This is a genomic window from Rhodococcus sp. Z13, assembly GCF_025837095.1.
GTDB lineage: Bacteria > Actinomycetota > Actinomycetes > Mycobacteriales > Mycobacteriaceae > Rhodococcus > Rhodococcus sacchari.
In genome coordinates, this window is record NZ_CP107551.1 from 2,584,145 (window position 1) to 2,699,487 (window position 115,343).

The following is a 115,343-nucleotide window of genomic DNA, read 5'->3' on the forward strand; positions in this document are numbered from 1 at the left end:
ATCAGGAAGGGCAGCGACCGGAACAGGTTCACGATCACCCCCAGCACGGTGTTGAGCGCGCGCTGCGGCCACAACCCGGCCGGGGACGTCAGATGGAGGACGATGCCGACCAGCACACCGCCGACGACGGTGAGCACGAACGACACCAGCACCATGTAGAGCGTCTCGAGCGTCGCCTCCCACACCTCGGGGAACGCGTCGTACCACTGCAGTTTGTTCATCGCTCGCGCGTCCTCATTCGGTGAGCCCCTCCAGTTCCGTCTCCCTGCCCCACGCCAGCGACAGATAGGGCCGCTCCGCCACGAACCGTTCGACGTGGGCGCGGTCCGTCCCCTCCACGAACCGCAACCGCATGCGGCCGACGGTGACGCTGCCGACCTGCTCGACCCGGCCGCCGACGACGGCGACATCGGCGTCGAGCGTGCGGATCATGTCCGCCAGCCACGGTCCGTGCGCGGCCTCCCCGATCGCCGTGACCAGCGCGGTGTCCGCACTCGACCCGGCCGACGGGTCGGTGCCGACCGGCACCAGGGCGTGCCCGAGCGCCGAGTCCGGATCGGCGACCAGGTCGACGATCCGGCCGGTCTCCACGACACGGCCGGCGTCGAGCCGGGCCGCGGACGTGCAGATGCGGCGCAGCACCCCCAGCTCGTGGGTGATGACCACGACCGTCACGCCCAGGCGCCGGTTGACCTCGGCGACGAGGTCGAGCACCTGGTCGGTGGTGTCGGGATCGAGTGCGCTGGTCGCCTCGTCGCACAGCAGCACCTCGGGTTCGGCGGCGAGGGCGCGGGCGATGCCCACCCGCTGCTGCTGGCCGCCCGACAACTGGGAGGGGAAGGTCTCCTCCTTGCCGGACAGGCCCACCAGGTCCAGCAGTTCCAGTGCGCGCGTGCGGCGCTGCTGCTTGCCGACCCCGGCCACCTCGAGGGGGAACTCGACGTTGCGGAGCACCGTCCGCGAGTGCAGCAGGTTGAACTGCTGGAACACCGTGCCGATCCGCCGGCGGGCCGCGCGCAGCTGCGCACCGGACAGGGTGGACAGGTCGTCCTCACCGAGGAGGATGCGGCCGGAGGTGGGCTTCTCGAGCAGGTTCAGGCAGCGCAGAAGTGTGGACTTGCCCGACCCGGACGGCCCGACGATGCCGTAGATCTCCCCGTCCGGGATCTGCAGCGACACGCCGCGCAGGGCCGTGACCTCCCCGGCGCGTCCGGCACCGGGGTAGGTCTTGACGAGGTTCTCGACGACGATCATCAGTTGGTCGAGTGGACCGGGACGACCGAACCGGAGTAGTTCTCCTCGATCCAGGCCGCGGTCTCCGGCGACTCGAGGGCCTCGGCGAGCGCGACGACGACCGCGTCGTTCTCGTTCTCGTCGCGGACCACGAGCAGGTTGGCGAACGGGTTGTCCTCGGCCTCCTCGACGAAGATGGCGTCCTCGGCGGGGGTCAGGCCAGCCTCGAGGGCGTAGTTCGAGTTGATGACCGCGGCGGTGATCTGGGCGTCGCCGAGCTGACGCGCGATCTGGGCACGCTCGATGCCGACGATGTTCAGGTTCTTCGGGTTGGACTTGATGTTGGACTCGGTCACGACCGACAGGTCGGCATCCTCGAAGGGCACGTCCATCTCGAGCAGACCGGCCGATTCGAGCAGGTAGAGCGCCCGCGCGAAGTTGGTGGTGTCGCGCGGCACGGCGATGGTGTCGCCGTCCTCGATCCGGTCCAGCGAGTCGATCTTGTCGGAGTACAGGCCGATGGGCTCGAGGTGCACGTCGGCGACCGCGACGAGGTTGTCGACGCCCTTCTGCTTCTGCCAGTCGATCAGGTACGGCTCGTGCTGGAAGTAGTTGGCGTCGACGTCGCCGGCCTCGAGAAGCTCGTTGGCGTCGACCTCACCGGTGATCTCCACGATGTCGAGGTCGTAGTCGCCCAGCGCCCCGCTGTTCTCGATCTGCTCGAGGATCTCGACGTGCGGCGTGGACGAGGCCGCGATCCGGAGGGTGGTTCCGTCGCCTCCCTCGGAGGACGAGCAGGCCGCGAGGCCCGCGGCGAGGGTGAGTGCAGCGGACGCGACGACGATTCGGCGCAGGGACATCGGCGAGAACCTTCCGTGTAACGGTACGAGGTGGTCGTGGACGATCGGATTCGATTATCGAGCGGCGGCGAAGTTGCGGAGGAGTTCCGCGTGAAAACGCTCCGCCACGTTGGGGTGGGCCCGCAGCCGGGACTTGAGTGCGTTGAGCCCGTAGAGCGCGTGCAGGGTTCCGCCGTGTTCGTCGGGGCCGACACCGCGGGCCTCCGCGGCGAGTTCGGCCGGCAGGTCGACGGCGGGCAACGCCTGGTCGAGACCGGGATTGAGGAAGAACGGCAGCGACACCCGGTCGGTGTCGGCCGCGGGCGGGAGCACCCGGTGCACGGTCGCCTTGAGGTAACCCCCGGTGGCGACCTCGAGCAGCTCCCCGATGTTGACGATGAAATGTCCTGGCAGAGGATCGATCTCGACCCACTCACCGTCACGCTCGACCTGGAAGCCGGTGCTGCCGGGTTCCGGGTAGAGCAGGGTCAGCGCACCGACGTCCTTGTGGCTGCCGACGCCCTGGTCGGTGACGGAGCCGTCGTGGCCGGGATAGCGGGCGATCTTCAGCAGCGGGTCGGGGGCGGCGAACGCCTCGGCGAAGTGGTCGGCGGGGGCGCCGAGGGACTCGGCCCACGCGCTGATCAGCCGCTGACCGACCTGCTCGGCCTCGTCGATCCACCGCAGGGCGAGTTCGCGCAGCCGGGGGATGCGGGCGGGCCACAGGTTGGGTCCGTGCAGCACCTCCCAGGGACGGTCGGGGTGGATCTCGGCGACGGCGTGGCGTTCCGGGCCGATGTCGAGCTGCTCCCGCCAGTCGATGTACCCCTGGGTGCGTTCCCCGCCGACGCGGGTGTAGCCGCGGAACTGCGGTGAGTTGACGTTCTCGATCTCGAGCTTGTCGGCTTCCGGCAGCGCGAAGAACTCCCGCGCGACCGCGATCAGTTCCTCGGCGAAGGCGGGATCGATGCCGTGCCCGGCGAGATGGAAGAAACCGATCTCGTGGGTGACTTCGCGGAGCCGGCCGAGCAGGGCCGCGCGGGTCTCGGCGTCACCGTCGAGTTCGGACAGGTCGATGACGGGCAGGACCGAGTCGGACATGATCATCCTTCTTTCGAAACACATCGTGCGCCCGAGAAGAGCCACGGGCCGCACAGGACGGGTCTTTGCGACACCCCACGGCGGTCGGCGACGGCGCGAGAAATGCGGAGGGCGGGACCCCGAGGACGGGACGGGTCGGGTCAGCGACAACAACACGCGGGAGCCACGACGCCCTGAAGGCGTGTGCTCACAACCTGCGTGCACGCGTTGCCGAACATGTTCCCTCCGATGAGGCCCCGACGGGGCCCTACTACGACACGGAACCACGATGTGGTCGTGATCGAGGCTAATCGCCTTCGGTGCCACCGGGCAAATCGCCCTGCCTCCGGCGCGGCCGGCCGATCACCCGGCCGCGGTCCCGTCACTCCCCGACCGGGCGCCGCGGCGGGAAGTGGCGGATGAGCCCTTCCTGCACGACGGTCGCGACGAGTTCACCCTCGAGCGTGAAGTAGCGGCCCGTCGCCATGCCGCGGGACCCGGCGGCGACCGGGGACTCCGTCGCGTACAGGTGCCATTCGTCGAAGCGCAGCGGCCGGTGGAACCAGATCGAGTGGTTCACGGTGGCGGCGACGATGCGGTCGAGGCCCCAGGACAGGCCGTGCGTGGTGAGGATCGAGTCGAGCACGGTGGTGTCCGAGGCATAGCCGAGAGTCGCGACGTGCAGCAACGGATCGTCGGGCAGGTCGCCGTCGGCGCGCATCCACACACGGTTGTGCCCGAGTGTCTTGCCGCTGTCGCGCAGTACCCAGGCGGGGTCGTTGGCGTACCGCATGTCGATGGGTTTGAGGGCGCCGACGAAATGCGGCAGTTTGTCCTCGAATCCGCGCAGGCGTTCACCGAGCGGCGGAAGCGCTTCGGGCAGTGGCACTTCCGGAACGGTCACCGAGTGTTCGAGACCCTTGCCCCACCGCTGGAAGGCGGCGAGCATGACGAACAGTTCCTGCCCGTCCTGGTAGGCGGTGACCATGCGGTTGGCGAAATCGCGCCCGTCACGGTGTGTGACGACGTGGTAGTCGATCGGCTGCTTCACGTCGCCGCCGCGGATGAAGTGCGCATTGACGGCGTGCACGGGCCGGTCCCCCACCGTGCGTCCCGCGGCGACGATCGCCTGCGCGACGAGTTGCCCCCCGAAGGTGCGGCTCGCGACCTGTGCCGGATGCTCACCGCGGAAGACGTTCTCCTCGACCTGATCGAGGTCGAGCAGGTCGAGGAGGACGTCGAGATCCGTGCCCGGTTGCGTCACCGGGTGTCTTTCTCACCGAGGCGGTGCACGTGGATCAGGTTGGTCGAGCCGGAGCGTCCCGGAGGCGCACCGGCGACGATGACGACGAGGTCGCCGCGCTGGTACCGCCCGAGCGAGAGCAGCGCCGCGTCGACCTGCTCGACCATCTGGTCGGTGGTGTCCACCGGCTCCACCGAGAAGGTCTCGGTGCCCCAGGTCAGCGCCAGCTGGTTGCGGATCTGCGGCACCGGGGTGAAGGCGAGCAGCGGCAGCGGGGTGTGCAGGCGCGCGAGGCGGCGCACGGTGTCGCCCGACTGGGTGAAGGCGACGAGCGCCTTCGCGTCGAGCCGCTCGCCGATGTCGCGGGCGGCGTAGGAGATGACGCCGCGCTTGGTGCGCGGAACGTGCGTCAGCGCAGGCACTTCCGTGGAATCACCTTCGACCGCGGCGATGATGCGGGCCATGGTGCGGACCGTCTCGACGGGGAACTTGCCGACGGAGGTCTCACCGGAGAGCATCACGGCATCGGCGCCGTCGAGGACGGCGTTGGCGACGTCGGAGGCCTCGGCGCGGGTGGGCCGCGAGTTCTCGATCATCGACTCGAGCATCTGCGTCGCGACGATGACGGGCTTGGCGTTCTCACGCGCGATCTGGATCGCGCGCTTCTGCACCAACGGCACCTCTTCGAGCGGGAGCTCGACACCGAGGTCGCCGCGGGCGACCATCACCGCGTCGAAGGCGAGCACCACGGCCTCGAGGTTCTCGACGGCTTCGGGCTTCTCGAGTTTGGCGATCACCGGGACGCGGCGGCCCACGCGGTCCATCACCTCGTGGACGAGTTCGATGTCCGCCGGGGACCGCACGAACGACAGTGCGATGAAGTCGACACCGAGGCGCAGCGCGAATTCGAGGTCCTCGATGTCCTTCTCGGACAGCGCCGGCACGGAGACGTTCATGCCGGGCAGCGAGACGCCCTTGTTGTTGCTGACCGGGCCACCCTCGGTGACGCGGCAGACGACGTCGTTGCCCTCGACCGCCTCGACGACCAGACCGACCTTGCCGTCGTCGACGAGCAGTCGGTCGCCGGCCACGGCGTCCTGGGCGAGTTGCTTGTAGGTGGTGGAGACGCGGTCGTGATCACCGTCGACGTCGTCGACGGTGATCCGCACGACCTCCCCGTGCTCCCAGACCGTGCTTCCCTCGGCGAAGCGTCCCAGGCGGATCTTGGGACCCTGCAGGTCGGCGAGGATGCCGACCGCGTGCCCGGATTCCTCCGCGGCCGCGCGGACCCGGTTGTAGTGGCCCTCGTGGTCGGAGTGTTCTCCGTGGCTGAAGTTCAGGCGGGCGACGTCCATACCGGCGTCGACCAGTTTCCGCAGGACGTCGGGGTCGGCTGTGGCCGGCCCCATGGTGCAAACGATCTTGGTGCGTCGAGTCACGATTCGAGCCTAGTCGTCACCGCGCTCACCCTCCATTCCGGTCCCCGGGTCGCGTGTCGCCCGCCGGAAACGGGCGGCACGCGACCACCGGGAGGGATGCCTCGGGGGCACGGCGCCGGTGGCGCCTCAAGGGCACGGCGCCGGTGGCGCCTCAAGGGCGCAGCGGGCGTCCGTACTCGTCGCGAACCTTGCCGGTGAGCATGAGGATGCCGTCGATCAGCGGCCAGATACCGCCGATGCCGCACGTGAGCCAGGTGACGGCGATCTGTGCGACCGCGAGACCCGGCTGGTTCAGGTAGAACCGCCCGGCACCGAACGCGCCGAGCAGGATCTCGAGCACGCCGGCCGTGACCTTGCTCTTGTCGGAGTACGGCTCACCGGTGTAGGGGTCGCGGCCGTAGGGCGCGGACGGGTCGGCGAAGCCGTACATCGAGGCGGGACCGTAGCCGGCCGGCGGCCCGTAGGGTGGGCCGGGCGGAGGCCCGTAGGGCGACGCGCCCGTGGGCCCGTAGGGCGACGCGCCCGTGGGTGCCTGCCCGTAGGCGGGCGGCGGTGTCGGGCCGCCGGAGGGTGCCTGCGGGGGCTGTCCGGGCGGGGGTGATCCGATCGGGTACTGCGGGTCGGGTGTGCCGTAGACCGGACCCGCTCCGGTCGCGCCCTGCTCGCCGTAGGGGTAGTCGCCCGGCGGCGGATAGTCGGACTGGTGGTCCGCCGGCGGCGGGTAGCTCGGGGTGGTGCCCCAGCCGGGGCCGTTGCCGACACCGGAGTAGGTGTCCCAGCCCGGCCCCGGGGTGCCGGTGGCCCCGCCGAGGGTCTCGGCGGTGGGCGGTTGTTCCGACAGCGACGCCTGGGCGGTGGCGTCGTAGTCGAAGGTGCGGCCCAGATCCAGGGGCCGGGTGGACGAATCGTGCTCCGGCGCTGCGGTGTCCGATCCCTTGTTCAGGCCGACGGTCGGGTTCTGCTCGGGCGCCGGGTTCTGCTCGGGCACCGACGTCCCGTTGTCGGAACTCTTGCGCAGGTCCGGCTTCGTCGACTCCGCGTCGGGCTTTCCCGACGCTTCCCCCGGGTCCTGTGTCGTCACGAATGATCCCCTTCGCTCTCGCCGGACGTGCTGGCGTCGTCGACTCTACCGGCGGATGCGGACGCATCGGGCGAGCCGGATTTCGCGGCGCGCTCCCCCGTCTTCACCTCCGCCTTGGCGTCGGTCTTCACCTCGGTCTCGCCGGAGTCCTTCGCCTCGGTCCCGTCGGAAGCCTTCTCGTCGGCGGTCGGCGCCGCCTCGGCCGTGCCCTCGGTGGCGGTGGCCGGGCTCAGGCTCGCGGGATCCTCCCGGCCCTTGCGGCCGAAGATCACGTACGCGACCGCGAGGACGAACACGATGCCGGAGATGAAGCTGTTGATCCGGATGCCGCCGATCTCGGTGGCGGGATCGGTGCGCATCAGCTCGATCCAGAAGCGGCCCGCGCAGTAACCCGCCACGTAGAGGGCGAACAGGCGGCCGTGGCCGATCGTGAACCGGCGGTCGATCAGCACCAGCAGCACGACGACCGCGACGTTCCACAGCAGCTCGTACAGGAAGGTCGGGTGCACGACGAAGGCGACCTCGCCCGTGGACACCCCGTCCACCAGGCCGGGGGCGACCTGCCCGGCGTCGTTGCGGCGCTCGTAGATCTCGAGTCCCCACGGCAGGGTGGTCTCCCCGCCGTAGAGCTCCTGGTTGAACCAGTTGCCGAGCCGACCGATGGCCTGGGCCAGCAGGATGGGCGGGGCGAGGGCGTCACCGAAGGCCGGCAGCGGGATGCCGCGGCGGCGGCAGCCGATCCACGCACCCACCGCGCCCAGCGCGACGGCTCCCCAGATGCCGAGACCGCCCTGCCAGATCTTCAGGGCGTCGACGGGGCTCGCGCCGGCACCGAAGTACTTCTGCCAGTCGGTGAGCACGTGGTAGAGCCGGCCACCGATCAGACCGAAGGGCACCGCCCACACGGCGACGTCGAGCACGGTGCCGGGCTGCCCGCCGCGCGCGACCCAGCGGCGCTCGCCCCACCAGATCGCCACGACGATCCCGACGATGATGCACAGGGCGTAGGCACGCAGGGCGAGCGGCCCCACGTACCAGACGCCCTGCGACGGACTCGGCAGATAGGCCAGTACAGACGCAGTCGATGTCACGAGTGCACGTTAGCGGAGCGAACGCCCTTCGCGAGATCCTGCGTGAGTGCCAGGAGCGCGTCGCGTCCCTCACCGGCGGCGGTGACCAGCGCGGAGCCGACGATGACCCCGTCGGCGTAGGCGGCGATCTCCGCAGCCTGCTCGCCGTTGCGCACGCCGAGTCCGACACCGACCGGGATGTCCGAGTGTGCACGCACCCGCGCGACGAGTTCGGGAGCGCGGTTGTCGACGCTGTCGCGGGCGCCGGTGACACCCATGGTCGACGTGGCGTAGACGAAGCCGCGGCACTGGTCGAGGGTGTTGACGAGACGCTCGTTGGTGGACGAGGGAGCCACCAGGAAGATGCGGCCGAGACCGTACTTGTCGGAAGCGGCGATCCACTCCTCCGCTTCGTCGGGGATCAGGTCCGGGGTGATGATGCCGAGACCACCGGCGGCCGCGAGGTCACGGGCGAAGTTCTCGATGCCGTACTTGAGCACGAGGTTCCAGTAGGTCATCACGACGGCGGCGCCGCCGGCCGCGGTGATCGCCTCGACGGCGGGGAACACGTCGCGCACCCGCACACCGTTGGCGAGCGCCTCGACCGCGGCGTTCTGGATGGTGGTGCCGTCCATGACCGGGTCGCTGTAGGGGATGCCGACCTCGACGAGGTCGCAGCCGCCCTCGACGAGCGTCTTCATGGCCTCGATCGAACCCTCGACCGTCGGGTAGCCGACCGGCAGGTAGCCGACCAGCGCGGCGCGGTTCTCGGCGCGGCAGGTCGCGAAGATCTCGGACAGGCGTTCGTGCGGGGCGCTCACTGTGCTGCTCCTTCGGTGCGTGCGGCCTCGGTGGTCTCGTCGTCGGGGAGGAGACCGAACCACTTGGCAGCGGTGTCGACGTCCTTGTCACCCCGGCCGGAGAGATTGACGAGGACGATGGCGCCCTTGCCGAGTTCGGCGCCGAGCTTCACGGCGCCCGCGACGGCGTGTGCCGACTCGATGGCGGGGATGATCCCCTCGGTGCGACACAGCAGCGAGAAGGCCTCCATGGCCTCGCTGTCGGTGACCGCGCGGTACTCGGCGCGGCCGGTGTCGGCGAGCCAGGCGTGTTCCGGCCCGACGCCCGGATAGTCGAGGCCGGCGGAGATGGAGTGCGACTCGATGGTCTGGCCGTCCTCGTCCTGCAGCAGGTAGGAGAACGCGCCGTGCAGGGCGCCGTGGGTGCCGCCGCCGATGGTCGCGGCGTGGCGGCCGGTCTCCACACCGTCGCCGCCGGCCTCACAACCGACGAGCTTGACGGACACGTCGTCGATGAAGGGGTGGAAGATGCCGATGGCGTTGGATCCGCCACCGACGCAGGCGACGACCGCGTCGGGCAGTCGACCGGTGAGGGCCCGGATCTGGGCGCGCGCCTCGAGGCCGATGATGCGCTGGAAGTCACGGACCATCGCCGGGAAGGGGTGCGGTCCGGCGGCGGTGCCGAAGCAGTAGTAGGTGTTGTCGGCGTTGGTGACCCAGTCGCGCATCGCCTCGTTGATGGCGTCCTTGAGGGTGCGCGAGCCGGTCTTGGCGGCGACGACCTCGGCGCCGAGCAGTCGCATGCGGGCGACGTTGAGGGCCTGGCGCTTCGTGTCGACCTCGCCCATGTAGACGCGGCAGTCGAGACCGAGCAGCGCGCACGCGGTGGCGGTGGCGACGCCGTGCTGGCCGGCGCCGGTCTCGGCGATCACGCGGGTCTTGCCCATGCGCTTGGCGAGCAGCACCTGCCCCAGCACGTTGTTGATCTTGTGGGAGCCGGTGTGGTTGAGGTCCTCGCGCTTGAGGAAGATGCGGGCGCCGCCGGCGTGCTCGCTCAGGCGGGTGGCTTCGTAGACCGGGGAGGGGCGACCGGTGTAGTCACGCTGCAGACGGTCGAGTTCGGCGAGGAAGCCGGGGTCGACGCGCTCCTTCTCGTAGGCGGCGGTGACCTCCTCGATCACCGCCATGAGCGCCTCGGGCACATAGCGGCCACCGAAGACTCCGAAGTGCCCACGGGTGTCGGGTTCGTGCGCGGTCGGGGTGGCGAGGGCCTCGCTCATCGAGGGAAGCCCTCGCCCCTTGGCGGAAAGTGCGGAATCGTCTGCAGTCACTCTGTCAGTCTGCCGCACGGGGCGACGCGGATCACGCCCGGGTCCGCGTCGCCCGTGATGCCCGATCCACGGGGGGTGACGCTCAGCGAGCGGGCTTGGGGCACGACGGATGCGTGCCCACCGTCACCAGCTCGGCGACGGCCTGGCGCGGATCGCCGCTGGTCACCAGACCCTCACCGACGAGCACGGCGTCGGCACCGGCGCCCGCGTAGGCGAGCAGGTCGGCCGGGCCGCGCACACCGGACTCGGCGATCTTGAGGACGTTGCTCGGCAGCCCGGGGGCGATGCGCGAGAAGGTGGTCTTGTCGACCTCGAGCGTCTTGAGGTTGCGGGCGTTGATGCCGATGACGGTCGCGCCGGCCTCGAGGGCGCGGTCGGCCTCCTCCTCGGTGTGAGCCTCGACGAGCGCCGTCATGCCGAGCGACTCGACCCGGTCGATCAGGGCGGTCAGCACGGTCTGCTCGAGGGCGGCCACGATGAGCAGCACGATGTCGGCGCCGTGGGCGCGGGCCTCGTGGATCTGGTAGGGACCCACGATGAAATCCTTGCGCAGCACCGGGATCCGCACGGCGCGGCGCACCGCGTCGAGGTCGGCGAGGCTGCCGTGGAAGCGGCGTTCCTCGGTGAGCACGCTGATCGCACGCGCTCCCCCGGCTTCGTAGGCCTTGGCGAGCTCGGCCGGATCCGGGATGTCGGCGAGCGCCCCCTTGGAGGGGCTGGCGCGCTTGACCTCGGCGATGACGGCGATGCCGGGCTCGCGCAGGGCGGCCTTGGCGTCGATCGGCGGGGGCGCACTCGCAGCTGCTGCCTTGACGGAGGCGAAGTCGACGGCCGCCTCACGGGCGGCGACATCGGCTCGTACTCCCTCGAGAATCGAGTCGAGAACTGTCATCGTGGCTCGAGTCCTTTCCCACCCTGGCTCAAATCCGATGTGATTAACCTCATCGGATTGATCCGAGCCTAGTGGTCGCGGTTACGAGGGTCGTCGCCGGGTACCCGATTCACCCGGCTCGCCCTCGTCGTCCCCGTTTTCCGCAGGATCGTGCGGGTCGACGGTGGGGTCCTCCCCCGCGTCGAGCGCATCCCACAGGACCCGCTCGGTGACGGGTTCGTCCGAGTCGTCGCGCCGTGTCGCGGCCTCGCGGCGGGCGGCAGGGGCGTCGTAGCGCGACGAGAGCCCGGCCTTCTCCCGCGGGGTCCGCCAGACCGCGACGGCCGCCACGAGAGCGACCAGCGTCCCCAGCAACGCCAGCAGGGCGGGCGCGGCGGAGACGTCGACGGCGGTGACCTCCGCGCGGTCGGGCAGTTCGGCGATGCGCGCCACCGACTCGGGGTCCGCGCCGGAGGCCAGCAGCTGCACGGCGGGGATCCCGGCGGCCACCGCAACGGCGGCCACCGCGACCGCCACGACCCGCAGCGCGATCCCCCGCACCGCGAAGACCGCCGCGACGGCAGCGAGCAGCGCGAGCGCGAGCGGCGTCAGGGCCGCGGCCCACTGCCCGCCGACGAGGGCGAGTACGCGGTCGACGCCGAGGCCGTCGGAGGAGACGGCCTCGACCCAGGTCATGCGGCTCGATCCCCACAGCATCGCCGCGGCGACCACGAGCAGTCCCGCGGCCACGACGGTGGGCCGGCGACCCGCCCGGGCATCGCCGGGGACGGGCTGCGGTTCGGTGGTCACCGTGCGTCACCGCCGTAGTTGGACAACGTCGACGCGGCGGCGACCGCCGCGAGCGCGGACATCGCCTTGTTGCGGGCCTCGGTGTCCTCGGCGTCCGGATCGGAGTCGGCGACGATGCCGGCGCCGGCCTGCACGTAGGCGACACCGCCCTTGATCAGGGCGGAGCGGATCGCGATGGCGGTGTCGGCGTCGCCGGCGAAGTCGAGATAGCCGACGATGCCGCCGTAGATCCCGCGCCGGGTGGGTTCGAGTTCCTCGATCAGTTCCATCGCGCGGACCTTGGGGGCACCCGAGAGGGTGCCGGCGGGGAAGCACGCGGTGACGGCGTCGAGGGCGTTCCTGCCCTCGGCCAGCCGGCCGGTGACCGTGGAGACGAGGTGCATGACGTGGCTGTACCGCTCGATGTGCCGGTAGTCGTGCACCTCGACGGTGCCCGGGGTGCACACGCGGCCGAGGTCGTTGCGGCCGAGGTCGACGAGCATGAGGTGCTCGGCGTTCTCCTTCTCGTCGTTGACGAGGTCCTTCTCGAGCAGGAGGTCCTCCTCCTCGTCGGCGCCGCGCCACCGCGTCCCGGCGATCGGGTGGGTGGTGGCGACCCCGTCGGACACCGTCACGAGAGCCTCGGGGCTCGAGCCGACGATGGAGAACGCGGTCTCCCCGTCGGGGCCCGGGATGTGCAGCAGGTACATGTAGGGGCTCGGGTTGGAGGCGCGCAGCATCCGGTAGACGTCGATCGGCTCGGCGGGGCAGTCGATCTCGAAACGCTGCGAGAGCACCACCTGGAAGGCCTCGCCCGCCTCGATGTCGCCGATGAGCTTGCGGACGTCGGTGCAGAAGGACTCGGTGGTGCGCTGACGGCGGTAGGCGGGCTCGGGCCGGGAGAACGTGGCGACCGTGGCGGGGGCCGGGGCCGCCAGGGCGGCGGTCATCCGGTCGAGCCGGGCGACGGCGTCGTCGTAGGCCTCGTCGACGCGCTCGTCGGAGCCGTCCCAGTTCACCGCGTTGGCGATGAGCCAGATGGTGCCCTCGTGGTGGTCGACGGCCGCGATGTCGGTTGTCAGGAGCATGACCAGTTCGGGGATCTGCAGGTCGTCCTCGGCGATCACCGGCAGCTTCTCGAGGTGCCGGACGATGTCGTAGCCGAGATAGCCGACCATGCCGCTGGTGAGCGGCGGCAGGCCGTGGATGCGGTCGGTGTGCAGCAGGTCCAGGGTCTCGCGCAGGACGTCGACGGGGTTGCCGCCGGTGGGGGCACCCGCCGGGACGGTGCCGTACCAGGCGGCCTCACCGTCGACGACGGTCAGCGCCGCGGGGCTGCCGGCGCCCACGAACGACCAGCGCGACCACGAGCGGCCGTTCTCGGCCGATTCGAGCAGGAAGGTGCCGGGCCGGTTCGCCCCGAGCTTGCGGTAGGCCGACAGCGGGGTCTCGGCGTCGGCGAGCACCTTGCGGGTCACGGGGACCACGCGGTGCTCGGCGGCCAGCTGCCGGAACTGCTCGCGGGTGGTGGTCGTATCGGACCAACCACCACCGGGGGTCGGGTCGGTGGTGGCTGCGGGAATGGTGGTGGGCTCGCCGGACATGCGCACCATCATCCCAGGGACGGCGCCGGACGGTGCACGGGGCGGTCAGGCGACCTGGAAGGACCGTTTGGCCAGGCCCATCCAGAAGCCGTCGACGACCTGATCGATGCCGCGTCCGGGCTCGTCGGCGGCACCGAGGGTGACGAACAGCGGCGCGAAGTGCTCGACGGTGGGGTGCGCGTAGGGCATGCCGGGGGCGCGGTGCCGGAAGTCGAGCAGGGCGTCGACGTCGCCGCGCGCGAGCTGTTCGGCGGTCCAGTGGTCGAACTCGGCGGACCAGCCGGGCGCGGGCGCCTCGGGACGCGGGTCGCGCAGGAACGGCAGCCCGTGGGTGGTGAAACCGGAGCCGATGACGAGCACGCCCTGCTCGCGCAGCGGACGCAGGCGACGGCCCAGGTGCAGCAGACGTTCCGGGTCCAGGCTCGGCAGGGAGATCTGCAGGACGGGAATGTCGGCGTCGGGATACATCACGGTCAGGGGCACGTAGGCGCCGTGGTCGAGTCCGCGATGGGGCTGCTGCACGACGCGTTCGTCGTCGGGCATCAGCGCGGCGACCTGCCGGGCGAGATCGGGCGCGCCGGGGCTCGGGTAGGTCACCTCGTAGAAGCGGCGCGGGAACCCGCCGAAGTCGTAGACGAGCGGGGTGCCGGTGGTGGTGGAGCCGATGGTCAGCGGCGCGGATTCCCAGTGCGCGGAGACCACGAGGATCGCGGTGGGCCGCGGCAGGTCGGCCGCCCAGCGCTGCAGCTGCGACACCCACAGCTCGCTGTCGACGAGGGGCGGCGCGCCGTGGCTGAGGAACAGGGCGGGTACGGTACTCAATGTGACTCCCTAGGTTGAAGCTTCAACTATAATAGGCCACAATCCCGGAGCCATCCATTCCATTCCCCGGCACGGACCCGAGCGAGGACCAGCATGAGCAACGACGACCCGCGGTGGCTCGATCCGATCCAGCAGACGGCCTGGCGTTCACTGGTCTCCGTCGTCACCCGGTTGCCCGCCGCCCTGGACACCCAGATGCAGCACGATTCGGACATGACGCACTTCGAGTACTTCGTGCTCGCGTTGCTGTCGGAGGCACCCGAGCGCCGGGTGCAGCTCAGCGCGCTGGCGGCGGAGGCCAACGCGTCGCTGTCCCGGCTGTCGCACGTGGTCACCCGGCTGGGCCGGCGCGGCTGGGTGGAGCGGGAGCCGATCCCCGGCAGCCGCGGCTCGTACGCGGTGCTCACCGACGCCGGCTACGCGAAGGTCGTCGAGACCGCCCCGAGCCACGTCGAGGCGGTGCGGCGCCTGGTCTTCGACGGCCTCGACGACGAGCAGGTCCGGGAACTGGCCCGGCTCGGGGCGGCGCTGGTCGAGCAGATGGACAAGGCCATCGCGGGTGGGATCGGGCGGGCCTGAGACACCGCCGGGATCGGGCGGGCCTGAGACACCGCCGGGACCGGGCGGGCCTGAGACGGCTCAGCCGAGGGGTGTGCCGCCCACACCCCAGTTCTCGCGGGGCACCTCGGTGATCGTCACCCACACCGACGACGGGTTCTTGCCGGCCGCTTCGGCGTAGGCGGCGGTCACGGCGGCGATGACGTTCGCCTTCTGTTCGTCGGTCAGGCCGGGCGTCTGGCTGATCTGGATGAGTGGCATGCAGGCATTGAGGTTTTCTCACCAGAGAGTCACCGACGACAGCAAAGACATCCGAACGGTGTGGCGTGAAAAGAGGACGTGGGGTCCTGCCTGGTAGGGATTGTTTCGAGCAAGAAGCAACCCGGAGCAGGACCCCACGTGATTACCTATCGTGCCACGCTCGACGTGCCCGAGCACACCCTGACCTTCGTCGCCCGTATCCTCGCTGCCCACCGCCGCAGGACCGATCGCCGGCCGTGGCAGCGGGCCGCGACCGTCTACGTCCAGGCTCTGATGGTGCTGCGGTGGTTCCGCGACGGCACCGACGTCGCCACCCTGGCGCGCGATGCCCGCATCTCGCAGGCCACCGCCTACCGGTATCTCCACGAAGGTATCGACGTGATCGCTGCGCACGCCCCGGACCTGCACGACGTGCTCGAACGTGGGATCGAGTCCGGCTGGGAGCATGTCTGTCTCGACGGCACCCTCATCGCCTCGACTCGCTGCCGGGAGCGTTCCGAGTCCGGGCACGACGTGTGGTACTCGGGTAAACATCGCCGCCACGGCGGCAACGTCCAGGTCCTGACCGATCCGACCGGCTACCCGATCTGGGTGTCCGAGGTTGCCCCCGGTTCGGTGCACGACCTCACCGCTGCTCGTCGGGGCGGGATCCTCGGCGCCCTCTACCACGCTGCCGCCGGCGGGATGCCCACCCTCGCCGACAAGGGGTACACCGGTGCCGGGATCGGCGTCCACGTCCCGACGAAAGGCCGTGATCTCGATATCGGCACTCGTTGCCGCAACACGCTGCTGTCTGCGATGCGTGCTCCGGCCGAACGCGCGAACGCGCTGCTGAAGACCCGGTGGAAGGCGCTGCAGCGAATCAGTCTATGTCCGTGGAGGATCGGCTCGATCGCTGCTGCGGCTCTCGTTCTTCTTCACCTGCAAGCACCGGCCTGGTGAGAAAACCTCATTGTCGCAGCCGTCACGGCGCGCTCCGCACCTCGGTACTGCGGAGCGCCGGGCGTGTGGGGGCTATTCGGCGATCGGCTGTGCTTCGAGCAGCACGTCGGTGTCGAAGCAGGTGTGGGTGCCGGTGTGGCAGGCCGCCCCCACCTGGTCGACGACCAGCAGCACGGTGTCGCCGTCGCAGTCCAGCCGCACCTCGTGGACGTGCTGGGTGTGGCCGGACGTCTCGCCCTTGACCCAGTACTGCTGCCGGGACCGCGAGAAGTAGGTGGCCTTGCGGGTGGCGAGGGTGCGGGCGAGGGCCTCGTCGTCCATCCAGGCCATCATCAGCACCGCCCCGGTGGAGCGTTCCTGGACGACGGCGGCGAACAGGCCGTCGGCGTTGCGCTTGAGCCGCGCAGCGATCGCGGGATCGAGGATGTCGCTCATCGGACCGTGATCCCTTCTGCGCGCATGGCGTCCTTGACCTGCGCGATGGTGAGTTCCCGGAAGTGGAAGACGCTGGCGGCGAGCACCGCGTCGGCGCCGGCGTGCACGGCGGGCGCGAAGTGCTCGGCGGCACCGGCACCGCCGGAGGCGATGACGGGCACGCTCACGGCCTTGCGGACGGCCTCGATCATCTTCAGGTCGAAGCCGTTCTTGGTGCCGTCGGCGTCCATGGAGTTGAGCAGGATCTCCCCCACGCCGAGTTCCTCACCGCGACGCGCCCATTCGACGGCGTCGATGCCGGTGCCACGACGGCCGCCGTGGGTGGTGACCTCCCAGCCGCTGGAGGTGGGTTCCTGGTCGGCCGGCACGGTGCGGGCGTCGACGGACAGCACGATGCACTGCGAACCGAACCGTTCCGCCATCTCCTTGAGCACCTCGGGCCGGGCGATGGCCGCGGTGTTGACGGAGACCTTGTCGGCCCCGGCGCGCAGCAGGCGGTCGACGTCCTCGACGGTGCGGACGCCACCACCGACGGTGAGGGGGATGAAGACCTGTTCGGCGGTGCGGGTGACGACGTCGAGCATGGTGCTGCGGTCGCCGCTCGAGGCGGTCACGTCGAGGAAGGTCAGTTCGTCGGCGCCCTGCTCGTTGTAGAGGGCGGCGAGTTCGACGGGGTCGCCCGCGTCGCGGAGGTTCTCGAAGTTGACACCCTTGACCACCCGCCCGGCGTCGACGTCGAGGCACGGGATGACCCGCACGGCCAGTGTCATGTTCGATCTCCTTCGGAACCCAACTGTTGCGCCACGGACTGCTCCGTCGCCGATTGCACTATCTCCAGTATCTCGCCGTGCACTCCGGGTGCCGCGGCGACCACCGATCCGGAGCCGATGCGCCAGGGCCGGCCCGCGAAGTCGGTGGCGATGCCCCCGGCCGCACGGACCAGCGCGACACCGGCGGCGTTGTCCCAGGGGTGGTGGCCGAACACCACGGCGCCGCCGAGGGCACCGACAGCGGTGTAGGCGAGGTCGGCGCCGGTCGAGCCGTGCATGCGTAGCCGCGCGACACGCCGGCTCAGTTCGGTGATGACCGCCAGCCGGCGGGTGCCGGGGACGCGGCCGCGACTGTCGATGTCGAAGCTGCCGACGCCGATCATGACGTCCTCGAGGCGCGCGGGTCTCAGCGGCTCGGCGGGTTCACCGTCGACGAGCAGCGGACCGTCGGCGACGGCGGCGAACCGCTGCCGGGCCAGCGGCAGCCAGGTGAGCCCCGCCACGGGTTCGCCGTGGTCGACGAGGGCGAGCAGGATGCCCGCCATGGGCAGTCCGGCGGAGTAGTTGACGGTGCCGTCGACCGGGTCGAGCAGCCAGATGGTGCCCTCGTCCGCCGCCGGGCCCCCGAACTCCTCGCCGTGCACCGCGATCCCGGTGCGGTCGGTGAGCATCCCACCGATGCGGCGTTCGAGTTCGAGGTCGATGTCGGTGGCGAAGTCGTTCGGGCCCTTGTCCACGGAGCGGGGTGCCCCGTGGCCGGCGACGAAACGATCCGCGACCTCGTCGAGCACGTCGCTCGCGACGGCGAGCAGACGGTGCAGGTCCGCGGAGTCGGTCATCGCTCAGCCGGAGACGGCGGCGAGCGCCTCGGGGAGGGTGAAACGGCCGGCGTAGAGCGCCTTGCCGACGATCGCTCCCTCGACGCCCTCGTCGACGAGGGTCGCGATGGCACGCAGGTCGTCGACGGTCGAGACGCCGCCGGAGGCGACCACCGGGGAGTCCGTCGCCGCGCACACCTCGCGCAGCAGGTCGAGGTTCGGCCCGGTGAGGGTGCCGTCCTTGCTGACGTCGGTGACGACGTAGCGCGCGCAGCCGTCGCGCTCGAGTCGTTCGAGGACCTCCCACAGGTCGCCGCCGTCGGAGACCCAGCCGCGGCCGCGCAGCCGCCACTGGCCGTCGAGGAGTTTGACGTCGAGGCCGACGGCGATGCGGTCGCCGAACTCGCCGATGACCTTGCGGCACCATTCGGGGTTCTCGATCGCGGCGGTGCCGAGGTTGACGCGGGCGCACCCGGTGGCCAGGGCGGCGGCGAGGGTCTCGTCGTCGCGGATACCGCCCGACAGTTCGACCTTCACGTCGAGTTCACCGATGACCTCGGTGAGGAGGGCACGGTTGTCGCCGCGGCCGAACGCCGCGTCGAGGTCGACCATGTGCACCCATTCGGCGCCGGCGTTCTGCCATTCGAGGGCGGCGTCGCGGGGCGAGCCGTATCCGGTCTCGCTTCCCGCCTCTCCCTGAACGAGGCGAACTGCTTCACCGTTGACGACGTCGACTGCGGGCAAAAGGACCAGGCTCACTGCGTACACATTAGTGCCTGCACCTGTGACGACGCCAAACGCCGCACCCTCCGCCCTCCTCGGCGCCTCAGCGGCCCGCGGGAGCGAGCCGCCCCTCCGGGGAGAACAGGGCGTCGGAGATGGCGTCGCAGAGACGGTGGAACTCGGGTGTGCGCTTGACCTCGGGCAGCCGGGGGCGCGGCAGGTCGATCTCGAAGTCCGCGCGGATGCGGCCGGGCCGCGCCGACATCAGCAGCACCCGGTCGGCGAGGAAGACGGCCTCCTCGATGGAGTGCGTGATGAGCAGGGTGGTCGTGGCGCGGCGGGTCCAGATCTCCTGCAGCAGGCCGTTGAGGTTCTGCCGGGTCATGTCGTCGAGGGCGCCGAACGGCTCGTCGAGCAGCAGGATGTCCGGTTCCGAGACGAGCGCGCGGGCGATCGAGGCGCGCTGGCGCATGCCGCCCGAGAGGTGCGCGGGGCGGGCGTCGGCGAAGTCGCCGAGCCCGACGAGCCGGACGAGTTCGGCGACCAGGCCGGGATCGGACCGGCCGGCCGCGGCGAGCGGCAGGGCGACGTTCGCGGCGACGGACCGCCAGGGCAGCAGCGCCGGGTCCTGGAATGCGATGCCCACGCCGTGGCGGCGGCGCACGACGTCGGGGTCCTCCCCCGCCACCTTCACGCTGCCGGTGGTGGGGGCGTCGAGGCCGGCGAGCATCCGCAGCAGGGTGGACTTGCCGCAGCCGGACGGGCCGACGATCGCGGTGAACGAGCCCGCGGGGGCGTCGAAGGACACGTCGGTGAGGGCTTCGACGCGGCCGCCGCGGCCGTCGAAGAACTTGTGGACCGCCGAGACGGAGATGCCCGGGGTGCTCTGCATGTCAATCTCCCATCCGTGCCAGCACCCAGGACTCCAGGGCGGTCACGATCGTGTAGGCGGCGATCATCGTCAGGGTGCACGCCACGACCGCCGCCCACAGCTGGTCGTAGGCGAAGGTGGTGGTCGAGCGCAGCATCAGATAGCCGAGGCCGGTGCCGGTGGCGAGCCATTCGACGAGCAGCGCACCGACGACCGCGGCGGGCACGGCGATCCGCGCTGCGGCGAGCAGGGCCGGCAGCGCGGCGGGGACCTGGGCGCACAGGAAGGTGCGGGTCGCGCTCGCGCCGCTCGCCCGGAAGACGTCGGTGACGCTGCTCGGCACCGCGCGCACGGCGGCGAGGGTCATGACGAGCGTCGGGAAGAAAGTGACGGCACCGCAGATGGCGGCGGCGGTGAACAGCCCGCGCCCGAAGACGATCATGAAGATCGGGGTGAACACGCCGAGGGGCACCGACTGCAGCACGATCGCCGGGGGCATCGCGACGTATTCGAGGGCCGGGACGCGCACCAGCAGCGCGACGAGCAGCAGCGCCGCTGCGGTACCGGCGAGATAGCCGACCGCCGCGAACGACAGGGTCTGCCCGAGCGCGTCGAACACCACCTCGCGGTGCTCGGCGGCGCGATCGCCGGTGAACAGGAACTGTGCGACGTCGAGGGGGGTCTTGGCCACCATCGGGCTCGGCTGCAGCAGTTCGACGGCGGCCCACCACACGGCGAGGGTCACCGTCACCGCGGCGACGAGCCCGCCGACGGCGGCGAGGATCCGGCGCGGCCCGGACATCGGCCGGCTCACCGGACCGAAGGTGACCGAGCCGGTGGACACGGTGGACGCCCACGGGGAGGTCAGCCTGTTGACCACGGCGGGGACGGCGTAGGCGATACCGGCCACGGCGGTGGCGGCGAGGGCCAGCGCCCAGGTCAGGGGCACGTCGAGTTGCTGCTGGGCGGTCATCATGGCGGGGCCGAGTCCCTCGGAACCCCCGAGATATTCGCCGATGATGGCGCCGAGCACCGCGGCGGGGCCGGCGATGCGCAGGCTCGCGAGCAGGCTGGGCAGCCCGGCGCGGATGCGGGCGAAGCGCAGTTCGGCGCCGAGACCGCCGCCGGTGGCACGGACGACGTCGAGCACGGTCGGGCTCACGGCGCGCAGGCCCACGACCGTGCCCACGACGGTGGTGAGCACGACGCCGAGCGCCGAGATCACGATCTTCGGGGCGTCGCCGTCGAGGAGCACGTAGAGCACCGGCCCGATCGCGAGGGCCGGCAAGAACGACACGACGGCGGCCAGCCGCAGCACGGTCACTTCGAGGCGCGGCACGACGAGCACGAACACCCCGAGCGTCACCGCGACGGCGTTGCCGATCAGCCAGCCGAGCGCCGCGACCCGCGTGGTGTCGAGGGTGTTGGCGAGGACGAGGTCCCGGTCGGTGACGAGGGCGGCGAGCACCGCGAGCGGGGTCGGGATCAGGGCGGGGCGGGCCACGGCGAGCAAGGTCCACACGAGCAGCAGGCCCGCGAAGCCCCCGATTCCGGACACGACCCGGCGGTCGAGCCGGAAGCGGGGACCGCGCCGGGCCGGGGGCACGCCGGTGGGGCGCGCCGGGGTCACCGGACCGGCGACGGCGGTGCTCATCCGTCGACCGCGACGTCGGCGAGCGCCGTCGCGAGGTCGGGTCGTGCCTCGTAGACCTCGGCCAGCACCGACAGGTCGAACAGTTCGTCGGCGGAGATGTCGAGGCCGGAGGCGGCGAGGGTCGCGAGGTTCTGGGCGACGAGCTCGTCGGTGACGGTCATCAATCCGGAGCTGCGGGTGGCGTCGGTGACGATCAGGCCGTTCTGGATGCGGGCGATCTCGGTCTGGACGGCGAGGTCGAGACCGAGATCGGGGGCGTAGGTGTCGATGGTGATCTCCGCGGCCCGCTCGGGGTTCTTCACCGCGACGATCCAGCCCTCGATCTCGGCGGTGAGGGCCTTGACGAGGTCGGCGCGCCGGTCGCCGTCGAGGTTCGACTCGTCGGCGACGTACACCTGGGCGACGAGCGGGTAGCCGTTGTCGGCGAGCAGCAGGGTCTCGACGTCGTAGCCGGCGGCGGCGAGGGTGACGGGTTCGTTGGTGACGAAGGAGAACCAGCCGTCGACCTCGCCCTGGGTCAGCGGCGAGGGGTCGAACTGGACGGGGACGGTGGTCACCGACGCGGGGTCGATGCCGGCGCCCTCGAGGAAGGCCGTCCACACGGTCTCGTTGACGGCCTGCACGCCGATGGTGCGGCCGACGAGATCCTGCGGGGTGCGGATCGGGGCGCTCGCCAACGACGTCACGGCGTAGGGATTCTTCTGGTAGAGCGCCCCGATGATCTTCACCGCCGCTCCCCCGTTGAGTCGCGCGGTGGCGACCTGGTCGGGGGTGGAGGCGACCCCGAGCAGGGCTTTGCCCACCCCGACGTCGAGCGGCGTCGGGGTGGCGGTCGGCCCGCCCTCGAGCAGTTCTACCGTGTCGATGCCCTGGGCGGCGTAGAAGCCGTCGGCGATCGCGAGGTAGGTGCCGGCGAAGGACACCGAGTGGGTGTAGGACAGCCGGAACGCGACCGATCCCGCGCCGCCGGAAGCGGTGCCATCGTCACCGTCGTCGGAGCAGGCGGTGAGCAGCGCGGATCCGCTGCCGAGCAGGATCAGTCCGCCGAGGGAGCGGGCAAGGAACGCGCGTCGGGGCATGGTCGTCACGTGGATGGACTCCTCGGGAGGACCGCCGGCGGGGGAACCGGCGGTGGGACAGGGGGTGGGGCGGGGACGGTTCAGGCGGTGAGGCCGATGACCTTGTATTCGAGGTATTCGCCGGAGTGCACCGGGTCGTGGACCGGCGGGTGGTCGGCGTCGGTGCACGAGGGCAGGCATTCGATGATCGCGGACCAGTTGGGGGTGTGGAAGAACGGCATGGAGATGCGTTCGCGGTCCCACTTCTCCGGCGGCGGGGGCAGGATGCGGTGGTGGGTGGAGACCCAGCGGTTGTTGGTCCAGATGGCCATGAGGTCACCGATGTTCACGACGAACGAGTTCTCGATGAACGGCACGTCGACCCATTCGCCGGTGGAGCGGTCGACGACCTGCAGGCCGCCCTCCTCGTCCTGGTAGAGGATCGTGAGGGTGCCGGAGTCGGTGTGCGGGAACTTGCGGAACTGCCCTTCCACCGGGGGTGTGGTGATGGGCGGGTAGTAGTTCGCGCAGAGGTTGGTGAGGTGGTTGTCGAACAGGCCGTCGAAGAAGTGCTCGTCGAGTTCGAGGCCGAGGGCGAAGAACCGCATGACCTCGAGCGCGAGGTGTTCGAGTTCGCCGTAGTACTCCAGCCAGGCCGGACGGAAGTCCTCGAGGCCGGGCAGGTCGGGCCAGCGGTTGGGACGGGTCCACACCTCGGCGCCCTCGGCGAGTTCGGTGGTGTCGGCGACGCCGGGTTCGCCGGCGCGGTTCATGGTGAACAGCTCGCACAGGTCCGGCGGCGAGTCGAGGCCGGTGGCGAGGCCGTCGGCGCTGGCGCCGTCGCGACCCTTGGTGCTGACGCGGCCCTCGTGGAACAGGCGCAGGCCTCGCAGGGTCACGTCGCCGGGCGGGGCGACAAGGTGGCGTCGCTGTTCGAGTGGGACGTGGAAGAAGCGGCGGGTGGCGTCGAGGACCCGGTCGATGAGGGCGCGGTCGATGCCGTGGCCGGAGAGCACGAAGAATCCGGAGGTGCGGCAGGCCTTGTCGAGCGCCCGCCCGACCGCGGCACGGGCGGCGGGATCGCCGGTGAGGGCGAGGGTGAGGTCGATCTGGGGGATGTAGCCGTCGAGGAGGACCGGGGAGTCCACGACGGTGGTGGGAGTGCTGCTGGGGTTCGTCACGGTTTCATCGTTGGGCACGCCGATGACGAATATTGTTGCGTAGATTAACTACATGTTACCGGTTTGTCCGGTTTCGTTCCGTCTGCGTAAAGCCGCAGTTCGCGCGCCGGATCGAGGTTCGCCCCCGCTGCAGCAGGGGTGAAACCCGGTCGGGCGCGTCAGGATTCGGAACGGTCGTCCTTGCCGGGACCGAACGCCCGGCGGACCGAGCGCGTCGACACGACCCCCATCACCGCGACGGCCGCGACGATACCGACCAGCGCGACGACCAGCCCGAGCACCGGGCCCGGCCGCAGCGCGACGACCACGACGGCGGTGACGACCAGGACCGAGGAGGCCGCACCGACGGAGATCAGGGCGTGGCGGCCGAGGGAGAACTCCCCGCCCGGCCGGCCGCGCCCCGTCTTGCTCACAACGAGCGGACCCAGTTCTCCAGCAGCTGCGCACCCGCGTCGCCGGACTTCTCCGGATGGAACTGGGTGGCCGACAGCGGGCCGTTCTCGACGGCGGCGACGAACCTGTCGCCGTGCTCGGCCCAGGTCACCTTCGGCGGGTCGAGACGCTCGGGGTCGGCGAGCTCCCACGTGCGGGCGGCGTAGGAGTGGACGAAGTAGAAGCGGGTGCCGGGGTCCATGCCCGCGAACAGCACCGAGTCGGCCGGGGCCTCGACGGTGTTCCAGCCCATGTGCGGCAGCACCGGGGCGTCGAGGCGCTCGACGGTGCCGGGCCACTCCCCGCAGCCCTCGGTCTCGATGCCGTGCTCGACACCGCGCTCGAACAGGATCTGCATGCCGACGCAGATACCGAGCACCGGGCGGCCACCGGCGAGGCGGGTGCCGATGATCTTGTGGCCGCCGACGGCGAGCAGGCCCTTCATGCACGCGTCGAAGGCACCGACGCCGGGAACGACGAGTCCGTCCGCGGCGAGCGCGACCTTCGGATCCGAGGTGACCTCGACCTGCACGCCGGTGCGGGCGACGGCCCGGGTGGCGGAGTGGAGATTGCCCGAGCCGTAGTCGAGGACGGCGACCGTGGTTGCGCTCATGATCTCGATTCTAGGGGGTGGGGCGGGGGCGCTCCGACGGCCCGGTCAGTCGGGCGAGCAGCGGCAGGATCGGCACCAGCACCGCCGCGACGGTGAACGCCGCCGGATAACCGGCCGCGGCGGCCACCGCACCGAGCGCGAACGATCCCGCGCCGGTACCGGCGTCGAAACCGATGTTCCAGGCCGCGCTCGCCGACCCGGTGTTGCCGGCCCCGGCCCGCCGGAACGCGACGAGCAGCGCCTCGTTCTGCACGATGCCGAAACCGACGCCGAAGCACACCGCCGCACCGACCAGCGCGACGGTGCCGCCGCGGTCGTCGGCGACGAGAGCGAAGGGCACCATCGCCAGCGCCGCCAGCGCGAGACCGACCGGCAGCATCCGGCCCGCCCCGATCCGGTCGGCGACCGCACCGGCGCCGTACCGGCCGACGAGCGTGGAGGCGCTGAGCACGGCGAGGGCCGCGGCGACCGGCAGGTCCTCGACCGCGATGCGCAGCAGCGAAGTGAGCCCGCCGTAGGCGATGGCCCCGGCACCGACCGCGACCATCGGGAACAGCAGCACCAGCGGCGGCACCCTCCGCACGGCCTTCTCCTGCCGGGCGGCGAGCCGCGGCAGGCGCACCGCGGCGAGCAGACCGGCCGACGAGATCACCGCGCCGAGCACGAACACCGGGGTGGTGGAGAGCCGGTCGACAATCGCCAGACCCGCGGGCAGCCCCACGGTCTGGGAGGCGGCGATCGCGATGCCGAGCATGCCGGTCGCGCGGCCGAGCAGCCGCGGTGGGGCCAGTTCCCCGACGAGCGCGGCAGCGGCGACTGTGATCATCCCGAAGCCGATCCCGCGCAGCGCGGAGATCCCCAGCACCGACGCCGGGGCCATGGACACCAGGAACAGCAGCGAGGGCGGCCCGAGGAACAGGCAGCCCGCGACGAGGGTCGCCCGGTGCCCGAAGGACCGCAGCAGCCGCGGCATCGCCAGCTGGGTGAGCACGGTGGTGAGCATGAACACCGCCGTCACCGACCCGGCGAGGGTGTCGCTGCCCCCGGCCTCGGCGATCGCCCACGGCACCACCGGCAGCAGCAGCGAGAAGCCGCCGAAGGCCGCCGCGGACGTCGACCACGCCGGAATCAGGCCGCGGACGGTGAACAGTCCCGCTCGGTCCGCCACGTCAGAGCAACCGGAGGATGCCGGCGACACCGGCCAGCAGGGTCAGCGCCAGCAGCACCCCCGCGAACAGGGTGTTGCGTGCCTTCCACATCGACCAGGTTCCTCCGGCCGCGAGGCCTGCGAGGATGAAGCACAGATAGGTCAGCACCACATCCATGGACTAGAGGCTGCCCTTCGTCGACGGCACCCCGCTGACCCGCGGGTCGGGTTCGACGGCCTCGCGCAGCGCGCGGGCGACCGCCTTGAACTCGGCCTCGGTGATGTGGTGCGGGTCGCGGCCGTAGAGCACCCGCACGTGCAGCGCGATGCGGGCGTGGAAGGCGAACGACTCGAAGACGTGCTTGTTGATCACCGTCGAGTAGGGCACGCCGGGATAGCCGCCGATGACCGAGTGGACCATGTGGTCGGGCTCGCCGGTGAACACGCAGTAGGGGCGGCCGGAGACGTCGACCGAGGCGTGCGCGAGGGTCTCGTCCATCGGGATGAAGCAGTCGCCGAAGCGGCGGATGCCGCGCTTGTCGCCGAGCGCCTGCCCGAAGGCCTGGCCGAGCACGATGGCGGTGTCCTCGACGGTGTGGTGGGCGTCGATCTCGACGTCGCCCTGCGCCTGGACGGTCAGGTCGAAGCAGCCGTGCTGGCCGAGCGCGGTGAGCATGTGGTCGTAGAACGGGATGCCCGTGGAGATCTCGGTGCGGCCCGTGCCGTCGAGGTTCACCTCGACGGTGATGCTCGACTCCTTGGTGGTGCGTTCGACGCGCGCGATGCGGTCGCTCATGCGGATGCCTCGATTTCCGTGGCGGCGAGTTTCTCGCTCACTCGCAGCAACTCGTCGTTCTCGTGGGACAGGCCGATCGTGGTGCGCAGGTAGCCGGGGATGCCGACGTCCCGGATGAGCACCCCCTCGTCGAGATACCGCTGCCAGGTGGCGGCGGCGTCGGCGAAGCGGCCGAACAGGATGAAGTTGGCGTCGGACGGGACCACCTCGTAGCCGAAGCGGGTGAGCTCGGCGGCGACCCGGTCACGTTCGGCGGCCAGTTCGGCGACCGAGCCGAGGGTCTCGTCGGCGTGCCGCAGCGCCGCGCGGGCGGCGGCCTGGGTGATGACCGACAGGTGGTAGGGCAGGCGCACGAGCAGCAGCGCGTCGATCATCGCCGGGGCGGCGGCGAGATAGCCGAGGCGACCGCCGGCGAAGGCGAAGGCCTTGCTCATGGTGCGCGAGACGATGATCTTCGCCGGGTACTCGTCGATGAGCGTCAGGGCGCTCGGCTGCGAGGAGAACTCGACGTAGGCCTCGTCGACGATGACGATGCCGGGGGCGGCGTCGAGGATCGCGCGCAGCTGGTCCAGCGGGATGCTGTGGCCGGTCGGGTTGTTGGGGCTGGTGACGAACACGACGTCGGGTCGCCGGTCGCGGATGGCGGCCACCGAGGCGTCGACGTCGAGGGTGAAGTCGTCGCGGCGATAGGTGGGCAGCCACTCGGTCTGGGTGCCGTCGGCGATGATCGGGTGCATCGAGTAGGACGGCACGAAGCCCATGGCGCTGCGGCCCGGTCCGCCGAAGGCCTGCAGGATCTGCTGCAGGATCTCGTTGGATCCGTTTGCGGCCCACACGTTCTCGACGCCGATCCGCACACCGTGCTGCCGGGTGAGATAGGCGGCGAGGTCGGTGCGCAGCGCGACCGCGTCGCGGTCGGGATAACGGTGCAGCTCGGTGGCGGCCTCGCGCACCGCCTCGGCGACGTCGTCGACGAGCGCCCGCGTGGGCGGGTGCGGGTTCTCGTTGGTGTTGAGCTGCACGGGCACCGTCAGCTGCGGGGCGCCGTAGGGCGACTTGCCGCGCAGGTTCTCGCGCAGCGGCAGGTCGGCGAGGGTGATGCGGGAGCCGGGGATCTCGGTCACTTCAGGGCCTCGAATCGCAGACGGACGGCTTCGCCGTGGGCGGGCAGGTCCTCGGCGTCGGCGAGGGTGATGACGTGACCGGAGACGTCCTTCAGGGCGGCCTCGGTGTACTCGACGACGTGGATGCCGCGCAGGAAGGTCTGCACGCTCAGGCCCGAGGAGTGCCGGGCGCAGCCGGCGGTGGGCAGCACGTGGTTCGAGCCGGCGCAGTAGTCGCCGAGGGACACCGGCGCCCACGGCCCGACGAAGATCGCACCCGCCGAGCGGACGCGCGCGGCGACCTCGGAGGCGTTCTCGGTCTGGATCTCGAGGTGCTCGGCGGCGTAGGCGTTGACGACCTTCAGGCCCTGCTCGATGTCGTCGACGAGGACGATGCCGGACTGGCTGCCCGACAGTGCCGTGGCGACACGCTCGCGGTGCTTGGTGAGCTCGAGCTGCGCGGCGAGGGCGGTGTCGACGGCGTCGGCGAGCTCGGTGCTGGTGGTGACGAGCACCGAGGCGGCCATGACGTCGTGCTCGGCCTGGCTGATGAGATCGGCGGCGACGTGCACCGCGTCGGCGGTGTGGTCGGCGAGGATCGCGATCTCGGTGGGGCCGGCCTCGGCGTCGATGCCGACGACGGCGCGGCACAGCCGTTTGGCGGCGGTGACGTAGATGTTGCCGGGGCCGGTGATCATGTCGACGGGGGCGAGCTCAGCGCCGTCGGTGTCGGTGCCGCCGTAGGACAGCAGCGCGACCCCCTGGGCGCCACCGACGGCCCACACCTCGTCGACGCCGAGCAGCGCCGCGGCGGCGAGGATGGTCGGGTGCGGGAGGCCGCCGAAGTTCTTCTGCGGCGGGGAGGCGATGACGAGCGATTCGACGCCGGCGGCCTGGGCCGGGACGACGTTCATCACGACCGACGACGGGTAGACGGCGTTGCCGCCGGGCACGTACAGGCCGACGCGTTCGACCGGCACCCAGCGTTCGGTGACGGTGCCGCCGGGCACGACCTCGGTGGTGACGTCGGAGCGGCGCTGTGCGGCGTGCACGACGCGGGTGCGGGCGATGGCCTCCTCGAGAGCGGCGCGCACGGCCGGATCGAGTTCGGCGAGGGCCCGCTCGAGCTCGGCGGCGGGGACGCGCACGGCGGCGGGGCGGACACCGTCGAACTTCTCGCAGTAGTCCAGGGCCGCGTCGGCACCGCGGTCGCGGATGTCGTCGACGACGGGACGGACCTGATGGAGCACCGCGTCCACGTCCACTCCGCCGCGGGGCAGCGCGCCCCTCAGCTCCGCAGTGGTGGGAGTACGACCACGCAGGTCGGTGCGGGCAAGCATGAGGTGTCCTCTCTCGCAGAACAGGGATCGACGTCCATTATCCGCGACGACGGGGTGTGCCTCGGCGTGCACTCCCTTACACCGCTCCTCCGGGGCGCCGGTGGGCCCGGTTCACCCCCTTATGCTGTCGGCATGGACGAGGACGAGTCGCGCCCCACGACGCTGGGCGAACTGATCCGTCGTCAGCGCGAGTTGGCCGAACTGCCGATGCGGCAGCTCGCGGCGATGGTGGGTATCTCGAACCCGTACCTGTCGCAGATCGAGCGGAATCTGCGGGCGCCGAGCGAGCGGGTGCTGCATGCGATCGCGGAGCAATTGCACCTGTCCGCAGACACTCTCGCGGCGCACCTGTCCCCCGGCGAGGAGCGCGAGTCGGCGGTCGTGCGCGCGATCCGGGAGGACCCGGACCTGACCAATGCGCAGCGGCGGTCGCTCGAGGAGATGTACGAGGCGTTCCGCGAGGTGACGATCGCGCGCCGTCGACGTGGCGCAAGCCGTGATCCCGAGGACGAGTGACGATTCTCACACCTACCCTCGGCGTGTGAGACCCGGGAGTGCGCCCGGGCAGGTCAACACCCCATACACCCGGTACGTTACGAACCTGCAGGTCGCACGTACCTCGAAGTAAGGTGCGCGGCCCCGGGTGTGATGCAAGCCTCGGCTCCGGACCCATCCGCCCGTCTTCCGGAGTTGCTCGGTGCTCAACGATCTGCAGAAGAAACTCACCTCCACGCTCGACCCCATCGGCTGGGGTCCGGCCGTCGCCTCCGTCGCCGGTCGCGCCGCGAAGAACCCGCGGGGTGTCGCGGAGGCGACCACGGAGTACGCCCACCGCCTGGCGAACATCCCGGCGGCGGCGACCCGGGTGTGGAACGCGACCGACCCCCTGCCGCCGGTCCCGATCGACCCGAAGGACCGCCGGTTCGCCGACGCGGCCTGGAAGGAGAACCCGGCCTACTTCTCGCTGCTGCAGAGCTATCTGGCCACGCGGGAGTACGTCGAGGATCTGACCGAGGCCGGCTCGGGCGATCCGGTGCAGGACGGCAAGGCCCGGCAGTTCGCGAACCTGATGTTCGACGCACTGGCCCCGTCCAACTTCCTCATCAATCCCGGTGTGCTCGTGCGTGCGCTGGACACGGGCGGTGCGAGCCTGTTCCGGGGCGCGAAGTTCGCCCTCGAGGACCTGGTGCACCGCAAGGGGGTGCCACTCAAGGTCGACCGCGAGGCGTTCACGCTCGGCGAGAACATGGCCGCGACCCCCGGCAAGGTCGTCTTCCGCAACGACCTGATCGAGGTCATCCAGTACGCGCCGCAGACCGAGCAGGTGCACGAGATCCCGATCCTGGCGGCGCCGCCGTGGATCAACAAGTACTACATCCTCGATCTGGCGCCGCAACGCAGCCTGCTCGAGTGGGCGGTGCAGCACAACCGCACGGTGTTCACGATCTCGTACCGCAACCCGGACGAGTCGATGAGCGACATCACGATGGACGACTACTACCGGCAGGGCATCGCCACGGCGCTGGACGTCGTCGAGGAGATCACCGGCGCGTCGCGCATCGAGGTGCTGTCGATCTGCCTCGGCGGCGCGATGGCCGCGATGGCCGCCGCGCGCATGGGCAAGCTGGGCGACAAGCGCATCAGCGCGTTCACCATGCTCAACACGCTGCTGGACTACAGCGAGGTCGGGGAGCTGGCGCTGCTGACCGATCCGGCGACGCTCGACCGGGTCGAGTACCGGATGAGCCGGCAGGGCTTCCTGTCGGGCAGCGAGATGGCCGGCAGTTTCGACATGATCCGGGCGCGGGACCTGGTGTTCAACTACTGGGTGTCGCGGTGGATGAAGGGCGAGAAGCCGGCGGCGTTCGACATCCTCGCCTGGAACGAGGACAGCACCCGGATGCCGGCGAAGATGCACTCGCACTATCTGCGGTCGCTCTACGGCCGCAACGAGCTCGCGCGCGGGGTGTACGAGCTGGACGGCGAGGTGCTGGATCTGTCGGACATCACCTGCGACACCTACGTGGTGGGTGCGATCAACGACCACATCGTGCCGTGGACGTCGTCGTACAAGGCCACGAATCTGCTCGGCGGGTCGGTGCGGTACGTGCTCTCCAGCGGCGGGCACATCGCGGGGGCGGTGAACCCGCCGAACCCGAAGGCGTGGTTCGAGGCGGTCGGCGCGCCCGACGCCGACGAACCGCCGGCCCTGCCGGAGGAACCGAAGGCGTGGAGCGACAAGGCTTCCCGCGTCGCCGGGTCGTGGTGGGAGGACTGGACGGTGTGGTCGACGAAGCGTGCGGGGGCGCTCGTCGCCCCGCCGCGGATGGGCAGCGACGCCCATCCCCCGCTGGGTGACGCGCCGGGTACCTACGTCTTCTCCTGAGGTGTTGCCTGTTAGCAATCATCTTGCTAACCTGCTAACAGCGCCGTACGCGGTGCATCCGACATCGCAGTCCCGCTCACCGTCCACGAGCACCCGACGAAAGGCACCACCATGACCGCTCCGTCCAAGACCGCCAACGCCAAGGTCGCCGACGCCACCGCCAAGGCCACCGAGACCGCGTCGAAGGTCGCCGCCGACGCCACCGCGGCCGCCCAGCAGTCCGCCGAGAAGCTCACCGCCGGTGCCGCCGCCGTCGCCGACAAGGCCGCCGCCGACTTCACCAAGGTCGTCGACGAGGCCACCGAGCGTTTCCAGGAGTTCAACGCGAAGTTCGTCGAGGCCGCCAAGCAGGGCGGCAACCTCGGCGTCGACACCTACGAGAAGGCCGTCACCAGCCTGCTCGACCTGCAGGAGAAGGCCGCCGAGGCCACCCCGATCGAGTGGCTCGCCGACTTCACCAAGGCGCAGGTGTCGTTCGCCCGCGAACTCACCACCACGGTCACGAGCACCGCTCGCGACCTGCTGAAGTAAGACTGCGTGTCGAGACCGACACCGGCCTGGATCGCCGCGGCCCCGATTCGTATCGGGACCGCGGCGATCGCCGGTTGGAGCGCCTATCTCACGGGCCTGATCCGGCGCGGGGCCGGCCCCTGCACCCTCGTCGAGGACGCGACCCGCTTCACCCGGGTGCTGACCTCCACCTCCCCACCCCGGTGGGCGACGGACTGGCCGGTCGTCGCGGAGTGGCCGCTCGGCCGCCTGCGCGACTGCGGCGTCCCCGAAGTCCACGGGGACGAGGCACACGGGGACGGGGTACACCGTGACGAGATCCCGACCCTGCTACTGCCACCGCATTCCGGCACCCACTCGTGCATCGTCGACCACTCGCCGGGACGCAGCCAGGTCGAGGCGCTGCGGGCCGGCGGCCTGACCCGGCTGCACTGTCTCGAATGGGCCCCGGCCACCCCGGAGACGAACCACTGCTCGATCGACGAGCACCTCGCAGTGGTCGACGCCGCGATCCGGCGGCTCGGCGGGCAGGTGCACCTGATCGGCGACAGCCAGGGCGGCTGGCTCGGCGCGATCCACGCGGCGCTGCACCCCGAGACGGTGCGGACGCTGACGGTGGCCGGGGCGCCGATCGACTTCCACGTCGATCAACCGGCCCTCGCGGCGCTCGCCGATCTGCCTGCCGGGGCGGGGGCGTCAGCGCTCGACGTCTGGTACGGCACCGCCCGGGCGCTGGGCCTGCCCGCCACCGATCCCGTCGGCGAGCTCGAACGCGCGATGACGCTGCTCGGCCACCTCGACGATCCCGAGGCGGTGAGACGGTGGGAGGCCGAGCACCGCTGGTTCTCGTGGCGGCAGGAGATCCCGGTCGCATTCCGGGAGTGGATCATGCGGCACCTGTTCGTCGGTAACGACCTCGTCGCGGGCCGACTGGTCGCCGAGGGGCGCAGGGTGGACCTGTCGGCGGTGCACTGTCCCGTGCATCTGATCGCGGGCCGGCACGATCCGGTCGCGACCCCGCGGCAGGTCGCCGCGCTCGCCGCGCACGTGGCGACCCCGCGGTCGGCGATCACCACCACCGTCGTCGACGACGGTCACATCGGCTTGTTCGTCGGCCGCCGCGCGCTCGCGCAGGTGTGGACGCCGCACGCGCGGCGCCTGCTGGACTCGTAGCCGCGCGGCCCGCGGACGGAAACACGGTGTAGACCGGTTGTTTCCGTCCGCGGCGGTCGCGCGGGATCAGGACGGGGTGTCGACACCGAGGCGGACGCACGCCGCCTTGTAGAGATCGACGACGGCGGTCCGCAGACCCGCCCGGTCGGTGACGGGTTCGATCCACGGGATCCGCACGGTGCGGTCGCGGCCGTCGATCTCGACGGTCCACTCCCCCGATTCGCTGTCGACACCGGTCATACGGGCCCGCGTGGCGCCGGGTTCGGCGAAGGCACGCACGATGAGCAGGCTGTCGTCGGCGTGGTCGTCGTTCATGTGGGCGGTCACCGCCGCCACGACGGCAGCATCGAAGTCGGTCACGGGCGCCGAGCCTAGCCGATCATCGGGGCGTCCCGGCCGAGTTCGTCCCAGCGCCGTCGGTGATGATCTGCCGCAACGCCTTTCGGCACTCACGGTAGACCTCCACCGGGTCGCGGTCGTGCCCGGCGAGGACGAGTTCACCCCAGCGGTCCCAGCTCGTGCGCCACACGGTGACGGCCAGTTCGGCGAGCAGACGCACCGTGGTGGCGTCCAGATGGCCGGCCTGCTCGGCCAGACGGGCCCGCAGCCGGTCGACGAGGGTCTTCTCCTGGGCGGCGGCGAGGGCCTGCAGTTCGGGGTGGACGGTGAGCAGGCGCGCGACGCGGCGGTGTTCGTGCAGTTCGGGGTCGGTGTCGCGACCGACGACCTTCTCCGTGGCCCGGGCGATCGCGTCGAGGATCTCCGCCGGGACCGACGCGGTGAGTTCGAGGTTCTCGATCATCTCGAGCAGGCGTCGCTGGCCGGGCAACGCGGCCTGCTCCTTGGAGGTGAAGTAGCGGAAGAAGGTACGCGAGGAGATGCCGACGCGGTCGGCGATCTGCGCGACGGTGGTCTCCCGAACCCCCTGTTCCTCGAACAGATCCATTGCGGCGCGGTGGATCTCGTAGCGGGTGTCGTCTCGGCGCCGCGTCCGCAGATCGCGGGGCGCATCGTCGTCGGACATGGGATCCCTCTTCTGCGATGTCGGACACACAGCTTCGATGTCAGCTTACGACAAGTTGTCACATTGTGACACCATCCCGGGGTCGCCCATCCAGATCCACGAGAAACAGGTGTTCATGACCGACCTTCGACATCGGGAGGACTTCCCCGGCCGGTGACGCAGCAGAAGAGAACACACCGTCCACCCGGCCCCTCACCAAGGTCTCCGGCATGGACCGCGCGTTCGTGCTCGGCGGCTGCATCGGACTCGTCGCGCTCGTGCTGGCACCGCTGGTGCGCCGCCTGGACGGGCGGTCGCTCGAACCCACGGACGTCCAGGAGTTCCCGTCAGTCCCTTTCGGCCTCGGTGTGCGGAGCGATCCGCACACCGAGTGCCGTTTCGAGGCTTTCGAGTTCGGCGTCGAGGTGGTCGAGCAGCTTCCCCAGATCCGGGACGGTGCGACCGCACGCGGTGAGCCCGAACGCGATCTCGTCGTCGGTGCTGGTGCACGTGATGTTGAGGGCCTGGCCGTCGACGGGTACCGACAGCGGGTACAGCGCGTCGACGCGGGCACCGTTCCAGAACAGCGGGGTGTCGGGTCCGGGCACGTTCGAGACGATGATGTTGAACGCCGGCCGGATCGGTGCGCGGTTGCCGGTGACCACCCCGACGGCGAGGGGCGCGATCCCCACGGCGCTGGCCGCGAGGCGGCCGAGGCTCGACATCGAGCCCATGGCGCGTTTGCCCTCCGCCATCGACTGCCGCACGCACGCGAGTCGTTCGACCGGATCCTGGCACTGTGTGCCGAGGGGGCACATGAGGATGCCGATGTCGTTGCCGCCGCCCTGTTTGTCCCGGCGCAGCGACACCGGGACCATCGCGACGAGCGACTCGTCGGGCAGCGCGTCGTGTTCGGCGAGGAACGCCCGCAACGCCCCGCCGGAGAGTTCGAGAACGACGTCGTTGACGGTGACGTCGGCGGCCTTTGCCACCAACCGCAGCCGTTCGAGCGGCCAGGAGCGGGCCGCGAAGCGACGCGAACCGGAGATCTGCCGGTTGAACATGGTGCGCGGGGCGCTCAGTGACACCGACCCGCCACGATTGTGCAGGGCCCGGTCGAGGGTGCCCACCAGCGCGGGCACGACCCCGGCGAGTTCCCCTGCGACGTGCACGGTCTCGGACACCGCCCCGGTGACGGCGCGGACGAGGGTGCCGGGGAACCCGATCGCCGCGCCGACGGTGGAGCGGGCCACCGGTGACGCGTCGGGCACCGCCCAGGGGGCGGGCATGTCGGTGCGCTCGGGGTCGGTGCTCAGCGCGCGGCGCAGCAGCCGCATCGCGCCGACGCCGTCGGTGAGCGCGTGGTGGATCTTCACGTACAGCGCGTACCGTCCGTCGGCGAGACCCTCGATCAGGTGCATCTCCCACAACGGCCGTGTGCGGTCGAGCAGCGAGGCGTGCAGCCGGGAGACGAGCTCCCACAGCTCGTCCATGGTGCCCGGCGACGGGAGCGCGTTGAAGCGCACGTGGTAGTCGATGGAGAAGCGCGGATCGTCCTCCCAGGCCCACTGACCGAGCGTCAGCAGCGACCGCACCGGGCGTTTGCACCAGAGCGGTCCCGGCGGTTCCTCCCGCGCGACGGCCTCGGCGAACATCGCCCGCGGATCGGACGCGTCGCGCCCCTCGGGGGGATGCAACAGCAGGAGCCCGCCCACGTGCATGGGATGGTCCCGCGACTCGCCCAGCAGGAACATCGAGTCGGTCGGCGACATAGGCAACCGCATCATGTGCACTTCCTCCCCCGTCGGACCGGCCCCACGATCGACGTCCCCTCCGGCGTGACCGGCCCGTACTGCGTCGATGTGTTCTGCGTCGATGTGTTCTCAGTTCTACCCCACACACGCGTCCGCAGGTGCCGACTCGTCCCGACCGGCACCGGGAGCCGTGCGCACTACATGTCGAGGCCGAGATCGAGGACGGTCACCGAGTGGGTGAGCGCGCCGACAGCGAGGTAGTCGACGCCGGTGCGGGCGTAGTCGGAGGCGACGTCCAGCGTCAGGCCACCGGAGGATTCGAGCCGGGTCTGCGGGGCGCGGGCGTTGCGGCGCTGCACCGCGATCTGGGTCTGCCACAGCGGGAAGTTGTCGAGCATGATCAGCTCGACGTTCTCGGCGAGCACCGCGTCGAACTGTTCGAGGTCGTCGACCTCCACCTCGCAGGCGATGCCCGGGGCGTGGGCGCGGACGGCGCGCAGTGCCGCCACGACCGAACCCGCCGCGGCGACGTGGTTGTCCTTGATGAGGGCCTCGTCACCGAGTCCCATGCGGTGGTTGACGCCGCCGCCGACGCGCACCGCGTACTTCTGCAGGCTGCGCAGGCCCGGGAGGGTCTTGCGGCTGTCGCGGATCTTCGCGTCGGTGCCCTCCACCGCGTCGACCCAGCGGGCCGTGGCGGTGGCGATGCCCGACAGGTGGCACAGCAGGTTGAGCATGGTGCGCTCGGCGGTGAGCAGACCGCGGGTGGGGGCCTCGACGGTGAGCACCGCGTCGCCCGGCTGCACGCGGTGCCCGTCCTGGACGCGGTCGAGCACCCGGTAGCCGTCGACGCCGATGACCTCGTCGAGAACGAGCAGCCCCACGTCGAGCCCCGCGACGGTGCCGGGCTGCCGCGAGACCACCGATGCCGTCGCGACCGCGTCGGCGGGTACGGTCGCCTCGGTGGTGACGTCCGGCCCGTACCGCAGGTCCTCGTCGAGCGCCTGCCGGACCAGCGCGCGGATCTCGTGGAGGTCGAGTCCGGTGGGCAGCACGGTGGTCATGTGGGGTTCGCTCCTGTCAGTTCCGGGGTGGTGAAGGTCAGGTCGCCGTCCTCGAGCCGCAGTTCGAGGCTGCGGGCCTGGGCGGGATCGGTGTCGCGGTGGTCGCTGCGGGTGTGGCAGCCCCGCGACTCGGTGCGACGCTGCGCGGCGAGCAGCAGCGCGCGGGCGGTGACGGTGAGCGCGGCGTCCTCGAGCCGCGGCCCGTCGACGTGCGGGGTGGCCCTGCCGGCGGCGGCGAGGTCGGTGAGACCGGCGGTGAGACCGGCGGCGTCGCGCACGACCAGCGCGTGGCGGGTCATGGTGCGCTGCAGCACCTCGCGCGGAACCGCGGTGAGGGACGGCATCGTGACGTCGCGGGTCTCGACCCGGGTGCCGGCGCGTTCGGTGACGGCGGCGAGCCCGGCCCGTTCGCCGAGCACGAGCCCTTCGAGCAGGCTGTTGGAGGCGAGTCGGTTGGCGCCGTGCAGGCCGGTGCGGGCCACCTCCCCCGCGGCGTAGAGGCCGGGGACGCGGGTGCGTCCGTGAACGTCGGTGACGACGCCGCCACACGAGTAGTGCGCGGCGGGTGCGACCGGCAGCAGATCATGAGCCGGGTCGAGTCCGGCCTCCGCGCACATCGCGGTGATCGTCGGGAAGCGGGCAGCGAAGCCGTCGAGGTGCCGCGCGTCGAGGTAGACGTGGTCCTCGTCGAGTGCGGTCAGCCGGTCGGCGATGGCGCGGGAGACCACGTCGCGGGGTGCGAGGTCGCCGAGCGGGTGTCTCCCTTCGGTGACGGACCGGCCACGCGAGTCGACCAGGCGGGCCCCTTCACCGCGGACCGCCTCGCTGATGAGCGGGCGGCGGCCCGTGCCCCCGGCGGCGAACAGCACCGTCGGGTGGAACTGCACGAATTCGAGATCGGCGACACCGGCGCCCGCGCCGAGGGCGAGGGCGATGCCGTCGGCGGTCGCGCCGGGCGGGTTGGTGGAGCATGCGTAGAGCTGCCCGAGACCGCCGGTGGCGAGCAGCACGGCCGGGGTGTGGACGACACCCAAGCCGCGCTCGTCGAGGACGAGCAGGCCGGTGACGCCGCGGTCGTCGGTGAGGATCCGGACCGCGGCGGTGCCGAACAGCACCGGCAGGCCGGCCGCGCCGAGGGCGCGCTGGACTTCGGCGCCGGTGGCGTCGCCGCCGGCATGGATGATGCGGCGGGTGCTGTGCCCGCCCTCGCGGGTGCGGGCGATGTCGCCGTCACCGGCGGTGTCGAAGACCGCGCCGAGGTCGCGCAGTGCGGCCACGGCGTCCGGGCCTGCGGCGACGATCGAGCGGACCGCGTCCGCATCGCACAGGCCGCCGCCGGCGGCGAGGGTGTCCTCGACGTGGGAGTCGACGCTGTCACCGACCGGTGCGACGACCGCGATGCCGCCCTGGGCGTACTGGGTGGCGGTGTCGGTGGGGCCGCCCTTGCTCACGGTGAGCACGCGGGCGCCGCGCCGGGAGGCGGCGCGGGCCGCGGTCAGGCCCGCGACCCCGCCGCCGACGACCACCAGGTCGGCGTGGTCCTCCCACACGACCGTGACCGGCGGCGTCGTCACTCGCCGCTGCCCGGGTTGCCGATGGCGATCATGCGCTGCACCGACAGGCGGGCCCGCTCGGCGACGGCCGCGTCGACGTGGACCTCGTCGCGCCCCTCCTGCAGGCAGCGCAGCAGCGCCGCGGGGGTGATCATCTTCATGTACGGGCAGGAGGCCCGGTCGTTGACCGGCTGGAAGTCGATGCCCGGGGCTGCCTTGCGGAGCTGGTGCAGCATGCCGACCTCGGTCGCGACGAGGACCTGCGTGGCGCCGGTCTCGCGGGCGGCGTCGATCATGCCGCCGGTCGAGAGGATCTTCACCTTGTCGTCGGGCACGAAGCCTTCACCGGCGAGGTAGAGCGCGGAGGTGGCGCAGCCGCACTCGGGGTGGACGAACAGGTCGGCGTCGGGGTGCGCCTTGGCCTGGGCAGCGAGCTCGTCGCCGTTGATGCCGGCGTGGACGTGGCACTCCCCGGCCCAGATGTGCATGTTCTCGCGGCCGGTCACGCGCTTGACGTGGGCGCCGAGGAACTGGTCGGGCAGGAACAGCACCTCGCGGTCGGGGTCGATGGAGGCCACGACGTCGACGGCGTTCGAGGAGGTGCAGCAGATGTCGGTCAGGCCCTTGACCTCGGCCGTCGTGTTGACGTACGAGACGACGACGGCGTCGGGGTGGTCGGCCTTCCATTCGCGCAGCTGGTCGGCGGTGATGGAGTCGGCCAGCGAGCAGCCGGCACGCTCGTCGGGGATGAGCACGGTCTTGTTCGGGCTCAGGATCTTGGCGGTCTCCGCCATGAAGTGCACACCGCAGAAGACGATGGTGTCCTCCTCGGCCTCGGCGGCGATGCGCGAGAGCGCGAGGGAGTCACCGACGTGGTCGGCGACGTCCTGGATGGCGGGCAGCTGGTAGTTGTGCGCCAGGAGGGTGGCGTTGCGTTCCCGGGCCAGCCGACGGACCTCTTCGGCCCACTCCGGCGTCGCCTCGACGCCCGTGTAGCCGCCGGGGCCGTCGACGATCGTGGCGGCTCCCGCCCACTCGGTCGTGGTCATGGCCTTGCTCCTTCGAGGGGTTCATCCCGGCGGGCTGCGCCGGAATTTCCGTGTTCGGGGTTTTCGACTTAGGATCGAAAACATGCCACATAGTAACACCCGTCACGAAGTGCTCATCGCCGTGTTCCAGGTTCGCCGCTTCGGGGACACCCAGGGAACCCCCGGCGGGGCACCCGAACTCGGGGTGTTGCTCTGGCAACGGGCTCTCGACCCCCAGGCCGGCACGTGGTCGCTTCCCGGCGGGGAGCTGCGTCACGACGAGGACCTCACCACCTCCGCGCGCCGCCAGCTCGCCGAGAAGGTCGACGTCCGGGAGGTCGCGCACCTCGAGCAGCTGTCGGTGTTCTCGGATCCGCACCGCGTGCCGGGCCCGCGCACCATCGCCTCGACCTATCTCGGTCTGATCCCGATCACCTCGGATCCCCAACTGCCCGCGGACACGCGCTGGCACCCTGTGTCGCACCTGCCGGAGATGTCCTTCGACCACCGGGTGATGGTGGAGAACGCCCACGCGCGGCTCGCCGCCAAGCTGTCCTACACGAACATCGCGTTCGGCCTGGCACCCGCCGAGTTCCCGATGTCGACGCTGCGCGACATCTACTGTGCAGCACTGGGTTACGAGGTCGATACGACGAACCTGCAGCGGGTCCTGGCCCGCCGGAACGTGCTCACCCGCACCGGGAACACCGCACCCTCCGGCAAGGCCGGGGGCCGGCCGCCCGCCCTGTTCCGCTTCACCGAGTCCCAGTTGCGGGTGACCGACGAGTTCGCCGCCCTTCGCCCGCCGGTGTAGGAGGCACGCGCCGGATATTCGGTATTTCTCACTTCTCCGTATATTCCGGATCTATTCTGCGCTCGGAATCTCCGGGGGCGCGATCCGGAATGGGAGCCGGCACCGGCACCACGGCACGGGTCGGCGCACCGGAAGGCGGGGTGATCCCGTTGAACACCGACGACCTCTGGGACGCAATCGATCTCCGGTGCGGCCGCACCGCGGATCTCCTGGAGGGCCTGACGAATCCGAGTGGCGCACCCGTCGCCGTGCGAGGGCCGGACCGTCCGCGACGTCGCCGCGCATCCGACCCTCCGTCATCCCGGGGGCATCAACCGGATGATCCGCGAGTCCGCCCGCGACCGCGCCGGCCTGCCGCCCGAACGCCTCGTCGCCGAGTTGCGCGCCACGGTCGGGTCGCGCCGGCACAACGTCGGCCTCACTCCCCTGGGGACACTGATCGACGTCCTCGTCCACGGACAGGACATCGCCGTACCGCTGCACCGGGAGCTGCCGAGGTCACCGGCCGAACCACTGGGCTCGCCGAGCTCGACGGGGACGGCGCCGCGGCACTACGCAGGCGGCTGGAACACCCCTGAGAGTGTCAGAAGGGACGGCCGAGGATGACCTCGATCAATCCCAGCGGCATGGTGAGGAAGGCGGCTCCGACGAAGAGGGCCGACCGCAGCGGATCCCCTGCCAGATAGCCCTCGGTCACCCACTGCACGATCTCCGCAGAACCCATGTCGCCTTCCCCCTGCTCGCCGTTGTGCGTACGAGGGGTTCATCGGCACCGGGACGACGGACGTTACGGGGCGACGACGTCACGACCCGGAAGCCGTTGCTCGTCAGCGGCGTTCGTCCGCCGACGAGTCGACCGTCCCGTGCCGCGAGCAGCGCGCCCACCAGCCGTCGGGGGTGATCTGCACGATCATGCGCCGCCCGCACTGCGCGCAGAAGCGCGGTGGTTCGAGCCCGAGTTCCGCTGCGGCGAAACGGGTTCGGACACCACCCTCGGCGAGCGGTTCGCCGGTGAAGGGATCGAACACGGACCGGCCCCCGTCAGATCGTCTCGCCGAGCGCCTTGATCGGCATCTTCAGCTCGCCCAGCAGGTCCAGGTCGGTTTCGGCGGGCCGGCCGAGCGTGGTGAGGTAGTTGCCGACGATGACGGCGTTGATACCGCCGAGGATGCCCTTGCGGGCACCGAGATCGCCGAGGGTGATCTCGCGGCCGCCGGCGAAGCGGAGGATGGTGCGCGGCAGCGCCAGCCGGAAGGCGGCGACGGCCTTGAGCGCCTCGGTCGCGGGCAGGACGTCGAGGTCCCCGAACGGCGTACCGGGGCGCGGGTTGAGGAAGTTCAGCGGCACCTCATCGGGTTCGAGGGCGGCGAGGTCGGCAGCGAATTCCGCGCGCTGCTCGACGGTTTCGCCCATACCGAGGATGCCGCCGCAGCACACCTCCATGCCGGCCTCGCGCACCATGCGCAGGGTCTCGAAACGTTCCTCCCAGGTGTGGGTGGTGACGACCTTCGGGAAGTAGGAGCGGGCGGTCTCGAGATTGTGGTTGTAGCGGTGCACGCCCATCCCGACGAGCCGGTCGACCTGATCCTGGGTGAGCATGCCGAGCGAGCACGCGATCTGGATGTCGACCTCGTTGCGGATCGCCTCGATACCGGCGGCGACCTGCGCGAGGAGCCGGTCGTCCGGCCCGCGCACGGCCGCGACGATGCAGAACTCGGTGGCGCCGGTCTTGGCGGTCTGCTTCGCGGCCTCCACCAGCGACGGGATGTCGAGACGCGCGGCGCGCACCGGGGAGGCGAACAGTCCGGACTGGGAGCAGAAGTGGCAGTCCTCGGGGCAGCCGCCGGTCTTGAGGCTGATGATCCCCTCGACCTCGACCTCGGGTCCGCACCACGCCATCCGCACCTCGTGGGCGACGGCGAGCAGTTCGTCGATGCGCTCGTCGGGCAGGTTCAGCACCTCGAGCGTCTGGTCGCGATCGAGACCGACTCCACGGCGGAGAACCTGGTCGCGGGCGATTTCGAGGATGTCGGTGCGGGCGGGCGCCTGGGTCACTGCCGTCTCCTGACGTGGCGGGAACTTGAACAGCGTTCACTTGAACGTCGTTCAGGTTAGGCCGCGGCGTCGGATACTGTCAAAGGCACGGGCCTCTCGGCCCGGCCATGCGGAAGACACGGGAGCGGAAGAACGGTGCACCTGCGACGCGGCGACGTCCTCGACGGCGCCATGGCGATCCTCGACGAGTACGGACTCGGCGACCTGACGATGCGCAAGCTCGCCTCCTCGCTCGGCGTCCAGCCCGGGGCGCTGTACTGGCACTTCCCCAACAAGCAGACCCTGCTCGGCGCGATGGCCGACCGGATCCTCGACGGCCTCGACGAACCGCCCACCAGCGACGCCTGGGACGAGGCCCTCACCGAACTCGCCCACCGCTTCCGCGGCGCACTGCTCGCCCACCGTGACGGCGCCGAACTCGTCGCCTCCACCTACGCCTCGCGACTGACCACCTCGCGCACCCGCGACGCCTTCGTCGCCGTCGCCGAACGGGCGGGCCTGTCCCGCGCGTACGCCGAACTGACCGGCTACACGCTGCTGCACTTCGTCCTCGGGCACACCGTCGACGAACAGTCCCGCGCGCAGCTCGCCGAACTCGGCGCCCTCACCCGCGCTCCCCTGTCCCCCGACGTCGCCACCGAACAGCCGGCCGGTTCGGACGAGGACCTGCTCGACGGCGATCCCGCCGTCCGCTTCGACTTCGGGCTGCAGTTGCTCGTCGACGGTGTCCGTGCCCGGTTGAGCGCCCGTGCGACGTCCTGACCGACCCGTTCCTGTCGGACCGCTCTCCTATCTTCGACGCTCGTGACCGCGCCCTGGACCCCTGCCCGCATCGCCGCCGTGGCCCCCGACCCGTCCTCGATGACGGCCGCGCGCGGTGTGGCCTCGGCGTGGCTCGAGACCGGTCGCGACGACACCGTGCTGTGGGGCCGCTGCCGCGGTCGCGGCACCGAGCCGTACCGCACCGCCGTCGACCCGGCCGGGCCCGCCTACACGTGCTCGTGCCCGAGCCGGAAGATCCCCTGCAAGCACGCGCTGTCGCTGCTCGTGCGGTGGTCGGAGGGCGCGGTCCCGGTCGCCGAGGCCCCCGCCTTCGTCACCGGATGGATCGCGTCCCGCAGCACCGCCGTACCGGTCGCCGAACCCGACGCCGCGCCGGTGAAGGCACCCGATCCGGAGGCCGCGCGGCGCCGCACCGAGCGCATCGCGGCGGGCCTCGAGGAGCTCGGCCGGTGGCTGACCGACCGGATCCGTCTCGGTCTCGGCGCCGTCGACCACGATCCCGCCGTCTACGACGCGATGGCCGCCCGCATGGTCGACGCCCAGGCGCCCGGGGTGGCTGCCGCGCTGCGGGCGCTGGCCGCGATCGTGGCCACCGAACCGGACTGGCCCGCGCGGCTGCTCACCGAGTACGCGCGGCTGCACCTGATGGTGGTCGCCTTCCGGGAGCGCGACGAGCTGCCCGCCGCACTGGCCCGATCGCTGGACACCCATCTCGGGATCAGCACCCGGGCCGAGGATGTACGGGCACAGGCACCCGTGCGCGACCGCTGGCAGGTGCTCGCGACCGCCGTCACCGAGGAGGGCCGGCTGTTCACCCGCCGGATCCGGTTGCGCGGCCGCACCACCGGCCGCTGGGCGACGGTGCTCGATTTCGCCCACGGCACAGCGCGTTTCACCACGCCGTCGCCGGACCCCGGCATCCTGCTCGACGCCGACCTGCACTTCTATCCCGGCGCGGCACCCGTCCGCGCCGTGATGGGGCGGCAGCACAGTGCTTCGGAACCGTTCACGACCCTGACCGGCACGGATCTCGACACCGCGCTGGACGAGTACGCGCGCATGCGCGGCGCCGATCCGTGGCTGCGCTCCTGGCCGGTGCTGCTCGACGCGGTGGTCCCCGTCGACGGTGAGAACGGCTGGTGCGTCATCGACGGGTCCGGGCGCGCTCTCCCCCTGGCGTCCGACGACAGCCGGTGGCGTCTGCTCGCACTCGCGGGCGGGTATCCGGTGACGTTGTGCGGCGAGTGGGACGGCATCCGGCTCACCCCCGTGTCGGTGTTCGCCCGCGGTGAGGTGGTGTGCCTGTGACCGTCCCCGAAGACCTGGTCACCGCAGCGCTTCTCGGCACCGCGCGGACCACACCCGATCTGCGTGCCCTGCACACCTCCGCCGCCGCGGACGGACTGCTCGGCGACGCGGCCACGCGGCTGCTCTCGGCGGCGGCGCTCGAGTCGGCGTTCCTCACCTCGGCGACCGTGCCGGTGGTGCGGGAGCGTCCCGTCCCCGCTCCCGAGGACGATCGTCCGGTACTTCCCGATGCGGCCGCCGAACGGCTGCGGGCGCTGCTCACCGTCCGTTCTCCGTTGCTCGACGAATGGTTCGATGCCGCAGCGGGTTTCCGGGCCGACCACCGGATCGTGGTGGATCTTCTCGACGCCGCTGCGGCCGATCCGGTCCACCGCGACCGGCTCGTGCGGCTCACCGGTGCCCGCGGCCGGTGGCTCGCGGCCCGCAACCGTGCGTGGACGGACCTGCTGCCACCCGACCCGGACGACGAAACGCCCTGGCGGGACGGCCCGCCGGCCGGTCGTCGCCGCTGGTTCGAGGCGGTACGCGCCCAGCGGCCCGAGCACGCGGCCGATCTGCTGGCGGTGGCGTGGAGTTCGCACACCGCGGCGCAGCGCGCCGAACTGCTCGAACTGCTCACCGACGGCCTCGGCCCCCACGACGAGGCGCTGCTCGAACGCGCCCTCGACGACCGCAGCCGGAAGGTGCGGGCGGTGGCCCTGGACCTGCTGTCCCGGCTTCCCGGCTCGGCGTTCGCGCACCGCATGGCCGAGCGGGTGGAGGCGTGGATCCGTCTCGACGGGTTCGCGCCCGTCGTCGCCGTGCCCGAGGCCCTGGATGCGAGCGCGCTCCGCGACGGTCTCGGCGAGCCCGCCCCGCGCGGCACCGATCCCCGCACGTTCCGGGCCGTCACGCTGATCTCGGCGGCGCCGCTGCAGGTGTGGGATCGCTACCGCGACGGCACGTCGCTGCCGCGTTTCGATCCCGACGACCCGCTCTGCGCCGCGCTGCTCGACGGCTGGAGCACGGCGACGGTCCGGCAACGCAACAGCGAGTGGGCGACCGCGCTGCTGCACCGATGCGGCAGCGTCGGCCAGGATCTCGCGCAGGTGCTGCCCCGCGAGGTCGTGCTCGACCGGCTGCGGGCGGCGCGACGGACGAGCCTGCTCGACCGCGTGCGCGGGGTGCAGCGGCCGGAGGTGCTCGACGAGGCCCTGCTCGCCGCGTTGCCCGCCCCCTGGCCGCGCGACGTGGCGGAGAAGGTGCTCACCGCCCTGTACTCCGATCCGGAAAGCACCCGGCTCGTCCACGAGGTGCTGGCCCTGCTCGCCCACCGCGCGCCGTTCGAGCTCGCCGACCTGCTGGCGGACGCCGCGAACCGCACCGACGATCTCGGCCGGGTGCACCTGTTCGCGAGCGCCGCCGACACCCTGATCCTGCGCCGCACCATCCACGAGGAGTTGAGTTGACCGAACCCGAGGCCACCGGAGCCGAGTTCCCCGCCGCGGAATCGACCCCCACGGAATCGGCCGCCACGGAATCGATCGCCACGGAATCGATCACCGGGGAGCCCACCGGCGCCGTGCCCGCTCCTGCGCTGCTGCGCCCGCACGCCGAGCAGCAGTACGCGCACGAACTCGCGGCGCTCGCCCGGCTCGACGACCGGCCCCGCCCGCCGTCGTGGGCGTTGTCCCCCTGGGCGGTGGTGACCTACCTGCTCGGCGGGGAGCTGTCCGACGGCACGGTGATCACTCCCAAGTACATCGGTCCGCGCCGCATCGTGGAGGTCGCGGTCGCCACCCTGGCCACCGACCGGGCCCTGCTCCTGCTGGGTGTGCCGGGTACGGCGAAGACCTGGGTGTCCGAGCATCTCGCCGCGGCGATCAGCGGGTCGTCGACCCTGCTCGTGCAGGGCACGGCGGGCACGAGCGAGGACGCCGTCCGGTACGGCTGGAACTATGCCCGGCTGCTCGCCGAGGGCCCGAGCCCGGCCGCGCTGGTGCCCTCCCCCGTCATGACCGCGATGCGGCGGGGCGCGGTGGCCCGCATCGAGGAACTCACCCGCATCCCCGCCGATGTGCAGGACGCGCTGATCACGGTGCTGTCCGAGAAGACCCTCCCGGTACCGGAACTCGGTATCGAGGTGCAGGCGGTGAAGGGTTTCAACGTCATCGCCACCGCCAACGACCGGGACCGCGGCGTCAACGACCTGTCCTCGGCGCTGCGGCGCCGTTTCAACACCGTCGTGCTGCCTCTGCCCGCCTCGGAGGAGGACGAGGTCGCCATCGTCACCCGCCGCGTCGAGCAGCTCGGTGCCGCACTCGAACTGCCGCCGGTGCCGGCGGCCGCCGAGGAGATCCGCCGGGTCGTCACGGTGTTCCGCGAGCTGCGCAACGGGGTCACGGTCGACGGCCGCACCCGGCTCAAGTCGCCGTCGGGCACCCTGTCGACGGCCGAGGCCATCTCGGTGGTCACCGGAGGGCTGGCGTTGTCCGCGCACTTCGGTGACGGGGTGTTGCGGCCGGAGGACGTCGCGGCCGGGATCGTCGGGTCGGTCGTCAAGGATCCGGTGGCCGACCGGGTGGTGTGGAACGAATATCTCGAGGCCGTGGTGCGCGAGCGCGGCGACTGGTCGGACTTCTACCGGGCGTGCCGGGAGATCGCGGGGTGACCGTGCCGTCGAGCAACGGTCCCGCCGAGATTCGGGTCTTCGGGATCCGGCACCACGGCCCGGGATCGGCGCGGGCCCTGCTGCGGGCGCTCTCGGCGTTCGAACCGGACACCGTGCTGATCGAGGGGCCCGCCGACGCCGACCCGGTGCTCGCCCTGGCGACCGGCGAGGACATGACCCCGCCGGTCGCGTTGATGGCCTACGCCCGCGACGAACCGGGCCGGGCGGCGTTCTGGCCGTTCGCCGCGTTCTCTCCCGAATGGCAGGCGCTGCGCTGGGCGTATCTGCACGACGCGGACGTGCGGTTCTGCGATCTGCCCGCGGCGATCACCCTCGCGGACGACCGGGATCCCGAGGCCGCCGGACGCGGCGACCTGCTCGGCGAACTCGCCCGCTCCGGCGGGTACGACGACTTCGAGCAGTGGTGGGACGCCGTCGTCGAACACTGCCGCGACACCGAGGACGTGCGGACGACCGGGACCGACGAGACCGCGGTGTTCGACGAGACCGCGCTGTTCGACGAGATCACCGAAGCCATGCGGGTTCTGCGCGAGGGCGTCGAACTCGACGCGTACACCGCGCGCCGCGAGGCGCACATGCGGCAGGTGCTGCGCGCGACCGTCAAGGCCGGAGCCCGCGCCATCGTCGTGGTGTGCGGGGCGATGCACGCCCCCGCACTGACCGGGAAGCTCGGGCCGGCCGCCCCGGATGCACGGCTGCTGCGGGGACTGCCCAAGGTGAAGACGAACCTGACCTGGGTGCCCTGGAGTCATTCCCGGCTGTCGCTGCGCTCCGGCTACGGTGCGGGCATCACCTCCCCCGGCTGGTACCACCATCTGTTCACCGAACCCGCCGACACCACGGCCCGCTGGTTCACGCGGGTCGCGCGGGTGCTGCGCAAGGAGGACCTGCCGGTCTCGAGCGCCCACGTCATCGAGGCCACCCGCCTCGCCGACACCCTCGCCGCCCTGCGCGGCCGCGGCGCCGCCGGTCTCGAGGAGGTCACCGAGGCGACCCGCGCGGTGTTGTGCGACGGCGACGACGTCCTGCTGGACCTGGTGATGCGCCGGCTCGTCGTCGGGGAGGCGCTCGGCGCGGTGCCCGAGGAGACCCCGACCGTCCCCCTCGACGCCGACCTGCAGCGGCAGGCTAAGTCGTTGCGGATCAAGCGGGCCGCGACCGCGAAGTCCGTGGACCTCGACCTGCGCCGCGACATCGACGTACGACGCTCGCATCTGCTGCACCGGTTGATGCTGCTCGATATCGACTGGGGCACACCGGCGGAGAGCGCGGTGCGTTCGACCGGCACCTTCCGCGAGTCGTGGACGCTGGTCTGGCGCCCCGAGCTGTCGGTGGCCGTCGTGGAGGCGGCCCGGTGGGGCACGACGGTCGAGGCCGCCGCGCACGCGACGGTGCTCGACCGCGCACGCCGCCCGGGCACGAGCCTCGGTGAGGTCACCGAACTGCTCGAGCGTGCCCTGCTCGCCGACCTGCGGCGGGCGGTCCCGGCTCTCGTCACGGCGGTCGACGCGGCCGCCGCCCTCGACCACGACGTGCTGCACCTGATGACGGCGCTGCCGACGCTGGTACGCACCGTCCGGTACGGCGACGTGCGCGGCACCGACCTGTCGTCGCTGGTGCACGTCGTCGACGCGCTGCTCGCCCGCACCTGCGCGGGCCTGCCCGCGGCGGTGACCGGACTCGACCGCGACGCCGCCGACACGCTGCGCACCGCGATCGACGAGGTGCACGTCGCGCTCGCCGTGCGCGAGGACCCCGAGGCCACCGGCCGGTGGCTCGACGTGCTGGCCGCCGTCAGCGAGCGGGAGGACGTCGACGGGCTGCTCACCGGCCGCACCACCCGGCTGCTGCGCGACGCGGGCCGCCTCGACGAGCCGCACACCGCGCTGCGTGTCGCGCGGGCACTGTCGGTGGGGAGCACGGTGACCGCGAAGGCCCGCTGGATCGAGGGTTTCCTCGGCGGCGGGGGGTTGCTGCTCGTGCACGACCGCAGCCTGCTGCGGCTGGTGGACGACTGGCTCCGCGGTCTGGGCGACGAGGACTTCCTCGACGTGCTGCCGGTGCTGCGCCGTACCTTCGGTTCGTTCGCGTTCGGGGAGCGGCGGCTGCTCGGCCGCGCGGTGCGCGGCGAGCGCACCCCCGCCCCGCGTGCCGAGTCCGGCCTGGCGGTCGACCGCGGCCGTCTCGCCGTCGCCGCGACCGCACGGATCCTGGGGGTGACCGCGTGACCACACCGTCCGACGATCAGGAACGGCTGCGCCGGTGGCGCCTCCTCCTCGGTGAGGCCGCCGAGGACTCCACGGGCGCCCTCCCCGCGGCGGACGACGCGGCGATGGACGCCGCGCTGGCGGCGCTGTACGACTCGGCGCCCGTCGACGGCGACGCACCGCGCAGCGCCGGGCTCGGGGCGTCGGCGCCGCGGGTGGCGCGCTGGCTCGGCGACATCCGCACCTACTTCCCCGCGTCGGTGGTGCAGGTGATGCAGCGCGACGCCGTGGACCGGCTCGGGCTGACCCGGCTGCTGCTCGAACCGGAACTGCTCGAGGCGGTGGAACCGGACGTGCACCTCGTCGGCACCCTGCTGAGCCTGAACCGGGTGATGCCGGAGACCACCCGGGCGACGGCCCGCGCGGTGGTGGAGAAGGTGGTCCGCGAGGTCGAGGAACGGCTCGCGCAGAACACCCGCGCCGCCGTGGCCGGAGCACTGAACCGGTCGGCGCGCACCGCGCGGCCGAAGCCGCGCGACATCGACTGGGACCGCACGATCCGCGCGAATCTCGCCCACTACCTGCCCGAGCACCGCACCGTGGTGCCGCAGAAGCTGGTCGGGTACGGACGCCGCTCCCAGGCGGTGCAGCGCGAGGTGGTGCTGGCCGTGGACCAGTCCGGCTCGATGGCATCGAGCGTGGTGTACGCGTCCGTGTTCGCGGCGGTCCTCGCGTCGATGCGGGCGCTGCGGACCTCACTGGTGGTGTTCGACACCGCTGTGGTGGATCTGACCGACAAGCTCACCGATCCGGTGGACGTGCTGTTCGGGACGCAGCTCGGCGGCGGCACCGACATCAACCGGGCGATCGCCTACAGCCGGTCGCTGATCACCCGACCCACGGACTCGTTGTTCGTGCTGATCTCGGACCTGTACGAGGGCGGGATCCGGCAGGAGATGCTCGCCCGGGTGCAGGAGATGCTCACCGCCGGTGCGCAGGTGGTGGTGCTGCTCGCGTTGTCCGACGACGGCGCACCGTCGTTCGACCGGGACAACGCCGCGGCCCTCGCGGCGCTGGGAGTGCCGGCGTTCGCGTGCACCCCGGACCGGTTTCCGGAGCTGCTCGCCGTCGCCCTCGAGCGCGGGGACGTCTCCCGCTGGGCTCAGGCCTGACCGGTCCCTGACCGGTCACGCGCGGCGTCCTCCCGCGCGTAGCGGGCGAGCAGTTCGGTCTCCGCCTCGTGCCGGGGGAAGAGGAGGTACACCAGGAGCGCGCCGAGCAGCACGATCCCGATGGCGGCGGCGTAGGCGCGGCTGTCGCCGTGGAGGAAGGCGTCGCGGGCCGCGGCGATGATCTGCTGCGCGTACTGGGGGTAGCGCTCGGCGATGTTCACCGCCCCCGCGAACGACTTCTCGAGGGCGGCCTCGGTCTTCTCGTTCACCGACGCGGCCTGAGGGGTCGCCGCGATCGTGCCCGCCAGGGAGGCGGTGTAGCCGGCGGTGAGGATGGCCCCGAGGATCGACTGCACGATCGCGCCGCCGAGATCGCGTTGCAGATCCGCGGTGCCCGATGCCATTCCGGCGCGGTCGATCGGCACCGATCCGGTGAGCGAACGCGAGGCAGGGGTGCCTGCGAGGCCCACCCCCGCGCCGAGGCACATGAATCCGAGCGCCACCACCGCGTAGGAGGCGTCGGCGTCCCACCACACGAAGGCGACGACGAGCCCGGCCACGATCGCCGTGTACCCGGCGAGCAGGGTGAACCGGGAGCCCCGTGTCTCGACGAGTTTCGCGGACTGCGGTGCGACGAGCACCATCACCAGCGCGGCGGGCAGTGCTGCCGAACCGGATTCCAGGGTCGAGTAGCCGAGCACGTTCTGCAGGTACTGCTGACTGACGTACATGGTGCCCATGAGGGTGCCGAACACGACGATGCCCGCGACGGCGGCGACCCAGAAGATGCGGCGCCGCCCCACCTGCAGGTCGAACAGCGGGTTGCCGGCCCGGTGTTGCCGGAGTACGAACAGGATCCCCGCGACGGCCGCGATCACCAGCGCGGACACGGCGACGGTCTGCATCCCGTCGGTCGGCAGGAAGTTGATGCCGAGCACGAGGGCGCCGACGAGGACCACGGACACGAGCCCGCCGAGATGGTCGACGGGCTCGGACGATTCGTTGACGTGGCTCGGCACGAACACCCATGTCATCGCCAGTGCGACCAGCGCGAGCGGCATGGTCACCAGGAAGACCGAGCCCCAGGAGAAGCCCTCGAGCAGGGCGCCGGCGACGAGCGGTCCCAGTGCGGTCAGGCCTCCGCCGATCGCCGACCACAGGGCGATGGCGTGGGTGCGGGCGGGCCCGGACCACAGGGCCGTGATGAGCGCGAGGGTGGTCGGGAAGGCGAGGCCCGCGGACACGCCGCCGAGGACCCGGGCGGCGAACAGCACCTCGAGGGTCGGCGCGAAGCCTGCCACCAGCGAGACGGGCACCGCCATCGCCATGCCGAGCAGGAGCATGGTCCTGCGGCCGTAGCGGTCGCCCACGGCACCGAGATAGAGCACGGAGGCGGCCAGGCCGAGCGAGTAGCCGACGGCGACCAGGTTCAGTCCGGTCTGGCCGGCGTCGAAGGCCTTGCCGATGTCGGGCAGGGCGACGTTCGCGACCGCCAGGTTCAGGTTCGCGACCGCCGCGACGAGGATCAGCGAGGCCAGGACCAGCGGGGCGCGGACGGGACGATCCTCGGCGGAGGTGCTCACGGGAGACATGGTGCGCGATGTGCGGGTGTCCGTGGACCCGAAACGGAAAGTTCGACTTCGCGCCACATTCCGGAAACACACTGCGCCGACACTGGGTGCACAGTGAGCCGAGTCACCGAGGGGGAATCGAGATGACCGAGATCGCATTCGTCACGGACTTCGTCACCGACGGCACCGGGGCGCGGCCGTACCGGGCCCGCCCGACCGGGTCACCGGCCGTGCCGCCGGTCGCGCTCGCACCCGTGGGGTCCCCGTTCGTGGCGTCGCCGCGACGCGGGGCGGGCCGGCGCCTCGTGGAGTCGACGATCGGCACCGCCTTCTCGTTGGCGGTCACCGCCGCGATGGTGACGGGACTGGCGGGGGCGGGCACGGCCTCCGCGGTGGCGGCCGCCGCCTCCGCACTGCGTTCACGCTGAACGACCCCCGGCTCCCGGCGAGCGGGTTAGGATCGCCTCACCTGCTGTCCGACGGAGCCGAGGTCCACTCATGAAGCGTCGCGCCGCCGCGCTGCTCGCCACCACTGCCGTCCTCCTGGCCGCCTGCGGATCGGACGACGGAGAGTCCGCGTCCGAGACCACGGGTGCCGAATCGGGGGCGTTTCCCGCCACGATCGAGACGATGTTCGGGCCCGTCACCGTGGAGGAACAATCCGAGCGGGTCGTCGCCCTGGGCTGGGGCGACGCGGAGACCGCCCTCGCGTTGGGAGTCGAGCCGGTCGGGGCGAGCGACTGGCTCGCGTTCGGCGGCGACGGAGTAGGGCCGTGGGTGGAGGACGGTTACAGCGAATCCCCGGAGATCATCGGCACCGTGGAGCCGTCCTTCGAGCAGATCGCGGCGCTGACGCCGGATCTGATCCTCGACACCGCCAGTTCCGGTGAGCAGGCCCGCTACGACACGCTCTCGGGGATTGCGACGACCATCGGCCCACCCGAGGGGGCGACCGCCTATCAAACCCCGCGCGACGCGCAGATCACGATGGTCGCGACCGCGCTCGGGGTGCCCGAGAAGGGCGAGGAACTCGTCACGGAGCTCGACGAGCAGTTCGCGCAGGCCGCGGCCGACCATCCCGAGTTCGCCGGCAAGACGGTCACGGTCGCGGCGTACACCTCGGACGGCTGGGGCGCCTACGTCTCGCGGGACGCGCGCGTGCAGTTCCTGCAGGATCTCGGCTTCGTCAACAATCCGGCGGTCGAGGCGATGGCGGGCGACAACTTCTTCGTGCCGGTCTCCGACGAGAACCTCGGGATGCTCGACTCCGACCTGCTGCTCGTCCTCCCGATCTACGTCGATTCGGCGGAGGTGACGGAGAATCCGCTCTTCCAGCAGCTTCCGGTCGTGCAGGACGGTCGGTACCTCGTGCTCGACAGCGGCTCCGACGTCGCGAACGCGATCTCGCTGAACTCGGCGCTGTCGATCCCGTTCGCGCTCGATCAGCTGGTGCCGCAGCTCGCCGAACGCGTCGACTGAGAGACCGTCCACCGGGACACCCCTGCCGGGACGGAGACGCAGCGCCGGGCCAGGGTGGTGAACGCCGCCCTGTCGAGGCGCCCCGCGCCCGCCGGGAGGCACCCGAGCAGCGGCACACCGGTGACCTCGGGCAGGTCGTCGAGATTGCATCGCTCGGCGAGATCCGGTTCCTCGGGCCAGGCTCCGACGATGACCCCGGCGCAGGCGACGTCGGCGGCGCGCAGCGCGGCGACGGTCAACGCGGAATGGTTGAGGGTGCCGAGCCCGGCGGCGGCGACGACCACGGCCGGGGCGGCGAGGGCGGCGGCGACGTCGACGAGGGTGAAGCCTTCGGCGCCCAGCCGCACGAGCACCCCGCCGGCCCCCTCGACGAGGGTCAGGTCGTGCTCGTCGTCGACGCGGCGGATCGCGTCGACGACGGCCTGCAGGTCGAGCAGCGGACGGCCGCTGCGCCGCGCGGCGGTGTCGGGGGCGAGCGGGTCGGGATAGCGGGCGAGTTCCACGAGGTCGACGTCCGGACCTGCGAGGCGCCGGATCTCGCGCAGGTCGCCGGGTGCATCGTCGGTCACCCCGGTCTGCGCCGGTTTGCACACCGCGACCCGCAGGCCGGCGGCGCGGGCGTCGGCGGCGAGCGCGGCGGTGGCGACGGTCTTGCCGACATCGGTGGAGGTGCCGGTGACGACGAGGACGCTCACGCGTGGGCTCCCGCAAGCACGTCGGTGAGCACCTCGTCGACGAGAGCCAGGTCGTCGCCGGTGAGGTTCGCCCGGGCGGTCAGCCGCAGCCGGGAGGTGCCGGCGGGCACCGACGGCGGCCGGAAGCAGCCGACGTGGACGCCGCGGTCGCGACACCGGCGGGAGGCGTCGAGGGCGACCTGCGGTTCACCGAGGACCACCGAGACCACTGCGGACGGCGGGGCGACGACCCCGGTGATGCGGGCGAGGTCGGCGGCGCGGTCGAGGACCGCCGCGGCACGTTCGGGTTCGGCGCGCAGCACCTTCAGGGCGCCGCGCGCCGCACCGACCGCCGCCGGCGCGAGCCCGGTGTCGAAGATGAAGGTGCGGGCGGTGTCGACGAGGTGTTCGCGGATCCGCCCGTCGGCGAGCACGACACCGCCCTGGGAGGCGAGCGACTTCGACAGGGTGGCGGTGACGATCAGGTCGGGCTCGCCGGCGAGGCCCACCTCGTGGACGAGTCCGCGGCCCCCCGCACCGCGGACTCCCACTCCGTGAGCCTCGTCGACGAGCAGGAACGCCCCGTGCGCGCGGCACACGCGGTGCAGTGCGCGCAGTGGGGCGAGGTCTCCGTCGGTGCTGAACACCGAGTCGGTGAGCACGAGCGCGCGCGGTTCGGTGCGCGCGGCGAGTGCGGCGGCGACGGCGTCGACCTCGTTGTGCGGGGTCACGACGACGCGGGCGCGGGAGAGCCGGCAGGCGTCGACGAGCGAGGCGTGGGAACCGGCGTCGGACACCACGAGCGCGTCGCGGCCGGACAGCGCGGTGACCGCGCCGAGGTTGGCGGCGTAGCCGCTGGAGAACACCAGTCCGCTCTCCGCACCGGTGAACTCGGCGAGTTCGCGTTCGAGCAGTTCGTGTTCGGTGGTGGTGCCGGTGACCAGCCGTGATCCGGTGGATCCGCCGCCCCAGCGGCGCAGCGCCGCGGTGGCGCCGGCGAGGACCTCGGGGTGGCGGATCAGGCCGAGGTAGTCGTTGGAGGCCAGGTCGACGATCGCCGAGCCGGAGGTGCGGGCGACCGGTTCGCGGTGCAGTCCTGCGGCGCGGCGCGCCGCGGCGGTGTCGTCGAGCCAGGCGAGGCCGGGGTGTGCGGTCATGACCCGAGACCATACTTGAACACCGTTCAAGGCGTCATCCCGGCACGGTCGCCCGCTGGGCTCGAGCGGTCCGGCAGACCCGGAGACGGGGGACGTCCCGGTGTGAGGAGCAGTCGGTGATCGAGGAGTTGCACGTGCGGTCGGCGGACGCGGCGGCGGTGGCCGAGAGCGATCCCGACCGGGCGCCGACGATCGCGATGACCGAGATCCTGCAGGTACCGGAGGAGAGTGTCGCCGGGCTGCGCCGCACCCCGATGTGGGCGCCCATGGCGGCACTGACCCCGACCTGGGTGCGGGAACTGCGCGTGATCGACACGCTCGGACCGGACGTGACGCGATACGCGCCGGTCACCGCCGAGACCCTCTTCCTGTTCGGTGGCCGCATCGCGCGGCACCACGTCGAGGCCACCGCGGCGCTGCGCGCCGTCCTGCCGGCCACGCGGCTCGTCGAGTTCCCCGGGCACGCGCACGTCGCGCACGTCACCGGCCCGAAGCAGGTGGCCGAGGCGATCGCCGGGTTCGCGACGACCGGCTGAGCCGGCGCAGGGGCACCGCCGACCGAGCGGATTCAGGAGGCCGGGGTGCGCACCCCGGCCTGCGCGCGGGCCGCGGCGAGCATCCCCGTGGTGATGGTGGCGACGTCGTCGGCGCTGCACACGTAGGGCGGCATCGCGTAGATCAGGTTGCGGAACGGGCGCAGCCACACCCCGGCGCCGACGGCGGCCGCGGTCGCCGTCCGCATGTCCACCGGTTCGGAGAGTTCGAGGACGCCGATGCCGCCGAGCACCCGCACGTCCGTCACCCCGGGCAGGTCGCAGGCGGGGGCGAGCCCGGTCTCCAGGCCCGTCTGCAGTGCCGCGACCTCGGCGCGCCAGTCCCGCGACAGCAGCAGTTCGATCGCCGCGACGGCGACCGCACACGCGAGGGGATTACCCATGAAGGTCGGGCCGTGCATGATGCCGCCACCCTCCCCCGCGCTGATCGCCTCGGCGATCGCCCGGGTGGTCAGCGTCGCGGCGAGGGTCATGTAGCCGCCGGTCAGGGCCTTGCCGACGCACATGACATCAGGTGACACCCCGGCGTGGTCGGCGGCGAACAGTTCGCCGGTGCGGCCGAAACCGGTGGCGATCTCGTCGAAGATCAGCACCAGGCCGTGCTCGTCGCACATCCGGCGCAGCTCCCGCAGGTAGCGTGGCTCGTGGAAGCGCATCCCGCCGGCGCCCTGCACGACCGGCTCCACGATGACGGCGGCGAGCTCGTCGACGTGCGCGACGAGGATCTCCTCGAAGGCGGCGACGTAGTCGGGGTCGAACGCCGCGGGCGGGGCGGGGGCGAAGACCTGACGGGCGAGGATGTCGGTCCACAGCGCGTGCATGCCGCCCTCGGGGTCGCACACGCTCATCGGGGCGAAGGTGTCGCCGTGATATCCGCCACGCCAGGTGAGCAGCCGGCGGCGCCGCGGACGACCGATCGCACGCTGGTACTGCACCGCCGTCTTCACCGCGACCTCCACCGACACCGAGCCCGAGTCGGCGAGGAAGACCGTGTCCAGCCCGGCGGGGGTGAGGTCGACGAGCAGTTCCGCGAGCCGCGCGGCGGGGGCGTGGGTGAGACCCCCGAACATGACGTGACTCATCTTCTCCAGCTGGTCGCGCACCGCCGTGTCCAGCACCGGATGCCGGTAGCCGTGCACGGCGGCCCACCACGAACTCATGCCGTCGACCAGCTCGCGTCCGTCGGCGAGCACCAGCCGGGTGCCGTGGGCTCGGTCGACCACCAGCGGTTCGGTGGCGGCCGGAAAGGCGCCGTAGGGATGCCACAGATGCTGCGCGTCGAGGCTGCGGATCCGGTCGGCCGGGAGTCCTGAGGTGCTCACGCCCCGACTGTAGGCGGTTGGCCTCCGCGGCTCGCGGCCGCGTAGTCTGCCCGGGTTGCCGTGACTCGAACTCACCGGTAACACCGTCGGGGGACGGCCCTGCCACGCCGCCCGACGCCACCGATTACGCACGACTGCCGGAGGGTATGCGCTTCCATGTCCGTCCACACCTCGGGACACGATCTCGGGAGTGCTGTACCGGCACCGGGCGCGAAGCCCGCCCGCCGCGCCGATCTCGACGGCGTGCGCGGTCTGGCCATCGCCCTGGTGGTGGTCTTCCACGTGTGGTTCGGCCGGGTCTCCGGCGGCGTCGACGTCTTCCTGGCGATGTCCGGCTTCTTCTTCGTCGGTACCCTGCTGCGCACAGCCGAGTCCGGTGCGGCCCTCGATCCGGTGCCGGTGGTGCGGAGGGTGGGCCGCCGCCTGCTGCCGCCGCTGGTGCTCGTGCTGACCGTCACCGTGCTCGCGACGACGGTGATCCTGCCGTCGACGCAGTGGTTCCGGGTGGCCGACGAGACCGGCGCGTCGCTGCTGTTCTTCCAGAACTGGCATCTGGCGCGGTCGGGCAGCGACTATCTCGCGGCCGATCCGATGGTCAGCCCCCTGCAGCATCTGTGGTCCATCGCGGTGCAGGGGCAGTTCTATCTCGCGGCGCTGGTGGTGGTGTTCGCCGTGGCCTGGCTGCTGCGCCGCCGGTCGCTGCCGGTCCGGCCGGTGCTCGCCGTGCTGCTGGCGGCGCTGACCGCGGCGTCGCTGACCTACGCGACGGTGTCCGAGCACCCGCAGTCGTGGCTGTACTACGACAGCGCCGCCCGCGCGTGGGAGCTGACCCTCGGCGGGTTGCTGGCGTGCGTGGTGCCGTGGCTGCGGCTGCCCCGCTGGGCGCGGATCGCGCTCGGTGTGGCCGCCCTCGCGGTGCTGCTGTCGTGCGGGTTCCTGCTCGACGGCAACGCCCTGTTCCCCGGCCCGTGGGCGCTGGTGCCGGTGGGTGCCGCGATGGCGCTGATCGTCGCGGGCGCCGCGCCGGGCGACACGACACCCGACACCCCGACCGCCCGGGTGTTGTCCTCGCGGCCGCTGCTGCGGCTCGGCGCGATCGCCTACGCCCTGTACCTGTGGCACTGGCCGATCCTCATCGGCTACCTCGTGGTGCGGCAGCACCCGTCGGCGGGACTCGTCGGCGGCCTCGGTGTCGTCGTCGTGTCGCTGCTGCTCGCGGAGGCCTCCACGCGGTGGCTCGAGGAACCGCTCCGCCGCACCGAGCCGCCGCGCTCGGCACGGACCGCGCTGGTGAGCGCGGTGGCCGTCACGGCGGTGGCGCTGTTCGCCGCGGCGAATCTGTGGGGCGTCCACATCGACCGGGCCTCGCAGGCCCTCGCACACACGGCGGAGCTGCCCGCGGACCTGTATCCGGGGGCGGCGGTGTTCGACCCGGCGGTCCAGGCCGACCCGCAACCGATCCAGCCGCCGCTGCAGGTCGCGCATCTGGACCTACCGCCCGCGACCCTGGACAACTGCATCGCCCAGCACACCAACCGTTCCCCGCTGACCTGCACCTACGGGGATCCGCTGGCGACCCGGCGGATGGTCCTCGTCGGGGGTTCGCACTCGGAGCACTGGCTCGCCGCGCTGGACGCCCTCGGCATCGAGCACAACTTCCGGCTCGACACCTACCTCAAGGTGGGCTGTCCGCTGTCCGATCCTCTCGCGCCGCTGGTGGAGGACTCCCCCACGGTCGAGTGCGATACCTGGTCGACGGCGGTGCTCGCCGAACTGCGCGCCGATCCGCCGGACTACGTGTTCACCACCTCGACCCGCACCAAGGACGAGGGTGAGGGACCGGGCGACTTCACCCCGTTCTGGTACGTCGACCTGTGGCAGACCCTCGCCGATCACGGCATCCCGGTGATCGCGATCCGCGACAACCCGTGGTTGTTCCGCGACGGCGTGGCCTATCGGGCGGCCGACTGCCTCGCCGGGGGCGGCACCGCCGAGTCGTGCGGGGTGCCGCGCGAGGAGGCCCTCGACCCGGTCGACCCGGCGATCGCGGCGTCGGCGCACCTGCCGTCGGTGTCGCTGATCGACATGTCCGACCTGTTCTGCCGGCAGGATCTGTGCCGCGCGGTGGAGGGCAACATCCTGATCTACCGGGACGAGAACCACCTCACGACCACCTATGTGCGGACGATGACGCCCGAGCTCGGCGAGCGGCTCGGCCCGCTCACGGGATGGTGGTGACGCACTCACCCCGAGCGAACGCTCCGAGAAGGCTAGTGTGGCGACATGGAGCCCACCACCGACGCGAGCACCACCGAGGATCTGCCCGAAGTCATCGAAGTGTGGCCGGGTTCCCCGTATCCACTCGGGGCCACCTACGACGGTGCGGGCACGAACTTCGCCCTGTTCTCCGAGATCGCAGAGAAGGTCGAACTGTGCCTGATCTCCCGGGACGGAACGGAGACCCGGATCCCGCTCGAGGAGGTCGACGGATACGTCTGGCACGCCTATCTGCCCACCGTCTCCCCCGGCCAGCGCTACGGCTACCGGGTGCACGGACCCTACGACCCCGCCAACGGCCACCGGTGCGATCCGAGCAAACTGCTGCTCGACCCGTACGGCAAGGCGTTCGACGGTACCTTCGACGGCGACTCCTCGCTGTTCTCCTATCCGCTGCCCGGCACCTCCGAGAAGGGGGCCGGCGAGGATGCCGGTGAGGCGGACGAGGCGCAGCATCCCGCGGTCTCGGGGGCCGATCTGCCCGGCCTCGATTCCCTCGGCCACACCATGACCACCGTCGTCATCAACCCCTTCTTCGACTGGGCGACGGACCGGCACCCGCGCCGGCCCTACAACGAGACGGTCATCTACGAGGCGCACGTCAAGGGTATGACGGCGACGCATCCCGACATCCCCGAGCACATGCGCGGCACCTATGCGGGTCTGGCGCACCCGGCGATCATCGACCACCTGCTCTCCCTGGGGGTCACCGCGATCGAGCTGATGCCGGTGCACCAGTTCATGCACGACCAGGTGCTCCTCGACAAGGGGCTGCGCAACTACTGGGGGTACAACACCTTCGGGTTCTTCGCCCCGCACGCCGAGTACTCGTCGTCGAACAAGCCGAGCGCGGTGGTCGCAGAGTTCAAGGCGATGGTGCGCGCCTTCCACGAGGCGGGCATCGAGGTGATCCTCGACGTGGTCTACAACCACACCGCCGAGGGCAACCATCTCGGCCCGACCATCTGCTTCCGAGGAATCGACAACGCCGCCTACTACCGCCTCGTCGACGACGACAAGGCGTACTACATGGACTACACGGGCACCGGCAACAGTCTCAACGCCCGCCACCCGCACACCCTGCAGCTGATCATGGACTCGCTGCGCTACTGGGTCACCGAGATGCACGTGGACGGCTTCCGGTTCGATCTCGCCTCCACCCTGGCGCGGGAGCTGCACGACGTGGACCGGCTGTCGGCGTTCTTCGATCTGGTCCAGCAGGATCCGGTCGTCTCGCAGGTCAAGCTGATCGCCGAGCCGTGGGATGTCGGGGAGGGCGGCTACCAGGTGGGCAACTTCCCCGGGCAGTGGACGGAGTGGAACGGCAAGTACCGCGACACGGTCCGCGACTACTGGCGGGGCGAGCCGGCCACCCTCGGGGAGTTCGCGTCGCGGCTGACGGGTTCGTCGGATCTGTACGAGGACACCGGGCGCCGGCCGGGCGCGTCGATCAACTTCGTCACCGCCCACGACGGGTTCACCCTCGCGGACCTGGTGTCCTACAACGAGAAACACAACGACGCCAACGGGGAGGACAACCGCGACGGCGAGTCGCACAACCGGTCGTGGAACTGCGGGGTGGAAGGCCCCACCGACGATCCGGAGGTGCTCGCGCTGCGCGGGCGCCAGCAGCGCAACATGCTGGCGACGCTGATCCTGTCGCAGGGCACCCCGATGCTCGCGCACGGCGACGAGCTGGGGCGCACCCAGCAGGGCAACAACAACGTATACTGCCAGGACAACGAACTGTCGTGGGTGGACTGGTCGCTCGCAGAGACGAATGCGGACCTGGTGGCGTTCACCCGCAACGTGATCGTTTTGCGGGCCGAGCATCCGGCGTTCCGGCGCCGCCGCTTCTTCGAGGGCCGGCCGATCCGCAGCGGCGACCAGTCCCGCGACATCGCGTGGCGCACCCCGAGCGGCGACGAGATGATGCCCGAGGACTGGGACAGCGGGTTCGGCAAGTCGCTCGCGGTGTTCCTCAACGGCGAGGGCATCCCCGAACCCGACCAGCGCGGGCAGCGCGTCGTCGACGACTCGTTCCTGATGTGTTTCAACGCCCATCACGAACCCATCGACTTCGTCACCCCGGACGGCCCCCACGCCGAGGAGTGGACGGTGGCGCTCGACACCGATGTACCCGACGGACTGCGAGAGGAGACCGTCACCGCGGGTAAGCCCGTCCGGGTGCAGGCGCGCTCGGTACTGGTGCTGCGGAGGACCCGATGACGGATGCGCGTGTGAGGAGCGCCGGAGCGGGGAACACGGGTGCGGTGCTGTCCACCTACCGCCTCCAGCTGCGCGGCGACGCGTGCACCTTCGACGACGCCGTCACCCTGCTCGACTATCTCGACGCGCTCGGGGTCTCCCACCTGTATCTCTCCCCCGTACTGACGGCGACCGCCGGCTCCACACACGGTTACGACGTGGTCGATCCCACCACGGTCTCCGATGCACTCGGTGGCCGTGACGGGCTGGAAAGGCTGGCGCGGGAAGCGCGTTCGCGCGGGATGGGGTTGGTGGTCGACATCGTCCCCAACCACGTGGGCGTCGCCGATCCGCGACAGAACGCGTGGTGGTGGGACGTGCTGAAGCACGGCCGCGACTCGCATCACGCGTCGTTCTTCGATCTCGACCTCGCCGACGACAACGGCGCGGACGGCCGGATCGCGTTGCCGGTCCTCGGATCCGAGGAGGACGTGCGGGAGCTGACCGTCGACCGGTCCGGTGACGAGCCGATGCTCGCCTACTACGACAAGCGCTTCCCCGTCGCGCCCGGCACCGACGAGGGCACCGGGGAGGAGGTACACGCCCGGCAGTCCTACCGGCTGGTGGCGTGGAACTCGGGGCTGATCGGTTACCGCCGGTTCTTCACCGTCGACGATCTCGCCGCGGTGCGGGTGGAGGACCCGGCGGTGTTCGACGCGACGCACGAGCAGGTCGGATCGTGGATCACCGACGGGCTGGTGGACGGGATCCGCGTCGATCATCCCGACGGGCTGGCCGACCCGGCCGGTTATCTCGCGCGGTTGCGGGAGCTGATGGGGGCGGATCGGTGGCTGGTGATCGAGAAGATCCTCGGCGACGGCGAACCGCTGGACGCGACCCTGCCCGTGGACGGGACCACCGGGTACGACGCGCTCGCCGAACTGTCGGCGGTGTTCGTCGACCCCGACGGCGAGGCCGAGCTCAACGCCCTGTCGCGGATCGTCGCGGGGGTGGACGGGGACGCGGCGTGGCTCGAGGTCCGCGAACGCGAACTCAAGCGCTGGGTGCTCGAGAACGGTCTGGCACCGGAGGTGCGGCGGCTGGTGCGGGCGCTCCGCCGCGACACCGGCGCCACCGACTGTTCCGACGAGGAGCTGCGGGAGGCGGTGATCGGGGTGGCGGCGCGGCTGCCGGTCTACCGCGCCGACTATGCGCCGTTGAGCACGCTGACACCGCGGGTCGCCGGGGATCTGGCCCGGTCGATCCCGTCCCTGTCCCCCGCGCTGACCGTCTTCGCGCGGGCGATGGCGGTACGGGGTGAGGCAGCGGTGCGGTTCGGGCAGGTGTGCGGTGCGGCGACGGCGAAGGCGGTGGAGGACTGTCTGTTCTACCGTGCGGCGCGGTTGATCTCGCTGCAGGAGGTCGGTGGGAATCCGGGGCGGTTCGCGATCTCCCCGGCCGAGTTCCATCTGGCGTGGACGCAGCGGGCCCGGCACTGGCCCCGCACGATGACGACCCTGTCCACCCACGACACCAAGCGCAGCGAGGACGTGCGGGCGCGCATCGGAGTGCTCTCGCAGGTGCCCGAGGAATGGACCCGGCGCCTCGACGGATGGAACTCCGCGGAGCCCGCCCCGGATCCCGCGATCGGGTTGTTCCTGTGGCAGACCCTGGTCGGGGTGTGGCCGCTCGATGGTGCCGTGACCGGCGAACTCCGTGAACGGCTGCACGCCTACGCACGGAAGGCGTTGCGGGAGAACGGGACCCGGACAACCTGGACCGAGGTGGACGAGGAGTTCGAGAAAGCGGTCGCGCGGTGGATCGACGCGGTGTGCGACGGCCCGGTCGGTGTCGAGCTCACCGAGTTCGTCCGCGTCCTCGAGCCGCACACCTCCGCGGTGTCGCTGGGGCAGAAACTGCTGCAGTTGCTCGGCCCCGGCATCCCGGACGTCTACCAGGGCACCGAGTTGTGGGACGACTCCCTCGTCGACCCGGACAACCGGCGGCCGGTGGACTTCGAGGCCCGGCGCCGTCTGCTCGACGATCCCGAGGCGGCCCCGGCGAAGTTCACGGTGGTGCGCTCCGCGCTGCGGTTGCGACGGGAGCGGCCGGCGAGTTTCGTCGGTGGCGCCTACGTGCCGATCCTCGCGTCGGGTCCGGCCGCCGAGCATCTGCTGGCGTTCGGCCGGGGGCCGACGCCGGACGATCCGGACGTGCTCGCGCTGGCGTCGCGGCGCACGGTTGCATTGTCGCGCACCGGGTGGCGGGACACCGTGGTGGATCTACCCGAGGGTCGGTGGTCGGAGGCGCTGACCGGCCGCACCTTCAGCGGGCGGGTCCGGTTGGCGGAGTTGCTGTCTCCGCTGCCGGTCGCGGCGCTGGTGCGGGAGGACCGGGCGCGGTAGGCCGGACTCAGTCCTCGAGGCCCTCTTCCGCGTCGAGCCGCCGTTCGGTGCGGCGCCGGTTCCACACCACGAACACCGCGAAGATCACGAGGACGGTCGCCGCGCCGGCGATGCGGCCGGCCCAGGTGGCGGGGTCGTTGTCGACACCGTCGCCGTAGCGCAGCTGCACGAAGATCCCGGCGATACCGACGAGATAGAGGGCCGCGCCGGCGACGGCACGGGGCCGCCACACGTTCGCGGTGAGGTACAGGTCGACGTCGCGTTGCCGCGCATACAGCTGGGTGACGACCGAGACGACGAACCAGGCGATCAGGATGCCCAGGGCCGTCCACGCGCCCGGCCGGCCGGCGATCCAGGGCAGGACGGCGGCGGCGACGAGCGCGATCCATTGGGACAGCTGGAATCCCACGGCCGACGCCTCGTTCCACACGTCGCGCTGACGTTCGTCGCGGTAGAAGTCGTCGTCGAGATCGCCGACGAACCGGGCGGCCTTGTAGAACGCGGTCATGGGGAATCCTCCTCGCCGAGCGGGAACAGGGCCTCGACGGTGGTGTCGAGGGTGCGGGCCAACCGCAGGGCGAGGTACACGCTCGGCGCGTAGTCACCCTTCTCGGTGGAGACGATGCTCTGCCGGCTGACACCGACAGCGTCTCCGAGAGCGGCCTGCGTGAGACCGGCCTGTCGCCTGAACTCACGCACTCTGTTGTGTCGCGGAACTCCGGTCACGGAAAAAAGTAAAGTCGACTTGTCATTTTATGTCAAGAGGACTTGTCATTCCGCTGCGGGGTGCGGACCCGGGGTGCCGTCGGCCGAGGATGGGTCAGACGGGATCCTTCCGCCACAACAACGCGTGCAGGCATTCGACGGCCTCGGCCGGGGATTCGACGTCGAGCACCCCACCGGCGGGCATGCGCCAGCCGCCGATGGAGATCACCGGGACCCCGGTGCGGACCGCGAGCGCGATCTCGCTCATCGTGCCCCAGCTCCCGCCCACCGCGATCAGGGCGTCGCTGCTGCGCACGATCAGCGCGTTGCGCATCTCCCCGAGCCCGGTGGGCACGGCGATCGTCAGGTACGGGTTGCCGTCGGCCCGGTCCTCACCGGGCAGGAACCCGAGGGTGGTGCCCCCGGCCTCGATCGCCCCGCGGCAGGCCGCCGCCATGACCCCGCCGAGACCACCGGTGACCACGACCGCCCGGCGGCCGGCGAGGAGCCCTCCGACCTGACGGGCGATCCGTCGCTGTTCGGGCGTGGCCTCACCCGGCCCCACGACCCCGACATAGCGCTGCGCGTTCATGATCGGCATTCTCCACCAGAAATGCCCCGCAAGCGTGAGGTCCGCGAACATCTTTCGCGCCCTCCCCCGCGTCCCTCACCCTCGGCCTCCCGTAGACAATGGGCGCATGAGCAGACGCAGCGCCGCACCCCCTCCTTCCTCGCCCTGCCCGTGCGGTCGCGGGGTTCCGTTCGGGGAGTGCTGCGGCCCGCTGCTGGACGGGCAGAGCGCCCCGACGACCGAGCGTCTGATGCGCTCGCGGTACACCGCCTTCGCCGTCGGCGACACCGCCCACCTGCTGCGCACCTGGCATCCGTCCACGCGACCCCGGTCCCTCGAACTGGATCCGGAACAGCGCTGGACGGGCCTCGAGGTGCTGCACAGCACCGGAGGCGGTTTCCTCCACACCAGCGGCACGGTCGAGTTCCGGGCGCACTGGACCGAGAACGGCATCCCCGGGTCGATGCTCGAGCACAGCCGGTTCGTCCGCGAGAACGGCGACTGGCTCTATCTCGACGACCGCGCCGAGGACTGACCGGCCCCACCCTCACCACCGCGCAGCAGCGTGGTGCGCAGCGTGCGGGCGAGCCATTGGCGGTACTGGTCGACGTCCCATCCGCAGTCGCGCCGCAGCAGGGCGTGCACCTGCGGGGAACTGAGGGTGAACAGCACGTCGGCGGCGTGCTCGACGGTGACGTCCTCCCGCAGCCAGCCGGCGTGCCCGAAACCCTCGGCGAGGGTGCGGGCGTTCTCGGCGGTCGCGCGGGCGTCGTCGGCGGCGAAGCGCCGCATGTCCGGATCCGCGCCGGACGACTCGACGGAGGTCATGAGCAGACCGCCGGCGCGTTCGAGCATCGCGGCGCCGTAGCCGACCACCTGCTCGACGACGAGGTCGACATCGCTGACGGGCTCCTCGGAGTGCCCCGATCCGGACCCACCGGCGGGCTGCCGGTCGTCCTCCCCGGCGACCGCGTGATCGAGGGCCTCGCGGAAGATCTCCGCCTTCCCGCCGGGGAACGCGCTGAAGACGGTGCGGACGGCGACACCGGCCTCCTCGGCGATGTGCCTGACGGTGGTGCTGACGTAGCCCTCGCGGACGAACAGCCGGGCCGCGGCGTCCCGGATGGTGGTGCGGGTCCGGCGCGCGGCCTCCTCCCGGAGCGGTGAAGTGTAGCGGCGACGTGCGCGTTCGGGCTTCGGGTTCACTCCTCCAGTATCGAGTGCAGTACCGCTGCATCAAAATCGCCGGTACCGTTGCGCTACTTCCGGTCCGCAACCGCTGCGCCACACCGGGGCACACGGCATGCTGGTGACGTGCACACCTTCGAGGTCTGGGCCCCGCGCCCGTCGAACGTCCGCCTGTTCGCCGACGGCACGTTGCATCCCATGCAGCGCGACGAGAACGGCTGGTGGCGCGCCGCGATCGACGCCGGTCCGGGCACCCGCTACGGCTTCGTGCTCGACGACGACACCGACACGGTGCTGCCCGATCCCCGCTCCCCCCGCCAGCCCGACGGCGTGCACGAGCCGTCCTGCCTGCACGAGGTCGACGCCTCCGCGTGGACCGACCACGGTTGGACGGGACGGCAACTCGCGGGCAGCATCGTCTACGAACTGCACGTGGGCACCTTCACCCCGGAGGGCACCCTCGACTCGGCCATCGCCCGGCTCGACGAACTCGTCGATCTCGGCGTCGGTTTCGTCGAACTGATGCCCCTCAACGCGTTCAACGGCACGCACGGCTGGGGTTACGACGGGGTGCTGTGGTACGCGGTGCACGAACCCTACGGCGGCCCCGACGCGCTGCAACGGTTCGTCGACGCGGCGCACGCGCGTGGCCTCGGCGTGGTCCTCGACGTCGTCTACAACCATCTGGGCCCGTCCGGCAACCATCTCGGGCGGTTCGGCCCCTATCTCGCTGCGGCGCCGGGGGTCTGGGGCGACAACGTCAATCTCGACGGCCCGGGTTCCGGTGAGGTGCGCCGCTACGTCCTCGACAACGCGCTGCGGTGGTTCCGCGAATTCCACATCGACGCCCTGCGCCTCGACGCGGTGCACGCCCTCGTCGACCACACCGCCACCCACATCCTCGAGGAACTCGCCGTCGAAACGTTCCGGCTCTCCGCGCATCTCGGGCGCCCGCTGACGCTGATCGCCGAATCCGACCTGAACGACCCGCGCATCGTCACACCGCGCTCCGGTGGCGGGTACGGGCTGGACGCGCAGTGGGCCGACGACGTGCACCACGCGATCCACGCTGCGGTCTCCGGGGAGCGGCAGGGCTACTACGGGGACTTCGGATCGCTCGAATGTCTCGCCTACACGCTCGGGCACGGCTTCTTCCACGCCGGCACGTACTCGACCTTCCGCGGTCGCGTGCACGGCCGCCCGCTGGACGTACGGCGCACGCCCGCAAGCTCTCTCGTGACGTACACGTGCACGCACGATCAGGTCGGCAACCGCGCCCTCGGCGACCGGCCGAGCGCGTATCTCACCCCGGGACAGCTCGCGGTCAAGGCCGCGCTCGTCCTCACCTCCCCCTACACACCGATGTTGTTCATGGGCGAGGAGTGGGGTGCGAGCACCCCCTTCCGGTACTTCACCTCGCATCCCGAGCCGGAACTCGCCGCGGCGGTCGTCGAGGGACGCCGGCGCGAATTCGCCGAGCACGGCTGGGATGCCGAGGACGTCCCCGACCCGCAGGATCCGGAGACCTTCCTCGGATCGAAGCTGCGCTGGGACGAGCGCGACGAGGAGGGACACGCCCGGCTGCTGGCCTGCTACCGCGACCTGATCGCGCTGCGCCGCGACCGGTGCGAGCTCACCGACCCCTGGATCGAGCACGTGCACGTGACCTACGACGAGGACGAGCGGTGGATCGTCGTACACCGCGGCGACCTGCGGGTGGCCTGCAATCTCGGCCCCGAGACGGTCACCGTGCCGGTGGGTGGACGGCCGCTGCTGTGGTGGGACGAGCCGGTGGTCAACCACACCGGGTCGGCCGTCGACGTCCCGGGGCACTCGTTCGTGGTGCTCGAGGCCCCGGAGGCGTCAGCGTGAGGCACCGGAGCGGTCAGGTCAGGTAGCGGTAGGCCGGCGATCCCGGCTCGAGCCGCTGCGAGTCGATCGGTGAGACCTCCATCCGGTGCAGCAGCGCCGGAAGATCCTCGGCGGAGCCGAGTTCGATGCCCACCAGCGCGGCGCCGGTCTCGCGGTTGTTGCGCTTGACGTACTCGAACAGGGTGATGTCGTCGTCCGGGCCGAGCACCTCGTCGAGGAAACGCCGCAGTGCGCCCGGCTCCTGCGGGAAGTCCACGAGGAAGTAGTGCTTGAGGCCGCGGTGGACGAGCGACCGCTCGATGATCTCGCCGTAGCGGGAGACGTCGTTGTTGCCGCCGGAGACGATGCACACCACGTTCGCCCCCGGCTGTACCGTCACCTCGTCGAGCGCGGCGACGGACAGTGCACCGGCGGGCTCGGCGATGATGCCCTCGTTCTGGTACAGGTCGAGCATCGTGGTGCACAGCGCACCCTCGTCGATCTGGGTCATGCCGAAGGGGGCACGGCCGAGGCCCTCGCGGCGCAACGTCGCGACCAGCGGCAGGCTCGAATGGGTGACGACGTCGACACCGAGCTGCGACACCACGGCGTAGGGCACGTCGCCGATACGTTTGACGGCGGCGCCGTCGACGAACGGCTCGACCTCGGGCAGGGTCACCGGTCCCCCGGCGACCAGCGCGGCGGTCATCGACGCGGCACCTGCGGGTTCGACGCCGACGAGCGAGGTGCGCGGCGAACGCTCGCGCAGATAGGCGGCGATGCCGGCGAGGAGACCGCCGCCGCCGACGGGGACGAGCAGCACGTCGAGGTCGCCGTCGAGCTGTTCGAGGATCTCTCGGGCGATGGTGCCCTGGCCGGCGGCGGTGCGGGAGTCGTCGAAGGGCGGGATCATCGTCGCGCCGGTGCGGGCGACATCGGCTGCCGCGGCCGCGGCAGCGGCGTCGAAGGTGTCGCCGACGCCGATCAGCTCGACCCGGTCGCCGCCGTGGGCGCGGATGCGGTCACGCTTCTGCTTGGGGGTGCGGGTGGGCACGTAGATGCGGCCGTCGATCCCCATGGTGCGGCACGCGTAGGCAACGCCCTGGGCGTGGTTGCCGGCGCTGGCGGTGACCACACCGGCGGCGCGTTCGGCCTCGCCGAGCTGGGCCATGGCGTTGTAGGCGCCGCGGAGCTTGAAGGAGCGGACGCGGGTGAGGTCCTCACGCTTGAGGTAGACGTTCGCCCCGGTGAGGGCGGACAGGCGCGGGCACAGTTCGAGCGGAGTCGGGGCGACCGCCTCGGAAATTCGCTCGGCAGCCACATCGATGTCGGCCGCGCAGGGCACGGCGGTGACGGGTGTGGATTCTGCGGTTCGCGAAGTGGAGGTCACCCGTCAATGCTGCCACTTCCCCGCATCGCGGGACACGGCGGGACCCGCATTCGCGGGGCGGCAGGTGGTTCCGGCGCCGCGCAGCATCCCGTCGGGCGCTTCCTCTCCGGAGCCACGGCCCCCGCGCTACGCCTCCTCGATCCGTTCGAGCACGAAGACCGGGATCTCGCGGTCGGTCTTCTTCTGGTAGTCGGCGTAGGGCGGGAAGGCGGCGACCGCGCGTTCCCACCACAGTGCCTTCTCCTCGCCGTGGACCTCGCGGGCCCGCATGTCCCACACCTCGGTGCGGTCGCGCAGTTCGACCTGGGGATTCGCGACGACGTTGTGGTACCAGACGGGATTCTTCGGGGCGCCGCCCAGCGAGGCGACGGCCGCGTAGGCGCCGTCGTGCTCGACCCGCATGAGCGGGATCTTGCGCAGCTTGCCGGTCTTCGCGCCGCGCGTCGTCAGGATGACGACGGGCCGGCCCTCGAGGGTCGTGCCGCGGGTGCCGCCGGAGGATTCGTACTCCTCGACCTGCGCGGCGCTCCACTCCATCGGGCTGGGTTCGTACTGTCCGTCCAGAGGCATACCGACCAGTGAACACCGTCCGGTGATCACTTTCACTCCCGACCGAAAGTTCGGTGGCCCGAACTCACCGATACGTCTATCCTGAAGGAAGATTTTCCCCGGTCGGCCGAGCGCAGGAGGTGTACCCGAATGTCCGTCCTCGACACCCGCATGCGGTCCGTGACCACCGACGGGGTGGACATCGCCGGCACGATCTGGCCGCTGTACAAGCTCGAGGCCCTCGCCGTCGGGTTCCTCACCCTGCTCGCGCTCCTCGTCATCACCGGCACCGCGCAGACCGCCGTGCTCGGCGCCGCAGCGGTGACCGTCGTGGTGTGGTGGGCCCGCCGGATCCGGCGGTACGGGCTCCGCTCCTGACGCAGCACCCTCCACCGCCCGACCTCACGTGAACGAGGCGGCCCGGCTCCGGGCACGCCGTTCGACCCGCGCGGCGCCGGCCGAGGCCCTCGCGCCACGCGGCGGACCGGTCAGCCGGCGAGGCAGCCCGGCCCGAGCAGCGCCTTCAGATCACCCATGAGCGCCGAGGACGGTTCGACGCGCAGGCTGTCGTCGAGCTTGAGGACGGTGACCTTGCTGCCCGTGATGAGCCGCACGTGCACGTCGGCCGTGCCCGGATGGCGGGTGAGCACGTTCTTGAGGGCACCGACCTTGTCGGGGGTGCACAACCGCGTGGGCATGGACACCGAGACCGGCTTGACGGTGCCGATCTGCGACAGATCCGGAACGGCGAGATCGTTGGCGATCAGCGAGATCCGGTCGTCGCGGATGGACACGCGTGCCTTGACCAGCACCACCGAGTCCTCCACCACGTCCATGCCGTAGACGGCGTAGGACTGCGGGAAGAACAGCACCTCGATGCCACCCGTGAGGTCCTCGAGCTGAGCCGACGCCCAAGCCAGGCCGTTCTTGTTGATGCGGCGGTTCACCGAGGCGAGGATGCCGCCCACGGTGACCTGTGTGCCGTCCTTGATCCCGCCTTCGAGGATGGCCGGGATCTGGGTGTCGGCCTGCGCGGCGAGGACGTGCTCGACACCGTTGAGCGGGTGCCCGGAGACGTACAGGCCGAGCATCTCCCGTTCGAGCGCCAGGCGGTGCTTGGTGTCCCATTCCTCGTCGGGGATGCGGACGTTGAACACGGAGGTGACCGACTCGTCGGCGTCGGCGCCGCCGAAGAGGTCGAACTGGCCGATGGCCTCGGCCTTCTTCGTGCTCATCACTGCGTCGATGGCGTCGGCGTGCACGAGCATCAGACCCTTGCGGGGATGCCCGAGCGAGTCGAACGCGCCTGCCTTGATGAGGGATTCGGTGACCTTCTTGGAGCAGGCCACCGTGTCGATCTTGTTGAGGTAGTCGGAGAAGTCGGTGTAGCGGCCCTTCTCCTCGCGTGCCTTGATGATCGACGCGACGACGTTGGCGCCGACGTTGCGGACGGCACCGAGACCGAAGCGGATCTCCTCGCCGACGGCGTTGAAGTCGACCTGCGACTCGTTGACGTCCGGGGGCAGCACGGTGATGCCCATCTTGCGGCAGTCGGACAGGTAGACCGCGGCCTTGTCCTTGTCGTCGCCGACGGAGGTGAGCAGACCGGCCATGTACTCGGCGGGGTAGTTCGCCTTGAGGTAGGCGGTCCAGAACGAGACGAGGCCGTAGCCAGCGGCGTGCGACTTGTTGAACGCGTAGCCGGCGAAGGGCAGAACGGTGTCCCACAGCGCGGTGATCGCCGCCTGCGAGAAGCCGTTGTCCTTCATGCCCTGCGCGAAGCCGTCGTAGGCCTCGTCGAGGATCTCCTTCTTCTTCTTACCCATCGCGCGGCGCAGCAGGTCTGCCTGTCCGAGCGAGTAACCGGCCACCTTCTGAGCGATCTGCATGATCTGCTCCTGGTAGACGATCAGGCCGTAGGTGTCGGCGAGGATGTCCTTGAGCGGTTCCTCGAGCTCGGGGTGGATCGGCTTGACCTCTTGCCGCCCGTTCTTGCGGTCGGCGTAGTCGTTGTGGGCGTTCATGCCCATCGGACCCGGCCGGTACAGCGCGAGCACGGCGACGATGTCCTCGAAGCCGGTGGGCTGCATGCGGCGCAGCAGGTCGCGCATGGCGCTGCCGTCGAGCTGGAAGACGCCGAGCGTGTCGCCGCGCGCGAGCAGTTCGTAGGTCGCCGGGTCGTCGAGCGGCAGGGTGTCGAGATCGAGGTCGATACCCCGGTTGGCCTTGATGTTCTCGATGGCGTCGCCGATGACCGTGAGGTTGCGCAACCCCAGGAAGTCCATCTTCAGCAGGCCGATGGCCTCGCAGGAGGGGTAGTCCCAGCCGGTGATGATGGCGCCGTCCTGGGCGCGCTTCCACAGCGGGATCGCGTCCATGAGCGGCTCGGACGACATGATCACTGCGCAGGCGTGCACGCCGGCGTTGCGGATCAGGCCCTCGAGGCCGAGCGCGGTGTCGTAGATCTTCTTGACGTCCGGGTTGGACTCGATCAGCTGACGGACCTCGGCGGCCTCCTTGTACCGCTCGTGGCTCGGGTCGGTGATGCCCGACACCGATATGTCCTTGGCCATGATCGGCGGCGGCAGTGCCTTGGTGATCTGGTCGGCGATGGCGAAACCGGGCTGGCCGAACTGGACGCGGGCGGCGTCCTTGATGGCGGCCTTGGTCTTGATGGTGCCGAAGGTGATGACCTGCGCGACCTTGTCGCTGCCCCACCGTTCGGTGGCGTAGCGCACCATCTCACCGCGGCGACGATCGTCGAAGTCGATATCGATATCGGGCATCGACACGCGCTCGGGGTTGAGGAATCGCTCGAACAGCAGGCCGTGCGGGATCGGGTCGATGTTCGTGATGCCCATCGCGTAGGCGACGAGCGAACCGGCCGCCGAACCACGGCCCGGGCCGACGCGGATGCCGACCTCGCGGGCGTGGTTGATGAGGTCGCCGACGACGAGGAAGTAGGCGGGGAAGCCCATCTGGTTGATGACGCCGATCTCGTACTCGGCGCGCTCGACGTACTCGCGGGGCGGGCCGCCGGGGAAGCGCCGGTCGAGGCCGCGCATGACCTCCTTGTGCAGCCAGCTCGCCTGCGTCTCCCCCTCCGGGACGGGGAAGATCGGCATCCGGTCGCGGTGGGTCCACACCTCGTCGTAGGACTCGACACGCTCGGCGATGAGCAGGGTGTTGTCGCACGCCCCCGGTACCTCGCGGTCCCACTGCTCGCGCATCTCCTCGGCCGACTTGAGGTAGTAGCCGTCGCCGTCGAATTTGAAGCGGGTGGGGTCCGAGAGCGTCTTGCCGGTCTGGATGCACAGCAGCGCCTCGTGGTTCGCGGCGGCGTCCTTGGTGACGTAGTGGCAGTCGTTGGTGACCAGCGGCGGGATCCCGAGCTTGCGGCCGATCTCGAGCAGGCCCTCGCGCACCCGCCGTTCGATGGACAGGCCGTGGTCCATGAGCTCGAGGAAGAAGTTGTCCTTGCCCCAGATCTCCTGCCACTTCGCGGCGGCCTCGAGCGCCTCGCGGTCGTGGCCCAGGCGCAGCCGGGTCTGGATCTCGCCCGACGGGCAGCCGGTGGTGGCGATGATCCCCTCGTGGTACTGGGCGATGAGTTCCTCGTCCATGCGGGCCCACTTGCCGAGCTGGCCCTCGATGGACGCGAGCGACGACAGCTTGAACAGGTTCCGCAGGCCGGTGGCGTTCTCCGCCACCATCGTCATGTGGGTGTAGGCGCCGGAACCGGAGACGTCGTCGGACTTCTGGCTGGGGTCGCCCCACTGGACGCGTTTGGTGGAGAACCGTGACTCGGGGGCGACGTACGCCTCGATGCCGATGATCGGCTTGATGCCGAACTTCTTGGCGACGTTGTAGAACTCGCTGGCGCCGTACATGTTCCCGTGGTCGGTCATGCCGACGGCCGTCATCCCCAGACGTTCGGCCTCCTTGAACAACGGTCCGACCTTGGCCGCACCGTCGAGCATCGAGTACTCGGTGTGGGTGTGCAGATGAACGAACGAGTCAGCCACGCGTGCCTCTCCCGGGATGTTGTGGGCAGAGACGAGTCTAAGCCGCGCCGGTGTCCGAAGTGACCGGGGCACGCCCGCGACGCGACCTCAGCAACACGTCCGTGCTGTAGACGGCGAGGGCGATCCAGATGAGCACGAATCCGATCCACCGGGAGGCCGGCATGTCCTCGCCGAGCACCCACACACCCCACACCATCTGCAGGCTCGGGGTCAGGTACTGCAGCATCCCGAGGGTCGCGAGGGGCACGCGTTGCGCGGCGGCACCGAACAGCAGCAGCGGGACGGCGGTGACAGCGCCCGCCGCGACGAGCAGCAGGGTGTGGTTCGTGCCGTGTCCGAGGAAGGTGCCGGTGCCCGTAGCGGCGAGGAAGATCACGTAGGCGAGGGCGAAGGGCGCCGCCACCACCCCCTCCCCGGCCAGGGAGGTGCGCGGGTCCAGCGGCACGATCTTCTTGAGCACCCCGTAGGACGCGAAGGACAGTGCGAGGGTGAGGGCGATGAACGGCGGCCGGCCGTAGTCGACGGTGATGACCACCACTGCGCAGACCGCCAGCGTCAGCGCCAGGATCTGCGCCCGGCTCAGGCGTTCCCGGAAGAACAGCACCCCGAACACGACGCTCACGAGCGGATTGACGAAGTAGCCGAGCGCCGTCTCGACGACGCGGCCGGAGACGACACCGAAGATGTAGGTGCCCCAGTTGACGGCGATCGCCGCGGACGCCGCGGCGACGAGTCCCCAGGTGCGGGCCGACAGGGTGCGCAGGCTGTCCAGACGCCCGGTGACACCGAGCAGGACGACCATGAGCACGAGGGTCCACAGCACCCGGTGCGCAAGGATCTCGACGGAACCCGAGGGGTCGAGGAGCCCGAAATAGGCGGGGAACAGACCCCACAATCCGTAGGCCCCGAGCCCGCACATCACGCCGGTGCGCACGACGGTCCGGTTCGGCGAGTCACTCACCGCACCACCCTACGACCCGGCCGGCAGCCCTCCCGCAGCGGCCGGACGGGTCACGGCTCGCCGTCGTCGCGGCCGGGGACGACCGTGTCGACGTGGGTGGGCAGCAGGGGGTTGACCGAGAACCGGCCGGCGACCGCATCGGCCGGCAGCGCCTCCACCGCGCGCACCGCCGGGGCGTCCGCGATGCCGCGCAACCGGTCGGCGGAGCCGCGCACCACCGCGCCGACGACGCAGTCGCATCCGCCGGCGAGCCGGTCGGCCGAGGTCGCGGCGACGCGGGCGGCGCGCTCGGTGCCCTGTTCGATCAGCCGCAGCCGGCCCGCCGCGACCGCCGGGGCGCGGCGCAGCGCCTCCGCGTCGGCCGGGACCTCGACGGGCACCAGCGGGGTCTGCACGCGGTCGATCGGGACCCGGAACAGCACCTGCCCCACCCGCACCTCCTCGGACAGGCCGACGATCGTGTCGATGCCGACGGGCTCGGTGAACGACACCAGCGCCCAGTGCTCGCCGGTCCCGGTCCCCGCCGCGGTGAGGCTGTCGGCGGCGCGGGCGAGATAGTCGGCGACGACCTCCCCGTTGTCGGGGCCGAGGGCGTCGGTGCCCACCGCCGCGGGACGCGTCGGGGCGAACCATCCGGCGAGGAGCACGGCGAACACGAGAGCGGCGGTGGCCACCCAGGGCAGGGCACGGCGCATCGGTCAGCCGTCGCGCAGGACGGCGAGCGCGTGCTCGAGGTCCGGCGGGTACTTGCTGGTGATCTCGACCCAGTGGCCGCGGGTCGGGTGCGAGAACCCGAGCGAGCAGGCATGCAGCCACTGCCGTTCCAGGCCGAGCTTGGCGGCCAGGCGCGGATCGGCGCCGTAGGTGAGGTCGCCGCAGCAGGGATGCCGCAGCGCCGAGAAGTGCACGCGGATCTGGTGGGTGCGGCCGGTCTCGAGGTGGATGTCGAGCAGGCTCGCGGCCTGGAACGCCTCGATGGTGTCGTAGTGCGTGACGCTGGGCTTGCCGTCGGCGGTGACGGTGAACTTCCAGTCGCTGCTGCGGTGCCGGCCGATCGGGGCGTCGATGGTGCCGCTGCTCGGATCCGGGTGGCCCTGAACCAGGGCGTGGTAGCGCTTCTCGATGGTGCGTTCCTTGAATGCCCGCTTGAGCACCGTGTAGGCACGTTCGGAGGTCGCGACGACCATGACGCCGGAGGTTCCCACGTCGAGGCGGTGCACGATGCCCTGCCGCTCGTGGGCACCCGAGGTGGAGATGCGGTAGCCGGCGGCGGCGAGCCCGCCGATGACCGTCGGGCCGGTCCAGCCGACGCTCGCGTGGGCGGCGACACCGACCGGCTTGTCGACGGCGACGATGTCGTCGTCGGCATAGAGGATCTCCATGCCCTCGACGGGCTTGGCCTCGATGGTCAGCGGCCGGGGCGGCTCGGGCAGCACGACCTCGAGCCACGAGCCGGCGGAGAGCCGGTCGGACTTGCCGACGGGCGCGCCGTCGACGACGACGGAGCCCTCCTCGGTGAGCGTGGCGACCACGGTCCGGGACAGACCGAGCAGGCGCGCGAGGCCCGCGTCCACACGCATCCCGTCGAGCCCGTCGGGTACGGGCATCGCCCGGGTTTCCCTCACTGGCGTGATTCCTTTCTCGTTTCGGGTGACGGCGTGCGCCGGCTGTCGCCGTCCTTCGCGGCGCCGCCGCCGGGTTCGATGCCGAAGATCGTCAGGGCGACCAGCAGGACCGCTCCGCACACGATCGCCGAGTCGGCGACGTTGAAGACCGGCCACCAGCCGACCGACACGAAGTCCACGACGTGGCCCTGCAGCGGTCCCGGTGACCGGAACAGCCGGTCGGTGAGGTTGCCGAGCGCACCGCCGAGCACGAGGGCCAGGCCGAGTGCCCACCAGCCCGAGGTCAGGGTCCGGCCGATGCGGATCACCCCGATCACCACGCCGACCGCGACGAGGGTCAGCAGCCAGGTCATGCCGGTGGCCATCGAGAACGCAGCGCCCGGATTGCGCACCAGGGTCAGAGTGACCGTGTCGCCGACGATCGAGATCGGGTCGGCGGGGTCGATGTAGTGGACGGCGAGCAGTTTCGTCACCAGGTCGGCGACGTAGACGACGACCGCGACGAGGAGAAGCGTCCCCAGTCTGCGGCGGCCGACGGGGGTCGCCGAGGGCTCGGTCGGACCGGCGGGAACCGGCGCCGCTGGGTCGCCGTCCGGCCGGGATGCTTCGTTCGTCACCGTTCCATCATCCCCTACCGGGGACGACCTCGACGGTTCCCCCTCCTGTCGTGGCTACCCTGGGTGTCGTGCCTGCGCTGTCCAGAATCGCCCGGCCGGGGCCGTGTGCCCTCGCCGCCGTCCTGTCCCTCACCGCTCTCGTCACCGGTTGCGGTGCCTCCTCGGACGGTGCTCCCGCCGTCACCGCGGCGACCTCCACGGAGGTGACGGTGCCCGTGTCGGCCGTGACCACGACGGTGCTCGACCCCGGTGCCGAGCCCCGCGCCGCGGTGCGGATCACCCCGCAGGAGGGTGTGGAGCAGCGGGTCGTGCTGACCACCCGCTCCGAGGTGTTCCAGCGGGTCGGCGACGAGCCGGAACAGGACTTCTCCACCCCCGAGCTGACCTTGCCGCTGGCGGCGACGGTCACCGCCGCCGTGTCCGGCGACTCCCCCAGCACCGTCGTGGACATCACACTGTCCGGGGCGAGTTCCCCCGACGAGACGCTCGACCGGGCCCTGACCGAGACGGACGGTTCCGGGATCGGGTTGACGATCGGGCCGGACGGCGCGGTGAGCGCGCTGCGGCTCGCGCCGGCGCAGGACGCGGCGAACATCGCGCGGTCGGCGATCGAGCAGGCGTTCTACCAGGCCGTCTACCGCATGGTGTCGTTCCCCGGCGAGGAGATCGGGGTGGGCGCGGTGTGGGAGAGCCACCAGCAGGTGATGAGCGCCGGGATCACCCTCGACCAGGTGGGCACCGCGACGCTCGTGGAGCGCGACGGCGACCGGCTCGTCGTCGACGTGACGGTCGAGCAGACGCCCCGCGGCGCGATCTGGGTACTGCCCAACGGGCAGGGCGAACTCGACATCGAGCAGTACACGATGACGGGTCGCGGCACGATGACCGTCGACCCGGCGAGGCCGCTGCCGGTGGGCGGTGAGCTGATCGTGCGGGGTGAGCAGGTCTACGTCGACCCGGTGGGGGCGACGCGCCTGTCGCAGTCGCAGGTCGACCAGGTCGCCTGGTCCGCTCCCGAGGAGTGACGGGAACCCGAATGCCGGAAAGCCGGTGGCCGGCGCGGAATTCCGCGCCGGCCACCGGCTTTCCGGACGAGGACCGGTATCAGGCGCAGGCCGGGGACTGCAGCTGCGCGACGTTCACGACGATCGAGCAGGCGTAGTCCTTCGAGACCTTCCAGGTGCCGTCCTCGGCGACGAAGTCGACCGTGCCGAAGGAGGGCTGATCGCTGCCCTGGAGGAGCATCTCGACACCGGCGGTGATGGTGCCGTTCTCGTTGTCGGTGACGTCGACGACGGTGACCTGGACGCCCGCGTCGTTGGCGGCCTGGGCGACCATGTTGATCAGCTCGGGATCCTCCTCGGCGCCCTGGACGAGGTCGGTCTTCTCGGCGGCCGGGACGTTCAGGTCGAAGGCGCGCGCGAGGTCGGCGTTGAGATCCTCGACGGTGGGCACCGGCGGGTAGTCCGCGGCCTGGGTGGCCGAGGTGGTGGTGCTGGTGGTGGTCTTCGCGGTGGTCGTGGTCGTGCTGTCTCCGTCGTCCGAGCTGCAGGCGGACATCGTGAGGGCGGCGGCGAGCGCCACGGTTGCGACGGTGATCTTGCGAAGCTTCAACTTCTCGTCCTTCTCGTTCGGTCGTGCACGACGAGTCGTGCTCGGTCATCCGGCAGCGGATCGCCCGCAAGAGTACCCGGCGGTGGTGAGAGAACCCTGAGGAGACCGGGAACACGTTTCAGTTCAGGCTGTCGAGCGGATCCGCGCCCTCGAGATCCGGATCGTTCTCGTCGAGCGTCCGTGCAGGTCCCGGCCCGGTGGTGCGCGTCTCGAAGCGGACGGTCACCACACCGTGACCGGCGCCCTGCACCCAGCCGTGCCCGTACTCGGGGTGTTTCACGTCGGTGCCCGGCCGCCACCGCGCGGCGGGATCGGGCGCCGCGTGGGCCGTCGGCGCGTCGTCCTCGGTGCTGTCGGTGACGCCCTCCGCCACCCGGTCGAGTTCGGGGAACAGGGTGTCCTGCGCGATCGTGGACAGCCCCGCATAGCCGACACCCACCAGCCGGATGGGTCCGACCTCCACCGGGTCGAGGGCCAGACGTTGCGCGGCCACGGTGAGGACCTGCAGGTCCTCGGTGGCGTAGGGCAGCGTCGACGATCGGGTCAGCACCGACATGTCGGCCTTGCGGAGCTTGACGACGACGGTGCGGGCCGCGCGCCCGTCGCTGCGCAGCCGGTTGTGGGCGGCCAGCGCCGATGCCGCGATGGCTCGGCGCAGTTCGGGCATCGCGACGATGTCGGTGGCGAAGGTGGTCTCGGCGCTGACCTGTTTCGCCTCGGCGCGTTCGACGACGGGACGGTCGTCGTGCCCGTTCGCGAGCCGGTGCAGGCCCGGGCCGACCGTCTGGCCGAGGATCGACGCGGCCTCGGCGACCGGCAGGGCCGCGAGGTCACCGATCGTCTCGATGCCGAGGCGGCGCAGGCGTTCCTCGGCGACCGGGCCGATCCCCCACAGCTTCCGGACCGGCAGCCCGTGCAGCAACGCGAGTTCGTCCTCGGGACGCACCACCAGCAGCCCGTCGGGTTTGGCCAGGCCGGAGCCGATCTTGGCGATCTGCTTGCCCGAGCCGGCGCCGATGGAGGCGATCAGGCCGGTGCGCTCGCGGACGTGTTCGCGCAGCTGCGTGCAGAACCGTTCGACCTCGTCGACGTCGGCGCCGGCGAGTTCCGCGGGTTCGGCGAACGCCTCGTCGAGCGAGAGCGTCTCGAGGACCGGCACCCGGGCGCGCAGCGTGTCGAACACCTGGGCGCTGAGTTCGCGGTAGACGACCCCGCGCGGGGGCAGCACCACGGCGGCCGCGCCGACGAGACGCCGGGCGCGGCTCATCGGCATCGCCGACCGCGCCCCGTACAGCCGGGCCTCGTAGCTGGCGCCCGCGACCACCCCGCGCGCGCCGAGCCCGCCGACGAGCACCGGCCGACCCCGTAGGGTCGGCCGGGTCAGCTGCTCGGCGGACGCGAAGAACGCGTCGAGGTCCAGGTGCAGGACCCAGCGGCGGTTCACGCCTTGGCGATGGACGCCCGGGTCCCTTCACCGAGTTCGATCGGATCGGACTCGACGGCGCCGAGTTCGAAGGTGGTCGCGAGGATCTCACCGGCGATCAGCTCGCGGTGGCGGTCCGCCCACTCGGCGCGGTCCTCGGGCACCTCGAAGCGCACCGTGATGCGGTCCGAGACGTCGAGGCCGAGATTGCGGCGCGCGTCCTGGAACTCGCGGATGCGGTCCTTGGCCCAGCCTTCGGCCTCGAGTTCCTCGGTGACGGTGGTGTCGAGGACGACCAGGCCGCTGCCGTTGGGCAGGGCCGCGGTGGACTCGGGCTCGGTGGCGACCAGGCGGCGGGTGTACTCCTCCGGGAGGAGGGCGATGCCGGCCGCGGTGACGGTGCCGTCCGCCGCCTCGGTCCAGTCACCCGACTTGACCGCCTTGATGACCGTCTGGACGTCCTTGCCGAGGCGCGGGCCGGCGGCACGGGCGTTGACGACCACCTCGAACCTGCCGTGGGCTTCGACGTCGTCGGTGGTGACGACCCGTTTGACGTTGACCTCGTCCTTGATGAGGTCGACGAACGGATCGAGGTGGCCGGAGCCCGGGGTGGCGACGGTGACCTGCGGCAGCGGCAGGCGCACGCGCAGCTTCTTCGCCTTGCGCAGCGACAGCACGGTCGAGCACACGCTGCGCACCTCGTCCATCGCGGCGACCAGAGCCGGATCGGACGGCAGGTCGCCGGCCTCGGGCCAGTCGGCCAGGTGCACCGACCGGCCGCCGGTCAGTCCGCGCCAGATCACCTCGGAGGCCATCGGCAGCAGCGGCGCCGCCAGGCGGGTGACCACCTCGAGCACGGTGTGCAGGGTGTCGATCGCGTCGGTGTCCTCGTCCCAGAAGCGGTTCCGGGAGCGGCGCACGTACCAGTTGGTCAGCGCGTCGCAGAAGGTCCGCAGCTCGTCGCAGGCACCGGCGATGTCGACGGTCCCGAGCGCCTCGGTGATGACGTCGCGGGTCTGCGCAAGCTTGGCGAGGATGTAACGGTCGAGCACGTGCGGCGAGTCGGTGCGCCAGGTGCCCGGCTGCGAGGCGTACAACTGCAGGAAGCTCCACGCGTTCCACAGCGGCAGCAGCGCCTGCCGCACGCCCTCGCGGATGCCCTGCTCGGTGACGACGAGGTTGCCACCGCGCAGGATCGGCGAGGACATGAGGAACCACCGCATGGCGTCGGAGCCGTCGCGGGCGAACACCTCGTTGACGTCCGGGTAGTTGCCCTTCGACTTGCTCATCTTCAGACCGTCGTCGCCGAGGACGATGCCGTGCGCGGCGACGCACTTGAAGGCGGGCCGATCGAACAGGGCGGTGGCCAGCACGTGCAGGGTGTAGAACCAGCCGCGGGTCTGCCCGTTGTACTCGACGATGAAGTCGCCCGGGTAGTGCGTGTCGAACCACTCGCGGTTCTCGAACGGGTAGTGCACCTGCGCGAACGGCATCGAGCCCGACTCGAACCAGCAGTCGAGCACCTCGGGGACGCGGCGCATCGTCGACTTGCCGGTCGGGTCGTCGGGGTTCGGCCGGGTCAGCTCGTCGATCATCGGCCGGTGCAGGTCGGTCGGGCGCACACCGAAGTCGCGCTCGAGCTCGTCGATCGAGCCGTAGACGTCGACGCGCGGGTACTCGGGGTTGTCCGACACCCACACCGGGATGGGGCTGCCCCAGTAGCGGTTCCGGCTGATGTTCCAGTCGCGGGCGCCTTCGAGCCACTTGCCGAACTGGCCGTCGCGGATGTGCTCGGGCACCCAGGTGATCTGCTTGTTCAGCTCGACCATGCGGTCGCGGAAACGGGTGACGGCCACGAACCAGGACGGCACCGCCATGTAGATCAGCGGCTGGCCCGACCGCCACGAGTGCGGGTAGGAGTGCTCGATGGTCTCGTGCCGCAGCAGCTTCCCGGCGGCCTTGAGGTCCTTGATGATGACCGGGTTGGCGTCGAAGACCTGCAGGCCCTCGTAGGGCGGCACCATCGAGGTGAACTTGCCGCCCGGATCGAGCGGCTGCACCAGCTCGATGCCGTTGCGCTCGCAGTACTCCATGTCCTCTTCACCGAAAGCCGGTGCCATGTGGACGATTCCGGTACCGGACTCGGTGGTGACGTAGTCGGCGGCGATCACCTGGTGGGCGTTGTCGCGGCCCAGGAAGAAATCGAAGGGCGGTTCGTAGGCGAGACCGACGAGATCCGCGCCGCGGTACCGGCCGACGACCTCCGGCGCGTCGCCGAGCTCGCGGGCGTAGTGGCCGACGCGGTCCTGGGCGAGCAGATAGGTCTTGCCGTCGGTGCCGCGCACGGCGACGTACTCGATCTCGGGGTGCACCGCGATCGCGAGGTTGGACGGCAGGGTCCAGGGCGTGGTGGTCCAGATCAGGGCGCACACGCCGTCGAGCTCGGAGCCGGGGGCGCGCAGCACCATGTCGACGGTGACCGCCGGGTCCTGACGCATCTTGTAGGCGTCGTCGAGGCGGGTCTCCTGGTTCGACAGCGGCGTCTGCTCGTACCAACTGTAGGGCAGCACACGGAAGCCCTGGTAGATCAGACCCTTGTCGTAGAGCGACTTGAAGGCCCACATGACCGACTCCATGAAGTCGAGGTCCAGGGTCTTGTAGTCGTTGTCGAAGTCGACCCAGCGGGCCTGACGGGTGACGTAGTCGCGCCACTCACCGGTGTAGCGCAGCACCGACTGCTTACAGTAGGCGTTGAACTCGGCCAGGCCCATCGAGTCGATCTCGGACTTGTCCTTGATACCGAGCTGCTTCTCCGCCTCGAGTTCGGCGGGCAGGCCGTGGCAGTCCCAGCCGAAACGGCGGTCCACCTTCTTGCCCAGCATGGTCTGGAAACGCGGGACGACGTCCTTGACGTAGCCGGTGAGCAGGTGGCCGTAGTGCGGCAGGCCGTTCGCGAAAGGCGGGCCGTCGTAGAAGACGAACTCCTCGGCGCCGTCACGGTTTCTCAGGGAGGCCTCGAAGGTGCCGTCGGCGGCCCACTGCTCGAGAACGCGCTCCTCCAGCGACGGGAAGTCGACACCCGAATCCCGCCCGAGCCCGTAGTCGACGCGGGGGTAGCCGCCGGCGCCCGCGGCGGAATCGGTCGTAGCGGCGGTGTGATCCGGCGCAGCTTGGTTCTCGGTCACAGCGTGGCTCCTCCGTGCCTGGATACGCTTCGTACGTGTCGGCACGGGGACGATCACCGTGCTCGTGCACGGTCACCGCGGTACCACCCCGCTTGCGCGCCCCGGATCGGGACGGCCACTCGTTCGGGCTGTGACGGGCCCACCCGTCCGGTTCTACTGAGCGACGCGGTGCGTCGCCGTTCTTCCGGAAGACTCCCCGGTGATGGCCGGATCACTGCCTTCCCCGCGAGGCGGGGTCGAGATCCGCTCCCGCCCGCTCGGGGCGCGGCGTCACTCGCTGTCGCTCATTCTAGAACGCGTCAGCGGTCGGACGAATTCCGGCCGTCCGACCGCCGACGCGATGCAGGTCGTGGATCGGTGGTGTCGCCGTCGGTGGGGGTGCGCCCACCGAGAGCGCTGGCGAGCAGCAGCACGCCACCGAGGGCGCACACCACGATGCAGCCCCAGGCCCAGAGGACCGAACCGGTCATCAACGCGATGACGAGGAGACCGAATCCGATCGCTGCGAGTACCAGCGTGACGACGAGCACGATGCCCCTCCTCTACCGAGGTACAGCACAGGCCGGGGGCCTACGATCAGCTGTTGCCCTTGGCGAACGACGTCGAACCGAAGGACGACGACGAGTTGGACTGGTTGAACGCTTCCTGGCCACCGTCGACGGGAACCGCCGAACCGCGCTGCTCGAGCTCCTCGAGCTGCGACTCCAGGTAGGACTTCAGGCGCACCCGGTACTCGCGTTCGAACGTCTTGAGCTGCTCGATACGACCCTCCAGCACCGTGCGCTGCTGGTTGATCGTGGCCATGATCTCGGTGTGCTTCTTCTCGGCGTCCGCCTGCAGCGCGTCGGCCTTCTCCTTGGCCTGGCGCAGCTGGGTCTCCGAACGGGTACGCGCGTCGGCGAGCATCGCGTCGGACTTCTGACGGGCGTCGGCGATCATCGCCTCGCTGCGGGTGCGGGCGTCCGAGACGAGCTGCTCGGAGTTCGTCCGCGCGTTGCGGACCAGTTCCTCGGCCTCGGCCTTGGCGTCGCCGGTGAGGCGGTCGGCCATCTCCTGGGCCAGGCCCAGCACCTTGGCGGCCTGCATGCTCGCATCGGTGGTCGGTGCCGCGACGGGCGCCGGGGCGGGAGCGGGCGCGGGGGCCGGTTCCGGCTTCGGGGTCTCCACGACCCGCGCGGGTTCCGGTTTCGACGGCGCGGGGGCCGGCGCCGCTGCGGTGGCGGTACCGCGGGCCTTCTTGGCCTCGGCGAGCTCCTGATCCAGCTCCGCCACCCGCTGACGCAGGTCGGCGTTCTCCTCGATGAGGTTCGCCAACTCCTGCTCGACGAGATCGAGGAAGGCGTCTACTTCGTCCTCGTTGTAGCCACGCTTCCCGATCGGAGGCTTGCTGAACGCGACATTGTGCACATCAGCTGGTGTCAGCGGCATGGAAGGATCCCTTCACGCGTCGAGTAAGCGGTCAAGCAGGCGTTCAGCGATATGGACAGTGCGTCACGCGTATCGAAACCCACTGTATATGGCACTCCATTGTGGCACACGGCAGTCTCCGGACGGCTCGACACGACGCCGCGCGGCGTGGTCACGCCGCGCCGCCGCGGGGCAGGAAGGCCATCAGGAAATACACGATGAACAGCAAGACCATGATGGACAGATCGAGCCGTACCCCGCCGAGGTTGAGCGGCGGAATCAACCGCCGCAGCAGCTTCACCGGCGGGTCGGTGACCGTGAAGATCGCCTCGAGCACGACGACGACGAAGCCGGTCGGTCTCCAGTCCCGCGCGAAGGTCCTGATGAACTCGACGATGATCCGCCCGATCAGCAGAAGCCAGAAGATGAACAGCAGGAACCACAGCACCTCGAATACGGCCACGTGCCCACAATGCCCGACGGAGACGACCCGATCAAAACCGAAACGCCCGGCCTGCAGTGATCTGCATCATGGCCGGGCGTGTCGGTGGGCGCGGAGGACAGCGGTCGGAGCACTCCCGCGGCGAGGACATGCCGACCCGCGCCGCGGACCGGGATTCGGTTGCGGCACGCGGATCCGGCGCTGCCCTGAGGGAAGGCCGTCGGTCGCTACTGCTGGTTGTAGAAACCGGTCTCGGCGATCCGGCGGCGCTCCTCGGCGGAGACGTCGATGTCGGCGGGCGACAGCAGGAACACCTTGGTGGCGACCTTGTCGAACGAGCCGCGCAGCGCGAACGCGAGTCCGGCCGCGAAGTCGACCAGACGCTTGGCGTCGGCGTTGCTCATCTCGACGAGATCCATGATGACCGGCGTGCCGTCGCGGAAACGTTCGCCGATGGTGCGGGCCTCGCTGTAGTCGCGGGGACGCAGCGTCGTGATCTTCGACAACGGACCTCCCTCGTCGAACAGCGGGCCACCACGGCGCGGTTCGGAGCGATCGATACGGCTCTCGGCGGCCAGGGACGCGCGGGCGGTACCCCGGGCGGAGACCGGCGTCGGGCGGGCACCGCGGGCGGTGATGGGCTCGACGCGGGCCGGGCGCGGTGCCGGCTCGTAGCCGTCGAACTCGTCGTGCTCGAACTCGCGGACCGGCTCGTCGCGGTGTGCCGGGGCGTACTCGTCGCGACGCGACGGTGCGTACCCCGAGTACGGCGCGTCGCCGTAGTCGCGGTCGCGCTCGCGGCGCCCGCTCTGCGGATCGTCGAGGTACTCGTCCTCGTAATCCTCGAGCGGCACCATCCCGAAGTACGCCTTGAACTTGTGGAGTGTGCTCATCGATCGCCTTTCCCTCGCGCGGCGGATGCCCTTCAGGCTAACGGCCTCGAGCCCAACACCGCCGTTCCGACACGCACGCAAGTCGAGCCCCAGCGCACCGCGTGTTCGAGATCACCGGACATCCCCGCGGACAGTTCGCGGGCCTCCGGATGGTCGCGCAGCAGCCGGGCGTGCCACTGCGCCAGTTGCTCGAAGGCGCGGTCGGGTTCCCAGCCGAGCGGCGGCACCCCCATCAGCCCGCCGAGTTCGAGGACCTCCGAGCCGGCCACCGTCTCGACGAGTTCGGGCAGATCCTCGATCACCACGCCGCCGCGGTCCCGGTCGCCGTCCAGGCTGACCTGCAGCAACACCCGCAGGGGGGTGGTCCGCTCCCCCGCTTCGAGCGCGGTGTGCACCCCCTTGTCGAGGGCCTGGGCGAGGCGGACGCTGTCGACGGAGTGCACGGTGTGCGCCCATCGGGCGACGGCGCGAGCCTTGTTGCGCTGCAACCGGCCGATCATGTGCCACTCGACGGGCTCGGTGACGGTCTCGTGGAACTCGGTGATCTTGGCGCTCGCCTCCTGCTCCCGCGACTCACCGAAACGGGTGCAGCCGAGTTCGTGCAGCAGCACCACGTCCGAGGCCGGGAAGAACTTGGTGACGGTCAGCAGCTCGACCTCGGAGGGTTCGCGTCCGGCGGCGCGGGCCGCGGCGTCGAGCCGCTCACGAACCGCGGCGAGCCGGTCGGCGAGTTCCTGCCGGCGCGCCGCGCGTGCGTCCGCGCTCACTTCCCGTCCTCCTCGCTCACGTCCTCGAGCCAGATCACCGAGGCGAGCCGGCCGGTCGGCGCACCACGACGGTGGCTGAACAGCGAGGGGTCCTCGATGGTGCAGCGCGGATCCTCCGTCACGGCCGTGACACCGTGCTCGGCGAGCTGCCGGCGCAGACCGGCCCGCAGGTCGAGCCCCGGCGTGCCGCGGACGGTGCGGGTCGCGCTGCCGGGCAGGTGCTTGTCGACGTCGTCGCGCATCGCGGCGGGCACCTCGTACTGCCGGCCGCTGGCGGCCGGGCCGAGCAGCGCCCCGATCCGTTCGGGGCGCGCCCCGAGATCACGCATCACGTCGAGCACGCGCGGCAGGATGCCGATACGCGCCCCGATCCGACCGGCGTGGACGGCCGCGATCACCCCGGCGGTCTCGTCGGACAGCAGGATCGACACGCAGTCGGCGCTGAGGGTCGCCAGGGCCAGCCCGACCTCGCGGGTGACCAGCGCGTCGGTGGCGGGCACCGGTTCGTCGACCGGGCCGTCGACGACGGTGACGTTGCGGCTGTGGATCTGCTCCATCCACACGAACCGCTCCGGCGGGATGCCGAGGGTGTCGGCGAGACGACGCCGGTTCGCGGCCACCGCGGCCGGATCGTCACCGACGTGGTCGCCGAGATTGAAACTGTCGTACGGGGGTGCCGACACGCCGCCGGATCGTGTGGTCACGACCCGGCGGGCGCGCAGCACGCGGTGCGGAGCGGTCAACGGCGCATGAAGATCGGCACGTCGACGTCGTCGTCACCGTCGTCGTCGATGTCCACGCTGCGCGGGGCAGCCGGCGCGGGCCCGGAGCCGGCGGGCGGCAGGCCACCGGTGTTGACGGGCGCGGGCTCGCGGACCGGGTTCGGGTCGACCTGCTCGCGGTGGTGCTGCGGGCGGCCGATCTCACCGGCGGTGCCGACACCGATGGTGGCGGGACGCGCGGCCGCCGGCTGCTGCGGCTGCCCCTGCGCGGGCTGCTGCGCGTGCTGGCCGTGCTGCCCGACCTCCACCGGACGGCGGGCGGGCGCACCACCCTCGAAGCCGGCGGCGATGACGGTCACGCGCACCTCGTCGCCGAGCGAATCGTCGATGACGGTGCCGAAGATGATGTTCGCGTCGATGTGCGCGGCCTCCTGCACGAGCGAGGCGGCCTCGTTGATCTCGAACAGGCCGAGATCGGAACCACCGGCGATCGACAGCAGCACCCCGCGCGCACCCTCCATGGACGCCTCGAGCAGCGGCGAGTTGATCGCCGCCTCGGCGGCCTTGATGGCGCGACCCTCACCGCGCGCCGACCCGATGCCCATCAACGCCGAGCCTGCGCCCGACATGACGCCCTTGACGTCGGCGAAGTCGACGTTGATCAGACCCGGGGTGGTGATGAGGTCGGTGATGCCCTGGACACCGTTGAGGAGCACCTCGTCGGCGGAGCGGAAGGCGTCCATGAGGCTGACGGCGGCGTCGCCGAGCTGGAGCAGCCGGTCGTTGGGGATGACGATGAGCGTGTCGCAGGACTCGCGCAGCGTCTGGATGCCGGCGTCGGCCTGGCTGCCGCGGCGCTTGCCCTCGAACGAGAACGGACGGGTGACCACACCGACGGTGAGCGCACCGAGCTTGCGGGCGATGCTCGCGACGACCGGGGCGCCACCGGTTCCGGTTCCACCACCCTCACCGGCGGTGACGAAGACCATGTCCGCGCCCTTGAGCACCTCTTCGATCTCGTCCTTGTGGTCCTCGGCGGCCTTGCGGCCGACCTCGGGGTCGGCGCCGGCGCCGAGCCCGCGCGTCAGCTCGCGACCGACATCGAGCTTGACGTCGGCGTCGGACATGAGCAGTGCCTGCGCGTCGGTGTTGACGGCAATGAACTCGACTCCCTTGAGTCCCTGCTCGATCATGCGGTTGACCGCGTTCACGCCGCCACCGCCGATACCGACGACCTTGATTACGGCGAGGTAGTTGTGCGGGGGCGTCATGTGCTCTCGCCTTCCTGAAGTTCCGGGTGGTGCTGGGTCTTGTGGGTCACGCTGGCTGTCGGTCACGTTCTCTGTGTCACGGCTACATCCTGGTACCGGGAACCTGCAAACCCTCAACCACAGCTTGAAGGTTATGTCAAGTACCGGCTGCGCGAAACGCTATGGCACCGGGACCGGGAATAGCCAGTGGACGCGCCGAACGAGAGACACGAATTTCACCGATCCTCTCATCGCACCGTCGGCAGGTCGGGACTGGCGACGTCGAATCGCTCACCGGGCCGGGTCAGCAGCGGTCCGATCACCGCCGCCTTGCGGTCGGAGCGGTCCACACCGCCCCACACCACGACACGCCCGTCGGCGAGGATCAGGGAGACCTCCGACTCGCCGGGCGCCTCGATCGTGGCGACCTGCACCCGCAACTCGGGCGGCAGCGCCTCGAGCACCTGCACGGCGGCGCGGGTCGCGGGGTCGCCGGTGCCCGGATTCGGTGTGACCAGCCGCGGGGTGAGCATCGGCGGGGGTTCGACGGCGAAGTCCACGCCCTCGGCGTCCACCGAGTGGGTGCCGTCGGGGGCCTCGAAGAAGACCGTCGCCACGCGTTCGGTGACCGTGACCCGCACCGTCGACGGGTACACCCGCTGGACCCGCGCGGACGCGGCCCGCGGGATCGCGGCGACCCGCTGCGCCGCAGCGGCCGTGTCGACCTGCAGCAGCGGCGTGCGCTCGGCCACCGCCAGGGCCTCGACCACCTCCTCGTGACCGATCAGTTCGTTGCCGACGACCTCGACGGTCCGCACCGACAGCAGCGGCGAGAACCAGGCCACGGCGATCGCCCCGAGCAGCGCCGCGACGACCGCGGCCCCGATCCAGACGGTGCGCATGTGCACCGACCGCCCGGACGGACGTCGGGCGGTGCTGCGCTCGCGGCGTTCCCGCACGCTCTCGGTGGTCGGTGTCACGAGCTCGCGGGCTCCGATCCCGTGCCGGTCGGGCGGGGGGCCTCGGCCGGACGGAACCGGCCGGGCTTGCTGTGCAGCGCGTCGAGGATCTGCCGGCCCAGCATCGTCACATCGCCGGCGCCCATGGTGATGACCACGTCGCCGGGGCGGCTCAGCCGCGCGACCTGCCGCGGCACGGCGGACAGATCGGGCTGGTAGTGCACGGGCTTGGTGACCGCGCGGGCCACGAGCGCGCCGCTGACACCGGGGATCGGCTCCTCGCGGGCGCCGTAGACGTCGAGCACCACGACCTCGTCGGCGAGGTCGAGGGCCTCCCCGAACTCGGTGGCGAAGGTCTCCGTACGCGAGTACAGGTGCGGCTGGAACACCACGATCACCCGGGGCCGTTCGGTGCCGGTCTCGGTGTAGCGCAGCGGTTCACCCGCGACGAGTTCCGCGGCCGCGGCGAGCACCGCACGCACCTCGGTCGGGTGGTGGGCGTAGTCGTCGAACACCCGCACGCCGTGCTCGCGGCCGGTGTACTGGAAGCGCCGGTGCACGCCACCGAACCCGGCGAGCCCCTCGAGGGCCTCGTCGACCTGGGCGCCGGCCTCCAGCGCGGCGAGCAGGGCCGCGAGGGCGTTGAGGGCCATGTGCCGGCCGGGCACCGACAACCGCACGGTGCGCGGGGAGTCCTCTCCCGCGAGCTGGAACTCGGCGACCCCGCCGACGTCCTTGGCCTCCCAACCGAGCAGCCGCACACCGACCGGGACACCACGGTGGGTGTCCTCGGTGCCGATGGTCGCGACGGTGCCGTAGCCCTGCACGCGCAGGTCGTCGCGGCCGAGCGCGACCACCCGTTCGGCGAGGGCCGCCGAACCGGGATCGTCGAGGCACACCACGAGCAGGCCGCCCGGCGCGATGCGGGCGACGAACTCGTCGAAGACGGCCGTGTAGGCCTCGGGGGTGCCGAAGAAGTCGAGGTGGTCGGCCTCGATGTTGGTCACCACCACGGTGTTCGGCTCGTACTGCAGCAACGAGCCGTCGCTCTCGTCCGCCTCGGCGACGAACACGTCGCCGCTGCCGTGGTGGGCGTTGGTGCCGGACTCGTTGAGTTCGCCGCCCACCGCGAAGGAGGGGTCGAACCCACAGTGCTGCAGGGCGACGACGAGCATCGAGGTCGTCGAGGTCTTGCCGTGGGTGCCGGCGACGAGGAAGGTGCGGTGTCCGCGCATCAGCGAGGCCAGGACGGCGGGGCGCAGCAGGATCGGGATGCCCCGCTCCCGGGCCGCCACGAGTTCGGGGTTGTCGTCGGGGATCGCGGCGAAGGTCGTCACCAGGGCGGTGGGGCCACCCTCGAGCAGGTCCAGCGCATCGGCGGAGTGACCGATGCGGACCTGCGCGCCGCGCGCCCGCAGCGCCAGCACTCCCCTGCTCTCCTTGGCGTCCGATCCCGAGACCTGGCCGCCGCGGGCCAGCAGGATCCGGGCGATGCCGGACATCCCGGCACCGCCGATACCGACCATGTGCACCCGCTCGAGTTCAGCGGGCAGTTGCGCACTCATCGTTCACTCCTGTTCGGTTCCACGCCGGCGACCTCCAGCACGATGCGCGCCATCTCGTCGGCGGCGCTGCGGTGGCCTGCGGCCGCCGCGTTGCGGCCCGTGCGGGCCAGACGTTCCTCGTCGCGGAGCAGCGCCACCACTTCGCGCGCGACGTAGTCGGGATCCAGGTCGGCGTCAGCGACGATGGTTCCGCCACCCGCGGCCACGACGGGGCGGGCGTTGAGTTCCTGTTCCCCGTTGCCGTGCGGCAGCGGGACGTAGAAGGCCGGCAGGCCCACCGCGGAGACCTCCGCGACGGTCATCGCGCCGGACCGGCACACCACGGCGTCGGCCGCCGAGTACGCCAGGTCCATGCGCTCGAGATAGGGCACGGTGACGTAGGGCGCCGTCGCATGGTCGGGATGGGCCGGGACGTCGACGGTGTTCTTGGGGCCGTGCGCGTGCAGCACGGCGATGCCGGCGTCCGCGAGGGCCTGCGATGCGCCCGCGACCGCCTCGTTGAGCGAGCGTGCCCCCTGGGAGCCGCCGAAGACGAGCAGGACGGGTCCCTCCTCGGGCAGCCCGAAGTGGCGGCGGGCCTCGGCGCGCAGTGCCGCCCGGTCCAGACCCGTGATGGACGAGCGCACCGGGATCCCGACGATCTGCGCGTCACCGCGGCGCACGATGCCCGAGCCGGGGACGGCGGCGAGCACCCGGTCGGCGCGCAGCGCACCGATCCTGTTGGCGATGCCGGCGCTGGCGTTGGCCTCGTGGATCACCACCGGGATCCGGCGGCGCCGCCGCAGGGGGCCGGAGGCCGCCGCGAGATAGGCCGGGAGCGCGACGTAGCCGCCGAAGCCGACGACCACGTCGGCCTCGACCCGGTCGAGGATCTCCCGGGTGCGGCGCACCGACGCGACCACGCGGCCGGGCAGTTTCAGCAGGTCCACCGTGGGTTTGCGGGGCAGCGGCACCGGTGGGATCAGTTCGAGGGGATAACCCCGCCGCGGCACCAGGGTGGTCTCGAGCCCCCGTTCGGTGCCCAACGCCGTGATCCGCGCGTCGGGCACGAGTTCCCTGACGGCGTCGGCCACCGCGAGTGCCGGTTCGATGTGCCCGGCGGTACCACCTCCGGCCACCACCACGGACAGTGCCGGCCGCTGACCACTCACCTAGGGTTCCCTCGCTCTCCGCCTCGTCCGTTCGCTCCGCGATTCGTGCGGTTCGTTCCGTTCCGGCCGCTCCGGCCGGGTTCGCGGGCCGGCTGGGCCCGCCGCGTCCGTCCGGTGCCCTGCCTGGGCTCCTGGGCCCGCGCCGCGGCGCCGCGGCCCCGCGCAGTCGGTTCCTGGCGTCCCCGCGCAGTCGGTTCCTGGCGTCCCCGCGCCGCGGGTTCCCGGCGTGCCCGGGTCGCCCCCGCCGTCGGCCGGGGCCGTCCGACCCGGTCGGACCGGGAGGCCCGTGCGCCGACGGTACGCCCTCCGACGCGACCGGGCGGACGGTAGGGCTCGGGGGTGCGCAGGCGCAGCAGCCGCGCGAACCGGCCGTCCTGACCGGCCTGGAGCGCCGCGATCGCCTCGGGTTCGTGCCGGGCCGCGTTGGCGATCAGGCCGAACATGAGCAGGGTCGTCGCCGTCGAGGTACCGCCCGCCGAGACCAGGGGCAGCTGCAGGCCCGTGACCGGGAGGATGCCGATGACGTAGCCGATGTTGATGAACGCCTGGCCGATGATCCAGGTGGTGGCGGTGGCGGTGAACAGCCGTAGGAAGGGGTCCACCGAGCGCATCGCGATCCTCAGGCCGACGTAGGCGAACAGCGCGAACAGGCCGATGACCGCGACGCAGCCGAGGAAGCCGAGTTCCTCGCCGATGATCGCGAAGATGAAGTCGTTGTGGGCGTTGGGCAGGTAGCTCCACTTGGCGCGGCTCTGTCCGAGCCCGCGGCCCCACAGACCGCCGTCGGCGAGGGAGAACTTCGCCTGCCGGGCCTGGTAGCCGGCGCCCTGCGGGTCCTCACCGGGATTGAAGAAGGCCCGCACACGCTGGGAGCGGTAACCGGCGGTCAGGGCCAGGGTGCCGGCGAGGATCGTGGCGACGCCGAGGGTTCCGAGATAGACCTTCAGGGGCAGGCCTGCGTACCACAGCAGCGCGAGCACGATGATCGCGAGCGAGACCGTGGTGCCGAGGTCGGGCTGCAGCACGATCAGGCCGGTGACGATCACCGCGGCGGGGATCAGCGGGACGAGCATCTCCATCAGGGTGGAGTTCTCGCCGCGCCGGGAGGCGAGCAGGTGCGCACCCCACACGGCGAGGGTGATCTTGGCGATCTCCGCGGGCTGCATGGAGATACCACCGATGACGAACCAGCCCCGGGTGCCCTGCGAGACGGTGCCGATGCCCGGGATGAGCACCAGCACGAGCATCACGACGGACACGGCGAAGGCCGGGAACGAGAACCTGCGCAGCAGCCGGATGGGGATCTGCAGCGCGACGTAGAAGATCACCATGCCCAGCGCCGCGAAGATCACCTGGGAGGTGAACAGCCCGTAGGCGGACCCGTCGGCGGCGACCGCACCGACGCTCGACGAGGACAGCACCATGACCAGACCGAGCACGGTGAGCAGCACGGCGATGGTCACGACGAGGTGGAACGACGCGAGGGGCCGCGCCATCCACGCGCCGAAACGGGCGCGCACGCCCGCCACCGGCGCGTCGGAGGACGTGCCCTTCGCGGTGCCGGTGCCCTTCGAGCTGCCGGCCCGTGTCGCTCCGGTGCGAGAGGTCGCCGCTGCCCGTGTGGTCACCGCGGTGTCCCGCCTCCGTGCGTGTCCGCACCGCGCAGTTCCTCGACCGCCTCGGCGAAGCTGCGGCCGCGTTCGGCGTACCCGGAGAACATGTCCAGCGAGGCCGCCGCCGGGGCGAGCAGCACCGTGTCCCCCGGCGACGCCAGCGCCGCGGCCTCCCGGACCACCAGGCGCATCGCGGCCGGGCCGTCCGCGCCCGGCGCCGCGACGCGCCGCGCGGACGTGTGCTCGGGAACCGCCGTGCCCGTCATCGCTTCCGTGCCCGTCATCGCTTCATCGTCGCGCGTGTCGACCAGCACGACGGGGACCTGCGGGGCGTGTCGTGCGAGAGCCTCCGCGATTTCCGGGGCGTCGCGGCCCAGCAGGACCGCCCCGGCCAGACGCGGCGCCACCTCGGTGACGAGCTCGTCGACGCGGGCGCCCTTGAGCTGGCCTCCGGCGATCCACACGACGCGGTCGCATGCGAGCAGCGAACTGCGGGCGGCGTGCGGGTTGGTGGCCTTGGAGTCGTCGACGTACCCGACGCCGTCGACCTCGCCGACGGGCGCGGCGCGGTGCGGGCCGACGCGGTGCCGGCGCAGCCCGTCGTGCACGGCGGCCTCCGGCACGTCGATGGCGCGGGCCAGTGCGGCGGCGGCGAGCGCGTCGGACAGTCCGGCGGGGCCGGGCGGGGTGACGTCGTCGACCCGGGCGAGGACGGCCGAGTCGGCGAAGGCACAGTCGACGAGCAGGTCGCCGTCGATACCGAGTTCACCTTCCTTCGGCAGGCCCAGGGTGAAGCCGACGGTGAACACCGCGCGGGAGCGATCCTTCAGCGAGCCGGCGATGGGGTCGTCGAGTCCGAGGACGCCGACGGCGCCGGTGAGCGCGCCGAGCTTGGCCTCGATGTAGTTCTCGATGCCGCCGTGCCAGTCGAGGTGGTCCTCGGCGATGTTGAGGACCACGCCCGCCTCGGGACGGACGGACGGCGCCCAGTGCAGCTGGAAGGACGACAGTTCGATGGCGAGGACGTCGGCGCGCGGCTCGTCGCGGCGCAGGGCGTCGAGCACCGGCAGGCCGATGTTGCCGCAGGCGACGCTGCTCAGCCCCGCGGATTCGAGGATGGTGTGCAGCATCGTGGTGGTCGTGGTCTTGCCGTTGGTGCCGGTGACCACGAGCCAGCGGCGGGCCGGACCGTAGATCTCGGCCCGGTCGATGCGCCAGGACAGTTCGATGTCGCCCCAGATCGGTACCGCCGCGCCCGCGGCGTGGGACAGCAGCGGCGCGGTCGGGGGGAAGCCCGGGCTGGTGACCACCAGCGCGAATGCGCGCACCGCGTCGGCGTCGTCGACGAGGGCGTCGAGGTGCACGGTCTCAGCGCCGAGGGCCGCGCACTCGGTGAGGGCCTGCTCGTTGCGGTCGGTGACGGTGACACGGGCGCCCAGGTCGGTCAGCGGTGCGATGGTCGCGCGGCCGGACACTCCCGCGCCGGCGACCAGCACCCGCCGTCCCCGGAGCCACCCCAGTTCGTCGGTCACGTGTCAGTCCCCGATCGCCGAGAGGTATTCGCTGTAGAACAGGGCCAGACCGATCGCCGAGGCGATCGCGCCGAGCAGCCAGAACCGGATGATCACCGTGGTCTCGGCCCAGCCGCCGAGTTCGAAGTGGTGGTGGAAGGGCGCCATCCGGAACACGCGGCGGCGGCTCGACCGGAACACCGCGACCTGGATGACCACCGAAGCGGCCTCCGCGACGAACAGTGCACCCATGACCACCATGAGCAGCTCGGTGCGGGTCGTGATGGACAGGCCGGCGAGCATGCCGCCGAGGGCGAGCGAACCGGTGTCGCCCATGAAGATCTTCGCCGGGGCGGCGTTCCACCACAGGAAGCCGATGCAGGCGGCGGCGCCCGCGGCACACAGCAGCGCCAGGTCGAGCGGGTCGCGCACGTCGTAGCAGCCGGCGGTGGGCTCGACCGCGCACGCGTTGCGGTACTGCCAGAACGTGATGATCACGTAGGCGCCGAGCACGAGGGCCATGGACCCGGCGGCGAGTCCGTCGAGGCCGTCAGTGAGGTTCACGGCGTTCGACCATGCGCTGACCAGCAGGTATACGAACAGGATGAACACGACCGAGCCCATCGACACGGTCGCGATGTCGCGCACGTAGGACAGGTCGGTGCTGGCCGGGGCGAGCCCGTCGGCGTTCTCGAACTGCAGCGCGAGGATGCCGAACGCCACGGCGACGACGAGCTGGCCGACGAGTTTCGCGGTCTTGTTCAGGCCGAGATTGCGCTGCTTGCGGATCTTGATGAAGTCGTCGAGGAAGCCGACGCCGCCGAGCGCGGTGGTCAGGCCGAGCACGAGCAGGCCGGAGGCGGTGGGGCCCTCGGCGTCGTAGCCCATGCCGATCAGGTGCGACCCCCAGTAGCCGGCCCACAGGCCGGCGAGGATCGCGACGCCGCCCATGGTGGGGGTGCCGCGCTTGGACTGGTGGCTCTGCGGTCCCTCGACGCGGATCTCCTGCCCGAAGCCCTGGCGGGAGAACGTCTTGATGAGAACCGGCGTGAGCAGGATCGAAACGGCGAGCGCGATGCCCGCGGCGAACAGGATCTGTCTCACCGGGCGTCCTCCGTCCTCACAGCGCTGTCGGTGTCGTCGTCGGGTGCGGATCCCGGTTCGGGATCGTCGGCCAGGAGGGCGTCGGCGACCGTCCACAGACCGACGGACTGCGATGCCTTCACCAGCACGATGTCGCCGGGCTGCAGCTCTTCCCGCAGGAGAGCGATCGCGGCGTCGGCGTCGGGGACGTGACTGGCCTCCTCACCCCAGGATCCTTCCATCACGGCCCCCTGGAACAGTCCCCGGACGGGCCTGGTGGCGCCCACGGCGATGATGCGGGTGACGTCGAGGCGCACGGCGAGGCGGCCGATGGCGTCGTGGGCGACGACGGAGTCCTCGCCGAGTTCGCCCATCTCCCCCAGCACCGCGAAGGTGCGGCGCGGGAAGCCGCCGGAACGGGCCATGGTCACCAGTGCCTTGACGGCGGCGCGCATGGAGTCGGGGTTGGCGTTGTAGGCGTCGTCGATGACGGTGACGCCGTCGGAGCGGGTGTGCACCGCCATGCGGTGGGCGGACACCGGCCCGGCGGTGGCCAGGGCGGCCGCGGCCTGTTCGGCGGTGGCGCCGCACTCGACGGCCACGGCGATCGCCGACAGGGCGTTGCCGACGTGGTGTTCGCCGTGCACGGCCAGGCGCACGGGCACCCGCTGTTCCTGTCCGTCGGAGCCGGGCAGCACGGCGGTGAAGCTCGCGCGGGCCTGCTCGTCGAGGTGGATGTCCTCGGCGCGGTAGGCGGCTCCGCTGCCGGTGCCGACGGTGACCACCCGGGCGGTGGTGCGCGAGGCCATCTTCGCGACGAGGGTGTCGTCGGCGTTGAGGATCGCGACGCCGCCGTCGGCGGCGCTCGGCAGGGCCTCGACGAGTTCGCCCTTGGTCTGCGCAATGACCTCCTGCGAACCGAACTCGCCGAGGTGGGCGGTGCCGACGTTGAGCACGACACCGATCCGCGGCGGGGCGATGCGGCCCAGGGCGGCGATGTGGCCGGGGCCGCGCGCCGACATCTCGAGGACGAGGAAGCGGGTCGAGTCGGTGGCGCGCAGCGCGGTCCACGGGTGGCCGAGCTCGTTGTTGAACGAGCCGGGCGGGGCGACGACCTCCCCGAGGGGCGCGAGCACCGCGGCGATCATGTCCTTGGTCGAGGTCTTGCCTGCCGAGCCGGTGACGCCGACGACGGTCAGCCCCGACTCGGTGAGGGTGTCCACCACCGAGCGGGCGAGCCTGCCGAGGGCGGCGAGCACCGCGGCGCCGGAGCCGTCGGAGTCGTGTTCGAGGGCGAGGGCGTTGGTCTCGGTGGGCGCGACCGGCGGCACCACGATCGCCGGGACCCCGACGGGCCGGGCGGCGAGCACCGCGACCGCCCCCGCCTCGACGGCGGCGGGAGCGTGGTCGTGCCCGTCGGAGCGGGCGCCGGGCAGCGCGAGGAACAGTCCGCCGGGACCGACCCGGCGCGAGTCGAACTCGACACTTCCGGTCACCTCGACCGTCGGATCGGCGACGTCGTGCAGGGTGCCCCCGACGACCTCCGCGATCCGAGCCAGTGTCATCGGGATCATGCATTGCCTCCGTGATGCGTGCCGCCCGCAGCAGGCGGATGGTGACCGTCGGGTCCTGCGGTTCGGCGCTTGTCGAGTGCTGCGGCGAGAACCTCGCGATCGTCGAAGGGGTGTTTCACCCCGTCGATCTCCTGCCCGGTCTCGTGGCCCTTGCCCGCGACGAGGACGACGTCCCCGGGCTGTGCCCAGGCCACGGCGGCCTCGATGGCGGCCGCGCGATCGCCGAGTTCGCGGATCTCGCCGCGGTCCCCGGCCGGGACGGACCAGGCGCCGTCGAGGACGGCGGCGCGGATCGCCGCGGGGTTCTCGGTGCGCGGGTTGTCGTCGGTCACGATCAGCAGTTCGGCGCCGCGGGCGGCGACCTCCCCCATGATCGGCCGCTTGGTGCGGTCGCGGTCGCCGCCGGCGCCGATCACCACGGCGATGCGGCCGGAGGTGGCAGCGCGGAGCGTCTCGAGGACGGCGCCGAGCGCGGCGGGCTTGTGCGCGTAGTCGACGACGGCGAGGAAGTCCTGGCCCCGGTCGACGCGCTCGACCCGTCCGGGGACGGCGACGTGCGCGATGCCGCGGATCGCGGCGTCGACGTCCGCGCCGACGGCCTCGCAGATCGCCACGGCGAGCGCGGCGTTGGTGACGTTGTAGCGGCCGGGCAGCCCGACGGTGCCCGGCCGGGCGACGCCGTCCGGCCCGGTCAGGGTGAAACGCTGGGTGCCGTCGGCCAGCGACTCGTCGGCGGTGACGGTCCAGTCGGCGGCGCGGCCGGTGGCGACGGTGCGCACCGCGTCCCGGTCGTCGCGACCGATGCGGGCGAGCTCGGCGGCGCGGACGCCCCATTCGTCGTCGACGCACACCACCGCGCGGCGGGCCCGCACCGCCGAGTCCGCCGCGAACAGGCGGGCCTTCGCGGAGAAGTAGTCGTCGAGATCCTTGTGGAAGTCGAGGTGGTCCTGGGAGAGGTTGGTGAACGCCCCGACGGCGAAGTCGGTGGCGGCGACCCGGCCGAGCGCCAGGGCATGGCTGGAGACCTCCATGACCACGGTGTCGACGCCGCGTTCGCGCATGACCGCGAACAGGGCGTGCAGCTGCGGGGCCTCCGGGGTGGTCAGCGAGCTGGGCAGGCGGGTGCCGCCGATGCGGGTCTCCACGGTGCCCACGAGACCGGTGGCGCGGCCGGCGGCGGCGAGGCCCGCCTCGACGAGATAGGCGGTGGTGGTCTTGCCGGAGGTGCCGGTGATGCCGATGACCTGCATGCTCCGGGAGGGATGGCCGTAGACGGTCGCGGAGGCGGTGCCGAGCACCGAACGCGGATCGGGGTGCACGAGCACCGGGACCGGTCGCGTGCTCGCCGCGGCCACGAGGTCGCGGCCGGCGGCGTCGGTGAGGACCGCGACGGCGCCGTGGTCGAGGGCCGTGGCGGCGAAGGACGCCCCGTGCGCGTGGGCGCCGGGCAGCGCCGCGAACAGGTCGCCCGGGCGGATGCCCTGCGCGCGCAGGTCGATTCCGGTCACCGCGAGGTCGCCCTGCGGGGACGGCTCGCCCCCCACGATCTCGATGTGCGCCCCGACGGCCACCGCGAGGTCGGAGAGCTGCGTCATCGGTGGATGTTCGGGTCTCCGCCCCTCCTCCGGAGGAGACGGATCCGGACTCGATGGCACAGGCACCAGATTCCTCTCACTTCGCTGCAGCCTCGTGCTGCAGGCTCGTCGAACGGTCCACGGGGTCTCGCCCCTTGTCCCCGGCCCCGGGAGCACGTCCCGGGCGGGTACCCGTCGTGTCACGTTACCGACGTGTCAGGTTACCGAGGGGAGCCGGGCACATCGTCAGTCGATCTGAAGGATCAACCTGCTCTCCGGCTCGGTCGACAACGGGACCGCGTCGCGCTGCAGCAGCCACGACGCGATGGTGCGGAACAACGGTGCCGCGGACTGCCCGCCGCTGCCGTCGGAACTGCGGGTCGGTGCGTCGAGCATGATCCCGACGACGTAGCGGGGATCGTCGGCGGGGGCGATCCCCGCGAAGGTGATCCAGTACTCCGAGTTCGAGTAGCACTTGCAGTTCGGATCGATCTGCTGGGCGGTGCCGGTCTTGCCGGAGATCTGGTAGCCCTCGATGGCGGCGCCGGTGCCGGTGCCGCGCTGGTTGCCCGTGTCGTCCTGGACGACGGAGCGGAACATGTCGCGGACGGTCGCGGCGGTCTGCGGGCTGATCACCCGGATCGGATCCGGGACGGCGGTCTCGGTGCGGGACCCGTCCGGCCCGATCGTGGCCCGCACGATCCGCGGCGGGATGCGTTCGCCGTCGTTGGCGATGGTCTGGTAGATCGCCGTCATCTGCAGCAGGGTCATCGACAGGCCCTGGCCGATCGGCAGGTTCGCGAAGGTGCCGCCCGACCACTGTTCGCGGCTGGGCAGCAGACCGGCGGACTCGCCGGGCAGGCCCACCTCGGTGCGCTGCCCGAGGCCGAACAGGTCCAGCATCTGGGCGAAGCGGTCCTCACCGATGCGCTGGGCGAGCATCAGGGTGCCGACGTTCGACGACTTCCCGAACACACCGGTGGTGGTGTAGGGCACGACGCCGTGGTCCCAGGCGTCCTTGACGGTCGCGCCGGCCATGGTGATGCTGCCGGGCACCTGCAGCACCTCGTCGGGGGTGGTCAGGCCGTCCTCGATGGCCGCCGCCGCGGTGATGATCTTGTTGACGGAGCCGGGTTCGAACGGTGAGCTGACGGCGAGATTGCCCATCTCCGCGTCCGGCGGGTTGTTGGCCACGCCGATCGACGGGTCGAAGGTGCCGTCGTTGGACATGGCGAGGACCTCGCCGGTCAGCGCGTCGAGCACCACGGCCGAGGCGCTCCTCGCCCCGGACAGGTCCTTGGCGCGCTGCACCTCCTGCTGCACGTGGTACTGCAGGTCGTTGTCGATGGTCAGCTCGACCGACGAGCCGTCGACGGCGGGTTGCCGGTCGCGCCAGCTGCCGGGGATCACGGCGCCGTCGGAGCCGCGGTCGTAGGTGGACGAGCCGTCGGTGCCGGCGAGGATCGCGTCCATCGACGCCTCGAGGCCGATCAGGCCGTGGCCGTCCCAGCCGGTCGCGCCGACGATGTTCGCCGCGAGGGAGCCGCCGGGATACAGGCGGATGTCCTGACGTTCGGTGCCGACCTTGTCGTATTCGTCGACGATCTCCGCGGCCACCCCGGGGTCGACGCCGCGCGCGAGGTACACGAACGTCTCGTCGCTCTCGAGCAGGTCGAGCAGATCCTCCTTGGGCGCCGCGGCGCCGAGCGCGTCGTGGATGGCGGTCGCGACGCCGTCGAGATACTCCGGGACCGTGGGCAGGGAGGGATCCTTCGCGCGTTCCTCCTCGAGTTCCTTGCGGACCCGCACCGGCTGGAATGTCAGTGCCTTCGCCTCCATCGTGTAGGCGAGGGGGTTGCCGTTGCGGTCGGCGATGGTGCCGCGCGTCGCGGGTTCGACGAGGCGGGTGGTGCGCTGGCTCGCGGCCTCCGCGGACAGGCTCGGTGCCTGCACGAGCTGGACCGACAGCAGCTGCAGCACGGCGAGGCCGAGCGCACCGAACATCACGGCCCGACCCACCCGGTTGCGGTAGGGGAACCCCGTCCTGTCGCGCTTGCCGGAGCGGGTGGTGGTGCGTGCACGGACGCCGCGCGGCGCGGGGGCGGGTCGCCTCCGCGGTGCGCGGCGGGGGTGGAGCGATCGGTCACCGAAGTCCGTCCTCGGGTTCCGGCGGCACGGTCTGTCCGGGGGCGATGCTGCGGGGCGCCTCGGGTTGCGGCAGTTCGCTCACGATCGTCGATTGTTCCGCGACCGGCGCCGCCGGTGCGGGAGCCGGGCCCTCCGGCGTGGCGCCGGGCTCCGGCGCCGGGGTCTGCCCCTCTTCGACGGTGGATGCGGCGCGCCGGCCGTCGTCGCCGACGGACCGCGGCCGCGGCTGTCCCTCCTGCACGTCCTCGCGGACGTCCTCGAGGGGGCGCGGGCTCTCCGCGCCGGGGCTGCCGGCCAGCGGGGTCTGGATCCGGGCGTCGGCGCGGGCCGGCGGATCGAGCGGCGCGGGCGGTGCGCCCTGGGCGGGCACGGGATCGCCCACGACCTGCACCGAGCCGTCCTCGGCGACGACAAGGCGGGCGACCTGACCGGCGGGGATCATGCCGAGCCGGGCCGCGGCGAGCGCGAGGGCCGGAGCGGAGTTGCCGGTTTCCACGTCGCGCTGCAGCACGGCGCGTTTCTGGGTGAGGCTCTCGTTGTAGGCGCGGGCCGCGCTGAGTTCGTAGGAGTCCTCCGTGGCGCGGGTGGTGAGCAGCAGCGTCACCGCCATGCCCACTCCCAGCAGCGCGATGATGGTGGCCACGAAGGGGATCCGGGTGCGCACCCGCCCGCCGCCGAGCCGGCGGCCCCGCGTCTCGGTCGGCGACAGGCCGAGCTGGGCGGCCCGCTGCGAACGGCGCTGGTAGGCACGTTGTGCTGCTGTCGATCGACCGGGCTGCCGACGCTGCGAAGGTGGCACCTTGACGGTCATCGGTTACCTCCTGGCGATTCGTTCTGCAGCACGCAGGCGGACGGGTGCCGAACGTGGATTGACCTCGATCTCGTGGTCGTCGGCCCGTTCCGCACCGCGGGTGAGGATCCGCAGCTCGGGGCCCATTCCGGGCAGTTCGACCGGGAGACCTTCGGGGCTGCGGGATTTCGCGCGCGGAGTGAGTTCCTGTTTGACGACCTTGTCCTCCAGCGACTGGTAGGACATGAACACGACGCGGCCGCCCACCGCGAGCGCGTCGAGGGCGTCGGGGATCGCCGCGCGCAGCGAGTCCAGCTCGGCGTTGACCTCCACGCGCAGGGCCTGGAAGGTGCGTTTGGCGGGATGCCCGCCGGTGCGGCGGGTGGCGGCGGGGATCGTGCGGTACAGCAGTTCGACCAGCTCACCGCTGGTGCGGAAGGGCTGCTTGGCGCGGGTGCGCACGATCTCCGAGGCGATCTTCCCGGCGAAGCGTTCCTCGCCGTAGGTACTCAGGATACGGGCGAGATCGCCGTGGCTGTAGGTGTTGAGCACGTCCGCGGCGGTGATGCCCGTGGTGGGGTCCATCCGCATGTCGAGCGGGGCGTCCTTGGAGTACGCGAAGCCGCGGTCGGCCTCGTCGAGCTGCATGGACGACACTCCGAGGTCGAACAGGACGGCGTGGACCGAGCCCACCCGGTCGAGGCCGATGCTCTCGAGGGCGTCGGCGATGCCGTCGTAGCGGGTGTGCACGAAGTCGGTGCGGCCGGCGAACCGGGCGAGACGACGCTGTGCGATGGCCAGCGCGTCGGGATCGCGGTCGAGACCGACGAGACGCAGACCGGGATAGGTCTCGAGGAAGTGTTCGGAGTGGCCGCCGAGGCCGAGGGTGGCGTCGACGTAGACCGCACCCTCGCCGCCGGGTCCGACGGCCTCGATCGCGGGCCCGAGGATCTCGACCGCGCGGTCGAGCATGACAGGGACATGACCGAACTCCTGCGAATCCTGCGGAGAGTCCGTACCGGTCTCCGCGGCCTCACCTGCGCCGGGGACCGAATCGTCCTCGCCGTCCACCATTGTCTCCTCCGGAATCCTGCTCGGGCCGCCTACGGTCTGGGGTGGTCGTCGGGGTGGACGCTGGTGTCGCCTCGTGCCGATCTCACGCTCCGGGTCGACGCGGGAGGGTCGATGCCGAAGGGGCGATACGGAAGACGGCGAATGCCTCGAGGTCTCTGTCCGACCCCGGTGGGACCTGACGCCGGGGAAGTGCGTCAGGGCCCTCCGGTCCGTACCTGGCGCTGGGGAAGTGCGTCAGGGCCGGTACATCGGACAGAGGCCTCGCGGCACTCGCCGCGCAGCCTCGACGGTGGTTACAAGATGTCGCGCAGTGCTTCGTCTCTCGCTTCCGAGAAGTCCTCCTCGTGTTCGGCGAGGTAGGTCTCCCACCTCTCCGCGTCCCAGATCTCGAGGTACTTGACCGAGCCGATCACCACGCAGTCCTTGGTCAGCCCGGCGTACCTGCGGTGCGCCGCGGTCAGAGTGATCCGGCCCTGAGCATCGGGACGCTGTTCCTCCGTCCCGGAGGCGAGACTGCGCAGGAACGCGCGCGCCTGCGGATTGCTCCGTGAAGCACTGGCGGCGCGTTCGGCGAGCGCGGCGAACTCGTCGCGAGGGAACACGGTGAGGCTGTGATCCTGCCCCTTCGTGATCATCAACCCTCCCGCCAGTTCGTCTCGGTATTTGGCCGGCAGCGTGAGCCGGCCTTTGTCGTCCAGCTTGGGAGTGTAGGTACCGAGGAACACTCTCGGCGCCTCCCCGCTGCCGGACGGATGCTTTCCGCGGCGTGACACCTCGCCCCGCCGTGCCCCACACTACCCCACTTTGCCCCACCGGAAACGGATTACCACGCCCGCCACGGGCGTGTTGTCGTCACATTTCCTGTTCAGCGGGGTGGAGCGGAGTGGGGACGCGGATCCCGCGGGGCGGGACACGGATTGGGCGAGAGTGCGCGGATCGGGTCCTGGGCGTCGTGCGGCACCCGGAGCGCACGGGAGGCGACGGGCCGTCGTGTGCCGGATCGACGGATGTGGGGCGGAGTGGGGAATCGATGTGGGGCGGGGTGGGAGGAACTCCGGAGACACGACGACGGCGCGACCCGGAAGGGTCGCGCCGTCGTCCGTCGATGCCTGTAGGGGCGGTCAGTCCTGCTCGAACCGCCGCCGGAATCGCTCCTCCATGCGGTTGGTGAAGCCACCCGAGGATTTCTTGCTGCCGCGGGAACCACGGCCGGGCTTCCCCGAACCGGACCCACCGGACGTGGCGCCGGGAATCGAGGGCTTGCGGCCCTCGATGATGAGCATCACGCCCGCCGCGAACATCACCAGGAACCCGAGCAGACTGATGATCGGGAAACCGCCGGGCTTCACCGGCAGGGCGACGCCTGCGATCAGCAGCGTCAGGCCCACTACGAACAGGGCGCCGGCCTGGAGCCGTCGCCGGTTCGACGCCATCCCCAACCGGCTTCCGCGCACGGTCGAGGCAAACTTGGGATCCTCAGCATAGAGCGCGCTCTCGATCTGATCGAGCATGCGCTGCTCGTGCTCGGAGAGTGGCACGGTACCTCCCCCGGCACTAAACGGTGGCCACCGGATCCGTGGGGCGAATCCGGTGGGGGGCCGTCGGTACGGCCGCCTGATTCAATAATACGAGCAGATGTCGCATCGGACCACAAACTCCACACGTGAGTTCGATCCCTAGGACCACGGACGACGTTCCCGACGTCCCCGGCCCCGGGAGCACTTGGTCACGGGCCCTTGGTCATGACATTTCGTCACGCCCCGGTCCCGACCTCCGCGGAGGTTCCGGTCTCGGCGTCGAGGAAGCCCTCCACGTCGTGGAGGAAGTGGCCCACCTCGTCGTAGAAGGCCCCGGCCTCGTCGGCGTCCACCGCCCGGCTCACCCCCGCCTCGACGGCGGCCCGGGTGGACGAACGGTCGGCGAAGAAGTCGGCCCACACCGCGAAGGAGTCGTCGGCGCGCGCCATGAGCGCCCAGGCGTTGCGGGTGGCGGGCCGGCGGGACACCGCCCGGCCGGTGCGCAGCTCCACCGCCGCGACGACGGCGCCCGCGCCGCGCAGCGCGGCGAGATAGGCGAGACGGAAACGTTCCCCCGGGCTGTCGGCGCCGGCCGCGTCGGAGAGCAGGTCGTCGGCCTTGCCCAGCAGCGTGGCGGCACGCGTCAACAGGCCCCGGCCCATGCAGGCAGCCGGGCCGAGCGCGGGTGACGTCCGGCGTGGTCCGCGGCTCGCAGTTCGACCGTTCGTCATACTCACGCACCTCCTAGCGTGGCCACATCCGCTTCAACGGTGCGGTATCCGGGGATGTTCCCGACGAAACGCCGTGCGGCGACCGTCACCTGCCCGGACGAGGGGCACCCCGGGGACGGCGGGAGCTCCCTGGACGATCCGGTGATGTCCGCTTCCCTCGAACATCACCGGATCACCAGTATCGAACATGCGTTCGACGTATTCAATATAGCTGGACCCACCGACAACCCGTCAAGAGAAGGCGGCCCACCATCTCGAACGAGCAACGAGAACCGACCATCTCCGCGACCGTCCACTCCCCTTCGCGAGCCACCCGAACGAGTCACGCATGAGCACCGATCCCCGTCGCGGCACCGCGATCGTCACCGAGCTCTCCTCCGCCGAGTTCCGTGCCCGGCTCCCCCAGCTTCTGGCCGTCTACGTCGCGGCGATGCGGTATCCCCGGGGCACCGAGTACCACCGGGCCCCGATGTGGTCCGAGCACTCGGCCCGCCCGGGCTGGCAGGCGTTCGCCGCCACGCTGCCGGAGGATCCCGACACGGTGGTCGGCATCGCCTACGGCTACCGCGGGGACACCCGGCAGTGGTGGAACCAGCAGGTGCGGGCGGGACTGCGGCACTCCGGGCGCACCACCGAGGAGATCGACCGCATCCTCGGCGACTACTTCGAGCTGACCGAACTGCACGTGCGGCCCGACATGCAGGGCCACCGCATCGGGGAACTGCTGCTGCAGTCCCTGCTCCGCGACCGACCGGAGGCGTCGGTGCTGCTGTCCACCCCGGAGGTCCCCGGCGAGGACAATCGGGCCTGGCGGCTGTACCGCCGCTTCGGGTTCCGCGACGTGGTGCGCCGGTTCGTCTTCACCGGGGACGCCCGCCCCTTCGCGGTCCTGGGCCGCCCTCTCCCGCTCGGCCCCGACCCGGCCGCCAGCAGCACGGACCCAACCGGCGGTGCCGGGGAGAGCGAGTTCCGATGACCCCCGTCCTCGACGCCGTCGTCGTCGGCTCCGGGCACAACGCCCTGGTGTCGGCCTGTTACCTGGCCCGTGCCGGCTGGTCGGTGGAGGTCCTCGAACGCGACGGCGTGCCCGGCGGGGCGGTCTCGACCGTCGAGCGGTTCCCCGGCTACGCCGTCGACCGGGGTTCCTCGGCGCACATCATGGTCCGGCACTCCGGGATCGTCGAGGACCTCGACCTCGCCGCCCACGGCCTGCGCTACATCGACTGCGATCCGTGGGCGTACGCCCCGCCCCCGGCCGGCAGCGACCGGCCCGGGATCGTGTTCCACCGCGATCTCGACCGCACCTGCGAGTCGATCGCCGCGGCCTGCGGGACCCGGGAGGCAGACGCCTACCGCCGCTTCGTCCGCGGGTGGGGTCCGCGCAGCGCGGCGGTGATGAAGTCATTCACCTCCCCGCCCACCGGCCGGCACCTGCTGTCGTCGTTCTGGGGGCTAGACGCGAAGGCCGGCGGCAGCGCCCTGTCCCGCGAGTTCCTCACCACCGGCGACAGCCTCCTCGACGGATACTTCGACGACGAACCGCTCAAGGCGGCGCTCGCCTGGTTCGGGGCGCAGTCCGGACCGCCGATGTCGGAGCCGGGCACCGCGCCGATGGTCGGTTTCGCCGCCCTCATGCACACGCTGCCGCCGGGCCGGGCGGTGGGCGGGAGCGGCGCCCTCACCCGCGCGCTGATCTCCCGACTGGAGTCCGACGGCGGGGTCCTGAGCTGCGGTGACGCCGCCGTCGAGATCCGCCGGTCCGGTGACATGTGGACGGTCCGCACCGAGAGCGGCCGGAGCATCCGGGCCCGCCGGGTGGTCGCCGGATGCCACGTGCTGACCACCCTCGATCTGCTCGAGCGGGGCGGTTTCGACGCCGACCGGATCTCCCGCTGGCGCCGCGGCGTGCGCGTGGGTCCCGGCATCGGCATGGTGCTGCGCCTGGGCACCGATGCGCTGCCCCGCTACCGCGGCGGCGACGACCCGGTGCTCACCGCGACGGGCCTGCAATTGCTCGTCGACGACCGGGCGCAGCTGCGGGCCGCGCACGGCGCCGCGATGGCGGGCGAGCTGCCGCCGCGGCCGGCGGTGCTCGCGATGAGCTTCTCGGCGCTCGACCCGACGATCGCCCCCGAGGGGGAACACCAGATCACCCTGTGGTCGCAGTGGCATCCCTACCGGTTGAGCGGCGGCCGGAGCTGGGACGACGTCGCCGGCGCCGAGACCGACCGGATCCTCGCCGAGATGGAGTCGGTTGCTCCCGGTTTCACCGCGAGCGTCCGGCACCGCTACGTCCAGACCCCGGCGAACATCGAGAGCGAACTCGGCCTGCTCGGCGGCAACGTCATGCACGTCGAGATGTCGCTCGACCAGATGTTCTTCTGGCGTCCGCTGCCCGAGCTGTCGGGCTACCGGGTTCCCGACGCCCCGGGCGTGTACCTCACGGGCGCGTCCACTCATCCGGGTGGCGGGGTGTCCGGGGCGAGCGGCCGCAACGCCGCGAACATCGCGCTGGCCGATGCCACCGGAGGGCTGGCCGGGCGGGTGCGCAGGTGGGTGTCGCGGTGACCACCCGCGCGCCGGCGCCACCCCGCTGGGCGACGTTCGTCCCGATCGTCCTGACCGGCGCCGCGATCCTGGCGCAGATCACCTATCCCCTCACCTCGGGCGGCACGCGGGACGCGGTGACGGTCGCCGTCGTCACCTTCCTCACCGCGGCCTGCCTCACCCACGCCGCGGTGCACCGCGGTCCCGGGTTCACGCTGGTGCTGTTCGCTGTCTCCGCCGGCGGCGGTTACCTGTCGGAGGTCGTCGGCACCACCACGGGTTTCCCCTACGGCTGCTACGTCTACGCGACGGACCGGCTCGGCCCGTCCGTCCTCGACGTGCCGCTGGTGGTGCCGCTGGCGTGGACGGCGGGACTGTATCCGGTCTGGTGCGTGGCCTCGCGCCTGTTCCGCAACGGGCCCGCCCGCATCGCGGCGGTCACCGTCGGGATGCTGGGCTGGGATCTCTACCTCGACCCGCAGATGGTCGCCGACGGCCAGTGGACCTGGTGCAACGCCGGGGGACTGCCGGGCATCGAGCACATCCCGCTGACCAACTACGCGGGCTGGCTGCTGGTCGCCGCGCTGATGGGCACGGTGCTGGTGCTCGTCGACGCCCGTTCCGGGCACGAGCGGCCGGTGCGCGACGCGGTGCCGGTGGCGTTGTTCCTGTGGACCTGGCTCGGCTCGGCCCTGGCCCACAGCGTCTTCCTCGACGCTCCCGAGCTGCGGTACTCGGCGGTCTACGGGTTCGTCGTCATGGGGGTGCTCGGGGTGCCGCTGCTGGTCTCGCTCGCCCGGTCGTGGCGCCGCAGCGGCCCGCGACTCGCCGCGCCCGGCACGGTGGACCGACGACCGTGAGCGCAACTGGCACCATGATGTCCGTGCACTCGCCCGTACTTTCCGTCCGTCGTATCGCCGCTCGCCGTATCGCCGCTCTCGCAGGACTCGTGCTGCTGGCCGTCCCCCTGCTCACCGGATGCCTGCGGGTGCAGGCCACGATGGGCATCTCGTCCGACGACCGGGTCTCCGGCCAGATCGTCGCCGCGACCATCCCCGCCGACGAGAACGATCCGGGCCCCGAGCTGCAGGCCCCCTCGGCGCTGGCCGGGAAGGTGCGGGTGCAGAAGTACGAGCAGGACGGCTACGTCGGCAGCCAGGTGTTCTTCAACGATCTGAGCTTCGGCGACGTGCAGCAGCTGGCGTCCATGTCGGACCAGAGCGCGGGCATGTTCCAGCTCAACCTGCAGCGCTCCGGCGACGTGGTGGCGCTCAACGGCCGCGTCGACCTCGAGTCCGCCCCGTCGCAGGGCACCGACGTGCAGTTCACCATCGCGTTCCCGGCGCGGGTCGCCACCACCAACGGCACCCGCGAGTCGGACTCGGTCGTCACCTGGAAGCTGCCGGCGGGCGAGGTGAGCACGCTGCGCGCCGAGGTGCGCTACGCCGATCCCAACACCCGCGGATTCACCGGCTGGGCGGGCATCATGGCCGGCGCCGCGCTCGGCGTCACCCTGATCATCGGCGGGTTGGCGTGGTTCAACCGCAATCCCGCCCCGCAGTGGCCTTCAGCAGGTGGGGGGCCTTCAGCAGGTGGGGGGCCGTCTGCGGGCGGGACGTCCTCGCAGCGCACCGGTTCCGGCGAGCGGGAGAGGTCCTGAACCTTCCCCGCCGGGCCGTCCGACGTCTCGTCGTCACCGGCGCCGGGATCGCCGGATACGGCGCAGCGGTCGCCGCGGCGAACCGGATCGCACTCCCCCGCCTGACTCCCGGGGCGGTGGTCGACGAGCCCGTGACGGTGGTCGTGCCGGCACGGGACGAGGCCGAACGCATCGGTGCGGTGGTCTCCGATCTCGCCGCGCAGCGCGGTCTGGCGCGGCTGCGGGTGCTCGTCCTCGACGACGACTCGTCCGACGGGACGGCGGAGGTCGCCCGCCGCGCCGCGGGGGCGGACGAGCGGATCACGGTGATCCGGCGCACCGATCCACCGCCACCCGGCTGGACCGGGAAGGCCGCGGCGTGCGCCGCCGCGATCGACCGGGCCGGGGCCGCGGCCGCCACCGGCACGGTGGTGTTCGTCGACGCCGACGTGCGCCTGGCCCCGGATGCCCTCGCCGCGGCGGTGACGCTGCTGCGCCGCGCGGACGCCGGACTGGTCTCGCCGTTCCCCTGCCAGGAGACCGGCTCCGTCCTGGAGCGGCTGGTGCAGCCGCTGCTGTTCTGGTCGTGGTTCGCGCTGCTGCCCGTCGCGGTGGCGCACCGTGCGCGCCGGCCGTCGATGGCGGTGGCGTGCGGGCAGTTCCTCGTCTTCGACGCCGCGGCCTACACGGCGATCGGCGGGCACGCGGCGGTGGCGGCGAGCCCGACGGAGGATCTCGATCTCGCCCGGGCACTGCGCCGCGCCGGTTTCCACACCCTGGCCGCGGCAGCAGGTCCGCTCGCGTCGTGCCGTATGTACGACGGGCCGAGGCCGCTGGTCGCCGGGTACACCCGGTGGTTGTGGTCGGCCTTCGGGTCCCCGGCGGGAGCGGCCGCGGTGGTCGCGCTGTACCTGCTGGCCTATCTGGTGCCGCCCTCGGCGGCGGTGCTCGCGCGCGGACCCGTGCGTCGCTGGGGGCTGGCCGGTACGGGAGCGGCGGTGGCGTCGCGGCTGCTCGCCCGCGCGACCGAACGGGGCCGCCCGGCCTGGTCCGATCTGCCCGCCGCGGGTACGCATCCGGCGTCGGTCCTGGCCTTCGCGTCGCTCACGGCGGAGTCCATCCGGGCCCGGCGTGCCGGTCGCACGGCGTGGAAGGACCGCCGCCTGCCCTGAGCGGACGAGCCTGTGAACGGGCGAGCGGGCCCGGTCAGGCCGGTTGCGGGGCTGCCGCCTCTACCTCGTAGCCGAGATTGGTGAGCACCTCGCTGGTCGCGCGCGCGAAGTTGAGGGTGATGAAGTGCAGGCAGGGAGCGCCCTCGGCGATCAGCCGTTCGCACATCTCCGTCGCGACCTCGATGCCCACCTCGCGCACCGCGGCCCGGTTCTCCTCGGGGCCGTCGCCCGCCGCGAGCCGCAACCGCTCCTCCAGGGCGGGCGGTAGCTGCGAGCCCGACAGTTCGAGGCTGCGCCGCGCCGAGCGCAGCGAGGTGATGGGCATGATCTCCGGGATGATCGGCTTCGCGCCCTGTTCGGCGTCGAAGGCGGCGACGCGGTCGCGCAGCCGCAGGTAGTGCTCGACGTCGAAGAACATCTGGGTGATCGAGTACTCGGCGCCGGCTCGCAGCTTCTGCACCAGATAGCGGGTGTCGTGCTCGAGATCCGGGGAGCGGTGATGGCCCTCCGGGAACGAGGCGACACCGACGTGGAAGTCGCCGAGCTCACGGACGAGCCGGACGAGTTCGTCGGCGTGTTCGAGGCCCTGCGGGTGCTTCTCCCACTCGCCGAGCGGGTTGCCGGGCGGGTCGCCGCGCAGGGCCAGGATGTTGGTGATGCCGCGGTCGGCGTAGGCGCCGACCATCGCGCGCAGCTCGTCGATGCTGTGTCCGACGGCCGTCAGGTGCGCGACCGGGAGCAGGGTGGTCTCCTCGGCGAGCTGCCCGGTGACGCGCACGGTGCGGTCGCGGGTGGATCCCCCGGCGCCGTAGGTCATGGACACGAACGCCGGGCGGAGACGTTCGAAGGTCCGCACGGCACGCCACAGGCGTCCCTCGGCCTCGGCGTCGCGAGGCGGGGAGAACTCGACGGAGAAGGGGGTGCGGCCCGAACGGGTGGAGCCGAGACGGTCCACGATCGACGGGGTCCGAGAGAGTCCCCCGTCCTCGGTTGCCCTGACGAAGTCGCTTGTCACCTGTTCAGCATAGGTGGCGGGCCCCGGAGGTCCACCACCGGCGACCTATGAGGTCCGCTACCCACGGGTCCGCGCGGCCAGCGGATAGGCTGGACGCCGTCCCCCTCGATCCCGCGTCGTGGGGAGGTCTCCACCCACCGATCAGGAGGTTCCGTCCTGTCCACCGGCGCCGATCCCCTTCGTACCGACCAGCTTCCCGACCGTGTGGAAGGCGCCCTCCGACAGTTCTTCGCCTCCCGCGCGGCCGTGATCGAGACGGTGGGCGGCGGGTACCGCGAGGCCGTCACCGCCCTGGAATCCTTCGTGCTGCGCGGCGGCAAGCGGGTGCGGCCGACCTTCGCGTGGACGGGCTGGCTCGGCGCCGGCGGCGATCCGGAGGGGCCCGACGCGGAAGCGGTGCTGCAGGCCTGTGCGTCGCTGGAGCTGGTGCAGGCCGGTGCGCTCGTGCACGACGACATCATCGACGCCTCCACCACCCGGCGCGGGTTCCCGACGATCCACGTCGAGTTCGGCGAGCTGCACCGGCGTTCCGGCTGGCGCGGCCGCCCCGAGCAGTTCGGGGAATCGGCGGCGATCCTGCTCGGTGATCTCGCACTGGTGTGGGCCGACGACATGCTGCACTCGGCGGGACTGGCCCCGGAGGTCGTCGCGCGGGTGACCCCGGTGTGGTCGGCGATGCGCACCGAGGTGCTCGGCGGGCAGTATCTCGACATCGCCGGGGAGGTCGCGGCCGACGAGTCGGTCGAGTCCGCGATGCGGGTGAACCGCTACAAGACGGCCGCCTACACCATCGAGCGGCCGCTGCACCTCGGTGCGGTGTTCGCCGGCGCCGACGACGACCTGATCGACGCCTACCGGCGGTTCGGCACGGGGATCGGCCTGGCCTTCCAGCTGCGCGACGACCTGCTCGGGGTGTTCGGCGACCCCGAGGTCACCGGCAAGCCGTCGGGCGACGACCTGCGTGCCGGCAAGCGCACCGTGCTCTACGCCCTTGCGCTCGCCGCCGCCGACGCGAGCGATCCGGCCGCGGCGGAGCTGCTGCGCACCTCGATCGGCACCGACCTGTCCGACGCCGAGGTCGAACGGATCCGCGCGGTGCTCGTCGAGCTCGGGGCGGTCGCCCGGGTGGAGGACCGCATCGACGCTCTCACCGCCGATGCCTTCGAGGCCCTCGACTCGTCCGGGGCCACCGAGGCGGGCAAGGAACTGCTGCGGGCGTCGGCGCTGGCCGCGACCCGGCGGGTGGCGTGACGGCGGTGCGCACGGTCCCCGGCGCCGAGCGGGTCGTGGTGGTCGGGGCCGGGCTGGCGGGTCTGGCGGCGGCGCTGCATCTGCGCGGCGCCGGAAGGGACGTGACCGTGCTCGAACGCGCCGACACCGTCGGCGGCCGGGTCGGGGTGCATCGCGGTCCGGGCTACGAGATCGACAACGGCGCCACGGTGCTGACCATGCCCGAGCTGATCGACGACGCGCTCGGCGCCGTGGGCGCCGACCGCCGGTCGGTGCGGCCCGTCCTGCGCACGACGCTGCTCTCCCCCGCCTATCACGCGCGGTTCGCCGACGGCAGCACCCTCGACGTGCACTCGGATCCCGACCGGATGGCCGAGGAGATCACCCGGTTGTGCGGTCCCGACGAGGCGCGCCGCTACCGCCGGCTTCGGACCTGGCTCGCCGACGTCTTCGACGCCGAGTTCGACCGGTTCATGGACGCGAGCTTCGACTCCCCGCTGGACCTCGTGTCGTCGCCGGGAGCACTCCGCGATCTGGCCCGCCTGCTCCGGCTCGGCGGGTTCGGGCGGCTCGGGGCGCAGGTGGGCCGCCGGATCACCGATCCACGGCTGCGGCGCGTGTTCACCTTCCAGGCGCTCTACGCGGGGGTCGCGCCCTCCCGGGCGCTGGCGGTCTACGGCGCGATCGCCCACATGGACACCTCGCTGGGGGTGTACGCCGTCGAGGGCGGGATGCGGTCGATCGCGCGAGCCATGGCCGATGCCCTCGTCACCGCGGGCGGCCGGGTCGAGCTGGGCCGGGAGGTCTCCGGCCTGGACTTCGCGGGCTCGCGTGTCGAGGCGGTGCGCACCACGGACGGGGCTCGTCTGCCGTGCGACGCGGTGGTGCTGACCCCGGACACCCCCGTCGTCGACTCCTGGCTGCCGCGCCGGCCGCGACGCCCGGTGCGGGCCGCGCCGTCGGCGGTCGTGCTGCACGGTTCGATCCCGACCACGGTGTCGGACGCGTGGGCCGCCCGGCACCACCACGTCATCGACTTCGGGGCCGAGTGGGACCGCACCTTCACCGAGATCACCCGTACCCGCGGGCGCGGCCGGTTGATGTTCGATCCGTCGCTGCTGATCACCCGACCGGCACTGTCCGATCCGGGGCAGCGTTTCGCGCGTGACGGCGACGAGCACGAACCGCTGTCGGTGCTCGCGCCGTGCCCGAATCTCGACAGCGCGCCGCTGC

General features: G+C 71.4%; 109 protein-coding genes and 1 pseudogene (2 of these 110 running past the window's edge). 31 read left to right on the forward strand and 79 right to left on the reverse strand.

Going from position 1 to position 115,343, the window contains the following annotated elements; translation table 11 throughout:
• The 14 genes from OED52_RS11730 to OED52_RS11795 form a co-directional block, all read right to left on the reverse strand.
• Positions 1-221, reverse strand: partial view of a methionine ABC transporter permease gene (locus OED52_RS11730; RefSeq protein ID WP_264151066.1) — the 5' portion only. 448 nt of this gene lie to the left of the window's left edge; only the first 221 of its 669 coding nucleotides appear in the window; its start codon is at positions 219-221; the stop codon falls past the left edge of the window.
• Positions 222-234: 13 nt separating this feature from the next.
• Positions 235-1,254: a methionine ABC transporter ATP-binding protein gene (locus OED52_RS11735; RefSeq protein ID WP_264151067.1), complete on the reverse strand. Its 1,020-nt coding sequence runs from the start codon at positions 1,252-1,254 to the stop codon at positions 235-237.
• Complete coding sequence (locus OED52_RS11740; protein WP_264151068.1) at positions 1,254-2,093, reverse strand: MetQ/NlpA family ABC transporter substrate-binding protein; 840 nt, start codon at positions 2,091-2,093, stop codon at positions 1,254-1,256. The genes OED52_RS11735 and OED52_RS11740 overlap by 1 nt, the downstream gene beginning before the upstream one ends.
• Before the next feature lie 54 nt (positions 2,094-2,147).
• Positions 2,148-3,173, reverse strand: a complete 1,026-nt coding sequence (locus OED52_RS11745) for an isopenicillin N synthase family dioxygenase (RefSeq protein WP_264151069.1) — start codon at positions 3,171-3,173, stop codon at positions 2,148-2,150.
• 361 nt (positions 3,174-3,534) lie between these two features.
• Entirely contained in the window at positions 3,535-4,416 is an 882-nt protein-coding gene (locus tag OED52_RS11750) for an acyl-CoA thioesterase II (RefSeq protein WP_264151070.1), read from the reverse strand.
• The gene (gene pyk, locus OED52_RS11755) at positions 4,413-5,834 is read right to left on the reverse strand and encodes a pyruvate kinase (protein ID WP_264151071.1); all 1,422 of its coding nucleotides are present in this window, start codon (positions 5,832-5,834) and stop codon (positions 4,413-4,415) included. Before pyk ends, OED52_RS11750 begins: the two co-directional genes overlap by 4 nt.
• Before the next feature lie 151 nt (positions 5,835-5,985).
• On the reverse strand, positions 5,986-6,915 hold the full coding sequence (locus tag OED52_RS11760; protein WP_264151072.1) for a TM2 domain-containing protein: 930 nt from the start codon (positions 6,913-6,915) through the stop codon (positions 5,986-5,988).
• A complete protein-coding gene (gene lgt, locus OED52_RS11765) occupies positions 6,912-8,006 on the reverse strand; it encodes a prolipoprotein diacylglyceryl transferase (RefSeq protein ID WP_264151073.1) in 1,095 nt (364 codons plus the stop codon). Before lgt ends, OED52_RS11760 begins: the two co-directional genes overlap by 4 nt.
• A complete protein-coding gene (gene trpA / locus OED52_RS11770; protein WP_264151074.1) occupies positions 8,003-8,806 on the reverse strand; it encodes a tryptophan synthase subunit alpha in 804 nt (267 codons plus the stop codon). Before trpA ends, lgt begins: the two co-directional genes overlap by 4 nt.
• The gene (gene trpB, locus OED52_RS11775) at positions 8,803-10,065 is read right to left on the reverse strand and encodes a tryptophan synthase subunit beta (protein WP_264151075.1); all 1,263 of its coding nucleotides are present in this window, start codon (positions 10,063-10,065) and stop codon (positions 8,803-8,805) included. Before trpB ends, trpA begins: the two co-directional genes overlap by 4 nt.
• Before the next feature lie 133 nt (positions 10,066-10,198).
• Positions 10,199-11,008, reverse strand: a complete 810-nt coding sequence (trpC, locus tag OED52_RS11780; protein ID WP_264151076.1) for an indole-3-glycerol phosphate synthase TrpC — start codon at positions 11,006-11,008, stop codon at positions 10,199-10,201.
• 81 nt (positions 11,009-11,089) lie between these two features.
• On the reverse strand, positions 11,090-11,797 hold the full coding sequence (locus OED52_RS11785; RefSeq protein WP_264151077.1) for a TIGR02234 family membrane protein: 708 nt from the start codon (positions 11,795-11,797) through the stop codon (positions 11,090-11,092).
• Positions 11,794-13,380 carry an anthranilate synthase component I gene (locus OED52_RS11790; protein WP_264151078.1) on the reverse strand — a complete coding sequence of 529 codons (1,587 nt, stop codon included), beginning with the start codon at positions 13,378-13,380 and terminating at the stop codon, positions 11,794-11,796. The genes OED52_RS11785 and OED52_RS11790 overlap by 4 nt, the downstream gene beginning before the upstream one ends.
• Before the next feature lie 45 nt (positions 13,381-13,425).
• A complete protein-coding gene (locus OED52_RS11795; protein ID WP_264151079.1) occupies positions 13,426-14,202 on the reverse strand; it encodes a dioxygenase family protein in 777 nt (258 codons plus the stop codon).
• Between the two features lie 93 nt (positions 14,203-14,295).
• Between OED52_RS11795 and OED52_RS11800 the strand changes: the two genes are divergently transcribed.
• The gene (locus tag OED52_RS11800; protein ID WP_264151080.1) at positions 14,296-14,781 is read left to right on the forward strand and encodes a MarR family winged helix-turn-helix transcriptional regulator; all 486 of its coding nucleotides are present in this window, start codon (positions 14,296-14,298) and stop codon (positions 14,779-14,781) included.
• Positions 14,782-14,841: 60 nt separating this feature from the next.
• Here the strand turns inward: OED52_RS11800 and OED52_RS11805 are convergent, their stop codons facing one another.
• Positions 14,842-15,021, reverse strand: coding sequence for a tautomerase family protein (locus OED52_RS11805; protein ID WP_264151081.1), 180 nt, complete (start codon positions 15,019-15,021; stop codon positions 14,842-14,844).
• Between the two features lie 138 nt (positions 15,022-15,159).
• Here OED52_RS11805 and OED52_RS11810 point away from each other — a divergent pair, with 138 nt between their 5' ends.
• Entirely contained in the window at positions 15,160-15,963 is an 804-nt protein-coding gene (locus OED52_RS11810; RefSeq protein WP_145690968.1) for an IS5 family transposase, read from the forward strand.
• 72 nt (positions 15,964-16,035) lie between these two features.
• On the opposite strand, the gene hisI is transcribed toward OED52_RS11810, so the two are convergent.
• From hisI to hisD, 15 genes are all read right to left on the reverse strand, one after another.
• Positions 16,036-16,398 (reverse strand): phosphoribosyl-AMP cyclohydrolase, encoded by a 363-nt coding sequence (hisI, locus tag OED52_RS11815; RefSeq protein WP_264151082.1) that lies wholly within the window; start codon positions 16,396-16,398, stop codon positions 16,036-16,038.
• Positions 16,395-17,168, reverse strand: a complete 774-nt coding sequence (gene hisF / locus OED52_RS11820; RefSeq protein ID WP_264151083.1) for an imidazole glycerol phosphate synthase subunit HisF — start codon at positions 17,166-17,168, stop codon at positions 16,395-16,397. The genes hisI and hisF overlap by 4 nt, the downstream gene beginning before the upstream one ends.
• Positions 17,165-18,007: an inositol monophosphatase family protein gene (locus OED52_RS11825; protein ID WP_264151084.1), complete on the reverse strand. Its 843-nt coding sequence runs from the start codon at positions 18,005-18,007 to the stop codon at positions 17,165-17,167. The genes hisF and OED52_RS11825 overlap by 4 nt, the downstream gene beginning before the upstream one ends.
• Before the next feature lie 3 nt (positions 18,008-18,010).
• Entirely contained in the window at positions 18,011-18,745 is a 735-nt protein-coding gene (gene priA / locus OED52_RS11830) for a bifunctional 1-(5-phosphoribosyl)-5-((5-phosphoribosylamino)methylideneamino)imidazole-4-carboxamide isomerase/phosphoribosylanthranilate isomerase PriA (protein WP_264151085.1), read from the reverse strand.
• Between the two features lie 67 nt (positions 18,746-18,812).
• Entirely contained in the window at positions 18,813-19,601 is a 789-nt protein-coding gene (locus tag OED52_RS11835) for an ABC transporter ATP-binding protein (protein ID WP_264151086.1), read from the reverse strand.
• Between the two features lies 1 nt (position 19,602).
• The gene (locus OED52_RS11840) at positions 19,603-21,234 is read right to left on the reverse strand and encodes an ABC transporter permease (protein WP_264151087.1); all 1,632 of its coding nucleotides are present in this window, start codon (positions 21,232-21,234) and stop codon (positions 19,603-19,605) included.
• The gene (locus tag OED52_RS11845; RefSeq protein ID WP_264154674.1) at positions 21,231-22,313 is read right to left on the reverse strand and encodes an ABC transporter substrate-binding protein; all 1,083 of its coding nucleotides are present in this window, start codon (positions 22,311-22,313) and stop codon (positions 21,231-21,233) included. Before OED52_RS11845 ends, OED52_RS11840 begins: the two co-directional genes overlap by 4 nt.
• Before the next feature lie 80 nt (positions 22,314-22,393).
• Complete coding sequence (locus OED52_RS11850; protein ID WP_264151088.1) at positions 22,394-23,473, reverse strand: isopenicillin N synthase family dioxygenase; 1,080 nt, start codon at positions 23,471-23,473, stop codon at positions 22,394-22,396.
• A gap of 158 nt (positions 23,474-23,631) precedes the next feature.
• The gene (locus tag OED52_RS11855; RefSeq protein WP_264151089.1) at positions 23,632-23,886 is read right to left on the reverse strand and encodes a hypothetical protein; all 255 of its coding nucleotides are present in this window, start codon (positions 23,884-23,886) and stop codon (positions 23,632-23,634) included.
• Complete coding sequence (gene hisH / locus OED52_RS11860) at positions 23,883-24,518, reverse strand: imidazole glycerol phosphate synthase subunit HisH (protein WP_264151090.1); 636 nt, start codon at positions 24,516-24,518, stop codon at positions 23,883-23,885. Before hisH ends, OED52_RS11855 begins: the two co-directional genes overlap by 4 nt.
• Before the next feature lie 10 nt (positions 24,519-24,528).
• Positions 24,529-25,686: an MFS transporter gene (locus tag OED52_RS11865; protein WP_264151091.1), complete on the reverse strand. Its 1,158-nt coding sequence runs from the start codon at positions 25,684-25,686 to the stop codon at positions 24,529-24,531.
• Between the two features lies 1 nt (position 25,687).
• Complete coding sequence (locus tag OED52_RS11870) at positions 25,688-25,843, reverse strand: hypothetical protein (RefSeq protein ID WP_264151092.1); 156 nt, start codon at positions 25,841-25,843, stop codon at positions 25,688-25,690.
• A 3-nt stretch (positions 25,844-25,846) separates the two neighbouring features.
• Positions 25,847-26,461: an imidazoleglycerol-phosphate dehydratase HisB gene (gene hisB, locus OED52_RS11875; RefSeq protein ID WP_264151093.1), complete on the reverse strand. Its 615-nt coding sequence runs from the start codon at positions 26,459-26,461 to the stop codon at positions 25,847-25,849.
• Positions 26,458-27,585, reverse strand: a complete 1,128-nt coding sequence (locus tag OED52_RS11880; protein ID WP_264151094.1) for a histidinol-phosphate transaminase — start codon at positions 27,583-27,585, stop codon at positions 26,458-26,460. Before OED52_RS11880 ends, hisB begins: the two co-directional genes overlap by 4 nt.
• Positions 27,582-28,904: a histidinol dehydrogenase gene (gene hisD, locus OED52_RS11885; RefSeq protein WP_264151095.1), complete on the reverse strand. Its 1,323-nt coding sequence runs from the start codon at positions 28,902-28,904 to the stop codon at positions 27,582-27,584. The genes OED52_RS11880 and hisD overlap by 4 nt, the downstream gene beginning before the upstream one ends.
• Positions 28,905-29,036: 132 nt before the next feature.
• Here hisD and OED52_RS11890 point away from each other — a divergent pair, with 132 nt between their 5' ends.
• The 4 genes from OED52_RS11890 to OED52_RS11905 all read left to right on the forward strand — a co-directional run bounded on the left by OED52_RS11890 (position 29,037) and on the right by OED52_RS11905 (position 32,973).
• Complete coding sequence (locus OED52_RS11890; protein ID WP_264151096.1) at positions 29,037-29,420, forward strand: helix-turn-helix domain-containing protein; 384 nt, start codon at positions 29,037-29,039, stop codon at positions 29,418-29,420.
• A 181-nt stretch (positions 29,421-29,601) separates the two neighbouring features.
• A complete protein-coding gene (locus tag OED52_RS11895; protein ID WP_264151097.1) occupies positions 29,602-31,290 on the forward strand; it encodes a PHA/PHB synthase family protein in 1,689 nt (562 codons plus the stop codon).
• 111 nt (positions 31,291-31,401) lie between these two features.
• Positions 31,402-31,821 carry a hypothetical protein gene (locus OED52_RS11900; protein WP_264151098.1) on the forward strand — a complete coding sequence of 140 codons (420 nt, stop codon included), beginning with the start codon at positions 31,402-31,404 and terminating at the stop codon, positions 31,819-31,821.
• 6 nt (positions 31,822-31,827) lie between these two features.
• Positions 31,828-32,973, forward strand: a complete 1,146-nt coding sequence (locus OED52_RS11905; protein WP_264151099.1) for an alpha/beta fold hydrolase — start codon at positions 31,828-31,830, stop codon at positions 32,971-32,973.
• Positions 32,974-33,039: 66 nt separating this feature from the next.
• Here OED52_RS11905 and OED52_RS11910 read toward each other — a convergent pair whose 3' ends face one another.
• The 6 genes from OED52_RS11910 to nadA all read right to left on the reverse strand — a co-directional run bounded on the left by OED52_RS11910 (position 33,040) and on the right by nadA (position 39,396).
• Positions 33,040-33,333 carry a DUF2470 domain-containing protein gene (locus OED52_RS11910; protein WP_264151100.1) on the reverse strand — a complete coding sequence of 98 codons (294 nt, stop codon included), beginning with the start codon at positions 33,331-33,333 and terminating at the stop codon, positions 33,040-33,042.
• 19 nt (positions 33,334-33,352) lie between these two features.
• Complete coding sequence (locus OED52_RS11915) at positions 33,353-33,997, reverse strand: TetR family transcriptional regulator (protein ID WP_264151101.1); 645 nt, start codon at positions 33,995-33,997, stop codon at positions 33,353-33,355.
• 326 nt (positions 33,998-34,323) lie between these two features.
• The gene (locus OED52_RS11920) at positions 34,324-35,760 is read right to left on the reverse strand and encodes a WS/DGAT/MGAT family O-acyltransferase (protein WP_264154675.1); all 1,437 of its coding nucleotides are present in this window, start codon (positions 35,758-35,760) and stop codon (positions 34,324-34,326) included.
• Positions 35,761-35,927: 167 nt separating this feature from the next.
• Positions 35,928-36,794 (reverse strand): carboxylating nicotinate-nucleotide diphosphorylase, encoded by an 867-nt coding sequence (gene nadC, locus OED52_RS11925; RefSeq protein ID WP_264151102.1) that lies wholly within the window; start codon positions 36,792-36,794, stop codon positions 35,928-35,930.
• Positions 36,791-38,368 (reverse strand): L-aspartate oxidase, encoded by a 1,578-nt coding sequence (locus OED52_RS11930; RefSeq protein ID WP_264151103.1) that lies wholly within the window; start codon positions 38,366-38,368, stop codon positions 36,791-36,793. Before OED52_RS11930 ends, nadC begins: the two co-directional genes overlap by 4 nt.
• Positions 38,365-39,396, reverse strand: coding sequence for a quinolinate synthase NadA (gene nadA / locus OED52_RS11935; RefSeq protein ID WP_264151104.1), 1,032 nt, complete (start codon positions 39,394-39,396; stop codon positions 38,365-38,367). Before nadA ends, OED52_RS11930 begins: the two co-directional genes overlap by 4 nt.
• A gap of 82 nt (positions 39,397-39,478) precedes the next feature.
• Here nadA and OED52_RS11940 point away from each other — a divergent pair, with 82 nt between their 5' ends.
• Positions 39,479-40,189 (forward strand): NUDIX hydrolase, encoded by a 711-nt coding sequence (locus tag OED52_RS11940; RefSeq protein ID WP_264151105.1) that lies wholly within the window; start codon positions 39,479-39,481, stop codon positions 40,187-40,189.
• Positions 40,190-40,420: 231 nt separating this feature from the next.
• Positions 40,421-40,795, forward strand: a complete 375-nt coding sequence (locus tag OED52_RS11945; RefSeq protein ID WP_264151106.1) for a maleylpyruvate isomerase mycothiol-dependent enzyme family protein — start codon at positions 40,421-40,423, stop codon at positions 40,793-40,795.
• Here OED52_RS11945 and OED52_RS11950 read toward each other — a convergent pair.
• From OED52_RS11950 to bioB, 3 genes are all read right to left on the reverse strand, one after another.
• Complete coding sequence (locus OED52_RS11950) at positions 40,773-40,913, reverse strand: hypothetical protein (RefSeq protein ID WP_264151107.1); 141 nt, start codon at positions 40,911-40,913, stop codon at positions 40,773-40,775. The genes OED52_RS11945 and OED52_RS11950 overlap by 23 nt on opposite strands.
• Before the next feature lie 103 nt (positions 40,914-41,016).
• Entirely contained in the window at positions 41,017-41,217 is a 201-nt protein-coding gene (bsaP, locus tag OED52_RS11955) for a biotin synthase auxiliary protein BsaP (protein ID WP_264151108.1), read from the reverse strand.
• A gap of 13 nt (positions 41,218-41,230) precedes the next feature.
• Entirely contained in the window at positions 41,231-42,244 is a 1,014-nt protein-coding gene (gene bioB, locus OED52_RS11960) for a biotin synthase BioB (protein ID WP_264151109.1), read from the reverse strand.
• A gap of 135 nt (positions 42,245-42,379) precedes the next feature.
• On the opposite strand from bioB, the gene OED52_RS11965 reads away from it, so the two are divergent.
• The 6 genes from OED52_RS11965 (at position 42,380) to OED52_RS11990 (ending at position 50,385) form a co-directional block, all read left to right on the forward strand.
• A complete protein-coding gene (locus OED52_RS11965) occupies positions 42,380-43,006 on the forward strand; it encodes a TetR/AcrR family transcriptional regulator C-terminal domain-containing protein (protein WP_264151110.1) in 627 nt (208 codons plus the stop codon).
• Between the two features lie 42 nt (positions 43,007-43,048).
• Entirely contained in the window at positions 43,049-44,335 is a 1,287-nt protein-coding gene (locus OED52_RS11970) for an SWIM zinc finger family protein (RefSeq protein ID WP_264151111.1), read from the forward strand.
• On the forward strand, positions 44,332-45,783 hold the full coding sequence (locus OED52_RS11975; RefSeq protein WP_264151112.1) for a DUF5691 domain-containing protein: 1,452 nt from the start codon (positions 44,332-44,334) through the stop codon (positions 45,781-45,783). Before OED52_RS11970 ends, OED52_RS11975 begins: the two co-directional genes overlap by 4 nt.
• A gap of 89 nt (positions 45,784-45,872) precedes the next feature.
• Positions 45,873-46,985, forward strand: a complete 1,113-nt coding sequence (locus tag OED52_RS11980; RefSeq protein ID WP_413247761.1) for an ATP-binding protein — start codon at positions 45,873-45,875, stop codon at positions 46,983-46,985.
• Positions 46,982-49,234, forward strand: a complete 2,253-nt coding sequence (locus OED52_RS11985) for a DUF5682 family protein (protein WP_264151113.1) — start codon at positions 46,982-46,984, stop codon at positions 49,232-49,234. Before OED52_RS11980 ends, OED52_RS11985 begins: the two co-directional genes overlap by 4 nt.
• A complete protein-coding gene (locus OED52_RS11990) occupies positions 49,231-50,385 on the forward strand; it encodes a VWA domain-containing protein (RefSeq protein WP_264151114.1) in 1,155 nt (384 codons plus the stop codon). The genes OED52_RS11985 and OED52_RS11990 overlap by 4 nt, the downstream gene beginning before the upstream one ends.
• Here OED52_RS11990 and OED52_RS11995 read toward each other — a convergent pair.
• Positions 50,376-51,977: an MFS transporter gene (locus OED52_RS11995; RefSeq protein WP_413247654.1), complete on the reverse strand. Its 1,602-nt coding sequence runs from the start codon at positions 51,975-51,977 to the stop codon at positions 50,376-50,378. The two genes, OED52_RS11990 and OED52_RS11995, sit on opposite strands and share 10 nt — an antisense overlap.
• Positions 51,978-52,099: 122 nt before the next feature.
• On the opposite strand from OED52_RS11995, the gene OED52_RS12000 reads away from it, so the two are divergent.
• Together OED52_RS12000 and OED52_RS12005 are read left to right on the forward strand one after the other, a co-directional pair.
• Complete coding sequence (locus tag OED52_RS12000; RefSeq protein WP_264151116.1) at positions 52,100-52,384, forward strand: hypothetical protein; 285 nt, start codon at positions 52,100-52,102, stop codon at positions 52,382-52,384.
• 70 nt (positions 52,385-52,454) lie between these two features.
• A complete protein-coding gene (locus OED52_RS12005) occupies positions 52,455-53,435 on the forward strand; it encodes an iron-siderophore ABC transporter substrate-binding protein (RefSeq protein ID WP_264151117.1) in 981 nt (326 codons plus the stop codon).
• Here the strand turns inward: OED52_RS12005 and bioD are convergent.
• Complete coding sequence (gene bioD, locus OED52_RS12010) at positions 53,399-54,130, reverse strand: dethiobiotin synthase (protein ID WP_264151118.1); 732 nt, start codon at positions 54,128-54,130, stop codon at positions 53,399-53,401. The genes OED52_RS12005 and bioD overlap by 37 nt on opposite strands.
• The gene (locus OED52_RS12015) at positions 54,127-55,266 is read right to left on the reverse strand and encodes an 8-amino-7-oxononanoate synthase (protein WP_264151119.1); all 1,140 of its coding nucleotides are present in this window, start codon (positions 55,264-55,266) and stop codon (positions 54,127-54,129) included. Before OED52_RS12015 ends, bioD begins: the two co-directional genes overlap by 4 nt.
• A gap of 116 nt (positions 55,267-55,382) precedes the next feature.
• Here OED52_RS12015 and OED52_RS12020 point away from each other — a divergent pair, with 116 nt between their 5' ends.
• A complete protein-coding gene (locus OED52_RS12020; protein ID WP_264151120.1) occupies positions 55,383-55,802 on the forward strand; it encodes an alpha/beta fold hydrolase in 420 nt (139 codons plus the stop codon).
• 32 nt (positions 55,803-55,834) lie between these two features.
• Here OED52_RS12020 and OED52_RS12025 read toward each other — a convergent pair whose 3' ends face one another.
• On the reverse strand, positions 55,835-57,142 hold the full coding sequence (locus OED52_RS12025) for an adenosylmethionine--8-amino-7-oxononanoate transaminase (RefSeq protein WP_264151121.1): 1,308 nt from the start codon (positions 57,140-57,142) through the stop codon (positions 55,835-55,837).
• Positions 57,143-57,298: 156 nt separating this feature from the next.
• On the opposite strand from OED52_RS12025, the gene OED52_RS12030 reads away from it, so the two are divergent.
• The 3 genes from OED52_RS12030 to treY are packed head-to-tail and all read left to right on the forward strand — an operon-like array spanning position 57,299 to position 64,032.
• Positions 57,299-59,380 (forward strand): acyltransferase family protein, encoded by a 2,082-nt coding sequence (locus tag OED52_RS12030; RefSeq protein ID WP_264151122.1) that lies wholly within the window; start codon positions 57,299-57,301, stop codon positions 59,378-59,380.
• A 45-nt stretch (positions 59,381-59,425) separates the two neighbouring features.
• A complete protein-coding gene (gene glgX / locus OED52_RS12035) occupies positions 59,426-61,648 on the forward strand; it encodes a glycogen debranching protein GlgX (RefSeq protein ID WP_264151123.1) in 2,223 nt (740 codons plus the stop codon).
• Entirely contained in the window at positions 61,645-64,032 is a 2,388-nt protein-coding gene (gene treY, locus OED52_RS12040; protein WP_264151124.1) for a malto-oligosyltrehalose synthase, read from the forward strand. Before glgX ends, treY begins: the two co-directional genes overlap by 4 nt.
• A gap of 7 nt (positions 64,033-64,039) precedes the next feature.
• Here the strand turns inward: treY and OED52_RS12045 are convergent, their stop codons facing one another.
• From OED52_RS12045 to OED52_RS12055, 3 genes are all read right to left on the reverse strand, one after another.
• A complete protein-coding gene (locus OED52_RS12045) occupies positions 64,040-64,540 on the reverse strand; it encodes a DUF2029 domain-containing protein (protein WP_264151125.1) in 501 nt (166 codons plus the stop codon).
• Positions 64,537-64,758, reverse strand: a complete 222-nt coding sequence (locus OED52_RS12050; protein ID WP_264151126.1) for a helix-turn-helix transcriptional regulator — start codon at positions 64,756-64,758, stop codon at positions 64,537-64,539. The genes OED52_RS12045 and OED52_RS12050 overlap by 4 nt, the downstream gene beginning before the upstream one ends.
• 94 nt (positions 64,759-64,852) lie before the next feature.
• Positions 64,853-65,329: a TIGR00725 family protein gene (locus OED52_RS12055; protein WP_264151127.1), complete on the reverse strand. Its 477-nt coding sequence runs from the start codon at positions 65,327-65,329 to the stop codon at positions 64,853-64,855.
• A 106-nt stretch (positions 65,330-65,435) separates the two neighbouring features.
• Here OED52_RS12055 and OED52_RS12060 point away from each other — a divergent pair, with 106 nt between their 5' ends.
• Positions 65,436-65,843, forward strand: a complete 408-nt coding sequence (locus OED52_RS12060) for a YchJ family protein (protein ID WP_264151128.1) — start codon at positions 65,436-65,438, stop codon at positions 65,841-65,843.
• On the opposite strand, the gene OED52_RS12065 is transcribed toward OED52_RS12060, so the two are convergent.
• Complete coding sequence (locus tag OED52_RS12065; RefSeq protein WP_264151129.1) at positions 65,816-66,514, reverse strand: TetR/AcrR family transcriptional regulator; 699 nt, start codon at positions 66,512-66,514, stop codon at positions 65,816-65,818. The genes OED52_RS12060 and OED52_RS12065 overlap by 28 nt on opposite strands.
• 108 nt (positions 66,515-66,622) lie before the next feature.
• Here OED52_RS12065 and treZ point away from each other — a divergent pair, with 108 nt between their 5' ends.
• Positions 66,623-68,368 carry a malto-oligosyltrehalose trehalohydrolase gene (treZ, locus tag OED52_RS12070; protein WP_264151130.1) on the forward strand — a complete coding sequence of 582 codons (1,746 nt, stop codon included), beginning with the start codon at positions 66,623-66,625 and terminating at the stop codon, positions 68,366-68,368.
• 13 nt (positions 68,369-68,381) lie between these two features.
• Here treZ and ilvA read toward each other — a convergent pair whose 3' ends face one another.
• Both ilvA and OED52_RS12080 read right to left on the reverse strand, forming a co-directional pair.
• Positions 68,382-69,737, reverse strand: coding sequence for a threonine ammonia-lyase IlvA (gene ilvA, locus OED52_RS12075; protein ID WP_264151131.1), 1,356 nt, complete (start codon positions 69,735-69,737; stop codon positions 68,382-68,384).
• 126 nt (positions 69,738-69,863) lie between these two features.
• Positions 69,864-70,307 (reverse strand): nitroreductase family deazaflavin-dependent oxidoreductase, encoded by a 444-nt coding sequence (locus tag OED52_RS12080; protein ID WP_264151132.1) that lies wholly within the window; start codon positions 70,305-70,307, stop codon positions 69,864-69,866.
• Between the two features lie 129 nt (positions 70,308-70,436).
• Here OED52_RS12080 and OED52_RS12085 point away from each other — a divergent pair, with 129 nt between their 5' ends.
• Positions 70,437-70,664 carry a hypothetical protein gene (locus OED52_RS12085; RefSeq protein ID WP_264151133.1) on the forward strand — a complete coding sequence of 76 codons (228 nt, stop codon included), beginning with the start codon at positions 70,437-70,439 and terminating at the stop codon, positions 70,662-70,664.
• Between the two features lie 110 nt (positions 70,665-70,774).
• Here OED52_RS12085 and dnaE read toward each other — a convergent pair whose 3' ends face one another.
• The 5 genes from dnaE to lspA all read right to left on the reverse strand — a co-directional run bounded on the left by dnaE (position 70,775) and on the right by lspA (position 77,514).
• Positions 70,775-74,311, reverse strand: coding sequence for a DNA polymerase III subunit alpha (gene dnaE / locus OED52_RS12090; RefSeq protein WP_264151134.1), 3,537 nt, complete (start codon positions 74,309-74,311; stop codon positions 70,775-70,777).
• A 37-nt stretch (positions 74,312-74,348) separates the two neighbouring features.
• Positions 74,349-75,230 carry an EamA family transporter RarD gene (gene rarD, locus OED52_RS12095; RefSeq protein WP_264154677.1) on the reverse strand — a complete coding sequence of 294 codons (882 nt, stop codon included), beginning with the start codon at positions 75,228-75,230 and terminating at the stop codon, positions 74,349-74,351.
• 92 nt (positions 75,231-75,322) lie between these two features.
• Positions 75,323-75,967, reverse strand: a complete 645-nt coding sequence (locus OED52_RS12100) for a hypothetical protein (RefSeq protein ID WP_264151135.1) — start codon at positions 75,965-75,967, stop codon at positions 75,323-75,325.
• 3 nt (positions 75,968-75,970) lie between these two features.
• Entirely contained in the window at positions 75,971-76,879 is a 909-nt protein-coding gene (locus tag OED52_RS12105; protein ID WP_264154678.1) for an RluA family pseudouridine synthase, read from the reverse strand.
• 14 nt (positions 76,880-76,893) lie between these two features.
• Complete coding sequence (gene lspA / locus OED52_RS12110; RefSeq protein WP_264151136.1) at positions 76,894-77,514, reverse strand: signal peptidase II; 621 nt, start codon at positions 77,512-77,514, stop codon at positions 76,894-76,896.
• A gap of 68 nt (positions 77,515-77,582) precedes the next feature.
• On the opposite strand from lspA, the gene OED52_RS12115 reads away from it, so the two are divergent.
• Positions 77,583-78,539, forward strand: coding sequence for a hypothetical protein (locus tag OED52_RS12115; protein ID WP_264151137.1), 957 nt, complete (start codon positions 77,583-77,585; stop codon positions 78,537-78,539).
• Between the two features lie 79 nt (positions 78,540-78,618).
• On the opposite strand, the gene OED52_RS12120 is transcribed toward OED52_RS12115, so the two are convergent.
• The 24 genes and pseudogenes from OED52_RS12120 to OED52_RS12235 form a co-directional block, all read right to left on the reverse strand.
• Complete coding sequence (locus OED52_RS12120) at positions 78,619-79,128, reverse strand: WKL family lipoprotein (protein ID WP_264151138.1); 510 nt, start codon at positions 79,126-79,128, stop codon at positions 78,619-78,621.
• A gap of 118 nt (positions 79,129-79,246) precedes the next feature.
• Positions 79,247-80,572, reverse strand: a complete 1,326-nt coding sequence (locus tag OED52_RS12125; RefSeq protein WP_264151139.1) for a DNA polymerase IV — start codon at positions 80,570-80,572, stop codon at positions 79,247-79,249.
• Positions 80,569-83,736 (reverse strand): isoleucine--tRNA ligase, encoded by a 3,168-nt coding sequence (ileS, locus tag OED52_RS12130; RefSeq protein ID WP_264151140.1) that lies wholly within the window; start codon positions 83,734-83,736, stop codon positions 80,569-80,571. Before ileS ends, OED52_RS12125 begins: the two co-directional genes overlap by 4 nt.
• 299 nt (positions 83,737-84,035) lie before the next feature.
• A complete protein-coding gene (locus OED52_RS12135; protein ID WP_264151141.1) occupies positions 84,036-84,266 on the reverse strand; it encodes a hypothetical protein in 231 nt (76 codons plus the stop codon).
• A 46-nt stretch (positions 84,267-84,312) separates the two neighbouring features.
• Complete coding sequence (gene wag31, locus OED52_RS12140; protein WP_264151142.1) at positions 84,313-85,164, reverse strand: DivIVA-like cell division protein Wag31; 852 nt, start codon at positions 85,162-85,164, stop codon at positions 84,313-84,315.
• Positions 85,165-85,315: 151 nt separating this feature from the next.
• Complete coding sequence (locus tag OED52_RS12145; protein ID WP_264151143.1) at positions 85,316-85,606, reverse strand: YggT family protein; 291 nt, start codon at positions 85,604-85,606, stop codon at positions 85,316-85,318.
• A 206-nt stretch (positions 85,607-85,812) separates the two neighbouring features.
• Entirely contained in the window at positions 85,813-86,478 is a 666-nt protein-coding gene (locus OED52_RS12150) for a cell division protein SepF (RefSeq protein WP_264151144.1), read from the reverse strand.
• 32 nt (positions 86,479-86,510) lie between these two features.
• On the reverse strand, positions 86,511-87,245 hold the full coding sequence (locus OED52_RS12155; RefSeq protein WP_264151145.1) for a YggS family pyridoxal phosphate-dependent enzyme: 735 nt from the start codon (positions 87,243-87,245) through the stop codon (positions 86,511-86,513).
• Positions 87,242-87,988, reverse strand: coding sequence for a peptidoglycan editing factor PgeF (gene pgeF, locus OED52_RS12160; protein ID WP_264151146.1), 747 nt, complete (start codon positions 87,986-87,988; stop codon positions 87,242-87,244). Before pgeF ends, OED52_RS12155 begins: the two co-directional genes overlap by 4 nt.
• Positions 87,985-89,238, reverse strand: a complete 1,254-nt coding sequence (gene ftsZ, locus OED52_RS12165) for a cell division protein FtsZ (protein WP_264151147.1) — start codon at positions 89,236-89,238, stop codon at positions 87,985-87,987. The genes pgeF and ftsZ overlap by 4 nt, the downstream gene beginning before the upstream one ends.
• Before the next feature lie 227 nt (positions 89,239-89,465).
• Positions 89,466-90,119 (reverse strand): cell division protein FtsQ/DivIB, encoded by a 654-nt coding sequence (locus OED52_RS12170; protein WP_264154679.1) that lies wholly within the window; start codon positions 90,117-90,119, stop codon positions 89,466-89,468.
• A 74-nt stretch (positions 90,120-90,193) separates the two neighbouring features.
• Entirely contained in the window at positions 90,194-91,741 is a 1,548-nt protein-coding gene (gene murC, locus OED52_RS12175) for a UDP-N-acetylmuramate--L-alanine ligase (RefSeq protein WP_264151148.1), read from the reverse strand.
• Positions 91,738-92,892 carry an undecaprenyldiphospho-muramoylpentapeptide beta-N-acetylglucosaminyltransferase gene (murG, locus tag OED52_RS12180; RefSeq protein ID WP_264151149.1) on the reverse strand — a complete coding sequence of 385 codons (1,155 nt, stop codon included), beginning with the start codon at positions 92,890-92,892 and terminating at the stop codon, positions 91,738-91,740. Before murG ends, murC begins: the two co-directional genes overlap by 4 nt.
• Positions 92,889-94,388, reverse strand: a complete 1,500-nt coding sequence (ftsW, locus tag OED52_RS12185) for a putative lipid II flippase FtsW (RefSeq protein WP_264154680.1) — start codon at positions 94,386-94,388, stop codon at positions 92,889-92,891. Before ftsW ends, murG begins: the two co-directional genes overlap by 4 nt.
• Positions 94,389-94,516: 128 nt before the next feature.
• Positions 94,517-96,037: a UDP-N-acetylmuramoyl-L-alanine--D-glutamate ligase gene (gene murD, locus OED52_RS12190; protein ID WP_264151150.1), complete on the reverse strand. Its 1,521-nt coding sequence runs from the start codon at positions 96,035-96,037 to the stop codon at positions 94,517-94,519.
• Between the two features lie 3 nt (positions 96,038-96,040).
• Positions 96,041-97,120 carry a phospho-N-acetylmuramoyl-pentapeptide-transferase gene (gene mraY / locus OED52_RS12195; protein WP_264151151.1) on the reverse strand — a complete coding sequence of 360 codons (1,080 nt, stop codon included), beginning with the start codon at positions 97,118-97,120 and terminating at the stop codon, positions 96,041-96,043.
• Entirely contained in the window at positions 97,117-98,673 is a 1,557-nt protein-coding gene (locus OED52_RS12200; protein WP_264151152.1) for a UDP-N-acetylmuramoyl-tripeptide--D-alanyl-D-alanine ligase, read from the reverse strand. Before OED52_RS12200 ends, mraY begins: the two co-directional genes overlap by 4 nt.
• Positions 98,670-100,268, reverse strand: a complete 1,599-nt coding sequence (locus tag OED52_RS12205; RefSeq protein WP_264151153.1) for a UDP-N-acetylmuramoyl-L-alanyl-D-glutamate--2,6-diaminopimelate ligase — start codon at positions 100,266-100,268, stop codon at positions 98,670-98,672. Before OED52_RS12205 ends, OED52_RS12200 begins: the two co-directional genes overlap by 4 nt.
• Positions 100,269-100,493: 225 nt before the next feature.
• A pseudogene (locus OED52_RS12210) lies at positions 100,494-102,308 on the reverse strand (peptidoglycan D,D-transpeptidase FtsI family protein); the annotation flags it as partial.
• An 82-nt stretch (positions 102,309-102,390) separates the two neighbouring features.
• Positions 102,391-103,206, reverse strand: coding sequence for a hypothetical protein (locus OED52_RS12215; protein ID WP_264151155.1), 816 nt, complete (start codon positions 103,204-103,206; stop codon positions 102,391-102,393).
• A gap of 3 nt (positions 103,207-103,209) precedes the next feature.
• On the reverse strand, positions 103,210-104,259 hold the full coding sequence (gene rsmH, locus OED52_RS12220) for a 16S rRNA (cytosine(1402)-N(4))-methyltransferase RsmH (protein WP_264151156.1): 1,050 nt from the start codon (positions 104,257-104,259) through the stop codon (positions 103,210-103,212).
• Positions 104,260-104,552: 293 nt separating this feature from the next.
• Positions 104,553-104,984, reverse strand: coding sequence for a division/cell wall cluster transcriptional repressor MraZ (mraZ, locus tag OED52_RS12225; RefSeq protein WP_264151157.1), 432 nt, complete (start codon positions 104,982-104,984; stop codon positions 104,553-104,555).
• A 396-nt stretch (positions 104,985-105,380) separates the two neighbouring features.
• Positions 105,381-105,797, reverse strand: coding sequence for a DUF3040 domain-containing protein (locus tag OED52_RS12230; protein WP_264151158.1), 417 nt, complete (start codon positions 105,795-105,797; stop codon positions 105,381-105,383).
• Between the two features lie 215 nt (positions 105,798-106,012).
• On the reverse strand, positions 106,013-106,507 hold the full coding sequence (locus tag OED52_RS12235) for an SAV_6107 family HEPN domain-containing protein (RefSeq protein WP_264151159.1): 495 nt from the start codon (positions 106,505-106,507) through the stop codon (positions 106,013-106,015).
• Positions 106,508-106,835: 328 nt separating this feature from the next.
• Here OED52_RS12235 and OED52_RS12240 point away from each other — a divergent pair, with 328 nt between their 5' ends.
• Genes OED52_RS12240 through OED52_RS12260 form a run of 5 tightly spaced genes read left to right on the forward strand, consistent with a single transcriptional unit; the run spans position 106,836 to position 111,865 of the window.
• Positions 106,836-107,483 carry a GNAT family N-acetyltransferase gene (locus tag OED52_RS12240; protein WP_264151160.1) on the forward strand — a complete coding sequence of 216 codons (648 nt, stop codon included), beginning with the start codon at positions 106,836-106,838 and terminating at the stop codon, positions 107,481-107,483.
• The gene (locus OED52_RS12245) at positions 107,480-109,075 is read left to right on the forward strand and encodes a phytoene desaturase family protein (protein ID WP_264151161.1); all 1,596 of its coding nucleotides are present in this window, start codon (positions 107,480-107,482) and stop codon (positions 109,073-109,075) included. The genes OED52_RS12240 and OED52_RS12245 overlap by 4 nt, the downstream gene beginning before the upstream one ends.
• Positions 109,072-109,914, forward strand: coding sequence for a carotenoid biosynthesis protein (locus OED52_RS12250; RefSeq protein ID WP_264151162.1), 843 nt, complete (start codon positions 109,072-109,074; stop codon positions 109,912-109,914). The genes OED52_RS12245 and OED52_RS12250 overlap by 4 nt, the downstream gene beginning before the upstream one ends.
• On the forward strand, positions 109,911-110,714 hold the full coding sequence (locus tag OED52_RS12255) for an LppM family (lipo)protein (RefSeq protein ID WP_264151163.1): 804 nt from the start codon (positions 109,911-109,913) through the stop codon (positions 110,712-110,714). Before OED52_RS12250 ends, OED52_RS12255 begins: the two co-directional genes overlap by 4 nt.
• Positions 110,711-111,865 (forward strand): glycosyltransferase family 2 protein, encoded by a 1,155-nt coding sequence (locus OED52_RS12260; RefSeq protein WP_264154681.1) that lies wholly within the window; start codon positions 110,711-110,713, stop codon positions 111,863-111,865. The genes OED52_RS12255 and OED52_RS12260 overlap by 4 nt, the downstream gene beginning before the upstream one ends.
• A 34-nt stretch (positions 111,866-111,899) precedes the next feature.
• On the opposite strand, the gene metF is transcribed toward OED52_RS12260, so the two are convergent.
• The gene (gene metF, locus OED52_RS12265) at positions 111,900-112,880 is read right to left on the reverse strand and encodes a methylenetetrahydrofolate reductase [NAD(P)H] (RefSeq protein ID WP_413247655.1); all 981 of its coding nucleotides are present in this window, start codon (positions 112,878-112,880) and stop codon (positions 111,900-111,902) included.
• A gap of 204 nt (positions 112,881-113,084) precedes the next feature.
• Between metF and OED52_RS12270 the strand changes: the two genes are divergently transcribed.
• Positions 113,085-114,131 carry a polyprenyl synthetase family protein gene (locus OED52_RS12270; protein WP_413247656.1) on the forward strand — a complete coding sequence of 349 codons (1,047 nt, stop codon included), beginning with the start codon at positions 113,085-113,087 and terminating at the stop codon, positions 114,129-114,131.
• Positions 114,132-114,136: 5 nt separating this feature from the next.
• Positions 114,137-115,343, forward strand: partial view of a phytoene desaturase family protein gene (gene crtI / locus OED52_RS12275; RefSeq protein ID WP_264151164.1) — the 5' portion only. The gene runs 359 nt beyond the window's last position; only the first 1,207 of its 1,566 coding nucleotides appear in the window; it begins with the start codon at positions 114,137-114,139; its stop codon lies beyond the right edge, outside the window.

Coding starts and splice junctions, on each gene's coding strand:
- OED52_RS12015 (WP_264151119.1), bottom strand. CDS start 55,266: ATGACCGCACACCCCGGCCTCGCCTGGCTCGACGACACCGCCGCGGCG.
- OED52_RS12245 (WP_264151161.1), top strand. CDS start 107,480: ATGACCCCCGTCCTCGACGCCGTCGTCGTCGGCTCCGGGCACAACGCC.
- OED52_RS12240 (WP_264151160.1), top strand. CDS start 106,836: ATGAGCACCGATCCCCGTCGCGGCACCGCGATCGTCACCGAGCTCTCC.
- ftsZ (WP_264151147.1), bottom strand. CDS start 89,238: ATGACGCCCCCGCACAACTACCTCGCCGTAATCAAGGTCGTCGGTATC.
- OED52_RS12170 (WP_264154679.1), bottom strand. CDS start 90,119: ATGCGCACCGTCTGGATCGGGGCCGCGGTCGTCGCGGCGCTGCTCGGG.
- OED52_RS11940 (WP_264151105.1), top strand. CDS start 39,479: ATGCCACATAGTAACACCCGTCACGAAGTGCTCATCGCCGTGTTCCAG.
- rarD (WP_264154677.1), bottom strand. CDS start 75,230: ATGTGCGGGCTCGGGGCCTACGGATTGTGGGGTCTGTTCCCCGCCTAT.
- nadC (WP_264151102.1), bottom strand. CDS start 36,794: ATGACCACCGTGCTGCCCACCGGACTCGACCTCCACGAGATCCGCGCG.
- hisF (WP_264151083.1), bottom strand. CDS start 17,168: ATGACACTGGCCGTGCGGGTCATCCCGTGCCTCGACGTCGACGCCGGG.
- OED52_RS12080 (WP_264151132.1), bottom strand. CDS start 70,307: ATGCCTCTGGACGGACAGTACGAACCCAGCCCGATGGAGTGGAGCGCC.
- OED52_RS12085 (WP_264151133.1), top strand. CDS start 70,437: ATGTCCGTCCTCGACACCCGCATGCGGTCCGTGACCACCGACGGGGTG.
- trpB (WP_264151075.1), bottom strand. CDS start 10,065: ATGAGCGAGGCCCTCGCCACCCCGACCGCGCACGAACCCGACACCCGT.
- OED52_RS11840 (WP_264151087.1), bottom strand. CDS start 21,234: ATGAGCACCGCCGTCGCCGGTCCGGTGACCCCGGCGCGCCCCACCGGC.
- OED52_RS12060 (WP_264151128.1), top strand. CDS start 65,436: ATGAGCAGACGCAGCGCCGCACCCCCTCCTTCCTCGCCCTGCCCGTGC.
- OED52_RS11950 (WP_264151107.1), bottom strand. CDS start 40,913: ATGGGTTCTGCGGAGATCGTGCAGTGGGTGACCGAGGGCTATCTGGCA.
- OED52_RS11890 (WP_264151096.1), top strand. CDS start 29,037: ATGGACGAGGACGAGTCGCGCCCCACGACGCTGGGCGAACTGATCCGT.
- OED52_RS11995 (WP_413247654.1), bottom strand. CDS start 51,977: ATGTCTCCCGTGAGCACCTCCGCCGAGGATCGTCCCGTCCGCGCCCCG.
- OED52_RS11825 (WP_264151084.1), bottom strand. CDS start 18,007: ATGACCGACTCCGCGGACCTGCACCGTCTGCTCGCCGTCGCGAGCGAC.
- OED52_RS11900 (WP_264151098.1), top strand. CDS start 31,402: ATGACCGCTCCGTCCAAGACCGCCAACGCCAAGGTCGCCGACGCCACC.
- OED52_RS11870 (WP_264151092.1), bottom strand. CDS start 25,843: ATGGATGTGGTGCTGACCTATCTGTGCTTCATCCTCGCAGGCCTCGCG.
- OED52_RS12150 (WP_264151144.1), bottom strand. CDS start 86,478: ATGAGCACACTCCACAAGTTCAAGGCGTACTTCGGGATGGTGCCGCTC.
- OED52_RS12030 (WP_264151122.1), top strand. CDS start 57,299: ATGTCCGTCCACACCTCGGGACACGATCTCGGGAGTGCTGTACCGGCA.
- OED52_RS12105 (WP_264154678.1), bottom strand. CDS start 76,879: ATGCCCGTACCCGACGGGCTCGACGGGATGCGTGTGGACGCGGGCCTC.
- OED52_RS12205 (WP_264151153.1), bottom strand. CDS start 100,268: ATGACGCAGCTCTCCGACCTCGCGGTGGCCGTCGGGGCGCACATCGAG.
- OED52_RS12045 (WP_264151125.1), bottom strand. CDS start 64,540: ATGACCGCGTTCTACAAGGCCGCCCGGTTCGTCGGCGATCTCGACGAC.
- OED52_RS12235 (WP_264151159.1), bottom strand. CDS start 106,507: ATGACGAACGGTCGAACTGCGAGCCGCGGACCACGCCGGACGTCACCC.
- glgX (WP_264151123.1), top strand. CDS start 59,426: ATGGAGCCCACCACCGACGCGAGCACCACCGAGGATCTGCCCGAAGTC.
- OED52_RS11915 (WP_264151101.1), bottom strand. CDS start 33,997: ATGTCCGACGACGATGCGCCCCGCGATCTGCGGACGCGGCGCCGAGAC.
- OED52_RS11805 (WP_264151081.1), bottom strand. CDS start 15,021: ATGCCACTCATCCAGATCAGCCAGACGCCCGGCCTGACCGACGAACAG.
- murC (WP_264151148.1), bottom strand. CDS start 91,741: ATGAGTGCGCAACTGCCCGCTGAACTCGAGCGGGTGCACATGGTCGGT.
- OED52_RS12100 (WP_264151135.1), bottom strand. CDS start 75,967: ATGCGCCGTGCCCTGCCCTGGGTGGCCACCGCCGCTCTCGTGTTCGCC.
- trpC (WP_264151076.1), bottom strand. CDS start 11,008: ATGACAGTTCTCGACTCGATTCTCGAGGGAGTACGAGCCGATGTCGCC.
- nadA (WP_264151104.1), bottom strand. CDS start 39,396: ATGACCACGACCGAGTGGGCGGGAGCCGCCACGATCGTCGACGGCCCC.
- OED52_RS11845 (WP_264154674.1), bottom strand. CDS start 22,313: ATGCCCCGACGCGCGTTCCTTGCCCGCTCCCTCGGCGGACTGATCCTG.
- OED52_RS12005 (WP_264151117.1), top strand. CDS start 52,455: ATGAAGCGTCGCGCCGCCGCGCTGCTCGCCACCACTGCCGTCCTCCTG.
- hisH (WP_264151090.1), bottom strand. CDS start 24,518: ATGAGCGCAACCACGGTCGCCGTCCTCGACTACGGCTCGGGCAATCTC.
- OED52_RS11745 (WP_264151069.1), bottom strand. CDS start 3,173: ATGTCCGACTCGGTCCTGCCCGTCATCGACCTGTCCGAACTCGACGGT.
- OED52_RS12000 (WP_264151116.1), top strand. CDS start 52,100: ATGACCGAGATCGCATTCGTCACGGACTTCGTCACCGACGGCACCGGG.
- OED52_RS12055 (WP_264151127.1), bottom strand. CDS start 65,329: ATGAACGCGCAGCGCTATGTCGGGGTCGTGGGGCCGGGTGAGGCCACG.
- OED52_RS11790 (WP_264151078.1), bottom strand. CDS start 13,380: ATGTCCGGCGAGCCCACCACCATTCCCGCAGCCACCACCGACCCGACC.
- OED52_RS12200 (WP_264151152.1), bottom strand. CDS start 98,673: ATGATCCCGATGACACTGGCTCGGATCGCGGAGGTCGTCGGGGGCACC.
- hisB (WP_264151093.1), bottom strand. CDS start 26,461: ATGAGCGACCGCATCGCGCGCGTCGAACGCACCACCAAGGAGTCGAGC.
- hisD (WP_264151095.1), bottom strand. CDS start 28,904: ATGCTTGCCCGCACCGACCTGCGTGGTCGTACTCCCACCACTGCGGAG.
- OED52_RS11920 (WP_264154675.1), bottom strand. CDS start 35,760: ATGCGGTTGCCTATGTCGCCGACCGACTCGATGTTCCTGCTGGGCGAG.
- OED52_RS11835 (WP_264151086.1), bottom strand. CDS start 19,601: ATGCAGAGCACCCCGGGCATCTCCGTCTCGGCGGTCCACAAGTTCTTC.
- OED52_RS12215 (WP_264151155.1), bottom strand. CDS start 103,206: ATGACCGTCAAGGTGCCACCTTCGCAGCGTCGGCAGCCCGGTCGATCG.
- treY (WP_264151124.1), top strand. CDS start 61,645: ATGACGGATGCGCGTGTGAGGAGCGCCGGAGCGGGGAACACGGGTGCG.
- OED52_RS11735 (WP_264151067.1), bottom strand. CDS start 1,254: ATGATCGTCGTCGAGAACCTCGTCAAGACCTACCCCGGTGCCGGACGC.
- ftsW (WP_264154680.1), bottom strand. CDS start 94,388: ATGGCGCGGCCCCTCGCGTCGTTCCACCTCGTCGTGACCATCGCCGTG.
- wag31 (WP_264151142.1), bottom strand. CDS start 85,164: ATGCCGCTGACACCAGCTGATGTGCACAATGTCGCGTTCAGCAAGCCT.
- OED52_RS11800 (WP_264151080.1), top strand. CDS start 14,296: ATGAGCAACGACGACCCGCGGTGGCTCGATCCGATCCAGCAGACGGCC.
- hisI (WP_264151082.1), bottom strand. CDS start 16,398: ATGAGCGACATCCTCGATCCCGCGATCGCTGCGCGGCTCAAGCGCAAC.
- OED52_RS11740 (WP_264151068.1), bottom strand. CDS start 2,093: ATGTCCCTGCGCCGAATCGTCGTCGCGTCCGCTGCACTCACCCTCGCC.
- rsmH (WP_264151156.1), bottom strand. CDS start 104,259: ATGGTGGACGGCGAGGACGATTCGGTCCCCGGCGCAGGTGAGGCCGCG.